At 66.3% G+C, this 113,763-nt stretch carries 104 protein-coding genes, 1 tRNA gene and 1 pseudogene (2 of these 106 cut by a window edge); 34 read left to right on the forward strand and 72 right to left on the reverse strand.

What is annotated here, in order from left to right:
* The 4 genes from ACYU98_RS07245 to ACYU98_RS07260 form a co-directional block, all read right to left on the reverse strand.
* A protein-coding gene (locus ACYU98_RS07245; protein ID WP_460467534.1) for an ATP-binding cassette domain-containing protein crosses the window boundary here: on the reverse strand, positions 1-214 show its start. The gene continues 2,141 nt to the left of window position 1, outside the view; 214 of the gene's 2,355 nt are visible here — the first part of the coding sequence; the start codon lies at positions 212-214; its stop codon lies off the left edge, out of view.
* A gap of 94 nt (positions 215-308) precedes the next feature.
* Positions 309-914 (reverse strand): DUF3349 domain-containing protein, encoded by a 606-nt coding sequence (locus ACYU98_RS07250; protein ID WP_460467535.1) that lies wholly within the window; start codon positions 912-914, stop codon positions 309-311.
* On the reverse strand, positions 914-1,186 hold the full coding sequence (locus tag ACYU98_RS07255; RefSeq protein WP_460467536.1) for a hypothetical protein: 273 nt from the start codon (positions 1,184-1,186) through the stop codon (positions 914-916). Before ACYU98_RS07255 ends, ACYU98_RS07250 begins: the two co-directional genes overlap by 1 nt.
* Positions 1,183-2,406: an inorganic phosphate transporter gene (locus tag ACYU98_RS07260; RefSeq protein ID WP_460467537.1), complete on the reverse strand. Its 1,224-nt coding sequence runs from the start codon at positions 2,404-2,406 to the stop codon at positions 1,183-1,185. The genes ACYU98_RS07255 and ACYU98_RS07260 overlap by 4 nt, the downstream gene beginning before the upstream one ends.
* A 192-nt stretch (positions 2,407-2,598) precedes the next feature.
* Here ACYU98_RS07260 and ACYU98_RS07265 point away from each other — a divergent pair, with 192 nt between their 5' ends.
* Positions 2,599-3,129 carry an NUDIX hydrolase family protein gene (locus ACYU98_RS07265; RefSeq protein WP_460467538.1) on the forward strand — a complete coding sequence of 177 codons (531 nt, stop codon included), beginning with the start codon at positions 2,599-2,601 and terminating at the stop codon, positions 3,127-3,129.
* Positions 3,130-3,363: 234 nt separating this feature from the next.
* Here ACYU98_RS07265 and ACYU98_RS07270 read toward each other — a convergent pair whose 3' ends face one another.
* Entirely contained in the window at positions 3,364-3,876 is a 513-nt protein-coding gene (locus tag ACYU98_RS07270) for a DoxX family protein (protein ID WP_460467539.1), read from the reverse strand.
* A 209-nt stretch (positions 3,877-4,085) separates the two neighbouring features.
* On the opposite strand from ACYU98_RS07270, the gene ilvD reads away from it, so the two are divergent.
* The gene (gene ilvD / locus ACYU98_RS07275; protein WP_460467540.1) at positions 4,086-5,939 is read left to right on the forward strand and encodes a dihydroxy-acid dehydratase; all 1,854 of its coding nucleotides are present in this window, start codon (positions 4,086-4,088) and stop codon (positions 5,937-5,939) included.
* An 18-nt stretch (positions 5,940-5,957) separates the two neighbouring features.
* Here ilvD and ACYU98_RS07280 read toward each other — a convergent pair whose 3' ends face one another.
* The gene (locus tag ACYU98_RS07280; RefSeq protein ID WP_460467541.1) at positions 5,958-7,511 is read right to left on the reverse strand and encodes a serine/threonine-protein kinase; all 1,554 of its coding nucleotides are present in this window, start codon (positions 7,509-7,511) and stop codon (positions 5,958-5,960) included.
* A gap of 111 nt (positions 7,512-7,622) precedes the next feature.
* Between ACYU98_RS07280 and ACYU98_RS07285 the strand changes: the two genes are divergently transcribed.
* On the forward strand, positions 7,623-8,999 hold the full coding sequence (locus ACYU98_RS07285; protein WP_460467542.1) for an MFS transporter: 1,377 nt from the start codon (positions 7,623-7,625) through the stop codon (positions 8,997-8,999).
* A gap of 183 nt (positions 9,000-9,182) precedes the next feature.
* On the forward strand, positions 9,183-9,542 hold the full coding sequence (locus ACYU98_RS07290) for an RNA polymerase-binding protein RbpA (RefSeq protein WP_460467543.1): 360 nt from the start codon (positions 9,183-9,185) through the stop codon (positions 9,540-9,542).
* A 107-nt stretch (positions 9,543-9,649) separates the two neighbouring features.
* Here ACYU98_RS07290 and ACYU98_RS07295 read toward each other — a convergent pair whose 3' ends face one another.
* The 4 genes from ACYU98_RS07295 to ACYU98_RS07310 form a co-directional block, all read right to left on the reverse strand.
* On the reverse strand, positions 9,650-10,168 hold the full coding sequence (locus ACYU98_RS07295; RefSeq protein ID WP_460467544.1) for an FxsA family protein: 519 nt from the start codon (positions 10,166-10,168) through the stop codon (positions 9,650-9,652).
* Complete coding sequence (locus ACYU98_RS07300; RefSeq protein ID WP_460467545.1) at positions 10,168-10,944, reverse strand: polyprenol monophosphomannose synthase; 777 nt, start codon at positions 10,942-10,944, stop codon at positions 10,168-10,170. Before ACYU98_RS07300 ends, ACYU98_RS07295 begins: the two co-directional genes overlap by 1 nt.
* Positions 10,931-12,481, reverse strand: coding sequence for an apolipoprotein N-acyltransferase (lnt, locus tag ACYU98_RS07305; protein WP_460467546.1), 1,551 nt, complete (start codon positions 12,479-12,481; stop codon positions 10,931-10,933). The genes ACYU98_RS07300 and lnt overlap by 14 nt, the downstream gene beginning before the upstream one ends.
* 336 nt (positions 12,482-12,817) lie before the next feature.
* Positions 12,818-13,261 carry an Lrp/AsnC family transcriptional regulator gene (locus ACYU98_RS07310; RefSeq protein ID WP_460467547.1) on the reverse strand — a complete coding sequence of 148 codons (444 nt, stop codon included), beginning with the start codon at positions 13,259-13,261 and terminating at the stop codon, positions 12,818-12,820.
* Positions 13,262-13,281: 20 nt separating this feature from the next.
* On the opposite strand from ACYU98_RS07310, the gene ACYU98_RS07315 reads away from it, so the two are divergent.
* Positions 13,282-14,205: a 5'-3' exonuclease gene (locus ACYU98_RS07315; protein ID WP_460467548.1), complete on the forward strand. Its 924-nt coding sequence runs from the start codon at positions 13,282-13,284 to the stop codon at positions 14,203-14,205.
* A 15-nt stretch (positions 14,206-14,220) separates the two neighbouring features.
* Here ACYU98_RS07315 and ACYU98_RS07320 read toward each other — a convergent pair whose 3' ends face one another.
* From ACYU98_RS07320 to ACYU98_RS07345, 6 genes are all read right to left on the reverse strand, one after another.
* Positions 14,221-14,964, reverse strand: coding sequence for a PH domain-containing protein (locus ACYU98_RS07320; RefSeq protein WP_460467549.1), 744 nt, complete (start codon positions 14,962-14,964; stop codon positions 14,221-14,223).
* A 51-nt stretch (positions 14,965-15,015) separates the two neighbouring features.
* Positions 15,016-17,784: a DEAD/DEAH box helicase gene (locus ACYU98_RS07325; RefSeq protein WP_460467550.1), complete on the reverse strand. Its 2,769-nt coding sequence runs from the start codon at positions 17,782-17,784 to the stop codon at positions 15,016-15,018.
* A 26-nt stretch (positions 17,785-17,810) separates the two neighbouring features.
* Positions 17,811-18,587 carry a twin-arginine translocase subunit TatC gene (tatC, locus tag ACYU98_RS07330; protein ID WP_460467551.1) on the reverse strand — a complete coding sequence of 259 codons (777 nt, stop codon included), beginning with the start codon at positions 18,585-18,587 and terminating at the stop codon, positions 17,811-17,813.
* Positions 18,588-18,656: 69 nt separating this feature from the next.
* Complete coding sequence (gene tatA, locus ACYU98_RS07335; RefSeq protein WP_460467552.1) at positions 18,657-18,944, reverse strand: Sec-independent protein translocase subunit TatA; 288 nt, start codon at positions 18,942-18,944, stop codon at positions 18,657-18,659.
* Positions 18,945-19,055: 111 nt separating this feature from the next.
* Positions 19,056-20,015 carry a helix-turn-helix transcriptional regulator gene (locus tag ACYU98_RS07340; protein WP_460467553.1) on the reverse strand — a complete coding sequence of 320 codons (960 nt, stop codon included), beginning with the start codon at positions 20,013-20,015 and terminating at the stop codon, positions 19,056-19,058.
* Positions 20,005-20,994 (reverse strand): helix-turn-helix transcriptional regulator, encoded by a 990-nt coding sequence (locus ACYU98_RS07345; protein WP_460467554.1) that lies wholly within the window; start codon positions 20,992-20,994, stop codon positions 20,005-20,007. The genes ACYU98_RS07340 and ACYU98_RS07345 overlap by 11 nt, the downstream gene beginning before the upstream one ends.
* A gap of 104 nt (positions 20,995-21,098) precedes the next feature.
* On the opposite strand from ACYU98_RS07345, the gene ACYU98_RS07350 reads away from it, so the two are divergent.
* Positions 21,099-22,193 (forward strand): DUF3866 family protein, encoded by a 1,095-nt coding sequence (locus ACYU98_RS07350; RefSeq protein ID WP_460467555.1) that lies wholly within the window; start codon positions 21,099-21,101, stop codon positions 22,191-22,193.
* 122 nt (positions 22,194-22,315) lie between these two features.
* On the opposite strand, the gene ACYU98_RS07355 is transcribed toward ACYU98_RS07350, so the two are convergent.
* From ACYU98_RS07355 to pafA, 3 genes are all read right to left on the reverse strand, one after another.
* A complete protein-coding gene (locus ACYU98_RS07355) occupies positions 22,316-22,735 on the reverse strand; it encodes an FKBP-type peptidyl-prolyl cis-trans isomerase (RefSeq protein WP_460467556.1) in 420 nt (139 codons plus the stop codon).
* Between the two features lie 25 nt (positions 22,736-22,760).
* Entirely contained in the window at positions 22,761-23,798 is a 1,038-nt protein-coding gene (locus ACYU98_RS07360; RefSeq protein ID WP_460467557.1) for an FKBP-type peptidyl-prolyl cis-trans isomerase, read from the reverse strand.
* Between the two features lie 98 nt (positions 23,799-23,896).
* Complete coding sequence (gene pafA / locus ACYU98_RS07365; protein ID WP_460467558.1) at positions 23,897-25,261, reverse strand: Pup--protein ligase; 1,365 nt, start codon at positions 25,259-25,261, stop codon at positions 23,897-23,899.
* Between the two features lie 82 nt (positions 25,262-25,343).
* Here pafA and ACYU98_RS07370 point away from each other — a divergent pair, with 82 nt between their 5' ends.
* Positions 25,344-26,336, forward strand: coding sequence for an NAD-dependent epimerase/dehydratase family protein (locus tag ACYU98_RS07370; RefSeq protein WP_460467559.1), 993 nt, complete (start codon positions 25,344-25,346; stop codon positions 26,334-26,336).
* 15 nt (positions 26,337-26,351) lie between these two features.
* Here the strand turns inward: ACYU98_RS07370 and ACYU98_RS07375 are convergent, their stop codons facing one another.
* From ACYU98_RS07375 to ACYU98_RS07395, 5 genes are all read right to left on the reverse strand, one after another.
* Positions 26,352-28,190, reverse strand: coding sequence for an ABC transporter ATP-binding protein (locus tag ACYU98_RS07375; protein WP_460467560.1), 1,839 nt, complete (start codon positions 28,188-28,190; stop codon positions 26,352-26,354).
* The gene (locus ACYU98_RS07380) at positions 28,187-30,130 is read right to left on the reverse strand and encodes an ABC transporter ATP-binding protein (protein ID WP_460467561.1); all 1,944 of its coding nucleotides are present in this window, start codon (positions 30,128-30,130) and stop codon (positions 28,187-28,189) included. The genes ACYU98_RS07375 and ACYU98_RS07380 overlap by 4 nt, the downstream gene beginning before the upstream one ends.
* Before the next feature lie 118 nt (positions 30,131-30,248).
* Positions 30,249-30,935, reverse strand: a complete 687-nt coding sequence (prcA, locus tag ACYU98_RS07385; protein WP_460467562.1) for a proteasome subunit alpha — start codon at positions 30,933-30,935, stop codon at positions 30,249-30,251.
* 55 nt (positions 30,936-30,990) lie between these two features.
* The gene (prcB, locus tag ACYU98_RS07390) at positions 30,991-31,812 is read right to left on the reverse strand and encodes a proteasome subunit beta (RefSeq protein ID WP_460467563.1); all 822 of its coding nucleotides are present in this window, start codon (positions 31,810-31,812) and stop codon (positions 30,991-30,993) included.
* The gene (locus ACYU98_RS07395; RefSeq protein WP_460467564.1) at positions 31,809-32,009 is read right to left on the reverse strand and encodes a ubiquitin-like protein Pup; all 201 of its coding nucleotides are present in this window, start codon (positions 32,007-32,009) and stop codon (positions 31,809-31,811) included. Before ACYU98_RS07395 ends, prcB begins: the two co-directional genes overlap by 4 nt.
* 146 nt (positions 32,010-32,155) lie before the next feature.
* On the opposite strand from ACYU98_RS07395, the gene ACYU98_RS07400 reads away from it, so the two are divergent.
* Positions 32,156-33,352 (forward strand): CapA family protein, encoded by a 1,197-nt coding sequence (locus ACYU98_RS07400; RefSeq protein WP_460467565.1) that lies wholly within the window; start codon positions 32,156-32,158, stop codon positions 33,350-33,352.
* A gap of 1 nt (position 33,353) precedes the next feature.
* Here the strand turns inward: ACYU98_RS07400 and dop are convergent, their stop codons facing one another.
* Positions 33,354-34,856, reverse strand: coding sequence for a depupylase/deamidase Dop (gene dop / locus ACYU98_RS07405; protein ID WP_460467566.1), 1,503 nt, complete (start codon positions 34,854-34,856; stop codon positions 33,354-33,356).
* A gap of 106 nt (positions 34,857-34,962) precedes the next feature.
* Here dop and ACYU98_RS07410 point away from each other — a divergent pair, with 106 nt between their 5' ends.
* The 3 genes from ACYU98_RS07410 to ACYU98_RS07420 are packed head-to-tail and all read left to right on the forward strand — an operon-like array spanning position 34,963 to position 37,148.
* Positions 34,963-35,763, forward strand: a complete 801-nt coding sequence (locus tag ACYU98_RS07410) for a hypothetical protein (protein WP_460467567.1) — start codon at positions 34,963-34,965, stop codon at positions 35,761-35,763.
* Between the two features lie 45 nt (positions 35,764-35,808).
* Positions 35,809-36,774, forward strand: a complete 966-nt coding sequence (locus ACYU98_RS07415) for an alpha/beta hydrolase (RefSeq protein WP_460467568.1) — start codon at positions 35,809-35,811, stop codon at positions 36,772-36,774.
* Positions 36,771-37,148 carry a DUF3054 domain-containing protein gene (locus tag ACYU98_RS07420; protein WP_460467569.1) on the forward strand — a complete coding sequence of 126 codons (378 nt, stop codon included), beginning with the start codon at positions 36,771-36,773 and terminating at the stop codon, positions 37,146-37,148. Before ACYU98_RS07415 ends, ACYU98_RS07420 begins: the two co-directional genes overlap by 4 nt.
* 16 nt (positions 37,149-37,164) lie before the next feature.
* Here the strand turns inward: ACYU98_RS07420 and arc are convergent, their stop codons facing one another.
* The 3 genes from arc to ACYU98_RS07435 form a co-directional block, all read right to left on the reverse strand.
* On the reverse strand, positions 37,165-38,883 hold the full coding sequence (gene arc, locus ACYU98_RS07425) for a proteasome ATPase (protein WP_460467570.1): 1,719 nt from the start codon (positions 38,881-38,883) through the stop codon (positions 37,165-37,167).
* A gap of 42 nt (positions 38,884-38,925) precedes the next feature.
* Complete coding sequence (locus tag ACYU98_RS07430; RefSeq protein ID WP_460467571.1) at positions 38,926-39,960, reverse strand: tRNA (adenine-N1)-methyltransferase; 1,035 nt, start codon at positions 39,958-39,960, stop codon at positions 38,926-38,928.
* A 70-nt stretch (positions 39,961-40,030) separates the two neighbouring features.
* Positions 40,031-41,143 (reverse strand): site-2 protease family protein, encoded by a 1,113-nt coding sequence (locus ACYU98_RS07435; RefSeq protein ID WP_460467572.1) that lies wholly within the window; start codon positions 41,141-41,143, stop codon positions 40,031-40,033.
* A 108-nt stretch (positions 41,144-41,251) separates the two neighbouring features.
* On the opposite strand from ACYU98_RS07435, the gene ACYU98_RS07440 reads away from it, so the two are divergent.
* The gene (locus tag ACYU98_RS07440) at positions 41,252-42,091 is read left to right on the forward strand and encodes a RecB family exonuclease (protein ID WP_460467573.1); all 840 of its coding nucleotides are present in this window, start codon (positions 41,252-41,254) and stop codon (positions 42,089-42,091) included.
* 33 nt (positions 42,092-42,124) lie between these two features.
* Here ACYU98_RS07440 and ACYU98_RS07445 read toward each other — a convergent pair.
* Positions 42,125-42,977: pseudogene (locus ACYU98_RS07445) on the reverse strand (transposase).
* Between the two features lie 192 nt (positions 42,978-43,169).
* Positions 43,170-43,769, reverse strand: a complete 600-nt coding sequence (locus ACYU98_RS07450) for a hypothetical protein (protein WP_460467574.1) — start codon at positions 43,767-43,769, stop codon at positions 43,170-43,172.
* A 739-nt stretch (positions 43,770-44,508) separates the two neighbouring features.
* Here ACYU98_RS07450 and ACYU98_RS07455 point away from each other — a divergent pair.
* A complete protein-coding gene (locus tag ACYU98_RS07455) occupies positions 44,509-46,269 on the forward strand; it encodes an HNH endonuclease signature motif containing protein (protein WP_460467575.1) in 1,761 nt (586 codons plus the stop codon).
* Positions 46,270-46,321: 52 nt separating this feature from the next.
* Here the strand turns inward: ACYU98_RS07455 and ACYU98_RS07460 are convergent, their stop codons facing one another.
* From ACYU98_RS07460 to metH, 3 genes are read right to left on the reverse strand one after another with little or no spacing between them, the layout of a single operon-like run.
* Positions 46,322-46,921, reverse strand: a complete 600-nt coding sequence (locus tag ACYU98_RS07460; protein ID WP_460467576.1) for a hypothetical protein — start codon at positions 46,919-46,921, stop codon at positions 46,322-46,324.
* 18 nt (positions 46,922-46,939) lie between these two features.
* Positions 46,940-47,614, reverse strand: a complete 675-nt coding sequence (locus tag ACYU98_RS07465; protein WP_460467577.1) for an HAD family hydrolase — start codon at positions 47,612-47,614, stop codon at positions 46,940-46,942.
* The gene (gene metH, locus ACYU98_RS07470) at positions 47,614-51,423 is read right to left on the reverse strand and encodes a methionine synthase (protein WP_460467578.1); all 3,810 of its coding nucleotides are present in this window, start codon (positions 51,421-51,423) and stop codon (positions 47,614-47,616) included. The genes ACYU98_RS07465 and metH overlap by 1 nt, the downstream gene beginning before the upstream one ends.
* A gap of 137 nt (positions 51,424-51,560) precedes the next feature.
* Here metH and ACYU98_RS07475 point away from each other — a divergent pair, with 137 nt between their 5' ends.
* Complete coding sequence (locus tag ACYU98_RS07475) at positions 51,561-52,406, forward strand: PAC2 family protein (protein WP_460467579.1); 846 nt, start codon at positions 51,561-51,563, stop codon at positions 52,404-52,406.
* Positions 52,407-52,433: 27 nt separating this feature from the next.
* On the opposite strand, the gene mshC is transcribed toward ACYU98_RS07475, so the two are convergent.
* From mshC to ACYU98_RS07500, 5 genes are read right to left on the reverse strand one after another with little or no spacing between them, the layout of a single operon-like run.
* Positions 52,434-53,687, reverse strand: coding sequence for a cysteine--1-D-myo-inosityl 2-amino-2-deoxy-alpha-D-glucopyranoside ligase (mshC, locus tag ACYU98_RS07480; protein ID WP_460467580.1), 1,254 nt, complete (start codon positions 53,685-53,687; stop codon positions 52,434-52,436).
* Positions 53,688-53,728: 41 nt separating this feature from the next.
* Positions 53,729-54,538: an SCO1664 family protein gene (locus ACYU98_RS07485; protein ID WP_460467581.1), complete on the reverse strand. Its 810-nt coding sequence runs from the start codon at positions 54,536-54,538 to the stop codon at positions 53,729-53,731.
* Complete coding sequence (locus ACYU98_RS07490; RefSeq protein ID WP_460467582.1) at positions 54,516-55,055, reverse strand: DUF3090 domain-containing protein; 540 nt, start codon at positions 55,053-55,055, stop codon at positions 54,516-54,518. The genes ACYU98_RS07485 and ACYU98_RS07490 overlap by 23 nt, the downstream gene beginning before the upstream one ends.
* Before the next feature lie 9 nt (positions 55,056-55,064).
* Complete coding sequence (locus ACYU98_RS07495; RefSeq protein ID WP_460467583.1) at positions 55,065-55,769, reverse strand: MSMEG_4193 family putative phosphomutase; 705 nt, start codon at positions 55,767-55,769, stop codon at positions 55,065-55,067.
* Positions 55,766-56,824 (reverse strand): LLM class F420-dependent oxidoreductase, encoded by a 1,059-nt coding sequence (locus ACYU98_RS07500; RefSeq protein ID WP_460467584.1) that lies wholly within the window; start codon positions 56,822-56,824, stop codon positions 55,766-55,768. Before ACYU98_RS07500 ends, ACYU98_RS07495 begins: the two co-directional genes overlap by 4 nt.
* Before the next feature lie 57 nt (positions 56,825-56,881).
* Here ACYU98_RS07500 and ACYU98_RS07505 point away from each other — a divergent pair, with 57 nt between their 5' ends.
* The gene (locus ACYU98_RS07505) at positions 56,882-57,817 is read left to right on the forward strand and encodes an aldo/keto reductase (protein ID WP_460467585.1); all 936 of its coding nucleotides are present in this window, start codon (positions 56,882-56,884) and stop codon (positions 57,815-57,817) included.
* On the opposite strand, the gene ACYU98_RS07510 is transcribed toward ACYU98_RS07505, so the two are convergent.
* Positions 57,818-58,246, reverse strand: a complete 429-nt coding sequence (locus tag ACYU98_RS07510; protein WP_460467586.1) for a DNA primase — start codon at positions 58,244-58,246, stop codon at positions 57,818-57,820.
* Positions 58,247-58,285: 39 nt separating this feature from the next.
* On the opposite strand from ACYU98_RS07510, the gene ACYU98_RS07515 reads away from it, so the two are divergent.
* On the forward strand, positions 58,286-58,471 hold the full coding sequence (locus ACYU98_RS07515) for a DUF5703 family protein (RefSeq protein WP_460467587.1): 186 nt from the start codon (positions 58,286-58,288) through the stop codon (positions 58,469-58,471).
* A gap of 161 nt (positions 58,472-58,632) precedes the next feature.
* Here the strand turns inward: ACYU98_RS07515 and ACYU98_RS07520 are convergent, their stop codons facing one another.
* From ACYU98_RS07520 to ACYU98_RS07540, 5 genes are all read right to left on the reverse strand, one after another.
* Positions 58,633-59,955, reverse strand: coding sequence for a M20/M25/M40 family metallo-hydrolase (locus ACYU98_RS07520; protein WP_460467588.1), 1,323 nt, complete (start codon positions 59,953-59,955; stop codon positions 58,633-58,635).
* Positions 59,955-61,517, reverse strand: coding sequence for an ATP-dependent DNA ligase (locus ACYU98_RS07525; protein WP_460467589.1), 1,563 nt, complete (start codon positions 61,515-61,517; stop codon positions 59,955-59,957). The genes ACYU98_RS07520 and ACYU98_RS07525 overlap by 1 nt, the downstream gene beginning before the upstream one ends.
* The gene (locus tag ACYU98_RS07530; protein ID WP_460467590.1) at positions 61,514-61,831 is read right to left on the reverse strand and encodes a hypothetical protein; all 318 of its coding nucleotides are present in this window, start codon (positions 61,829-61,831) and stop codon (positions 61,514-61,516) included. The genes ACYU98_RS07525 and ACYU98_RS07530 overlap by 4 nt, the downstream gene beginning before the upstream one ends.
* A gap of 104 nt (positions 61,832-61,935) precedes the next feature.
* A complete protein-coding gene (locus ACYU98_RS07535) occupies positions 61,936-62,199 on the reverse strand; it encodes a hypothetical protein (protein WP_460467591.1) in 264 nt (87 codons plus the stop codon).
* Complete coding sequence (locus tag ACYU98_RS07540) at positions 62,196-63,443, reverse strand: PspC domain-containing protein (protein ID WP_460467592.1); 1,248 nt, start codon at positions 63,441-63,443, stop codon at positions 62,196-62,198. The genes ACYU98_RS07535 and ACYU98_RS07540 overlap by 4 nt, the downstream gene beginning before the upstream one ends.
* 124 nt (positions 63,444-63,567) lie before the next feature.
* Between ACYU98_RS07540 and ACYU98_RS07545 the strand changes: the two genes are divergently transcribed.
* The 4 genes from ACYU98_RS07545 (at position 63,568) to ACYU98_RS07560 (ending at position 67,958) form a co-directional block, all read left to right on the forward strand.
* Positions 63,568-64,770 carry an ATP-binding protein gene (locus ACYU98_RS07545; RefSeq protein ID WP_460467593.1) on the forward strand — a complete coding sequence of 401 codons (1,203 nt, stop codon included), beginning with the start codon at positions 63,568-63,570 and terminating at the stop codon, positions 64,768-64,770.
* A complete protein-coding gene (locus tag ACYU98_RS07550; protein ID WP_460467594.1) occupies positions 64,767-65,444 on the forward strand; it encodes a LuxR C-terminal-related transcriptional regulator in 678 nt (225 codons plus the stop codon). The genes ACYU98_RS07545 and ACYU98_RS07550 overlap by 4 nt, the downstream gene beginning before the upstream one ends.
* Positions 65,445-65,520: 76 nt before the next feature.
* Positions 65,521-65,730: a heavy-metal-associated domain-containing protein gene (locus tag ACYU98_RS07555; RefSeq protein ID WP_460467595.1), complete on the forward strand. Its 210-nt coding sequence runs from the start codon at positions 65,521-65,523 to the stop codon at positions 65,728-65,730.
* On the forward strand, positions 65,730-67,958 hold the full coding sequence (locus ACYU98_RS07560; RefSeq protein WP_460467596.1) for a heavy metal translocating P-type ATPase: 2,229 nt from the start codon (positions 65,730-65,732) through the stop codon (positions 67,956-67,958). The genes ACYU98_RS07555 and ACYU98_RS07560 overlap by 1 nt, the downstream gene beginning before the upstream one ends.
* Positions 67,959-68,069: 111 nt before the next feature.
* Here ACYU98_RS07560 and ACYU98_RS07565 read toward each other — a convergent pair.
* The 5 genes from ACYU98_RS07565 to ACYU98_RS07585 all read right to left on the reverse strand — a co-directional run bounded on the left by ACYU98_RS07565 (position 68,070) and on the right by ACYU98_RS07585 (position 76,539).
* A tRNA-Leu gene (locus tag ACYU98_RS07565) sits at positions 68,070-68,158 on the reverse strand.
* Positions 68,159-68,272: 114 nt separating this feature from the next.
* Positions 68,273-69,214, reverse strand: a complete 942-nt coding sequence (locus ACYU98_RS07570; protein ID WP_460467597.1) for a transglutaminase family protein — start codon at positions 69,212-69,214, stop codon at positions 68,273-68,275.
* Positions 69,211-71,748 carry a circularly permuted type 2 ATP-grasp protein gene (locus ACYU98_RS07575; RefSeq protein WP_460467598.1) on the reverse strand — a complete coding sequence of 846 codons (2,538 nt, stop codon included), beginning with the start codon at positions 71,746-71,748 and terminating at the stop codon, positions 69,211-69,213. Before ACYU98_RS07575 ends, ACYU98_RS07570 begins: the two co-directional genes overlap by 4 nt.
* 9 nt (positions 71,749-71,757) lie before the next feature.
* Positions 71,758-75,126, reverse strand: coding sequence for a transglutaminase family protein (locus ACYU98_RS07580; RefSeq protein ID WP_460467599.1), 3,369 nt, complete (start codon positions 75,124-75,126; stop codon positions 71,758-71,760).
* A 24-nt stretch (positions 75,127-75,150) separates the two neighbouring features.
* Positions 75,151-76,539, reverse strand: a complete 1,389-nt coding sequence (locus ACYU98_RS07585; protein ID WP_460467600.1) for a DNA polymerase IV — start codon at positions 76,537-76,539, stop codon at positions 75,151-75,153.
* Positions 76,540-77,130: 591 nt separating this feature from the next.
* Here ACYU98_RS07585 and ACYU98_RS07590 point away from each other — a divergent pair.
* Positions 77,131-77,556, forward strand: a complete 426-nt coding sequence (locus ACYU98_RS07590) for a hypothetical protein (RefSeq protein ID WP_460467601.1) — start codon at positions 77,131-77,133, stop codon at positions 77,554-77,556.
* Between the two features lie 148 nt (positions 77,557-77,704).
* Here ACYU98_RS07590 and ACYU98_RS07595 read toward each other — a convergent pair whose 3' ends face one another.
* Positions 77,705-79,804: a RecQ family ATP-dependent DNA helicase gene (locus ACYU98_RS07595; RefSeq protein WP_460467602.1), complete on the reverse strand. Its 2,100-nt coding sequence runs from the start codon at positions 79,802-79,804 to the stop codon at positions 77,705-77,707.
* A gap of 37 nt (positions 79,805-79,841) precedes the next feature.
* A complete protein-coding gene (locus ACYU98_RS07600; protein WP_460467603.1) occupies positions 79,842-80,618 on the reverse strand; it encodes a lysophospholipid acyltransferase family protein in 777 nt (258 codons plus the stop codon).
* A gap of 68 nt (positions 80,619-80,686) precedes the next feature.
* Between ACYU98_RS07600 and ACYU98_RS07605 the strand changes: the two genes are divergently transcribed.
* Both ACYU98_RS07605 and ACYU98_RS07610 read left to right on the forward strand, forming a co-directional pair.
* Complete coding sequence (locus tag ACYU98_RS07605; protein ID WP_460467604.1) at positions 80,687-81,454, forward strand: HipA family kinase; 768 nt, start codon at positions 80,687-80,689, stop codon at positions 81,452-81,454.
* Positions 81,451-81,825, forward strand: a complete 375-nt coding sequence (locus ACYU98_RS07610) for a DUF3037 domain-containing protein (RefSeq protein ID WP_460467605.1) — start codon at positions 81,451-81,453, stop codon at positions 81,823-81,825. The genes ACYU98_RS07605 and ACYU98_RS07610 overlap by 4 nt, the downstream gene beginning before the upstream one ends.
* A 74-nt stretch (positions 81,826-81,899) precedes the next feature.
* On the opposite strand, the gene ACYU98_RS07615 is transcribed toward ACYU98_RS07610, so the two are convergent.
* The 4 genes from ACYU98_RS07615 to ACYU98_RS07630 form a co-directional block, all read right to left on the reverse strand.
* The gene (locus tag ACYU98_RS07615; RefSeq protein ID WP_460467606.1) at positions 81,900-83,576 is read right to left on the reverse strand and encodes a hypothetical protein; all 1,677 of its coding nucleotides are present in this window, start codon (positions 83,574-83,576) and stop codon (positions 81,900-81,902) included.
* 91 nt (positions 83,577-83,667) lie between these two features.
* Positions 83,668-84,477 carry a TrmH family RNA methyltransferase gene (locus ACYU98_RS07620; protein ID WP_460467607.1) on the reverse strand — a complete coding sequence of 270 codons (810 nt, stop codon included), beginning with the start codon at positions 84,475-84,477 and terminating at the stop codon, positions 83,668-83,670.
* Positions 84,474-85,238, reverse strand: a complete 765-nt coding sequence (locus tag ACYU98_RS07625) for a sulfite exporter TauE/SafE family protein (RefSeq protein WP_460467608.1) — start codon at positions 85,236-85,238, stop codon at positions 84,474-84,476. Before ACYU98_RS07625 ends, ACYU98_RS07620 begins: the two co-directional genes overlap by 4 nt.
* Positions 85,239-85,247: 9 nt before the next feature.
* The gene (locus ACYU98_RS07630; RefSeq protein ID WP_460467609.1) at positions 85,248-86,033 is read right to left on the reverse strand and encodes an ABC transporter ATP-binding protein; all 786 of its coding nucleotides are present in this window, start codon (positions 86,031-86,033) and stop codon (positions 85,248-85,250) included.
* 32 nt (positions 86,034-86,065) lie between these two features.
* On the opposite strand from ACYU98_RS07630, the gene ACYU98_RS07635 reads away from it, so the two are divergent.
* On the forward strand, positions 86,066-86,824 hold the full coding sequence (locus ACYU98_RS07635; RefSeq protein ID WP_460467610.1) for a hypothetical protein: 759 nt from the start codon (positions 86,066-86,068) through the stop codon (positions 86,822-86,824).
* Between the two features lie 6 nt (positions 86,825-86,830).
* On the opposite strand, the gene glgA is transcribed toward ACYU98_RS07635, so the two are convergent.
* A complete protein-coding gene (gene glgA / locus ACYU98_RS07640) occupies positions 86,831-88,042 on the reverse strand; it encodes a glycogen synthase (protein ID WP_460467611.1) in 1,212 nt (403 codons plus the stop codon).
* An 86-nt stretch (positions 88,043-88,128) separates the two neighbouring features.
* Between glgA and glgC the strand changes: the two genes are divergently transcribed.
* Genes glgC through cphA form a run of 4 tightly spaced genes read left to right on the forward strand, consistent with a single transcriptional unit; the run spans position 88,129 to position 93,799 of the window.
* Positions 88,129-89,376: a glucose-1-phosphate adenylyltransferase gene (glgC, locus tag ACYU98_RS07645; protein WP_460467612.1), complete on the forward strand. Its 1,248-nt coding sequence runs from the start codon at positions 88,129-88,131 to the stop codon at positions 89,374-89,376.
* Positions 89,373-90,074, forward strand: coding sequence for a phosphoserine phosphatase SerB (gene serB / locus ACYU98_RS07650; protein WP_460467613.1), 702 nt, complete (start codon positions 89,373-89,375; stop codon positions 90,072-90,074). The genes glgC and serB overlap by 4 nt, the downstream gene beginning before the upstream one ends.
* Positions 90,067-90,954 (forward strand): cyanophycinase, encoded by an 888-nt coding sequence (locus tag ACYU98_RS07655; protein WP_460467614.1) that lies wholly within the window; start codon positions 90,067-90,069, stop codon positions 90,952-90,954. Before serB ends, ACYU98_RS07655 begins: the two co-directional genes overlap by 8 nt.
* Entirely contained in the window at positions 90,914-93,799 is a 2,886-nt protein-coding gene (gene cphA, locus ACYU98_RS07660; RefSeq protein ID WP_460467615.1) for a cyanophycin synthetase, read from the forward strand. Before ACYU98_RS07655 ends, cphA begins: the two co-directional genes overlap by 41 nt.
* Positions 93,800-93,904: 105 nt before the next feature.
* Here cphA and ACYU98_RS07665 read toward each other — a convergent pair whose 3' ends face one another.
* The 3 genes from ACYU98_RS07665 to ACYU98_RS07675 are packed head-to-tail and all read right to left on the reverse strand — an operon-like array spanning position 93,905 to position 97,617.
* Positions 93,905-96,085, reverse strand: coding sequence for a tetratricopeptide repeat protein (locus ACYU98_RS07665; protein WP_460467616.1), 2,181 nt, complete (start codon positions 96,083-96,085; stop codon positions 93,905-93,907).
* Positions 96,086-96,112: 27 nt separating this feature from the next.
* Entirely contained in the window at positions 96,113-96,874 is a 762-nt protein-coding gene (gene fabI, locus ACYU98_RS07670) for an enoyl-ACP reductase FabI (RefSeq protein WP_460467617.1), read from the reverse strand.
* Positions 96,875-96,903: 29 nt separating this feature from the next.
* Complete coding sequence (locus ACYU98_RS07675; RefSeq protein WP_460467618.1) at positions 96,904-97,617, reverse strand: beta-ketoacyl-ACP reductase; 714 nt, start codon at positions 97,615-97,617, stop codon at positions 96,904-96,906.
* Positions 97,618-97,734: 117 nt separating this feature from the next.
* Here ACYU98_RS07675 and ACYU98_RS07680 point away from each other — a divergent pair, with 117 nt between their 5' ends.
* The 3 genes from ACYU98_RS07680 to ACYU98_RS07690 are packed head-to-tail and all read left to right on the forward strand — an operon-like array spanning position 97,735 to position 98,448.
* A complete protein-coding gene (locus ACYU98_RS07680) occupies positions 97,735-98,052 on the forward strand; it encodes a DUF3099 domain-containing protein (RefSeq protein ID WP_460467619.1) in 318 nt (105 codons plus the stop codon).
* Positions 98,039-98,257: a hypothetical protein gene (locus tag ACYU98_RS07685; RefSeq protein WP_460467620.1), complete on the forward strand. Its 219-nt coding sequence runs from the start codon at positions 98,039-98,041 to the stop codon at positions 98,255-98,257. The genes ACYU98_RS07680 and ACYU98_RS07685 overlap by 14 nt, the downstream gene beginning before the upstream one ends.
* On the forward strand, positions 98,254-98,448 hold the full coding sequence (locus ACYU98_RS07690; RefSeq protein WP_460467621.1) for a GNAT family N-acetyltransferase: 195 nt from the start codon (positions 98,254-98,256) through the stop codon (positions 98,446-98,448). The genes ACYU98_RS07685 and ACYU98_RS07690 overlap by 4 nt, the downstream gene beginning before the upstream one ends.
* Positions 98,449-98,461: 13 nt before the next feature.
* Here the strand turns inward: ACYU98_RS07690 and ACYU98_RS07695 are convergent, their stop codons facing one another.
* Both ACYU98_RS07695 and moaA read right to left on the reverse strand, forming a co-directional pair.
* On the reverse strand, positions 98,462-99,679 hold the full coding sequence (locus ACYU98_RS07695; protein ID WP_460467622.1) for an MFS transporter: 1,218 nt from the start codon (positions 99,677-99,679) through the stop codon (positions 98,462-98,464).
* Positions 99,680-99,740: 61 nt separating this feature from the next.
* Positions 99,741-100,742 carry a GTP 3',8-cyclase MoaA gene (gene moaA, locus ACYU98_RS07700; RefSeq protein ID WP_460467623.1) on the reverse strand — a complete coding sequence of 334 codons (1,002 nt, stop codon included), beginning with the start codon at positions 100,740-100,742 and terminating at the stop codon, positions 99,741-99,743.
* Positions 100,743-100,766: 24 nt separating this feature from the next.
* On the opposite strand from moaA, the gene ACYU98_RS07705 reads away from it, so the two are divergent.
* Positions 100,767-101,558, forward strand: coding sequence for an SURF1 family cytochrome oxidase biogenesis protein (locus ACYU98_RS07705; protein WP_460467624.1), 792 nt, complete (start codon positions 100,767-100,769; stop codon positions 101,556-101,558).
* Between the two features lies 1 nt (position 101,559).
* Here the strand turns inward: ACYU98_RS07705 and ACYU98_RS07710 are convergent, their stop codons facing one another.
* Entirely contained in the window at positions 101,560-103,434 is a 1,875-nt protein-coding gene (locus tag ACYU98_RS07710) for an ABC transporter ATP-binding protein (protein ID WP_460467625.1), read from the reverse strand.
* Positions 103,435-103,508: 74 nt separating this feature from the next.
* Positions 103,509-105,107: an ABC-F family ATP-binding cassette domain-containing protein gene (locus tag ACYU98_RS07715; protein WP_460467626.1), complete on the reverse strand. Its 1,599-nt coding sequence runs from the start codon at positions 105,105-105,107 to the stop codon at positions 103,509-103,511.
* 151 nt (positions 105,108-105,258) lie between these two features.
* On the opposite strand from ACYU98_RS07715, the gene ypfJ reads away from it, so the two are divergent.
* The gene (gene ypfJ / locus ACYU98_RS07720; RefSeq protein WP_460467627.1) at positions 105,259-106,221 is read left to right on the forward strand and encodes a KPN_02809 family neutral zinc metallopeptidase; all 963 of its coding nucleotides are present in this window, start codon (positions 105,259-105,261) and stop codon (positions 106,219-106,221) included.
* Between the two features lie 141 nt (positions 106,222-106,362).
* On the opposite strand, the gene ACYU98_RS07725 is transcribed toward ypfJ, so the two are convergent.
* The 6 genes from ACYU98_RS07725 to ACYU98_RS07750 all read right to left on the reverse strand — a co-directional run bounded on the left by ACYU98_RS07725 (position 106,363) and on the right by ACYU98_RS07750 (position 111,153).
* Positions 106,363-107,109: a YidC/Oxa1 family membrane protein insertase gene (locus ACYU98_RS07725; protein ID WP_460467628.1), complete on the reverse strand. Its 747-nt coding sequence runs from the start codon at positions 107,107-107,109 to the stop codon at positions 106,363-106,365.
* Between the two features lie 61 nt (positions 107,110-107,170).
* Positions 107,171-107,464, reverse strand: a complete 294-nt coding sequence (locus tag ACYU98_RS07730; protein ID WP_460467629.1) for a hypothetical protein — start codon at positions 107,462-107,464, stop codon at positions 107,171-107,173.
* A 67-nt stretch (positions 107,465-107,531) separates the two neighbouring features.
* Complete coding sequence (locus tag ACYU98_RS07735; protein ID WP_460467630.1) at positions 107,532-108,308, reverse strand: hypothetical protein; 777 nt, start codon at positions 108,306-108,308, stop codon at positions 107,532-107,534.
* Complete coding sequence (locus ACYU98_RS07740) at positions 108,305-109,216, reverse strand: ABC transporter ATP-binding protein (RefSeq protein ID WP_460467631.1); 912 nt, start codon at positions 109,214-109,216, stop codon at positions 108,305-108,307. The genes ACYU98_RS07735 and ACYU98_RS07740 overlap by 4 nt, the downstream gene beginning before the upstream one ends.
* Before the next feature lie 102 nt (positions 109,217-109,318).
* Positions 109,319-110,026 (reverse strand): response regulator, encoded by a 708-nt coding sequence (locus tag ACYU98_RS07745; protein WP_460467632.1) that lies wholly within the window; start codon positions 110,024-110,026, stop codon positions 109,319-109,321.
* Positions 110,011-111,153: a sensor histidine kinase gene (locus ACYU98_RS07750; protein ID WP_460467633.1), complete on the reverse strand. Its 1,143-nt coding sequence runs from the start codon at positions 111,151-111,153 to the stop codon at positions 110,011-110,013. The genes ACYU98_RS07745 and ACYU98_RS07750 overlap by 16 nt, the downstream gene beginning before the upstream one ends.
* A 181-nt stretch (positions 111,154-111,334) precedes the next feature.
* On the opposite strand from ACYU98_RS07750, the gene ACYU98_RS07755 reads away from it, so the two are divergent.
* Positions 111,335-112,051 (forward strand): class I SAM-dependent methyltransferase, encoded by a 717-nt coding sequence (locus tag ACYU98_RS07755; protein WP_460467634.1) that lies wholly within the window; start codon positions 111,335-111,337, stop codon positions 112,049-112,051.
* Positions 112,052-112,113: 62 nt separating this feature from the next.
* Here the strand turns inward: ACYU98_RS07755 and ACYU98_RS07760 are convergent, their stop codons facing one another.
* The 3 genes from ACYU98_RS07760 to ACYU98_RS07770 all read right to left on the reverse strand — a co-directional run.
* Positions 112,114-113,343: an HNH endonuclease signature motif containing protein gene (locus ACYU98_RS07760; protein ID WP_460467635.1), complete on the reverse strand. Its 1,230-nt coding sequence runs from the start codon at positions 113,341-113,343 to the stop codon at positions 112,114-112,116.
* A 36-nt stretch (positions 113,344-113,379) separates the two neighbouring features.
* Entirely contained in the window at positions 113,380-113,568 is a 189-nt protein-coding gene (locus ACYU98_RS07765) for a hypothetical protein (protein WP_460467636.1), read from the reverse strand.
* Positions 113,569-113,733: 165 nt separating this feature from the next.
* Positions 113,734-113,763, reverse strand: the 3' end of a protein-coding gene (locus ACYU98_RS07770; RefSeq protein WP_460467637.1) for a metal-sulfur cluster assembly factor. It continues 297 nt past the right edge of the window; 30 of the gene's 327 nt are visible here — the last part of the coding sequence; the start codon falls outside the window, past its right edge — the gene reads right to left on this strand; it ends in the stop codon at positions 113,734-113,736.

The following is a 113,763-nucleotide window of genomic DNA, read 5'->3' on the forward strand; positions in this document are numbered from 1 at the left end:
ATCCTTGTACGAACGCGCTGTAGGTCTCGTTGATCATCCGCTGCGACTCCGCGGCGATGGTCGCGAACACCAACGAACTCTTTCCGGACCCAGAGACACCGGTGAACACAGTCAGTCGGCGTTTAGGCAACTCGACGCTGATGTCGCGCAGGTTGTTCTCCCGGGCGCCCTGGACTCTGATCAGGTCGTGGGAGTCGGCGGTGTGATCGGCCACCAGGGCACCTCTTTCATCGGTCGGCTCGGCGTCGTTCCCGATCCAACCATTCGGCGCCGACAACGGCAGCCCACCCAGCCGCGCGGGAGCCGCGTCAGTGGACCCCATTTTCGGCGAACGGCCAGCCGTGCAGCCGCAACTGCTTCTCGACACGTTGCACGCCTTCGGCGGTGGGCAGTTCGTCGGTCGCTTGCAGGATCGCCGAGCGCGCGGTGATAGCGTCCGGCACAGCGCCGCGGGATCGTGCGTCAGCGATCATCTTCAGAGCGATCGCCTCGGCTTCCTCATTACTGAGTTGACGACGCAACAACGCCAGCAGCGGAACATAGTCGGTCGCTGGAACGCCCGCGGGGTAGCCCGCGCGCAACCAGTTGAGGATGCGCTGCAGTCGGCCTTCCTCACCGTTTGCGAGCAGGTCGCTGGCCAAGGGCCATCCCGTGTCGGCCAGTCGTGCCGCCACCGCGGTGACCTCGTCGTGGGTCGGCACCGTGTTGGCCACCTCCTCGATCGCGTGGCGGATAGCGGGGCGATCGGCCACGGCGTTCGGGTGTTCGGCGCGCAGCCGCGCCACCACTTCCGCGACTTCATCCTCAGTGAGAGCTCGCCGCAGCAATGCCATCAGCGGCGGAACCTGCGACGGGGTGACCCCTTCTGGGTAGCCGGCCCGCAACCAGTTGAGGATCGATTCGAGGGAGGCCATCAGAAGATCGTGATCCCGAAGTAATGATCGATGCTCTTCTGAGTGATCCACAGAACGCCCAACACCACGGCCACGGCCACGATCGCGAAGGCAACCACGGCGGCTGCGAGCGCCGCTGGATTGCTGCGAACAGTCTGGCCGCCTGCGGTCGGCTCCGGGCTGCCGATGCTCCAGAAACGGACACCGATCGCGAAGATCGCCGGCAGTCCGGCGCCGAAGATCAGACCGGCGATCAAGACCTTGAAGGCGGACTGGAGTGCGTCGGCAATCATCGGGCTACCTCCGAAGTGGTGTCCATGACGTCGACCGGCGGGACGACGCTGTTGCTGTCTTCATTCCATTCGTGGTTGACGTTATCGGCGTCGACCTTCTGCGCCTGGGCCCGGACGTACATGAATCCGGAGAGCCCGACGAGAATCGCGAAGATGACCAGCGCGCCGGGAAGGCCGCCGATGCCGTTCGCGATGTAGTAACAGATTGCGCCGACCACTCCCGCTGCGGGAAGAGTGAGCAGCCAGCCGATGGCCATCCGCCCGGCGACGCCCCAGCGCACCTGCGCGCCAGGCTTGCCAACACCGGAACCAAGGATCGAGCCGGTCGCCACGTGGGTGGTCGACAGGGCCATCCCGAAGTGGCTCGAGGTGAGGATGATCGCGGCCGACGAAGCCTCGGCGGCCATGCCCTGCGGCGACTCGATTTCGACCAAGCCCTTGCCGAGCGTACGGATGATGCGCCATCCACCGAGGTAGGTGCCCAGCGCGATCGCGCTGGCGCAACTGAAGATGATCCACACCGGCAAACCGTTGTTTTCGATGCTGGTGGTGGTCAGCGAGCCATGCGCGATCAGTGCCAGGGCGATCACACCCATCGTCTTCTGAGCGTCGCCGGTGCCGTGAGCCAGCGACACGAGCGAAGCGGTGCCGACCTGGCCCCAACGGAAACCTTCGGAGCGCTTGCGGTCGGAAGCACCCTTGCTCAGGAAGTAGACCAACGCGGTGCCGATGGCGGCGATGAGGCCAGCGATGAAGGGCGACATCACGGCCGGGATCAGCACCTTCTTGCTGATGCCGTCCCAGTTGACGCCGTCTGTTCCGATGGCGGCGAGGCCGGCGCCGATCAGTCCGCCGAACAGCGCGTGGGAGGAACTGGACGGAAGGCCGAAGAGCCACGTCAACAGGTTCCAGAGGATGCCGCCGATCAGGCCGGCAAAGATGAGCACCATCGCCTGTTTCGGATCGAGCCCGCTGACCAGAGCGCCGTCCTTGGTTTGGATCTTCAGGACGTCCTTGGTGATCGTTGCGGCTACCTCTACCGAGAGGAACGCTCCAACCAGATTCAAGATGGCGGACAGTGCCACCGCGACCTTCGGCTTGAGCGCGCCGGTGGCGATGGAGGTTGCCATGGCGTTACCGGTGTCGTGGAAGCCGTTGGTGAAGTCGAAACCGAGGGCGGTGACGACAACGAGGATCAAAATGATCACGTCGGCAGACATGTAGCCAGAATGACGGTCATCAGGGGGCTACGTCCAACCAGCGGATGCCGACCTCAAGGCGCTGACCTGCACGGATGCAAAACACTGTCGGAATTCACCCATTGTTCACCTGGGTCAACGACGCGTTCGCGCGTTTGGTTCGACTCGACGACCGCTGAGCGGGCGCCACGCCGACGCTGAGAGGATGCGGATATGGACACCGACACCACCGGCGCCTGGCTCTCACGCGACGAACTGCGTGACGCGCGCGAGCGACTCCCGATCCTTTACGTCGACCTGATCCCCGTACGCGTTGACGAACGTTCCGTCGTCACGCAGGTCGGCCTGTTGTTGCGTGGGACCACTGAAGGCAGGATCCGACGCGAGTTGGTCTCGGGGCGGGTGCTCTATCACGAGCGAATTCGCGATGCCATCCTGCGCCACATCGAAAAGGACCTCGGTCCGATGGCGCTCCCCCAGGTGCCGCTGGCACCGCAACCTTTCTCGATCGCCGAATACTTCCCCACCCCGGGGGTCACTCCGTTCCACGACCCGCGTCAACACGCCGTGTCGCTGGCGCATGTGATCGTGGTGATGGGCGACTGCACCCCGAGCGCGGACTCCCTCGATCTTGCGTGGCTGACTCCGCAGGAAGCCATTGACCTGGCCGCCACCGAGGAGATGGAGGGTGGCCACGGCGTCTTGTTGCGACAGGCGCTGGCCCATCTCGGCTTCTCGGTCTGATCCCGGCGCCGTCTCGCCAAGTAGCACTGAGCAGCTCCGAGCAGCTCCGAGCAGCTCCGAGCAGCACCGATCAGCACCGCGCAGCACCGCGCAGCACCGATCAGCACCGATCAGCACCGCGCAGCACCGCGCAGCACCGATCAGCACCGCGCAGCACCGAGGGCCGCGACCGACAGGTCTGGTGACCATGTCTGTCGCGGCCCTCGCCGCTGTGGTGAAACCTTCGCCCGAGCGTCAGACAGGCAGCTTGTTCTGCGCGTTCGCGGCGGCCAGTCGTGCCTCGAGCACGCCGGTGTGGGCGGCTCGGGAGGCGGCGTTCTTGGCCATACCGGCGCGGAATGACAAGCCCGGCTTGCCTTCGGTGTCGGCCGACGCGATCAGCAGACCGCCGATGAGCGAGACGTTCTTGAAGAAGTGGATCATCTGCTGCTGCTTGGCCGCTGGGTCGGACTCCTGCCAGAACGGGTGACCGGTGTAGGTCGTCGGCAGCATGAGGGCAGCCAAGGTGAGCGAGGACACCCGCGGGAACCGGCCCAGGGACAGTGCAACCCCGGCCGCGGTCATCGTGGCGCCCGAAGCCTTGACCACGAGGTTCGCGTCGCGAGTCGGCAACTTCAGCGGTCCGGCGAGAGCGTCGACCAATGGCTGTGCGGCCGGCGCCATCTTCTTGCTGTTCCGCAGCTGATTGACACCTCCGACCACGAACATCGAGGCGAGCAGTGGGCGGGCGAGGCGACGTACGAGCATGTGTGGATCTCCTTGTCCGACGGAATATCTGAACTTCCTCCACGGTAGCGAGCAGTCCTCGCCTGCGGTGCCGGCCCCCCGAATCCCGTCCCAAAATCACCCGTCCGGATGGTGGGCCGCCTAGCCGCAATATGGACCACCCGACCGGGGCTGGTGGCCCGGTGGGAAGATGGCAACTGACCTCGTCCCCGACCCGGCAGGAGACCGCGATGCCTGAACTGCGCTCCCGAGTGACTACCCACGGACGCAACGCTGCGGGGGCTCGCGCCCTCTGGCGGGCGACTGGCGTTGGTGACGGAGACTTCGGCAAACCGATCATTGCGATCGCGAACTCCTACACCCAGTTCGTCCCAGGGCATGTGCACCTGAAGGACATGGGCGACATCGTCGCCGAGCAGGTGAAGGCCGCCGGTGGTATCGCCCGCGAGTTCCACACCATTGCCGTTGACGACGGCATCGCCATGGGCCATGGCGGCATGCTTTATTCGCTGCCCTCCCGAGAAGTCATCGCCGACGCCGTCGAATACATGGTCAACGGCCACGCCGCTGACGCGCTGGTCTGCATCTCCAACTGCGACAAGATCACTCCCGGAATGCTGAACGCCGCGATGCGACTCAACATCCCGACGATCTTCGTCTCCGGCGGTCCGATGGAGGCCGGCAAGGCTGTGGTGGTCGACGGTGTCGCCCACGCGCCGACCGACCTGATCACCGCGATCTCAGCCTCCGCTTCCCCCGAGGTCGATGACACCGGCCTTGCCGCGGTCGAAGCCGCGGCCTGCCCGACCTGCGGTTCTTGCTCGGGCATGTTCACCGCGAACTCGATGAACTGTTTGACCGAGGCCCTCGGCCTGTCGTTGCCCGGAAACGGTTCGACGCTGGCCACCCACTCCGCCCGGCGCGCGCTCTTCGAGCAGGCCGGCCGCACCATCGTTGACTTGGCGAAGCGTTGGTACGAGCAGGACGACGCCTCGGCGCTGCCCCGGTCGATCGCCACCCACGCGGCGTTCGAGAACGCAATGGCGCTGGACGTCGCGATGGGTGGTTCCACCAACACTGTGCTCCACGTCCTGGCCGCGGCGCAGGAGGGCGAGGTCGGATTCGGCCTGGCCGACATCGACGACATCAGCCGTCGCGTTGCCTGCCTGGCGAAGGTGGCACCGAACTCCGACTACCACATGGAAGACGTCCACCGCGCTGGTGGAATCCCGGCCATCCTCGGTGAGCTCAACCGCGCGGGTCTGCTGAACCGCGACGTGCACGCCGTGCACTCCCCCAGCCTCGAGCAGTGGCTGGCCGAGTGGGACATCCGCTCCGGTGAGGCCTCCCAGACCGCGATGGACCTGTTCCATGCTGCGCCGGGTGGGGTGCGCACCACGAAGGCCTTCTCCACCGACAACAAGTGGAGCAGCCTCGACACCGACGCCGAGAACGGCTGCATCCGCTCGATCGACCACGCCTATACCGCCGATGGCGGGCTTGCCGTGCTCCACGGAAACCTCGCCGAAGACGGCGCGGTGATCAAGACCGCCGGCATCGACGAGGACCTTTGGACCTTCCGCGGCCCGGCCCTGGTGGTGGAGAGCCAGGAAGATGCGGTCGACGCGATCCTGTCCAAGCGGATCACCGAAGGCGACGTCATCGTGGTGCGCTACGAGGGCCCCTCCGGCGGCCCCGGCATGCAGGAAATGCTCCACCCGACGGCCTTCCTGAAGGGCACCGGCATGGGCAAGAAATGTGCGCTGGTCACCGACGGTCGCTTCTCCGGTGGCTCATCGGGTATCTCGGTTGGACACGTCTCCCCCGAGGCAGCCCAAGGCGGACTGATCGGTCTGGTGGAGGACGGCGACGAAATCCTGATCGACGTCCGCACCCGCACCCTGCAGGTCAATGTCGACGACGAGACCCTCGCAGCGCGGCGCGCCAAGATGGAGGCCTCGGAGCACCCCTGGCAGCCGATCGACCGGGACCGTCCGGTCACCGCGGCCCTGCGTGCCTATGCCGCCCTGGCGACCTCGGCGTCGACCGGCGCCGTACGCGACGTCAATCTGTTGCGTCGCTGATCGCGGCAGGTTCCCGGCTCACTGACCCGAAAGGCCGACGTAGCGGGTGACCGCCTCGTTCGCGTTCTTTCCGTGAGCCCGATCGGTGACCGACAGACCGCTGGGACTGATGTCGTAGTCGACCGATTCCTTCTCGTTGGTCACCGTCCAACCGGAACCTGAACGGCGCGCATTGGGTAGCTCGATGGAGTTCGGCATCACGACCTGGGCCGGTCGGATACCCAGGTAATAGGTGCTGCCGGAATGGGCCTGGCAGATCGTGATGAAGGACTTGCCGGTCGTCGCCACCGCCAAGGCGCGGTCGTCAGAGTGGCATCGTACGGCGCTGTAGGCGGTCCAACCCTGCCAGTCATAGCCGGCGCTGCTGTCTCCCAGAATGGCCGGCCAACTGCCCCGACCGGTCACCGGTGAGGACGAGGTGGAGATCGAGTTGCTGGGGTCCGTGGTGATCGATCCCTGGATTGACCCGGTGGTGGATCCAGGGTTGGAATCGCTCGGGCCACCGATCGGTGAGGAGTTCGTGGCGGGGTCGTCGCTGCCGAACACCTGGCTGGCGACGAGGTAGCCGCCGATGCCGATCGCCGCGACGATGACGGCCGAGATCATGCCCATCAGCAGCGGTCGTTGTCGCGAACGCTCGGGCTCGCGCCGATCGACGAAGGCCGCGGCCGAGGTCTGCGAGGCCGAACGGGCCGTGGGCGCCGACGCGGTCTGCGCCGGATCCTGGGCCCGACCAGTGCTCAGGTGCAGGGCCTGGCGGGCTTCGTGCGCGAACGCGCCAGCGGTCGGCTGCCGCTGCCCGGGGTCTTTGGCCAAGGCGCGAGCGATCACGTCGTCGAGACCAGCGGGCACATCGGATCGGAAGTGGCTGACCGGCTCGGGCTGCTCGCTCAAATGCGCCTGGATGAGCGCGGAGACCGAGGTGCGCCGGAACGGCGGCCGGGCTGCGAGCAGTTCGTACGTCAGGCAACCGAGCGAATAAATGTCGACGGCGGGTCCGGACGGCTGGTCGCTGAACCGCTCGGGCGCCATGTAGGAAAACGAGCCGAGCGCCTCACCGGTGGAGGTGATGCGGTCTTCGTCGAGGCGGGCCGCAATACCGAAGTCGGCCAAGTAGACGAACCCGGATGGCAACAGCAGGACATTCTCAGGCTTGACGTCGCGGTGGACCAGCCCGTCACGGTGCGCGGCGTCGAGCGCGTCAGCGATCTGCCCGATGATGTGGACAACCGCGTCGGGGCGCATCAGCGAACCGCGCCGCAGGATGCCGCGCAGGTCCTTGCCGTCGACCAGGCGCATGTCGATGAACAGCACCCCACCAAGCTCGCCGTAGTCGTGGATCGGGATGACATGGGGTTCCTGCAGCCGGGCGGCCATCTGGGCCTCGCGCTGGAACCGGGCGCGATACTGCGCGTCGCCGGCCAGATCCGAGGGCAGCAGCTTTAGCGCGACTTCACGATCTTTGCGGGTGTCGTAGGCGCGGTAGACCTCGCCCATGCCGCCGCGACCGATGAGGGCGCGAAGTTCGTACGGACCGAAACGAGTGCCGGCACGGCCCTGTTGCGTCTCCATCGGTCCCCCTCTCCCCCGCCTCCCGGCATAAGCGCCGCATCGTTCGCGGTCCAGCCAACCATGCGGGGCGATCTACCGGTGGCCGGGGCGCTGCTGTGTCACAGTTCACCCGTGGAGATCACCGAGGCACCGTCCGTGCTGACTTCGAGCCCCCAACAGCGGGCTTGGCAGCGCAAATGGTACTGGTACGACTGGGCCTGCTCGGCGTTCGTGACCGCGACGATGACGGTGCTCTTCGGGCCTTACGTCACGGCGCTGGCCAACAAGGCGGCGTGCCCGCAGCAGGCGACCGATCTCACCTGCGAGGTCGACCTGCACGTCCTCGGTATCCCGATAGCGCCCGGCTCGCTGGCGGCGTACGCCCTGACCGCCTCGACGATCATCTCGGCGCTGGTCTTGATATTCGTCGGGCCGCTCGCTGATCGGTCAGCGCGACCGACCCGACTGCTGGCGGTCTTCACCACGGTCGGGGCGCTGGCCGCGGCGGCTCTTTGTCTTGCTTCGGGTGACAACTGGCAGCTCGCGGTGGTCCTGGCGATCATCGCCAATATGTCGCTCGGATGCGCATTGATCGTCTATTCCGCGCTGATGATTCGGATCACTCCACCCGACGATCGCGATGCGGTCAGCACCAAAGGATGGTCCTACGGCTACCTCGGCGGTGGCCTGATGCTATTGCTCTCGTTGATCTTCCTCAGCCTGCACGAAAAGGTCGGGGTCTCGACCAGCACGGCGGCCCGCATCATCTTTGTGGCGGCCGGTGTCTGGTGGATCGGCTACGCGCTGATCACGGTGACCGGCCTCAAGGACGTGCCCCCGGCGTCAGCCAAGGACCGCGCGGCCGCGGTCAGCAGCGTCGCCCAGCTGCGTACGACGTTCGTGGAGATGCGTGGTTATCCCCAGACGATGCGCTTCTTGATCGCCTACCTGTTCTTCAACGACGGCATCCAGACCGTCATCTCTGCGGCGAGCCTCTACGGCAAGCTCGAGTTGAAGTTCAGCGACACCCAGCTGTTCCTGACGATCTTGTGGGTGCAATTCGTCGCCTTCGGGGGTGCGCTGTTGTTCGGGCGGCTCGCTCGCCGCCGCGGGGCGAAGACGTTGATCCTCTACGCGCTGGTGTTGTGGACGGGCGTGGTCGCGGTGGCCTTCTTCATCCCGCAGCGCGCGTTTGGGATCTGGATGGTCCTCGCGGTAGGCATCGGGCTGGTGATGGGCGGCAGCCAGTCGCTGAGCCGCTCGCTCTACAGCCACCTGGTGCCCCACGGGCGTGAGTCGGAGTTTTACTCCTTCTATCAAGCGATGGAACGCGGGACGAGTTGGCTCGGCACCCTGGTGTTCGGTTTGGTGTTCCAGCTCTTCCACAACTATCGTTTGTCGATTATCGCCCTGATCACGTTCTTCGTGGTCGGTGGCGTGCTGTTGCGCAGAGTCGACGTGCGGCGAGGGATTACCGACGTGGGCAACCAGGTTCCGCGGATCGTCTGACCGCCCGACCCAACCTTCCGGGGCGCTGCGGCGTCTTCATGACAGGTCCACGGGCCGCCGTTTGGTGGCCCTGTAGTCGTTGTGGCGGCTGTGGAACAACCAGCGACTCTGCTGCGTTGAACCCACGAGTACGCCGCGCGGCGAGAGTAGCAGCGGACCGACGAGCGATTAGGGGAAAACACCATGGCGGAACGTTCACTGCGAGGAACCAACCTCAGCACGATGTCCCACGAGAGCGACGACGGTGTCGCCTTCAGCGAGCGTCGGATGACCACGTACAAATGCCCGAACGGGCACACCATCGAGCTCCCGTTCTCGGTTGAGGCCGATGTGCCGTCGCTGTGGGAGTGCCGCTGCGGCGCCGAGGCCCTGCTGGTCGACGGTCCGGAGCCGGAGCGCAAGCCGGTCAAGCACCAGCGCACCCACTGGGACATGCTGCTTGAGCGCCGTTCCATCCCGGAACTGGAAGAACTGCTCGAGGAGCGTCTGGCCCTGCTGCGTCAGTCCCGGGGAGTCAAGCCGCGCGGCAAGCGCAGCGCCTGAACAACTCCCCCGTTGATTGAGCCGCGCGACTAGCAGCGCGTCTCGACCTCGAACCGATAGCAAAAGGGCGGGTGACTTCGGTCGCCCGCCCTTTTCGTACGCCCGGATCAGTCCTCGTCGAGGATCTCGCCTTCGATGACGTCATCACTGCGTTGGCTGCGCGGCGACTGCGCCCCGCGAGCGCCCGACACGGTCGGGCCGAACGCAGGGCCGAACGCAGCGCCGGTGAATCCGGGCGCAAGGATTCGGCGGGCGATGACCGCCTGCAGCAACCCGCGGAACAGCGGCCGGGTGAACGGCAGCACCAGCAACAAACCAAAGACGTCGGTGACGAAGCCGGGTGCGAGCAGGAGAGTCCCACCGATCAGCACCAGCGCGGCGTCGCTGAGTTCCCGAGCCGGCATTCCGCCGGTCTGAAGCGACTCACGCAACCCGCGCCACGCGGTGCGCCACTCGCGTTTGACGATCCAGGCGCCGATGAGCGACCACACCAGCAGCAGGCCGAAGGTCTGCCAGCCACCGATCGCGCGTCCCACCATGATCAACACGGTGATTTCCACGATCGGAACAACCAGCAGCAGCACGAACAGCAGCCAGGCGAACTTCCCGCGTACGCGAAGAGCCATCAGTTTCTCCGCACCAGGCTTGCCACCTGTCTGGCGCGGTGGGCAGCGCCCCAGCGGGTCACGTTGAGCATCGCCTCTTGGACGATCCCCTGGCTCATCTTCGAGGCCCCGATCTCACGCTCGACGAAGGTGATGGGCACCTCCACGATGCGCAGCCCGTGGCGGACAACGCGCCAGGTGAGGTCGACCTGGAAGCAGTAGCCCTGGCTGTCGACGTCGTCGAGCCCGATAGTTCGCAAGGTGTCAGCGCGGTATACCCGATAACCGGCGGTGGCGTCCTTGACCGGCATGCCGAGCGCAAGGCGGATATAAAGATTGCCGCCACGGCTGATCACTTGCCGCGAGCGTGGCCAGTTGACGATGTCGCCACCGGGCACCCAGCGCGAGCCGATCACCAGGTCCGCGTCGGCAGCGGCGGCGATCATCTGGGGCAGGACCTCCGGCGGGTGGGACCCGTCGGCATCGATCTCGATCAAGGCGTCGTAGTCGCGTTCCAGCCCCCACTGGAAACCGGCGACGTAGGCCTTGCCCAGACCTTCCTTGCCGGCGCGGTGCAGTACCTGGACGTGGTCGTCGGCAGCCGCCATGGAGTCGGCCAGCTGGCCGGTGCCATCGGGCGAGTTGTCGTCGAGCACCAACACATCGGCTTCAGGCACGCTGGCGCGAATCCGGCGCATGATGAGCGGGAGGTTCTCGACCTCGTTGTAGGTGGGCAACAACACGAGCACACGCTCGATCGGTCCCCGGGAGGTCAGGGCGGCCTCAGACTCGGGCATCAGTTTCCTTCGGTGCAGGCGACGGTGTCGCGGGGTTCGTACGGGTGCGGTGGCGGCCGCTGAGCACCAATGCAACGATCGCTAACGCGTCGACGAGGTACTCAGGCCACGCCCCGACCCGGTCCGCGATGGTCAACGACTGACGGACCGGAAGTTCTCCGGCGAGCACTTTACGAGTGAACAATGAGGATTTGTTGTGAAGCGCACCGTCGGGCGTGATCAGCGCGCTGACTCCGACGGTCGAGACGTGCACCACGGACCGGCCATGTTCGACCGCTCGTACGCGGGAAATCGCCAGCTGCTGCTCGGACTCGGCGGTGTAGCCGAAGGTCGCATTGTTCGTCTGAACGATCAGCAAGCCAGCGCCACGGGTGACGGGGGCCCGGGTGATGCCGTCGTAAGCGATCTCGAAGCAGATCACCGGGCCGACTTTGATTGTTCCGAGCCGGGTCGTGACCGAGAACACCCCGACCTTCTTGCCGTGGGTGAAGTTGGTGGTGATCAGGTCGACCTTGTCGGAGAAGAACCGAAAGAACGACCGGTACGGCATGTATTCGGCGAACGGCACCGGATGCTGTTTCACGTAACGGTCGACCAAACCCTTGCCCGGCAGGTAGAGCAGCGAGGCGTTCGAGACGTCGGGCGCGGGCTCCTCGAGCACTGCTCCGACGATCGTTGGTGCATTGATCGCGGCGACGGCGCGGGCGATCTCGGTGGCGGCATCGGCATTGCGCGTGGGATCGATGTCGGAGGAGTTCTCCGGCCAGACGACCAGGTCGGGTTGGGCGATGCGCCCTTGCCGGATCAACGCAGTTGCGGTGTTGGTAGCCGCCACGTGGTTATCGAGCACCGCCCGTCGCTGGGCGTTGAACTCCAGACCAGCGGTCGGCACGTTTCCCTGAATGCCGACCACATCGAGCTTCTTGCCGCCGGTCGGCACCGGGTAGATCGAGGCGAGAGCGACGACGGCCGCGGTGGCCAACAGCGGGCGTACGACCCGCAGCCGCGCGGTGCGCGCGGCACGGATGGCGGTCATCACCGCGCACGTCAGCCAGGCGCCCAGCAACGCCACCACGAAGGTCAGCCCGGGCGCCCCCGCGATCGAAGCGAGATGCATCAGTGGCGAACCGGCGGTGGACCACGCCAGGCGCGCCCAGGGGAAACCGCCGAACGGAACATTCGAACGCACCGTTTCTTGCAACACCCACAGGCACGCCACCCACAGCGGGTGGATCCGACCGTCGCGTTGCACCCAGGCGATCGCGGCGCCCATGAACGCCAGGTAGAGCGATTCGGTGATCGACAGGGCGATCCAGGGCAAGGCGCCGACATAGATGCCGGTCCAGTGCAGCACCGGAAGGAAGAACGCAAGGCCACCGACCAGCCCGAGCAGGAAACCAGTGCGGGCGCGGACGCCAACGGTCGCGGCGCTGATGAGGGCGATACCGATCGGGGCCATGAACCACAGCGCGACGCCGGGGAACGCTAGCCAGAGGCTGAGGCCGCCGGCCACGGCGAGCGGTAACTTGCGGATCACCGACTGATCGTATGCGGCGCAGCGGCGCGGACCGGAGTCGCCCGGTCCAGCGGGAATTTGATCTCGAAGGTGTCCGGAGATGACAGATGGGCCCGGAGGTCATCGTTGGGACCAATACACGCAAAGTGCACGTTATCTACTAAACGACCCGGGGCCCATCTGGCGTAGGGACAAACCTACAGACCAGTAGCGTGCTGTCAAACCGGCGCTGACCTGCACCGTTATCTGTTTGTGCTGGTCAGCGGCTCAAGAGAGTCGGATACTTTTCTGGGAAATTTTTGGGACGCGCGGCGTGTCGCGCTAGACACGCCCGGTGGGCGCCTCGCGTGAGCCGGCTCACTCCCCCAGCGGTGAGCGGTTCTCCCACGGGGTGCTCAACACCACGGTCGTACGCGTCGTCACACCGGCGCCCGCGCGAATCCGCGCAAGCAGGTCCTCCAGCGCGCTTGGTGAAGCGACGCAGACCTGCAGAACGTAGTTCTCGTCACCCGCTACCGAATAGCAGGCCACGATTTCGCGAACGCCGCGCAGCCGGTCCGGGATGTCGTCGGGGGCCGAGGCGTCATAGGGAGTCACCGAGATCAGCGCGGTCAACGGCAGACCGACCGCTTCGTGATCGAGGACCGCGCGGAACCCCTTGATAACCCCACGCTCCTGCAACCGGCGGACCCGCTGGTGCACCGCACTCACCGACAGACCGGTCTCTTTGGACAGGTCAGTGAAGCTGGCGCGGCCGTCGGCGGCGAGCAGCGTGACGATCCGTGCATCGAGGTCCTCCATAGGGCCTACCGTAGGGCGTCATGAGCGACCGCCTACTCCTGCTCGACTCCGCGAGTCTGTATTTCCGCGCCTTCTTCGGGGTGCCTGAGCGACGTTCCGATGCCGGGGTGCCGACCAACGCCGTCGCGGGCTTCCTGGACATGATCGCCACGCTGGTCGACCGGGAACGGCCGACTCATCTGGTTTGCTGCTGGGACAACGACTGGCGTCCGGCCTTCCGGGTCGACGCGATCCCGTCGTACAAAGCGCATCGGCTGACCGAGGGCAGCGACGTGGCCGAGGAGTCTCCCGCGGACCTCACCCCGCAGGTGCCGATCATTGTCGATGCACTCGCCGCGCTGGGCATCTGCCGGCTCGGCATCGATGGCTACGAGGCCGACGACGTCATCGGAACCTTGGTCGAACACCACCTCGGCCAGCTGCCGATCGACGTCGTGACCGGCGACCGTGACCTGTTCCAGTTGGTCGACGATGCGCAGGGCGTCCGGGTGCTTTACACCGCCAAGGGCGGGGTGCGTCAGCCGGACATCATCACCCAGTCTGCGCTGCAGGTGAAGTACGGCGTCGCGACCGGCCGCGCCTACGCCGACATGGCCGCGCTGCGCGGTGACGCCAGTGATGGGCTGCCGGGCGTTCCGGGCGTCGGCGAGAAGACCGCCGCTGCGTTGATTGCTCGGTACGGCGATCTGGCGACGCTGCGGCGGGCGATCGACAGTGGTGACCCCGAGATCAAGGGCGCCCGGCGGGCGAAACTGGAAGCCGCCTCGGACTACCTCGATGTGGCACCAAGGGTGGTCGAGGTGGTGCGCAATGCGCAGTTGCCGGCAGCCCTCGACACAGCACTGCCGTCGGCAGCGGCCGACGGCAGTGCGGTGGAGATGTTGGGTGAGCGCTACGGGGTGCAGAACCCGTTGGCACGGGTCGTCGCCTCGCTCACCCGCTGACTCGCCCGGGGCGGATCAGTAAGAGTCGTTGCCGTCCTGACGGGGCAGCGGCCGAGTCTGCGGGTCGGTCTGCTCCCCGGAGCGCGGGTCGTAGTTCTGCTGGCCCGCGCGCGTGTCGTAGTTCTGGTCGTAGGGGCCCTGCGGGTCCTGGCGGACCGACGGCTGCTGTTCGACCGGACGGGTCTGCGCGGCCCGGTTGGCGTCGTGGGACTGCTGGTCGAACGGCGCCGGAGCGTCCTGTTGCGATCGACGGGCGGTGCCCTCGTCGGAGTCGTCGTGGTGAGCGAACAACAACTCGTTCAGCTTCACCTGGATCGCCTCGACGTGGGGAATGTCGCGCAGCCGCAGCGGCGGCTGGTCGGAGGCGTCGGAGACGATCAGGGTTCCGCAACCGAGCATCCGGTCGAAGACGCCCTTTTCGTATTGCACGTCGTTGATCCGGAACAGGGGGATGTCACGGCCCGACTTCGCCATGATCCCGGTGCGGGTGACCAGTCGGCGGTTGGTGAGCACGAACACCGTGGCGCGCCACTTCCAGATCGGCACGAACGCCCAGATGATCGCGACGATCAACGCGACGATGGTGATCGCCAGGAACAACCACGGCCACGCGGTGTCCTTGAGGAAGATGTAGGACACGATCACGACCGCGATCATCGCGATGATCAGCAGGATCGGACCGACGATCTTCTTCGCGTGAGTGCGGAACTCGGTCTCGACGTGTTCACCCTGGGTGAGGTGTTTGCTTGAAAAAGCCATGTTCATCATCCTGCCAGAGGCGATGCCTGCCGCGGTCTTGCCGCGCGGGTGTCAGTCGAGCCGGTCGGCGGCCACCACTCCGCGCAGCAACTGGTCGACGGCGCGCTTGGCGGTGCGGGACACCGCAGGGTAGTCGTCCAGTCCGGCGATCTGGTCGAGCAGGTCGATCAGTTGCTTGCACCGGCGGACGAAGTCGCCGGCCGACAGGTCGCTGCCCCGCAGCACCGTCTCCAGGCGCTGCCCAGCCGCCCAGCGGTGCATCATCCACACGATCGATGCATCGGGTTCGGGGATCGCGGACAGATGGTGGTGACGCGCTCGCTGGGCGAGGCCCTCCCACACGTCGAACTGGGTCTCGATCGCCTGGCCGACCTCACGGTTCGGCATCCGCGGATCCGGGTCAGGGCCATCCTTGGAGCGCGACTGGTGAACGAGCGCCGACACGGCCGCCGCCAACGAGCTGGCGTCCAGCCCCTTCCAGACGTCCTGACGCAGACACTGCGCCACCAGCAGGTCCCGCTCGGCGTAGATCCGCTGCAGGGTGCGTCCGTCGTCGGTGACGGTCTGGCCGTCCTGACTGAGGAATCCCAACTCCGAAAGCAGGTCGCAGACCCGTTCAAAGGTGCGCGCAACGCTGTGGGTGCGGTTATCAATCTGGCGCTGCAACCCGTCGGTCTCCCGACGCAGCTTCCACCAACGCTCGGCCCAGCGGGCGTGTTGCTCACGGTAGGGACAGTCGTGGCAAGGGTGGTTGCGCATCTGTTCGCGCAGTGAGCCGATCTCACCCTCGAGCTTGCGCAACTGCGCGGTGTCCGCGGCCTGACGCTCCGGGTCACGTGTGTCGCGCATCTTGATCCGCAGTGTCGACGCGAGATCGGCGCGGGCCTTGCGGTCGCGGTGGTTGAACCGCTTGGGCACCCCGATCTTCCCGATCGCTTCGACCGGGCCGGGCACGTCGTCTTCGGTCAGGCGGCGAGCGCGGGCGCTCTCGGTGAGCACAAACGGTTGGGACAGCCCACGGCTCGGGGCGTCGGTGGCGATGACAACGGCCAGACCGACGCGGCGACCCTCGGGGATCCGGATCACGTCGCCGACCGTGAGCTTGGACAGAGCGACAGCTGAGGCGGCACTGTTCGCGCTAGAGCGGAGCCGGCCTAGTTGCTTCTCCAGGTCGCTGATCTGACGGCGCAGCGCGGCATAGGCCGCGAAGTCACCCAGGTGGCAGCGCATCGCCTCCTCGTAGCCCTCCAGGGCCTCGTCGTTGCGCTTGATCGCGCGCGCGTGGCCCACGACCGAGCGGTCCGCCTGGAACTGCGCGAAGGAGGACTCCAACGTTTCGCGGGCCCGGCTGCGGCCGAGGTGGTCGACCAGGTTCACCGCCATGTTGGAGGTCGGCACGAAGCTGGAGTTCAGCGGATACGTACGGGTGCTGGCCAGCCCGGCGACCGACTCCGGGTCGACGTCTCGGCCGTAGAGGATGACCGCGTGGCCCTCGATGTCGATTCCTCGGCGACCGGCGCGGCCGGTCAACTGGGTGTATTCGGCGGGGGTGACCGGGGCGTGGGCCTCACCGTTGAACTTGACCAGCTTTTCGATCACGACGGTGCGGGCCGGCATGTTGATGCCCAGCGCGAGCGTCTCGGTGGCGAAGACGGCCTGGATTCGTCCGGCGGAGAAAAGCTCCTCCACGATCTCGCGGAAGGTCGGCAACATCCCGGCGTGGTGGGCGGCGAAGCCACGGGTCAGGCCCTCGACGAAATCGTAGTAGCCCAGAATGGCGAGGTCTTCTTCGGGCAGGCCCGAGATCCGTTCCTCGACCAGCCGGCGGATCCGGTCGCCCTCCTGCGGCGGCACCAACCGGATGCCCCACGCGAGCAGCTGACCGACCGCGGACTCACACCCCACCCGGCTGAAGATGAAGGTGATCGCCGGCAGCAGGTTCTCCCGATCGAGGGCCTCGATGACCTCGGCGCGGCTGGGGCCGCGACCGGGACGTCCGCCTCGTACGGGGCCGCTGGGGCCCTTCGCTGGACGGCCGCGGCGACCGCGCGGCGCGCCGGCGTCGAGCCGGGAACCGTGTCGGTCGGTGCGCTGGTTGAGCGCTGAGATGCGCTGGCGCAGTTCGGGATTGAGCGCATGGGTCTCGGGCTTGTCGAGGTCGAACAGATCGATGATTTGTTGGCCGACCATCATGTGCTGCCACAGCGGCACAGGGCGGTGCTCCTCGACGATGACCTCGGTGTCGCCGCGAACCGTACGCAGCCATTCGCCGAACTCCTCGGCGTTGCTGACGGTGGCCGAGAGCGAGACGACTTGAACGTCCTGCGGGAGCTGGACGATGACCTCTTCCCAGACCGCGCCGCGGAAGCGGTCGGCGAGGTAGTGCACCTCGTCCATCACCACGAAGCCGAGACCGTTCAGGGTGTCGGAGCCGGCGTAGAGCATGTTGCGCAGCACTTCGGTGGTCATCACCACGATCGGGGCTTCGCCATTGATCGAGGAGTCACCGGTCAACAGCCCGACCTTGGCGGCGCCGTGGCGGGCCACCAGGTCGGCGTACTTCTGGTTCGACAGGGCCTTGATGGGGGTTGTGTAGAAGGTCTTGAGGCTGCTGTTCAACGCGAGGTAGGCGGCGAACTCCCCGACGATCGTCTTGCCGGCGCCGGTGGGTGCCGCGACGAGAACGCCGTGACCGCTTTGGACCGCGCGGCAGCCGGCGACCTGGAAACCGTCGAGTGGGAAGTCATAGTCCTCCGCGAACCGGTCGAGGTGGGTGCTGTCGAAGGTTCGACGGGGCCGATCGGTGGGGGAAGCGGGCATGCCCGCAGACTAATTCGCCGGAGCGCTCAGAGCGAGGAGGTTTGGTCGTCCGGCACGTCGAGCCACTCGGGACGCTCCTTGACCCGGCGGCGATCGAAGAACCACGAGATCAGCACGGCGATGTAGAACAACGCCACCATCGGGAACGCGAGCGCCAACATCGACCAAGCGTCGGGGCTCGGGCTCATCATCGCGGCGAAGACGAAAATCGCCATCACCGCGACCCGCCAGCCCTTGACCATCGTGCGCGCCGGAAGAACGCCGGCCGCATTGAGTCCGACCAGGAACACCGGGAGCAGGAACGCAATGCCGAATGCCAGCATGAACCGGGTCACGAAGGTGAGGTAGGTGTTGACGTCGGTGTAGTTGATTGCCCCTTCGGGAGTGATCCCGAGCAGGAAGCGGATCGCATTCGGCAGGGCGAAGGTGGACACCCAGCAACCGAGCAAGAACAACGGCACTGCGGTGCCGATGACCAGATAGGAGACCTTCTTCTCCCGCTTGGTCAGGCCGGGCGCCAAGAACGCCCAGATCTCCCACAACCACACGGGGCTGGCGACGATGAGACCGACCCAGAGGGCGATCTTCAGCCGCATGTTGAAACCGCCGGTGACACCCTGCCCACCCCAGTTGAGGTTGATCGAGTTGTCGTGGCGCTGCCTGGCCAGATCGACCATGGGCTGCTTCAGCCAGGCGTAGAGCGGGTCGAACTTCCACCAGCCGATGACGCCACCAATGAGAATGGCCAGCGCCGCGATCAACGCGCGGCGGCGGAACTCACGGAAGTGGTCGCCTAGCGACATCCGGGCTTCCGGATTGTCCTTACGGCGTAATAGGGCCATCGACGGTGGTGGTGGACGCGTTCGCGCGCGTCAGGCGTTGTGGTTCTGGTCGTCGCGCTGCGGGTAGCCGTCCGGGTGCCCGGCCTGCGACGAACCAGTGGTCGGCGGGGTCTGGTCGCGGACGGTCTCACCGTTCACGGTCTGACCCGAAGCCGACGATTTGCCGTCGTTCTTCATCTCGCCCATCTCACTCTTGAGAATTCGGGCCGAACGGCCGAAGGAACGAGCCGCGTCAGGCAAGCGCTTCCAACCGAAGACGACCACGATGACCAGCACAAGAATGACGATGTGCCATCCGTCGAAGAGGTTGCGCCACATCAGAGAATCTGCTCCTTGCCATCCCGGGCGGTTCCTCCGCTCGGCTCTACCACCGTCAACTCTACGTGATCGGCGCCGCATCGGCGCACACGTTGTTCTCCCGCGCGTGGCTCAGGCGTAGGCGGCGAGCGCCTGACGGGCTCCGTCGATGACGGCTGCGGCCGCTCGCGCCGGCTCGATCACTCGGGCGGCCCCCCCGAGGCGCCAGACCAGTTGTTCGACCCAGTGCAGGTCAGCGGTGCGCAGGGTCGCACGGATGGCACCGTCGTCGCCGCGTTCGATCGCGTCCGTCGGGTAGTAGTCGACCACCCACCCGGCTTCGGGCGCGAGGTCGAGAACCACCGTGATGGCATCGTTTCCGGGCCGGAAAATCTGGTCGTCGAGGTCGCGGGGTGTCGCGGTCTGTGGTGGGGTGCCGTCGACGTCGAGCACTTCCAGTTCCTCGATCCGGTCGACCCGGAACAAGCGCACGTCGTCGGCGCGGTGACACCAACCCTCGACGTACCAGTGGTCGTCGAGCAACAGCACCCGCATCGGGTCGACGTCGCGCTGGGTCGATTCATCGCGGGCCGCGACCAGGTAGCGCATCCGCAAACGGCGGCGCCGGGCGAGCGCATCTTGCAACGTCGGCAACCATCGCGTCGCGGTCCCTTGCGGCGCGGTGACGACCACCCGGTCGGATGCAGCAGACGCGTCGCCGGCCGCCTCGATCAGCTTGGCGAGAGCGCGGTCGATCGCCTCGCGCTCCCCCAGCCCGGGAACAGCGGCAAGGGTGCGCAGCCCGACGATCAGGGTGAGGGCTTCGTCGACTCCCAGGCGCAGCGGGCGGGCGATCTCATCGGCGTTGCCGAGGAAAACCTTGCCGTTCTCCCACTCCGCCTCGATCAGGTCGTCGGGCAGGTGGCCGGGGGTGCCACAGACGAACAGCAGGTTCAGATCGGCCTCGATCTGGGTGGTGCTGACTCCGAGTTCGCGGGCGGCCTGCTCGATATCGATCCCCTGGCGGTGCATCAGCCACGGGACCATCGTCAGCAGTCGGCTCAACCGGCTGGTCGCACTTTCAGCGGCCATCACGGACCTCCTGGCGGGCGAGGGCTGCACGCAGCCGGCGGACAACGGCCTCGCGCAGTTCGGGCGGGTGGATCACCACGACATCGGGTCCGTAGCCAGCCAACTGGTCGGCGAAGATTTCGGCGTCGGTGAAGTCGATGTCGAGCTGGGCCCAGACGTCGTCGACCTCGCCGAGGGTGCGGGCGCGGTGGCGCAGTGCGTGGCCGGCGCCGGACCGGACGCGTACGACCGCAGGGTGGGGTTCGCGCTCGCGCTCGGACCCCGCGATCATCTGCAACGGTTCGTGATCGGCGGGGATGTCGTAGGCGCCGGGGCGACCGACGAGGCGTACAGGGCCGTCGACCCGCCCGAGGCGGAACACCCGGGGAGCCTGCCGGTCGAGGTCGAAACCGGTGAGATACCAGCGGCCGTGCCAGTTGGTGACCGACCACGGCTGCACCTGGCGCTCCAGCGATTCTTGGCCCGGTCGGCGGTAGCGGAAGGTCACCTGGCGGCGGTGGACGACAGCATCCTTGGCGGCCGGGAAAGCCGGCTCAGCGGTGCGGACCCGCGGCTCGAAACCGACCAGCGTCGCCTCGTCGCGTTCGACGTCTGCGGCTTCCAACTTGCGCAGAGCGGTGGCAGCAGACCCAGCCAGGCTCGCCTGCTGCCAGGTGCGGCTGGCCAGGCCGAGCACTGCCAGTTCATCGGGTTCGAAGGAGAGTTCGGGAAGGGCGTATTCGCGGCGATCGATGCGGTAGCCGGTCTCGTCATCGAACATCGGATCGACCGCTTCGGCGCGCAGCGGAATGCCCAAGTCGCGCAGCTCGTCCTTGTCGCGCTCGAACATCCGGTCGAAGGCTTCGTCGCCCGCGGTCTCGCCGTACTGCGGGACCGCGCCGCGGATCTGCTGCTTGGACAGCGGCTGGCGGGTGTAGAGCAGACAGATGACGAGGTTGAGCAGCCGCTCTGTCTTGGCAGCGGGGCTCGGGCGACTCACGTCGGGGCCCCCGCGAGGTATCGGAGCGAGGAACGAGTGGAGAACCTCGTGGGGTGACTCATGTGTCCGACGCTATCCCATCGCCTCGCACTAATGTACGAGGTGTGATCACTTGGCGAGCCGGTGTCGTGACCCGTGTGACCAGCTCCCGGCGGGAGGTGGTGGAGGTCGCCGTTCGACTCGCGGAGGTCGAGGGTGAGGTTCGATCCCTGGCCTATGTCGAGCTGGTGGGGAGGCCGAAGATCGGTGACCGGGTGTTGCTCAATACCAACGCCATCGATCGTCAGTTAGGCACCGGCGGCAGCGCGCTGATCATCGCCATTCCGAACCGGTTGCCAACTCCCCCGCCGTCGACGGCGGGCCACATCGTCAAGGCCCGTTACACGCCGCTGCAGACGATGGTCCTTGGCGTCGACGAGCAGGAGAGCCCGCATCACGACACGTTGGTCGACGCGGACTCGATCGACGGCATGCCGGTGGTGACTGCCGACCTGCATTCCGCGCTGCCGGCGATCCTCTGCGGCATCCGAAACCTTCGACCTCAACTGAAGGTCGCATATGTCATGACCGACGGTGGCGCCTTGCCGGCGGCATTTTCCCGCACCAGTTCCGCGCTCCGGGAAGCTGACTGGCTAACCGGCGTCGTGACCGTCGGCCAGACGTTCGGCGGCGATTTGGAGGCCGTGAACGTGCACACCGGGTTGCTCGCTGCCCGCTTGGTTCTCGGCGCCGATATCGCAGTCGTCGCGCAAGGGCCGGGAAACCTGGGCACCGGCACTCGTTGGGGTTTCTCCGGAACCTCGGCGGGCGAGGCGCTCAACGCGGCGTACGCCCTGGGTGGCCGGCCGATCGCGTCCCTTCGGATCTCCGAGGGTGATGCCCGTGAGCGGCATTACGGGATTTCGCATCACAGCAGCACCGCGTACGGGCGGGTCGCCTTGGTGCCGGCAGACCTGCCGGTGCCCGGGTTCGACGGCGAGTTCGGGGCGCTGATTGATCGCCAGGCCGAGGTTCTTGTGGCGCTATCTGCGGGTCGGCTGCGCCGCGTCGAGATGGCAGTGGACGGTCTGCGCGACGCGTTGGCGCAATCGCCGGTGGAATTGCGCACGATGGGCCGTGGACTCGAAGCCGACGGGGCGGCCTTCGTGGCTGCCGCAGCCGCCGGACGCCACGCTGCGCGGATCGCCTCCGGGGCCTGACCGCAGCGAGCCACCATCGACACCTGATTCGCTACGCGGCACCGACCCAATCGCGATAGACGACGAAGGGCGCCGACCACACTGTGGTCCGCGCCCTTCGTCGTACGGGTCCTGCAGGTGGATCAGCGAATGCCGAAGGCCGATCCCGCGCCCGCCTTGGCAGCCGACACCAGGTCGACGACGAAGATCAGGGTCTCGTTCGGGCCGATAGCGCCACCGGCACCGCGGGCGCCGTAGCCGAGCTCCGGCGGGATGGTCAGCTTGCGGCGGCCACCGGGCTTCATGCCGACGATGCCTTGGTCCCAGCCCTGGATGACCTGGCCGACGCCGACCTGGAAGTCCAGCGGCGCGCCGCGGTTCCAGGAAGCGTCGAATTCCTCGCCGGTCGACCAGGCGACACCGACGTAGTGGGCCTTGACCGTGTCGCCGGCTTCGGCGGCGCGGCCATCACCTTCGGTGATGTCCTCGATCAGCAGTTCGGTGGGCGGGTTATCGCCCGGAAAGTCGATCTCCGGCTTGGTGGTAGCGGGGTCGAATGCCATGGGGGTGATCTCCTTCGAAATGGGGTCAGAGTGCGGCGAGAATGTCGACGACGAACACGAGAGTGTCCGTGCCCTTGATGCCGGCCTGCGTGTTACCGGCGGTGCCGTAGCCCTCCGCCGGGGGCATCACCAGCAGGACGCGGCTGCCGACCTGCTGGCCGACCAAACCGGTCACGAAACCGGGGATCATTCCCTGCGGATTGGTCGCGGAGGTCGGGATCAACGGGAAGTCGGCCGGGGCCCCCTGGTGCTTCGACGAGCTGTCGAATTCCTTGCCGGACGCCCAGATCACACCGGTGTAGCGGACCTTGACAGTCTCGCCAGCAACGATCTTGCGACCGGTGCCGGTGATCAATGGCTGCACGACCAGCTTGGTGGGCGCGGTGGCGACCTTCGCGCCGGTCTTCGGCATGGTGATCGTCGCGGCCTTCTTGGCCATGTTGCCGTCGCTGACGGTGACGGTCGGCAGGCCAGCCTTCGGGGCGACGGTAGCTCCGGTGGCCTTGTCGAGCACACCGGCGGTGTCGAGCACCTTGATCCGGAAGATCAACGAGTCGGAGCTGGTGATGCCGTAGTCGGTTGAACCCTGCCCGCCGAAGCCGTCGGCCGGCGGGATCGCGACGTTCAGCACGGCGCCGACCTTCTGGCCCTTGAGTGCGGTGACGAGGCCGGGGAACTGGTTGGTGTCGGTGAGGTTCACCGCGACGGCGTTCTTGTCGAAGGTGTTGGTCAGCACCTTCCCGTTCGATCCGTTGACCGCGGTGTACGAGACGTACGCGATGTCCTTGACACCAATCGCCTTGCCGGTTCCGGGCGTGACGACCTGAGTGGTGGTCTTGTTCACCTGGAACGGCTTGGTCTTCAGGGTGATCTTCGGGGACTTCGGATTGGTGTCGCTGACCGAGATGTTGCTCATGGGCGACACCTTCTCGGGAGCGACCGTCAAAGGCGTCGCGTTCGACGACGCGGCCGTCGTTGATTTCGACTTCGAGTCGCTGCCGCAACCGGTCAGCATGAGGGCGGAGATGACGCCCACGGTGAGTAGGCGGGTATTACGGCGCACGCAGAATCCTCGAGATCTTCGGTCAGTGGACTGGGCCACCCTAACCGGGCGACCTGTGCGGGTGAGCGCGGCGTCCGCTGCGAAGCCCGCGCGGCAGGTCAGCCCATCGATTCGATGAGGGCTGCGACCCGCGCGTCGACATTGGAGAACGGGTCCTTCACCAGCACCGTACGTTGGGCCTGATCGTTCAATTTGAGGTGGACCCAGTCGACGGTGAAGTCGCGGCGGTGCTCCTGCGCGGCGCGGACGAAGTCGCCGCGCAACTTGGCCCGCGTGGACTGCGGCGGAACGTCGACGGCCTGGCGCACCTCCTCGTCGGTGCAGACCCGTCGCACTCGGCCACGGGCGGCCAGGAGGTTGTAGACCCCGCGTCCCGGCTTGATGTCGTGGTAGGTCAGATCGAGCTGGGCCATCTTCGGGTGGCTGAGGTCGAGGCCGTGTTTGGTCGCGTAGTTATCGAGCAGGGTGTGCTTGATAACCCAGTCGATCTCGGTGCTGATCGAGGCAAGATCATCGCCCGCGATCGCCGTGAGGGTGCGGCCCCACAGGTCCATGACCTGGGTGGTTGTCGGGTCGTCGATGCCCTGCTGGGCCACATAGGCGGTGGCCCGCTCGAAATATTCGGTCTGCATCTCCAACGCCGACATCTGCTTGCCGTTGGCGAGTCGAACCGGAGTACGGCCTGTCATGTCGTGGCTGATCTCGCGGATGGCCCGGATCGGGTTGTCCAGCGACATGTCGCGCATCGCGACGCCGTCCTCGATCATTCGCAACACCAGGTGGGCCGACCCGAGCTTGAGCAGGGTGGTCGTCTCGGACATGTTGCTGTCCCCGACGATGACGTGCATTCGTCGGTAATGCTCGGCGTCGGCGTGCGGCTCATCGCGGGTATTGATGATCGGCCGACTGCGGGTGGTGGCGCTACTGACGCCCTCCCAGATGTGGTCGGCGCGTTGAGAGACCGCGAACACCGGCTTGCTGCCGAGGGTCGTGACTTTGCCTGCACCACAAGTGATTTGGCGGCTGATCAGGAACGGCAAGAAGGTTTCGGAGATCGCTGAGAACTCCCCCGCCCGCGCGACCAGGTAGTTCTCGTGACAGCCGTAAGAGTTGCCGGCCGAGTCGGTGTTGTTCTTGAAGATGTAGAGATCGCCGCGGATCTCGTCCTCCAGCAGGCGTTGCTGGGCGTCCTCGGCGAGATCGGCCAGGATTCGTTCGCCCGCTTTGTCCTGGATCACCGCCTCGCGCACGTTGTCGCATTCGGCCGTGGCGTATTCGGGGTGACTGCCGACGTCGAGGTAGAGCCGCGCACCGTTTGCCAGGAAGACGTTGCTGGAGCGCCCCCAGCTCACCACCCGGCGGAACAGGTAGCGGGCGACCTCGTCGGGCGTCAGCCGGCGGGTTCCGCCAGAGGTGCAGGTCACGCCGTACTCGGTCTCGATCCCAAAAATGCGCCGCTCCATGCCCTCGACCCTAAGCCGGATCCAATTGCGCTGTCGGCGTATTCCATTGCGGGTTCGGTGCGGGCGTTGGTCTGCTGGGGACATGCGACTTCTCGTGTTGGGTGGCACAGCATTCCTTGGGCGGGCCGTCTGCGCGGCCGCCCTCGCGGCCGGCGACGAGGTCGTGGCGTTCGCGCGAGGCAGCAGCGGACCCGTTCCAGAGGGTGTGCAGTTCGTCGGCGGAGACCGAACCACCACCGACGGCTACGCCGGCCTCGACGGCGATTTCGATGCGGTCGTCGATGTCGCCCGCGACCCGGCTCATGTTCGTACGGCGTTGGCTGTGTTGCGAGATCGGGTCGCCCACTATCGCTTCGTGTCGAGCATCAACGTCTATGCCGACGCCGGTCCCGCGGCCATCGGCGCCGACGAATCGGCGGCCCTGCTGGCGCCCTGGACGGGCGAGGTTTATCAGCCGGAGGACTATGGTGCCGCGAAGGTGACCTGCGAGAACCTGGTGCGGGAGGCGTTCCCGAAGGCTCACCTGGTGACCCGCGCCGGCTTGATCGCCGGCCCAGGCGATGCCAGCGACCGTACGGGGTATTGGCCGTTGCGCTTCGCTGCCCCGTCCCGGCCGGACGGGGCTGTGTTGGTGCCTCACCAACCCGACGGGCAGGTGCAATTGATAGACGCCCGCGACCTGGCGAACTTCCTGGTGTCCGACGCGACCGGAACCTTCAACACCACCGGACCGGCGGTGCCGCTGCACGCCGCGCTGGCCGGCGCCCGAGCCGTCGCCGGTCACACCGGCGATCTGGTGCCGGTGACCGGTCAATGGCTCAGCGACCACGGTGTGCAGCCCTGGTCTGGCGACCGGTCGCTGCCGCTTTGGCTGCCTTGGCCGGACCTGGCGGGGATGATGACGGTCTCGACCGCTGCCGCCACGCGGGCCGGCTTGCGCATCCGGCCGCTGCCGGAGACCTTTACCGACGGACTGGCGTGGGAACTTCAAGCCGGACCGGGCCGGCCGCGACGGGCAGGGTTGTCCCCCGCCGACGAGGCCGACCTGATCACCGCGCGACGCTCCGAACGGTGATCAGGCGCGGCCGCATCAAGCCAGCGAGTTGATCCACGCCTGGTGGAGCGCGGCGTAGCGTCCGTTCTCCGCCCGGGTCAGTTCCTGGGGCGAGCCGTCCTCGAGCACCTGCCCGTGTTCGAGCACCAGCACCCGGTCGGCGATCTCGACCGTCGACAGGCGGTGGGCGATGATCAACGCCGTGCGTCCGGCCAGGATCGTCTGGAGTGCCTGCTGCACCAACCGCTCGCTCGGTATGTCGAGCGAGGAGGTTGCCTCATCGAGGATCAACACGTCGGGGTCAGCCAGGAACGCTCGGGCGAATGCGACCAGTTGTCGCTGACCGGCTGAGAGTCGGCCACCGCGCTTGGCCACGTCGGTGTCATAGCCCTGGGGCAGCTGCTCGATGAAGGTGTCAGCTCCGACCGCGCGGGCGGCAGCGTGAACTTCGTCGTTGCGAGCGGTGGGACGACCAAACCGAATGTTGTCGGCGATCGACCCTTCGAACATGAAGTTCTCCTGGGTGACCATTACGACGTGGCGGCGCAGATCGGCCTGGGTGACATCGCGAACATCGGTGTCGTCCAGCAGGATCCGGCCTTCGGTCGGGTCGTAGAACCGGGCGATCAACTTGGCAATCGTGGTTTTTCCGGCACCGGTGGTTCCAACCAGCGCGACCGTTTGACCGGCCGGCACAACCAGGTCGAGGTCGGGCAACACAGCGTGACCCTCGACGTATTCGAACCGGACGTGGTCGAGAGTGACCTGACCTCGGACATCGGTGAGCGCCTTCGGCTGCTCCGGGTCGGCGATTGCCGGCTTCTCCTCGAGCACGATGGCCAGCTTCTCCAGCGCCGAGGTGGCCGACTGGAAGGTGTTGTAGAACTGCGTGATGTCTTGCATCGGCTCGAAGAACTGGCGCAGGTAGAGCAGGAAGGCCGTCAGAATGCCGATGGTGATCTGGCCGTGCATCGCGAGGTAGCCGCCGTAGAGCAACACCACACCCGTCGTGACGTTTCCGATCAACTTCACGCCCGGCATGAAGATGGCGACCAACCGCATGGTGCGCAGGTTGATCTCGCGGTAGCGGTCGGTCAGGTCGGCGAAGATCACCTGGTTGCGGCTCTCCCGACGGTAGGCCTGCACCGCCTTGACCCCGGTCATCGTCTCTACGAATTGCACGATGACCAGCGCCGAGATCTCCCGGACGAGCCGGTAGGCCCGCGCCGACTCACGACGGAACCACAGACTCAGCACCACCAACACGGGGAAGCTGAGTAGGCAGACCAACCCCAGGCGCACATCGAGGGTGATCAGCAGAATGGCTGTCCCGACCAGGGTCAGAGCCGCTGTGATCAGCCCGTCGAAGCCGTTCTCCAGCATCTCCTGGATCGCTTCGACATCGCTGGTCGAACGACTGACCACGCGACCGGAGGTGTAACGGTCGTGGAAGGCGACGTCGAGGGTGCCGAAGTGGCGGAACACCCTGCGGCGAAGCTCCAACAGCACCTTCTGACCGATCCGGCCGGACTGCAAGATGAACAGCATTCGCAGGCTCGCCTGGAAGACCAAGGCGATCAGCAACGCCACGACGACCTGAGTCATCACCGAGCTGTCGCCGCGGTCGTGCAACGGGGGCACCCCGTCGTCGACGCCGATCTGCACCAGACGTGGAACGGCCAGGCGAGCGACGTTCTCCAACACGACGGCGATGGCCAACAACGCAACGGTACGGCGATAGGGCCGCAGCAGGCTCCAGAGCAGCGCCTTCGCCTGACCCGGGCGGGCGGTCTTCTCAACTGCCTCTTCGGGCTTGTTCTCTTGCATCCGGCCGCGCCAGTCGGCGGTGGCCTCTGCGATGGGGGTGGAGGTCATCGGGTGACCTCCTCGTCGTTGCCGGTCTCGCCGGAGCGGTCCGTGACGCCAGCCGCGTTGGCGTGGATCAGCAACTCGTCGTTCTCCCAGCATTCGTCATGTTCCAGGTCGAGATCCAATTCGTCATCGGCCGCCAGCAGGAAGCGATAGCGCGGGACTCGCGCCAGCAGATCGGTGTGTCGCCCGACGTGGGTGATGGTGCCGCCATCGAGCAGAGCGACCTTGTCGGCCAGCATCACCGTTGAGGCTCGGTGGGCAACGACGATGCCGGTGACATCGGTCAGCACATTGCGCAGCGCCTCTTCCACCAAAGCCTCGGTGTGAACGTCGAGCGCCGACAGGGTGTCGTCGAGAACCAGAATCCGCGGGTCGGCCAACACGGCGCGAGCCAGCGACAGGCGTTGACGCTGGCCACCGGAAAGGCTCATCCCCTGCTCGCCGATGCGGGTGTCGAGGCCGAACGGCAAGTCGTCGACGAAGTCGGCTTGGGCGATGCCGATGGCGCGCCGCAACTCTTCCTCGGTGGCCTGCGGGCGGCCAAGGGTGAGGTTCTCGCGCACCGACATCGAGAACAGGGTGGGGTCTTCGAATGCGGTGGCGACAATGCGGCGTACGACGGGAAGAGGCAGTTCGCGGACGTCGACCCCGTCGAGCAACACGGCGCCCTCACTGACGTCGTAAAGGCGCGGGATCAACGAGGTGAGCACCGACTTGCCGGCACCGGTGGCCCCGACCAGCGCCACGGTCTCGCCCGGCTCGATGACCAGGTTCAGGTGGCGTAGCGCCCACGTCTCGCTGTCGGGGAACCGGAAGCCCACATCACGCAGTTCGAGTCGACCGGTCGGGTTCGGCAGGTCGCGGTGGCCGGACTCGATCGCGCGCGGCTCGTCGAAGATCTGCACCACTCGGTTGGCCGCGGTCATCGTTTCCTGCAGCATCGACAGCAGGAAGCCGAGGCTGGCGATCGGCCAGACCAGGTTGAGCATCAAGGTGATGAAGGCGACGAGGGTGCCGATGGTTATCCGGTCGTCGGCAACCGCGTGGGCTCCGACACCGAGCACGATGACCAGGGTGGCCGTCGGGATGGTCTCCAGCAGGGTCCAGAAGCGCGACATGATCGAGACCTTGCGCAACTGGATGTCGCGTAGTTCGACCGCCTGCTGGTCGAAGCGGGCGTAGACGTGGTCTTCACGACCGAATGCCTTCACCACACGCAAACCGAGAACGGCCTCCTCGACCTGGGTGGCCACGTTGCCGGTCTGGTCCTGGGCAGCGCGGGAGGCCTTGGTGAACTGGCGCTCGTAGTGCAGGTTTGCCCACACCACCGGAATGATCGAGATCAACACGATCACTCCGAGCGGCCAGTACATCGCCAGCAGGATCCCGGTGACGACGACGACCTGAATCACGTTGAGCACCAACAGCACTGAGCCAAAGCCGATGAACCGGCGCATCGCGGAAAGGTCGTTCATGATCCGCGACAGCAGCTGACCGGACTGCCAACTGCCGTGGAAGCGCATCGGGAGGACCTGCAATCGCGCGTACATGTCGGTGCGCAGGTCGGCCTCCACACCGGTGCTCGCTCGCTGAACCAACCAGCGGCGACCCATCCACAACGCGGCCTCGGCGACCCCGAGCAGCAGCGCGCTCAGCCCGAGGATCCACAGCCCGCGCTGGTCGTGGTCAGCGACCGGACCGTCGATGACCGCCTTGGTGAACAGCGGGATCGCGATCGTGGAGCCGATCGATAACAAAGCCACGATGAACATTGCGATGAGGCGACCGCGATAGGGGCGCAGATAGGGCAACAACCGCCCCAGGTCGCTGCGGTGCCAGAAGCGGTCCGGGGGTGCGACCGAGTGACTGCTGACCAGCTCTGCGGCAGCGCGGTCGTGGTCGGATGTGGTGTCGGAGTCAGGGTCTGTGGTGGTGTCGTTCAACGTCGTGCGCGCTCCCGGTGTTGTCAGCCAATGGCCAAAAGTTAGGTGACCTCAGTTTTCGGTTCCGAAGTATTCCACCGACCACCGACAACATGCGAATGAGATTGCGATTGGAGCGTCACAGCAACGACTGCAGCGGCTCCCCGACCACCCGACGGAAGGTGCGCCGCGACCGGCCACGATCCAACAATCCAACCTCCAGTTGGTCGCCGGTCAGCTCGCGGGTGGAGCCGTCGGCGTCTTGTCCGAGCAAGCGGACTGCGAGTCGCAGGGCTTCGGACAACGACATGTCTGGCCGCCAGTCCTGTTCGAGTCCGGCGTTGATCCGCTCGGCTCCCCCACCCATCGCGACGTAGCCGCGTTCCTCGGCGACGGATCCGTCGTACATCAGCCGGTAGATCTGGTCACTGGCCGCGTCGGCGCCGAGTTGAGCGACGACAATCTCCACTTCGTACGGCTTGGACTCCTGAGTGAAGACGGTGCCGAGCGTCTGCGCGTAGGCATTTGCCAAGCCGCGCGCCGAGACGTCGGTGCGGTCGTAGGAGTAACCGCGCAGGTCGGCATAACGAATGCCGGCAACCCGCAGGTTCTCGAACTCGTTGTATTTGCCGACCGCGGCAAAGCCGATCCGGTCGTAGATCTCGGAGATCTTGTGGAGCGCACGGCTCTGGTTTTCGGCAACGAAAGCGATGCCGCCCTCGTAGGCCAGAACCACAACCGCTCGGCCACGGGCGATGCCCTTGCGCGCGAAGTCGGCCCGGTCCTTCATCAACTGCTCGGGCGAGACGTAGAAGGGCATGCTCATCGGAGGGTCCTCGCGAAAGGTCGAAGCGGCGAAGGAGTGGAGAACGTGGGAAGGCTCATCTTGGATCTCCCTCGCGGCGGCCGGCGATCACGTCGAGGACGACCCGCTCCACCTCGGCGTCGTCGACGAAGTGGGCGCCTTCGCGCTGCAGCACCGCGACCGTCGGCCAGATCCGTCGGCCCGGGTCGGGGCCCCCGGTTGCGGAGTCATCATCGGCGGCGTCGTAAAGCGACTCGAGCATCACACGGACGGCTTCGTCTTGTGTCATCGATGCGCGCCACAGCTTCTTCAGGGCTCCTCGGGCGAACAACGATCCCGAGCCGACCGCATGGAACTGTTGTTCCTCGTAGCATCCACCGGTGACGTCATAGCTGAACATCCGTCCGGAGTCGGTCTCCAAGTCATAGCCAGCCAGCAGCGGCAGGACCGCCAGACCTTGCATGGCCATCCCGAGGTTGCCCCGGATCATCGTGGCGAGCCGGTTGGCCTTGCCGCGCAGCGACAGCAGGTCTCCTTCGAGCTTTTCGTAGTGTTCGAGTTCGACCTGGAAGAGGCGCACCATTTCAATGGCGACCCCCGCGGTTCCGGCGATGCCGACCGCGGAGTGGTCGTCGGTGAGGAAGACCTTGCGCATCGAGTGGCTGGCGATCAGGTTGCCCATCGTGGCTCGCCGGTCACCGGCGAGCAGCACCCCGCCGGCGTAGGTGAGCGCAACGATCGTGGTGCCGTGAGGAACCTCAACCTGAACCCCACCGACAGGAGTGTGGCGACCACCCGGCACCAGCTCCGGTGCATGGCCAGCAAGGAACTCGGTGAACGACGATGACCCGGTGGTCAGGAACTCCTGGGGCAGACGACCCGGGCCGTCAGCGGTCACTGGCCGCCCTTCTGGACAAATCCGCGCACGAACTCCTCGGAGTTGGTCTCCAACACGCTGTCGATCTCATCGAGCACGCTGTCGATGTCGTCGTGGGACACCTGGGACTGAGCGGCCGGCACCGGCAAAGGCGCTGGCGCGTCATCGGCCGGGCCGCCGTCGCGGCGCTGTGGGGTGATGCGTTCCTGACCTGCCATGGGATCGAGCCCTTCCGAAGAGACGTCCGTTCCACCCTAGTCAACCGACACCGACACCCGGACCGACACTGACGCCCGGACCGACACGCCGTACACCCCGTGTCTGTCCCGCGTCCGGCGGCGCCGGTTCACTACAGTTCGGCGACATGACGGGACTTCGGGGAATCAGGGCCGTTGCGGCCGTCGGATGTGTCGCGACGCTGGCCTTGGCTGGTTGCGCGGGATCCGACAGCAAGGGGAGCCAGAGCGGCACGACCACCGGGAGCAAGAGCGTTGCCTCGGGTTCGTCGACCGGCGGCGCAGTCGCTTCCACGGCCAGTGGTGCGTCGAACCTGACGATCGAGTTCAGCGGTGACGACATCCCGCAGGAGGAGATCATCGCCTCCGCCAAGAAGATCGCCGGGGGCAACGGCTACAACTTCGACCCGTTGTTCGCCGACATCAAGCCGTTCACCTCCTCGGCCGATCTGTCGATCTGCCAGATGGAGGGCGCGCTCTCCCCCGACGACACCAACCTGACCAGCGGCCTGCGCCACCACGGACCCAAGGAGTTCGCGGCTGCGGTCAAGAAGGTCGGCTACGACGGGTGCTCCACCGCGAACAACCACAGCTTCGACGCAGGCGTCGCGGGCTTGAAGCAGACCCGCGAGGTGATGGCGGCAGCGGGTCTGAAGGCCGCCGGGCCCGGACCTGACGCGAGCACCCCCGGCAACCCGGCGATGTACGACGTCAAGGGCGTCAAGATTGCCCACCTGTCCTACAGCTACACGCTCGACAACTTCGCGGCGGGCAACGACGTCTCGGTGCCGTCCTCGGCCCCGTGGCTGAAGGCGGCGATGTGGAAGGACAAGGGCGCCGACGGGATCATCGCCGACGCCAAGGCCGCCCGCGCCAACGGCGCTCAGATCGTGCTGGTGAGCATCCACTGGGGTCAGGCCAACAACCACACGCCGACGGCGGCGATGACTCAGACCGCCCAAGCGGTTCTGCAATCGGGCGCGGTTGACACCATCATCGGCAACCACGCCCACGTCGTGCAGCCCTGCCAGTTGATCAACGGCCGGATGGCCTTCTTCGGTCTGGGCAACCAGATCTCCAACCAGGACACCGCCCACTGGGGCTTCCCTGATGCGACCCAGGACGGCGTGATGGTCAAGGTCAGCTTCCAGCGCGAGCCGTCCGGCGCTTGGAAACAGACCGGCGTCTTCCAGCCCACCCGCGTCGACGTTGGCGGCGGTTATCCGATCCGGATCATGACCGCGGCGAAGAACAAGAAGTCGTACGACCGCACCAGCGGTGTGATCAAGGGCGACGGCAGTTGCGGCCTGACCGCAGCGAGCTGAGTTAGCTCTCCAGCGACTCGAGCAGTTCTTCGACCGTCTGCGCCCGGTCGAACAGCGCGCCGACATGCGCGCTGGTGCCGCGCAGCGGTTCGAGCATCGGCACCCGCTGCAGGGTGTGCCGCTGCGGCAGGTCGAAGATCACCGAATCCCACGACGCCGCGGCGAGGTGGTCACCGAACTGGCTGACTGCGCGGCCACGGAAGTAGGCCCGAGTGTCGGTGGGCGGATTGTGTTCAGCGGCCGCCACCTCCTCATCGGTGACGATTCGTTCGAACCGACCGGTGGCGTCGAGCCGGTGGAACAGGCCCTTGTCGGCCCGTACGTCGGACCATTGGATGTCGATCGCGCGCATCTTCGGATCGGCCCAGTCCAGCCCGCGGTTGCGGTAGCCCTCGAGCAGTTTCAGCTTGGCGGCCCAGTCGACTTGGCCGGCGGCGTCGAGCGGGTCATGCCCGAGGGTGGTCAGCACCTGTTCCCAGCGGCGCATCACGTCGGCCGTCTCGTCGTCGATCTCATCCTGCGTCGCGAGCCATCGGGTGACCATTTCCAGATGGGCCCACTGCAGGTCGAGCCCGGTCATCGAGCGGCCGTCGGCCAACTCGACCGTCGTACGCAGTGTGGGGTCGTGGGAGATCTGCTGCAGGGCGGCGATCGAGTGGCGAAGGGTCAGATCTTCATCCACCGCGCCGGCTTCGATGATCGCCAGCACCAAGCTGGTCACACCCATCTTCAAGTAGTTCGCGACATCGCAGTGGTTCGCATCGCCGATGATGACGTGCAGGCGGCGGTACTTCTCGGTGACCGCATGTGGTTCGTCGCGGGTGTTGATGATCGGCCGCTTGAGGGTGGTCTCCAGACCGACCTCGGTCTCGAAGAAATCGGCCCGCTGGGAGAGTTGGAAACCGGCTCGTTGCGATTCTGTGCCGATGCCCACCCGGCCGGAGCCGAGGAACACCTGGCGACTGACGAAGAATGGGATGAGGCCGCTGACGATGCTGGCAAACGGGGTCAACCGGCGCATCAGGTAATTCTCGTGGGTGCCGTAGGAGGCGCCCTTGCCGTCGGTGTTGTTCTTGTAGAGGCTCAACGGTGGCATGCCCGGAGCGTTCAACAACCGGACTGCCTCGCGCATCACCCGCTCGCCGGCGCGGTCCCAGATGACCGCGGCGCGCGGACCGGTGATCTCCGGCGAGCTGTATTCGGGGTGAGCATGGTCGACGTAGAGCCGGGCGCCGTTGCTCAGCACCACATTGGCCATCGTCGGGTCTTCTTCGTCGGTCAGCTGACTCACGTCGGCCATCGATCGGTCGATCGCCCAACCGCGCGCGTCCTGCAGGGGCGCCTCGTCGGAGTAGTCCCACCCGGTCTGCGCCGAGCGCAGGCCCTGCGCCCGGGCGTACGCCGTCACGACGCGGCCAGACATCAGCATCGGATTGGCGGCCGGATCGCCCGGCTGCAGAATGCCGTACTCGGTCTCAATACCCATCACCCTGCGCACGGTCATGCCAGCAACTCTACAAAGGCGTATTGATCGGCCGAGAAGCCTTGTCGCCGCTCTAAGGCGAGCAGTACTTTTGATCGACAGTTGAGTGCGGGGAGGCATCAATAACATGATCAAATTCACACGCGGCCTGGGGGCTGTGGCAGTTTTCGCTGCATCAGGTTCGATCGGGGTGGGCGCCGCCAGCGCCGCAGATCGCGTCGGCTCGACGGTTCTGACCGGGACACAGGTGGTCAGCGCGGGCTGCCAGAAGACCACCGTTTACGTCACCGCGAGCATCCGCGGCCTGGTCGACGATGGCGGCGGCAAGGACCAGGTGACCTACACGCTCTGGGACGACGGTGCCGCAAAGGCTGTTTATCAGCTCTGGGTGCCTGTGGGCACGACCGTACGACCGACCGTGGTGCTGTCGTTCTCCGGGCTCTACGGGCTCAGCGCACCCGGCGTCGGTGTCTTGGTGACCGATCCGCAAGCGGGGACCACCTTGTTCGATCAGGATCCGTTCTACCCGAAGAACGCCACCGGCGACTGTGATGTGTCGGCGCCGCCAACAGCAACGGTGCTGCCGACCTCGACGATTCCACCCACGACCACGGTCCCGCCCACGACCACGATTCCACCGACCAGCACCGTTCCGCCCACCAGCACCGTCCCGCCGACCACGACAACGCTGCCGACCAGCACCATTCCGCCCACCAGCACCACGACTCATACCAGAACATCGACCACATCTAGCCGAACCACGACGGTGTCCAAAACATCCAGCGTCTCTTCAACTGGGCCGGTGATTCAGACCGACCATCTCGGCGGTGGCCAGCAGAACCGGGACAGCTTGCTGGTGGCCGGGGGTGCTTCGGCAATGGCTGGCGTATTCGTTCTGGGAACGTTCCTGCGGTTGCGTCGCCGGTAGTCCCGGTCAGCGGACTGCGGGCGCACCGGCGCCATACTGGGGCCCATGTCGAGAACGAGTTGGTCCGATACCGCAGGACTCCCGCTGCGTACGAGGATCCTTTGTTACGCGCTCGCGCGCGCCGAACGCACCCCGTTCGCGGAGCAGACGCTCGAGCAGATCGCCCGCTCTCGCGGGCTGTCGCCGGCACCGGTGTTTCCCGCGTCCCTGGTGATCGGCGGGCGAACCCGTGGTGTCCAGATCGACGAGGTCAAGGTCACGGTGCGTGACGGACATCAGGTTCCAACCCGGCGTTACCGCACCGGGCGGCCGACCGATCGGGTGTTGCTCTATCTGCACGGCGGCGGCTGGGTCCTGGGCAGGCCGCAGGACTATGACTCGTTGCTGACTCTGTTCTCTGCTCGGGCCGACTGCACCGTTCTGGCACCGGACTACCGGATGGCGCCGGAGTATCCCGCGCCGACTCCGGTGCACGACGTTCTGGACGTCTTCGACCACTTCAGCAGTGGTCCTGCCGAAGGTGGCACCTCCCAGCCGCAGATCGTGGTCGGCGGAGACAGCGCGGGTGGCAACCTGTCGGCATTGACCGCGATCCACGCTCGCGACCGGAACATGCGGCTGGTCGGGCAGGTGTTGGTCTACCCCGCCACCGACCTGTCGATCGAGCACGAACTGCGCAATGCGCCGATGCTCAACGGGCCCAAGCTGGATCGGTACAAGGAGCTCTACCTGAGCGGATCGGGCCTCGCGGCAGAGGATCCGATCCTCTCCCCCGCCCGCGCCGACGTACGCGGTGTAGCGCCAGCACTCGTACAGACGGCGGATCGGGATCCGCTGGGTCCGGAGGGCAATGCCTACGCCCGCCAGTTGCAGGACGCGGGAGTTGCCGCGCGCCTGACCCGCTATTACGGGGTGCCCCATGGCTTCCTCAACCTGCCGGGCGCGACGCACGTCGGGCGGCAAGCACGGCAGGAGATCGTGGACCAGCTGAACGACTGGTGGTCGGCATGAGGCGCTGGGCGCTGCTCGCCCTCGACGTGCTGCTGGTGCTGGTGTTCGCCGCGATTGGCCGAGCCTCGCACCACGAATCGAATCCGCTGATCGATGCCGTCATCACCGCGTGGCCGTTCCTGGTCGGCGTGGCGGTGGGCTGGATCATCGCCTACGTCAATTGGGGCCGGGTCGTTCCGGTGACGGTGCGCGCGGGCGTGACGGTGTGGGTCGCGACCGTCTGCCTCGGGATGGTGTTGCGCCATCTGTCCGGTCGTGGCACAGCGTTCTCTTTCATCATCGTTGCCACGATCGTGCTGGGGGTCTTCCTCATCGGCTGGCGCGCCGGGATGGCGCTCCTTGCCCGGCGCGGCCGGCTAACAAGCGAACAGTGACGAACGCCGACACCGATCAGAGATATTGCCCCGTGGTCGCGACCGAGTCGATCGCCTTCGCGGCACCGCTACCGGTCTTGCCGTCAATCAGGGTACGGATGTAGGTGATCCGCTCACCCTTCTTGCCGGAAATGCGCGCCCAGTCGTCAGGGTTGGTGGTGTTCGGCAGGTCCTCGTTCTCCTTGAACTCCGCCACGCAGCTGTCCAGCAGGTGGTCCACCCGGATACCGCGCACGCCGGTGCTCAACTGATCCTTGATCGCCAGCTTCTTGGCGCGGTCGACGATGTTCTGAACCATCGCGCCCGAGTTGAAGTCCTTGAAGTAGAGAACTTCCTTGTCGCCGCTGGCGTAGGTGACCTCCAGGAAACGGTTCTCGTCGATCTGGGCGTACATCCGCTCGACGGTCGCCTGGATCATTGCCTCAACAGTTGCCTCGGCTGATCCACCGTTCTCGGCGAGGTCGTCGGGGTGCAACGGAAGTGTCGGCGTGAGGTATTTGCCGAAGATCTCGTGGGCGCTCTGGGCGTCGGGTCGCTCGATCTTGATCTTCACGTCGAGTCGGCCCGGACGCAGGATTGCCGGGTCGATCATGTCTTCGCGGTTGGAAGCACCGATCACGATGACGTTCTCGAGCTTCTCGACGCCGTCGATCTCGGCGAGCAGCTGAGGCACGATCGTGGTCTCAACGTCGGAACTCACGCCCGAACCGCGGGTGCGGAACAGCGACTCCATCTCGTCGAAGAAAACCACGACGGGGGTGCCGCCCGAGGATGCCTCGCGAGCGCGCTGGAAGATCAACCGAATGTGTCGCTCGGTCTCGCCGACGTACTTGTTGAGCAGTTCCGGGCCCTTGATGTTCAGGAAGTAGCTCTTCGCGTCGGGCTGGCCGGTCTTCTCTGCCACCTTGCGGGCGAGCGAGGCCGCGACGGCCTTGGCGATCATCGTCTTGCCACAGCCGGGAGGGCCGTAGAGCAGCACACCCTTCGGCGGACGCAGTGCGTGTTCGCGGAACAGGTCGGCATGCAGGTAGGGCATTTCGACCGCGTCGCGGATCTGTTCGATCTGCCCGGACAGTCCACCGATGTCTTCGTAGTAGATGTCGGGCACCTCTTCCAACACCAGGTCAGCGACCTCGGCCTTGGGGATGCGTTCGAAGACAAAATTGCTGCGAGCATCGAGCAACAGGGAGTCGCCGACGCGCAGCTTCTGGCCCTGCAACGCCGCCGCGAGGCGAACGATGCGTTCCTCGTCGCCATGGGCGAGGACCAACACCCGCTCGTCGTCGAGCATTTCCTTGATTTGTACGAGTTCGCCGACCCGCTCAAAGTCGAGCGCCTTGACCACGTTGAGGGCCTCATTGAGGACCACCTCGCGGCCGGGAACGATGAGTTCGCGCTCGATCGACGGGCTGACCGCGACGCGCATCTTGCGGCCGGAGGTGAGCAGATCGACCGTCTCGTCGTCGTTGGAGCTCAGCACCACGCCAAAGGAGGCCGGCGGCTGCGCGAGGCGCTCGATCTCGCCCTTCAGGCTGATGATCTGTTCGCGGGCATCCTTGAGGGTGCGGACTAGGCGCTCATTCTGGGTCGAGAGCGTGGCCTGGGCCGACCGCAGTTGCCGAACCTGTTGATCGAGGTCACCGCGGGCAGCGGATCCGGCCACTCTGGACCGCAGCGCTTCGGTCTCAGCGCGCAAACTGCGAACCTCGTCGTACTGGGCGGACTCGTCGGTCACGGCTCCTCCTTCGGGGCGTGGAACATCGGCTCCAACTCGACCCTAACCGTCGGAGTCCGGCGATTCCTGAACCGGCTCACGGAATGAGCGTGCGAGCTTGCGGACCTTCTTGTCCGAGACCGGTCGTTCGCCGACGTCTTCGGCGCTCCATTCACCCGAGGGCATGACGGCTTGGACGTCGGCCTCGTCGAAACCATCGGCGGCGCCCTTGCTCGGGCGTCGCTTGCGCATCGGCGGGGTGACGCCCGGAGCGAGGCGGCGGGTGGTGATCAGGAAGCCGGTGTGGCCGTGCATCCGGTGTTCGGGGCGTACGGCCAATCCTTCGAGGTGCCAACCGCGTACGAGCGATTCCCAGGCCTGCGGTTCGGTGTAGCCGCCGTGGTTGCGCATCGCCTCGGCCACGCGGGACAACTGCGTCGCCGTGGCGACGTAACAGATCAGAACTCCGCCAGGCGCGAGAGCATCGGCAACGACCTCGAGGCACTCCCACGGGGCGAGCATGTCGAGCACCACCCGATCGATGCTGCCGCCCTCGACGGTCTCAGGCAGGGCGTCGACCAAGTCACCGACGGTCACCGTCCAGCCCGGGTGATCGTCGCCGAAGAAGCTGCGGACGTTGCCCTGAGCGATCTCGGCGAAGTCGTCGCGGCGCTCGAAGCTGAACAGCTGGCCCTGGTCGCCGACCGATCGAAGCAGCGACAGCGACAGCGCGCCGGAACCGACACCGGCTTCGACCACGCGCGCGCCGGGGAAGATGTCGGCCATCGTGACGATCTGACCGGCATCCTTGGGGTAGACGACCGCAGCGCCGCGTGGCATCGAGAGAACGAAGTCGCTCAACAACGGCCGCATGGCGAGGTATTCGACACCGGCGGTGTTGGTGATGGTGGTGCCGTCGGGGCGGCCGATCAGGTCATCGTGGGCCAGGAATCCGCGATGGGTGTGGAACTGCTTGCCGGGGCCGAGGACGATGGTGTGCATCCGTCCCTTGGGATCGGTCAGCTGGACGCGCTCTCCCTCGGTGAACGGGCCGCGGCGTCGGTCGGCGCCGAGCGGTGCAAGGGGAGCGTCGGTCATGGCCGCCAAGCTTAGGGGCCGCCCGGCACAGCGCCCAATCGCCAGCCAATCGCTGGCCGCTTGGAGGTGTTCAGCGGCCTGGGGTCAGGGCGTGATCGACAGCGCGAATCAGTTCGTCGCGGTGGACCCAGCCGAGCAACTGGCCGTCCCGGTCGAGCACGATTGTTCGGTCAGCCAGCCCGTTCATGCTCGCCCCGGCAACGATCTCGTTGAGATCGCCGTGGTCGTCGAGAGTGACAACCCACGGACCGCTCGGCAGTTCGACCAACGCCTCCACGGCGGTGGTCGCGCGGCGTTCCAGCGGAACCTGCATGGCGGCGCCGGCGACGACGAAACCGTACGGCTGCCCGTCCTTGGTGACGAGGGTGTCCAGGCCGGACAAACTCGCGACGGGTGCCGCGAGGTCGACAGCGGTGATCGGTCGCAGCACGTCGCGCAGCGACACGGTGGACAGCTGTTGGGTGACTTTGCCACGCATGATGGCGGCTCCTGCGCCGAACCAGAGGAACGAGCCGATCAGCGCTGCCCACGCGACGGTGAACAGCGAAGGTCGGTGGCCGTTCGCGAACGGGATGACCACGAGCGCGATGAGCACCAGCACGGTCAGGATTCGGCCCGTCCAACCGGCCACGACGGTGCCTTTAGGCCGGCTGCCGGTGATCTTCCAGACCAGCGCCTCCAGCAGGTAGCCGCCGTCAAGCGGAAGGCCGGGCAGCAAGTTGAAGGCCGCCACGAAGGCGTTGGCCCAGGCGAAGGAGCCGATCAGGAGAGCTGGCACGTCGGGCAAGTCGGCCTGCAGCACCCCGAAGCCGACCGCAGCCAGGGCCGCGTTGGACAGCGGTCCGACGGCCGCGACGAGGGCACTGCTGCCGGCGTGAGCGTGTTCCTTGCTGAACGAGGTGTGGCCGCCCCAGAGGTCTGCCACGATCTGTTCAACGGAGTAGCCGCGCGCCTGGCCGACCAGCGCGTGAGCGCCTTCGTGGACGAGCACGGAGATCAGCAAACCGACGACGTATAGCCCGGCAACGACGTAGGCCGCCCCGCCGAGATCGGGCAACGAATTCGAGACCTGAGGACCGAACGTGGCGACGATGATGACCGCGATGAAGACCCACGAGCGGCCGATGTAGACGGGCACGCCGCGTAAGGAGCCGACTCGCCAGCCGGGAGAGGTGTTCGCCATGGTGAGGACAGCGTACGGGGAGGGTGTGACAGTCCCATTTGTTGGCTGCCCAGCTCGCTTCGTGCGCTCGTCGGTGGGGTTGTCGGTGGGGCGACGTAGGGTCGCAGGATGTCGGAGTTGGTGGTTCGCGCCGCAGCGGCTCAGTCGGCTCGGTCGGATGAGTCGCGTCGTTCGGCGCTGTCGCCCAGCCGCGCGTCGGACTATTTGCAGTGTCCGCTCCTGTATCGCTTCCGGGTGATCGACAAATTGCCCGAGACGCCGAGTGCTGCCGCGGCTCGCGGAACCTTGGTTCACGCCGTACTCGAACGACTTTTCGACGTCACGGCCGGCGAGCGAACTCCCGAACACGCGGCGGCCCTGGTGCGACCGCAGTGGGAGTTGCTTGTCGAGGCCGAGCCGGAGTTGGCCGCAGTCGTGGGCGACGATCCCGATGGTTGGTTCGCCGCGGCCCAGCGATTGGTCGAGCGGTGGTTCGAGCTTGAAGATCCGACTCGTCTCGAACCCGCAGAGCGGGAGCTCTACGTCGAGGCCGAAGTTGATGGACTCACCCTGCGTGGCTATATCGATCGCCTCGACATCGCGCCGACTGGCGAGATTCGGGTGGTCGACTACAAGACCGGCCGGTCCCCCTCGGAGCTCTTCGAGGCTAAGGCGCTGTTCCAGATGAAGTTCTATGCCTTGGTTTTGTGGCGCACTCGTGGAGTCGTTCCGCGGATGCTGCAACTGGTCTATCTCGGCAATAGCGAAATCATTCGCTACGAACCCGATGAACGCGATCTGCAAGCAACCGAGCGCAAGGTGTTGGCGCTCTGGGCGGCGATTCAACATTCCACCGAGACCGGCGATTGGCGGCCAAGCCCATCGCGACTGTGTTCCTGGTGTGATCACAAACCGCTCTGCCCTGCCCACGGTGGCACCCCTCCGCCGTTGCCTACTCCCCCGGCTTGACGAGGTCGGTCTGATGGCGGCTTTGATGGCTCATCACAAACCAGGGTGTAGCTGGGGTCTGAAGCCGCCGGTTTCGAGGAGGGATCGGGCGATGTAGTGGGCGAGGTTGCGGAAGCCGAGGGCCGACCCGCGTAGGTGTTCGAGGCGGCCATTGATCGCCTCCGTTGGTCCGTTGCTGGTGCCAGGCCGGTCGAAGTAGGCCAGCACGTCGGCGGACCGCTTGGTCAGGGTGCAGCCAAGGGTGGTGATCTCGGTCAAGGCCTTGGGCACACCGGTGCTGATCGAATCGATGAGCGCGGTCATGAGCTTCTTGCCGGCGGCACGGTCGCGGTGCCGGTACGCCGCGATCATCCGCTGGTAGATGCCCCAGGTGCACTCAACTGGCTCATCACAAACCAGGGTGTAGCTGGGGTCTGAAGCCGCCGGTCTCACCTTCGAACCGGGCCGGGTCGTTGATCAACACCCGGTACCCCTCGGCGAGGACCGCGTCATTCGCGGTGTTCCAGGCAACGCCGAGTCCTTCAGCGACCCGGGCGACGGTCAGATGCTGACACACGATCGCAGCAAGTGCCCACGCCATCGCACGCCGCGACGAGGTGGCTCGCGGTTAGGCCGCGAGGCTGGTGTCTTGGCGCCACACATGCCCGCACTCGGTGCACCGGTACCGCCGCACCGTGACCAGCAGTGTCGTTGGTCGCCACCCGAACGGTTCGTGGGCCAACCGGCGGACCACGCTGCCCCGCGGGGTCCCTTCGCAGCCGCACCGGTGACACCACCGGTCACCCTCAATAACCCGGCACGTCAGCACCGCCCGGTCTGGTTCAAGACGGCAGAAGGAGGTCAGGTCAGGACAGCTGAAGCCGTCCTTGGCAGTAGCGTTGTGCACGTCGAGGTCTTCCAGATGGGCAGTGTCAGAACTCTCATCATCGGGAGACCTCGACCCCCACCCCCGAACCGACGCGCCAGGAACTCCTATACCCTCATCTGTGATGAGCCTGTAAACGACCCTCGCAGATGCCAAATGTCTCGGCAATTAAGCTGCCCGATAGTCACGCTCCCGGCTATCGGGAAACAGGCACTAGAGGCACCCGCTGGAGGCAGCCCACGCCTTGAGTGACCCGTTGGAGAACGCGAATGCCTGGCCAGTTGTTGTGAATGGGGTCGGGTTGTCTGCTCGTGGTGTGTAACCAACGGCGAAGATTGTTGTGCCATCGGGATCCACAATTTTCGTTCCGGATGAAGTGGTGTTCGTGAACGCTGTTTCGGATCCGTTGAGTGATGATCCGTTACTGAAGAGCAGGGCTGGCTTCTCCGCTGACTCAGGATTGTCCCTTGTCTCATCGCTGTTGCCCCCGGCACTGTAGAAGACGAGCACACGCCCCGGCTTCGAGTGGGCTCCATCGGGTGCCGTTGCCTTGTCGGCGGTGTACTCGATCGTTAGGGCTCCACCCCATCGCAAAGTCGTCGTGTAGACGTGATCGCGCAGCGCTAGGCAGTCTTCCGGCACGCCGATGTAATTGTTGAAGTAGACAGCGGCTTCGTCGCCATCGTTCGACTCACCAAGCTGCTTCACAAGCCATGCGTACATCTCGTGGAATGTCGCGAGCGGAATCTTGGAACCGTCCCGGGCAGTGATGTCCTTAACGGCGACGCCGACAACAATCGGCGTGTTGAGCACCGTACGTTGCGACGCTGTTGCCTGCGAACTAACGGACGAAGTGCTGGCCACTGGAGAACTAGAGGCTGGAGTGTTGGCCACCGACGCAGCGGTAGACCCAGCGTTGGATCCTGTCACGGGCTCATTGCTGCCACTGCAACCTGCGAGCGTACAGACAGCAAGTGCTAGGCAAAGGGAGCGTCGTATGCTCATGTTCCATATGGTGCCGGACGCCACAGACGAACATCCCCGTTTTCGATGGAACGCCGCGAAAGGCCGACTGGTCAATCCTTCCCGTGGCCCGTTTCTTCCATCCCGACGCCAGCCAGCAACTCCTACACCCTCATCTGTGATGAGCCGCTTTGATGCCGCTGAGTGACTCCGGGCGGCTAGGTGCGGCTGGTGAGGGAACGGCCGCGGCCGATTCCAGACTGCGGGCTTGATCCGGGCGGCTGATGCAGCCGCTGCCTACCCCGGGAGTCAGATGAGGCTCAGTGGTTTGCCGCGGAAGGCGGCTCGTTCACCTCCACCGGTGCTCACCAGTGGCAGCAAATGACGGGCCCATATTCCGATAAGGCGCAGCAGAATGAGCGGTGAAAGGCAAGCCCATGTCGCTCCCCCTGTGGATACCCGGCGGTAGCGAAAAGGGTTGTGGATAAACAGAATTCGTTCTCCACAACTTCACATTCCTCTTCCATTTTGGGTCGAACATACGTACACTTGGAGGATCACCTGGGGCGTGAAGGAAGGGGGCAAGGCAATGAGTATCGAGGTCACTCGTACGGCTGCTGAGAAGCCTGTGTCTTCTTCTTCGTCGCGCTCGTCGTCGCGGTCTTTCGCCGGTGGGTTCCGGCCGCTTGATGTGGCCGAGCTGCTCGGTCCCGATGGTTCATCTGGACCTGCTGGCTCTGCTGGTTCGGATGTGCGGTTGCTCGATGCTGGCTCGGGACCATCGGCGTTGAACCGGCTGCAAGACGCGCTGCCTGACCTACCCGTCCTGGCCGATGGGTGCTCACAACTCAGCGACACTGAACTGACCGAAGCCGCCCGACTCGCCGCAGTGTTCATGCAACGCGCTGAAGCCGCGTTGATGCTGATCACCGCTGACGCGATCGACCGCGGAGCGATCACCCGCTCCACCGCCAACAGTCCCGGCACCTGGGTCGCCCGCATCGCCGCCGGTGAAGGACCAGCCGATCTGATCACCAGTGAAGCGATCAAAAACGCCGGACCGCTAGTCCCCCTCAGCGAAGACCGTGCCAGCGCTGACTGTGCCGGTCAAGGAAACACACACACCGAAACAGAACCGGTCGCCCCGGCCGCGTTCCGGGTGCCGGGGATTGAACCCGGCCACGCGAACCGGATCGCGAAAGTCGCCGCCGCCTCCCTACACGTCTCACACCGGGTGATGGCCGCCGCGGTCCGTGATGGTGCCGCATCCATCTCAGTAGCCCGGGCAGCCCTGGACCACGTGAACCGAATCAAAACCGTCCTCCCCAACGCGACCACCGATGAAATTCACGCCTGGTTCCTGGCCGTGCCCGCCACCCTCGGCCGGTCCGGGGTCACCGAACTGTCGAAACGGATCATTGCTGACTACGGCACCCGTGATGCCCTGAACGACAAAGAAGCCGAACAACAACGCCTGGAGTTCCTGCGCTACCGGGACGAGAACGACGGCATGACCAGCATCGAAGGACTCCTCTCCGGAGACAACGCCGCCGAATTCAAACACCTCATCAACGCCCTGTCCGCTCCGTCACCCAAGACGTCCTGCTGCGATGACCCGCACCACCGCCACACCAGCACGAGCGCCAGGGGCAGCGATGAGGCCAGCAGCAGCGGCAGTGCTGAAGCCGGCAGCGACAACCTCGACCGCGACAGCGGCGAAGCTAGCGACGAGGAAGAGTCAGATTCGTTGTTTGATCAGCGGGCCAAGCTCATCCGCCTCGCTGATGATGACCGCTCACCCGACAAACGCCGGATCGACGCGTTAATGATGATGCTGCGTCGGGTCGCGGCCTGGCTCGACGGTGACCCCACCGTCGCGACCAGCGGACCAGCACAAATGGTCGTCACCATCGACTACGAAACCCTCGCCCAAAAACTCCGTGACACCGGCGGAGGAGGATCCGGCACCAATAGGGAAGGGGCCACCATCAGCCCTGGTGCTGCTCGGCGGATGGCCTGCGACGCGACCCTGATCCCGATGGTCCTCGGCACCAACAGTGAACCCTTGGATGCTGCCCGTGCCCAACGCCTCTACACCGGTGCCCTCAGACACGCCGTCCTACAGAAACACGGCAACAAGTGCACCTACCAAGGCTGCACCAGACCCGGCGACTGGACCGAAATCCACCACGCCATCCACTGGGCAGACGGCGGACCCACCAACCTCGACAACGGTTATCCGCTCTGCGGGGCAGATCACGCGATCGTCCACCGCGACAACCTCACCCCCACCACCACCAGCACCGGCAAAATCCTCTGGATCCCCCGCCTCGTCGCCGCAGTGAGCTGATCGACGTCGCCGTCGCTCGTCGCAACTGACACTCGTTGGGAAGTAGCGCCGGTCAGCGGACCTGCGACGTGAAGATCGACGCGGAGATCGACGCCGCAATTCGATCGAGCAACATCCGCAGCGGTTCAGGAATTTGTTCTGGGCTCGCCGCTGCGGCCAACGCGCCAGCGAGCAACTCCTTGCGGCCGGAGGCCACACCGCAAAATCGATGCAATTGGTCGGCCAATGGCCTTCCACGCCAGGCGGGTTGCTGCTGCAAGCCACCGAACTTGTCGGCCAGTCGCAGTTCTTCGAGCACAGCTAAGACCTGTGTCGTGCCGAGCCCGCGGATCAGTTCCTCCTCGAGGTCGGCGCTGCAGACAAAGAAGCCGTAGCCGGGCAGGTCGCTGTCGTCGCGAGTTGGATACCCGAGATCGGCGAGCACGCGGCGTACGACATGCGCCTCCCCCGCATCGCATAGCCCGACCACCATTGCATCGGGTGCATCGACCTGCAGGTCGGCAAGGGCGCGCCGCACGTTGGTGATGCCGGCCAAGTCGACGAGTCGAACATCGTCCAACGGGAGGTTCGCGGTGGCTGCAAAGGCGCGTACAGCAGCGACGTCGCTCACTCCTTCGAGCAGCACCTGCACCAGTGCCGGTTGCGCAGACATGGGTCCACCACATCAGACTCAGCGCAGCTGCGCATCCGCCTTTGCGCTCCCCGCCAGCGTCCAGAGCGATGAAATCGTCTGTCCGGCAAGGGAGTCCACCAAAGTCGCCCCGACGCTGGTGGGCACTGACACGACATGCGGAACGGCGATCGTACGAGCGCCGGCGGCGACCGCCGACCGCGCGCCGGTCGGCGAATCCTCGACCGCGAGGCAGTCGGCCGGATCGACCCCGAGGGCGGCGGCCGCGGCCAGGTACGGCTCGGGGTGTGGCTTGCCGTTGGTCACCCGATCGCCGGTGATCAGGGCCTGGAACGTTCCCGCCGGAAGGGCATCGAGCATCACCTTGGCGAACGACGCGTACGACATGGTCACCAGCGCGTTCGGAATGCCTGCTGCGACAGCCTCGTTCAGCAACTCCGCCGCGCCCGGACGCCACGGGATGTGTTCGCGCATCTGACGGATCACCGAGTCCAACAGCCAGTCGACAATCTCCTCTGGCGTGAGGGTGACCGGTGAATTGTCACGGATGACCTGCCCGGAGACCAGCAACGGATTACCGACGAGTTGGTGAGCCAACGAGTCGTCCCACACGCCACCGAAGGACGCGACCAGGTCCCGTTCGGCTTGGATCCAATAGGGCTCGGTGTCGACAAGGGTGCCGTCCATGTCCCAGAGCACAGCAGCGGGTCGCATCAGTCCTCCGGCTCGTAACCGAGGTTCGGCGAGAGCCACTTCTCAGCCTGGGCCAGGGTCCACCCCTTGCGCTTGGCGTAGGACTCCAACTGGTCGCGGCCCAGTCGGCCGACCACGAAGTACTGCGACTGCGGATGCGAGAAATACCAGCCCGACACGGCAGCCCCTGGCCACATCGCCATGGAGTCGGTCAGCTCGATTCCGGTCTGCGCCGTCGCGTCGAGCAGGTCGAACAGGGTCTGCTTCTCGGTGTGTTCCGGACAGGCCGGGTAGCCGGGAGCAGGCCGGATGCCGACGTACTTCTCGGCAATGAGGTCCTCGTTGGTCAACGTCTCAGACGCTGCGTAGCCCCAGAACTCCTGGCGCACCTGCTCGTGCATCCGCTCGGCGAACGCCTCGGCGAGCCGGTCGGCGACCGACTCCAACAGGATCGCGTTGTAGTCGTCCAGATCCGCCTTGAACTCCGCAATCTTCTCGCCCGCCCCGAGCCCGCCGGTCACCGCGAAGCCACCGATGTAGTCACGCAGACCGGTCTCCTTGGGCGCGATGAAGTCGGCCAGGGACTTGTTCGGAACCCCGTCGCGGTGAGCGCCCTGCTGGCGCAGGTGGTGCAGCACCGTACGAACCTCGGAGCGGGTCTCGTCGGTGTAGACCTCGATCGAATCGCCGACCGCGTTCGCCGGGAAGAAACCGATGACACCGGCCGCCTCGAGCCAACCCTCGCTCTCGATGCGGTCGAGCATCTCGTTCGCCTCGGCGTACAGCTTGCGGGCAGTCTCCCCTGTGGCCGGGTTGTTGAGGATGTCCGGGAAGCGGCCCTTCATCTCCCAGGCATTGAAGAACGGCTGCCAGTCGATGTATTCGCGCAGCGTCGCCACAGAATAGTTCCGGAACGTCCGGGTGTAGGACGTGACGTGACCATGGACCTGGTCGTTGCCGGTGTCCTTGCTCTGCTGCAGCAGCAGGTGCGGCCGCACCGGTTGGTAGCCGTTCCAGTCGATCTCCGGACGGTTGGCGAGCGCCGCGTCGTAGGAGATCAGCGGGCGATCGTTCTTCTTGGCGGCGTGGCGGGTGCGAATCGATTCGTAGTCTCGCTCGACCTCCGCGAGGAAGGCGTCCTTGCGGGTGTCCGACAGCAGGGCCGAGGCAGTGGGCACCGAGCGCGACGCGTCCTTCACCCACACGACCGGGCCGTGATACTTCGGCGTCACGCGCACAGCGGTGTGGGCGCGCGAGGTCGTTGCGCCGCCCAGCAGCAGCGGGATGTCGAACCCCTGACGTTCCATCTCGGCGGCGACGCCCACCATCTCGTCCAGCGAGGGGGTGATCAAGCCGGACAGCCCGATGATGTCGGCGTTCTCTTCCTTGGCGGTGTCGAGGATCTTCTGTGTCGGAACCATGACACCGAGGTCGATGACGTCGTAGTTGTTGCATTGCAACACGACTCCGACGATGTTCTTGCCGATGTCGTGGACGTCGCCCTTGACCGTGGCCATCACGATCTTGCCCTTGGAGACTGTGGCGCCGTCCTGCTCCGCTTCGATGAACGGAATCAGATGGGCGACAGCCTTTTTCATCACTCGGGCCGACTTGACGACTTGGGGAAGGAACATCTTGCCGGCGCCGAACAGGTCGCCGACAACGCCCATGCCGTCCATCAGCGGACCTTCGATCACGGTCAACGGGCGCTCCCCCGCGGCCGCGAGCTCCACGCGAAGCGCCTCGGTGTCTTCGACCACGAAGTCATCGATGCCCTTGACCAGCGCGTGGGTGATCCGCTCGCGCAGGGGCAGTGTTCGCCACGCCAGCGCGGCGCTGTCGTCCACCGCATCGGCTTCCTTGTTGAACTCGTTCGCGACCTCGAGCAGACGCTCGGTGGCATCGGCGCGGCGGTTCAACACGACGTCCTCGATCCGCTCGCGCAGGTCGGGATCGATCTGGTCGTAGACGACCAGCGCGCCGGCATTGACGATGCCCATATCCATGCCCTCGCGGATCGCGTGGAACAGGAAGACCGAGTGGATCGCCTCGCGTACGGGGTTGTTGCCCCGGAAACTGAAGGAGACGTTCGAAACTCCGCCGGAGATCAGCGCGCCCGGAAGGTTGGCCTTGATCCAGCGGGTGGCCTCGATGAAGTCGACACCGTAGTTCGCGTGCTCCTCGATGCCGGTGGCCACCGCGAAGATGTTCGGGTCGAAAATGATGTCCTCGGGCGGGAATCCGACCTCGTCGACCAGGATCCGATAGGCCCGCTGACAGATGTCCTGCCGACGCTGGATGTTGTCGGCCTGACCGTCTTCGTCGAAGGCCATCACCACGACCGCTGCGCCGTATTTGCGACACAGTCGGGCATGCTCGATGAAGGGCTCAACGCCCTCCTTCATCGAGATCGAGTTGACGATGGATTTGCCCTGAACACAGCGCAATCCGGCCTCGATGACCTCCCATTTGGAGGAGTCGATCATCACCGGAACGGTGCAGATGTCGGGCTCAGCGGCGATGAGTTTGCAGAAGCGGTCCATCGCCTCCACCCCGTCGATCATGCCTTCGTCCATGTTGATGTCGATGATCTGGGCGCCGGCCTCGACCTGTTGTCGGGCAACCGACAGCGCGGCCGGGTAGTCGCCCAGCTTGATCAGTTTGCGGAAGCGGGCCGAGCCGGTGATGTTGGTGCGTTCGCCGACGTTGACGAACAGCGAGTCCTCGTCGATCGTCAACGGCTCCAAACCCGACAGGCGCAGCGCTTGGCGCGGCGTCGCCGGAACGCGCGGTGCGACCTCCTTGATGCGGGTGCCGATTTCCTCGATGTGTTCCGGAGTGGTGCCGCAGCAGCCGCCGAGGATGTTGACCAGGCCGTCGCGCGCGAATTCGGCGAGGACCTCGGCCATCTCCTGCGGCGTCTCGTCGTATTCGCCAAAGGCGTTCGGCAGGCCGGCGTTCGGATAGACCGAGATGAAGGTGTCGGACAGTTTCGCCAGTTCGGCAACGTACGGGCGCATGTCGGCCGCGCCGAGCGCGCAGTTGAAGCCGACCGCGATCGGGCGGGCGTGGCGCACGCTGTTCCAGAACGCCTCGGTGACCTGCCCGGTGAGGGTTCGGCCAGAGGCGTCGGTGATGGTGCCGGAGATGACGACCGGCCAGCGGCGGCCTTCCTGCTCGAAGAGGGTCTCCAGCGCGAAGATCGCGGCCTTGGCGTTCAACGTGTCGAAGATCGTCTCGACCAACAGCAAGTCGCTGCCGCCGTCGATCAAGCCGCGGCCCTGCTCCAGGTAGGCATCGACCAGTTCCTCGAAACTGGTGTTGCGGGCGCCGGGGTCGTTCACATCGGGCGAGATCGACGCCGTACGGTTCGTCGGCCCCAGCGCTCCGGCGACGTAGCGCGGGCGCTCGGGGGTGGCGACTTCGTCGCAGGCCGCCCGGGCGAGTTGCGCCGAGACCAGATTCAGTTCGTACGACAGGTCCTGCATGCCATAGTCGGCCATCGAGATCCGTTGAGCCGAGAAGGTATTTGTCTCGATGATGTCCGATCCAGCGGCGAGGTAGTCACGGTGAATGCCGGTGATGAGCTCGGGGCGGGTGATCGAGAGCAGGTCGTTATTGCCTCGTACGTCCTGGGGCCAGTCGGCGAACCGGTCGCCGCGGAACTCGGCCTCAGACAGTTTGTGGCGCTGGATGAAGACACCCATAGATCCGTCGAGCAACAGGATCCGGGAGGCCATCGCCTTCCGGAGCTCGGCGGAGGCGTCGGGGCGGTGGGCGGACGTGTCGCGTTCGATCTGGTCGACGCGGGAGTCGGAGCGGCTGCTCACTGTTGGCGTTCCCTTCGTAGATACGACGGTGATGGTAGCCCCGACACGTCGGGAGCCGCCCTTGGGATACGCCCAGCGAGACAGTCGGTGATCCTGCGTAGGCTGAGACAACGCCCGCAAGCCGAGAGGGAGAACAGATGATCGAGTTGGAGGATCTCCCGCTGCTGCGCGACCCGATCGTGATTGCGGCCTTCGAGGGATGGAATGACGCCGGCGACGCCGCGACGGGCGCCGTCCTGCACCTGGTGAACGAATGGGACGCCGAACTGGTCGCCGCGATCGACCCGGCCGACTTCTATGACTTCCAGGTCAATCGGCCACGGGTTTCCGGTGACCCCGGCGAGCGACGGATCGAGTGGCCGACCACCCGCGTCTACCTCGCCACCGACACTCCCCTGGATCGCGATGTGCTGCTCATCCACGGCATTGAGCCGTCGTTTCGCTGGTTGCAGTTCACCGCCGAGATAGTCTCGCTGGCCGTCGAAACCGATGTGTCGCTGATGGTCATGCTCGGCGCGCTGCTCGCCGACGTGCCCCACTCCCGTCCGCTGAGCGTCTCGGTGTCGTCGGAGAACCAGGACACCCAGGACCGCTACGACGTTCCGGCCGGCCGTTATGAAGGTCCGACCGGGATCCTCGGCGTGATCGCCGACTCGGCGAACCGTACGGGGATTTCCACCCTCTCCCTGTGGGGCGCGGTCCCCCATTACGCCGCCGGTTCGCCATCGCCAAAGGCCAGTCTGTCGTTGATCGGCCGCCTCGAAGAGCTGCTTGACTCGGCGATCCCCCACGGCGACCTGCCGGAGCAGGCGCGAGCCTGGGAGCGCGGAGTCGACGAACTGGCCTCCGGTGACGACGAGGTCGCGGAATACGTGCAACACCTCGAGCAGGCGCAGGACACCACCGAACTGCCCGAGGCCAGCGGTGACGCGATCGCCCGGGAGTTCGAGAAGTATCTGCGGCGCCGCGACAAGGACCAGTAGCGCCCCGGATCACCGGTCGCCGACGGGCTAGAGCGCCAGACCGAGGGCCGCATCGAGCGCTGCGCTGATGAGCGGCGACGGGCCGGCGTCAGTGGGAGCGCTCTGGGCCCACTGGTCGATCAGCATCAGCGCCTGGGGTGAGCCGAGGTCTTCAGCAATCGTCGAGAGAAGCTGCGGCACAACGGTTTCGGCCGCTGAGTCGCCCGCCACGGCCAGCGCAGCCCGCCAGCTGTCGGCGCGCTGCTGGGCGGCCTCGAGCACCTCGTCGGTGTATTCCCAGTCGGTGCCGTAGTGGTGAGCAAGCACAGCCAGGCGGATGACCATCGGATCGACGCCGGCCGCGCGCAACTGGCTGACCTTCACCAGGTTGCCCTTGCTCTTGCTCATCTTTTCGCCGTCGTAGGCGACCATCGCTTGGTGTGCGTAGTGCTGGGCGAACGGGGTCGACCCGGTGAGCGCGGTCGCCTGCACGGCGCTCATCTCGTGGTGCGGGAAGATCAGGTCTGTGCCACCACCTTGCAGGGTGAAGCCCATGCCGAGGTGGTCGAGCGCGATGGTCGTGCATTCGAGATGCCACCCCGGGCGGCCGTGGCCGAGGGCGAGGCCGTCCCACGACGGCTCCCCGACGCGCTGCCCGCGCCACAACAGGGGGTCGAGCTCGTCTTTCTTACCGGTCCGATCCGGGTCGCCACCACGCTCGGCGAAGACCTCGAGCATCTGCTCGCGCGTCCAGCCGCTCTCCTGCCCGAAGGTGGGCTGGGTCGACAGGTCGAGGTAGAAGTCCTGCACCCCGCTCGCGCCGGCGTCGCTCTCATCGACCGGGATGCCATAGGCGACGCCGGCCTCCAGCAGTTGGTTGATCACCGCGATGTGCCGGGGCATCGTCTCGACGACGCCGACGTAATGCTGCGGAGCAACATTGCGCAGCGCGCCCATGTCCTCGTGGAACAGGTCGATTTCACGACGGGCGAGGTCGCGCCAGTCAATGCCGTCGCGCTCGGCGCGTTCCAGCAGCGGGTCGTCGACATCGGTGGTGTTCTGCACGTACAACACGTCATGGCCGGCGTTGCGGAACGCCCGCAGCGCGAGGTCGAAGGTCACGTAGGTGGCCGCGTGACCGAGGTGGGTCGTGTCGTAGGGCGTGATCCCGCAGACATACATCCGCGCTTGCCCGTTCTCGACCGCCACCTCCCGAAGCTCTCCGGTCTGACGGTGGCGCAGCTGCAACGGCGGTGCCGTGTGGGCCAGCTGCGGGACTTCGGTCTCGGGCCAGGTCTTCACGACGAGTCAGCCTACGGGGTCGCTCATGTGGTCTCGCGGGGTCACCACAACGGCCAGGGCAACGGGTGGCGATCGAGAGGCACCGCGGGCATTTCGGCGCCGTTCAGCAAAACCTCGAGCCGCTCCTCGAACGCATCAATTTCGCTGGCGCTCACCAGGTTTCGCAGATCATCACGCAGACCATCCTCGAGAGCAGCGGAAATCAGAGAGAGTCCCTGCAGGTCGTCGGCACGGATGGGTTCCTGGGCGTATCCCCACAGAACGGTCCGCAGCTTCTCCTCGTCGTGGAAGCAGAGGCCGTGGTCGATCGCCCAGTAGCGATCGCCGTCGGGCAGGATCGCGCTCGCCTTGCGATCGGCGTTGTTCAGCAGCGCATCGAAAACGGCCAGGCGACGCAGCCAGGGGGTGTCGGCGTGGGAGACGATCAGCGGATCCTCGTCGTCGGTCTCGGCGGCCAACACCGGGACGTACGTCGGTGGCACCTCCTGCGGCGGGTCGATCCGTACGAGGTCGTGGTCGGGGCGCTCCAAGAGCGGTCCGACCCAGCGCTGCACGCTGCCCGGTCCGAGCGGTCCCTCGCGCAGTTCGGTGGGAGGCACCAGGTTCCATCCGGCGGCCTGTGAGACCAAGCACGCGGCGACCTCGCGGCCAGCGAGAGTGTCTGGCGGGAAGTCCCACAACGGACGCTCACCGCGAATGGGCTTGTAGACGACCGGGATTCGCTCATCGGCGTCTTCGATCCAGGCGCGCAGCACCATGTTGGAGGCATCGATCAGCCGCCCCTCGATCTGCAACTCACCCGTCCGCAATAGCGATCCGGGGTCGTTCTCAGCGCTTGTATCCGTTGGCACGCGGGCAGATGTGGCCGGACGGATCCAGGGGGTCACCGCAGAACGGGCAGGGCGGACGACCGCCTTCGACGAGAGCGAGGGCACGCCGGGTGAACTCGCGCGCCATCGGCGGGTCGATCGAGATGCGCAGGGTGGTCGAGTCGGGTTCGACAACCTCGACGGTCGGTTCGCCGGTCTCGTCGACCTCGACCGACACCGCGGAATCGAGGGCCTCGACCACGACGAAGCTGCGCTCGACGTCCCACGCGAGGGTCAGTGTTCCAACCCGGAACTCGTCTTCGATCGGGGTCGACAGCGGCTCGTTGTCGACGGGTGCGGTCGGCAGGTCGTCGACCGCGTCGAGGGCCTCCAACATCTCGCCGATCCGCTCGGCCAGCATTTCGACCTGGGCCTTCTCCAACGACACGCTGGTGATCCGGCGGCCGTCAGTGGCCTGGAGGAAAAAGGTGCGCTGGCCGGCCGGGCCAACGGTGCCCGCGACGAACCGTTCGGGCTCGACATATTCGATCAACGGCATGATCTGACCCTATCCCGCGGTGGTGCTGCCACCGCCGACGGCGGCATCGGAATGGGGCTCAGCCTCAGGCTGCGGGACCAGATCGGCAGGGTCGCTGCCGGTGTCATTGAGCCGCAACACGAACGACCGTTCCGGAGTGAGCCGGATCGCCGACAGCGACGCAGGACCTACGTTGATCCGCTGGAAGAGGTCGAGATGCTGGCCCAGGCAGTCAGCGAGGATGGACTTGATAACATCGCCGTGGGAGACGAGCGCCCACACCGCGTTCGGGCCGTGGTTGTCGGTGATCCGTTCGTCGTGTCGTTGCAGAGCGGCCATCGCGCGCCGCTGCATCTGGGCGATCGATTCGTGCGGGAAATCACCGGGTGGGAAGGTGGCGGCGCTGGGGTGATGCTGGACCACCTTCCACAGTTCTTCTTGGGCGAGGTCCTTCAGGGCACGGCCGGTCCAGGCGCCGTATTTGCACTCCCCCACCTCCTCGTCGACGACGACTTCGAGGTCGCGATGACCCACGACCGCCTCGGTCGTCTCCCGACAACGCAACAGCGGACTGGTCACGACCGACGCCAACGGAACCGGCGCCAATCGCTCGCCCAGAGCCACCACCTGCGAACGGCCGGTGTCGTCGAGTCCGATGCCCTCGGTCCAGCCGGCGAGGGTGCCGGCTGCGTTGGAGGTGCTGCGCCCGTGGCGCAGCAACAGAACAGTGGTCACGCCAACAGGCCCTCGGCCCGGGCAGCGCGCGCGACGGCTGCGATGGTTTCGATCCGTTCCTCGATGCTGTCGGCGTAGGGGCCGACGTTCAGCGTTGTGACACCAGCATCTGCATAGGCCCGTAGCCGGGCGCGCAGGACGCTTTCGTCGCCGGCGATCGCGGTGCGTTCGATGAACTCTCGCGGGATGGCCGCGGCCGCGTCGCGCGGTTGCCGGGCGAGGTAGAGGTCTTGCACCGTCGCGGCCTCCTGCTCGAAGCCCATCCGCACCGCCAGCGCGTTGTAGAAGTTTTTGTCGCGCGAGCCCATGCCGCCCACATAGAGCGCGGCGTTGTCGCGCATCCGGTCGGCCGCGGTGTCGACGTCATCGGACAGGCTCACTCCGACGGAGGCAGCGACGTCGAACCCGTCGAGTGTCAGATCGCGCAGGGCCCTTCCCCGGGCGATGGGCTTCAACTGGTCGGGGAGGTATTCCGGGCTGACGAAGATGCCGAGCCAACCGTCGGCGATCTCGCCAGTGAGCGCCAGGTTCTTGGGCCCGATCGAGGCAAGGTAGATCGGCACATCGGCTCGTTCGGGCAGCAACAACAGGCGCAATGCCTTGCCCGGGCCGTCGGGCAGCGGCAGCTCGAAGTGGTCGCCGTGGAACTCAACCTTCTTGCGGTTCAACGCGGTTCGAACGATCTCGACATATTCGCGGGTTCGGCCGAGCGGATCGGCGAAGCGCACCCCATGCCATCCCTCGCTGACCTGCGGCCCGGAGACGCCAAGGCCGAGGTGGAAACGCCCCTTGGTGATCCGGTCGAGTGTCGCGGTGGTCATCGCGGTCATCGCCGGAGTTCTGGCCGGGATCTGCATGATGGCCGCGCCATACCCGACGTTCTGTGTGTGAGCCGCCAGATAGCCGGTCAGGCTCGGGATATCGGAGCCGTAGGCCTCAGCCAGCCACACGACGTCATAGCCGTTCTCGTCGGCGGAGCGGGCGAGTCGCACCATCGCGTCGACATCGTCGGTTCCGGTGGTGCCCCAATAGCCAAGATTCAGACCCAATCGCATAAGAGGCACGCTACCCGCCTGCGCCGACAGGCCACCGTCGCGCCGTACGGTTCTGCCATGCACGTGCGCTCCCTCGGCCGCAGCGGCCTCAAGGTCTCCTCGCTCACCCTCGGCACCATGAACTGGGGCGGCGATGTCGTCCCCGAGGACGCCCGCTCGATCCTCGAGGCGTTCCTCGACGCCGGCGGCACCACCATCGACACCGCGTACGGCTACGGCGACGGTGCCAGCGAGGCCCTGATCGGCGAACTGCTGCAGGACCTGCGGCGCGAAGACGTGGTGTTGATCAGCAAGGCGGGCATCTCCCGGCGTACCGGCGCGCGCGTCGTCGACACCTCTCGCCGAGCGCTGCTGGATCAGCTCGATGAGTCCTTAACCCGTCTGGGAACCGACCATCTCGACCTCTGGCTCGCCCACACCTGGAGTAACCAGACGCCCTGGGAAGAGACCCTCGGCGCGCTCGAACACGCTGTCGCCAGCGGCCGTACGCGGTACGTGGGGGTTTCGAACTACTCCGGCTGGCAGCTGGCGTTGATTGCTGCCGAAGCCCATCGGCTGCGAATTCCGTTGGTCTGCAACCAGATCCAATACAACCTGCTGATGCGGGCGGCAGACACGGATGTCGTGCCGGCCGCTGACCACCTCGGCGTTGGCCTGATGGCGTGGTCGCCGCTGGCCGGCGGACTGCTCACCGGGAAATACCGCTCCGGGGTGCCAGCAGCCTCGCGCGCTGCCTCCGGATCGCACCCGAACTGGGCATCGAACATGCTGCCGTCGGCCAGCGGCCCGGTGATGAAAGCCCTGGCCACGGCGGCCGAAGGGTTGGATGTCAGCCAGGCCGAGTTGGCCTTGGCCTGGCTGCGTGACCACGACCCAGTCGTGAGCGCGGTCGTGGGTGCCCGCTCCCTGTCGCAGGTGCGGCCGTTGTTGGCCAGCGAGGATGTCGACCTGCCGCCGGCTATCGCGGCGGCGTTGGACGACGTCAGCGGCTAACTACTCCTCTTCGTCGTCGAAGTCGAAGTCGTCGTCGCCGAATCCGCTGTACGGCTCGTCGTCGTCCTCATCGTCGTTTTCGAGATCACCGGTGTTTTCGGCGTCGTCATCGTCGTCGTCTTGGGCGTCGTCGTCGTCTTCTTCGGGATCGTCGTCTTCGTCGCCTGAATCGTCGTCTTCGTCATCGGTGTCGTCATCATCGTCATCATCGAAGTCCTCCCCGTCGTCATCGGCGGGCAGGAAGAACGGGGTGGTGACGTGGTAGTTCTCGTAGAGCGCCTCGTCGTAGGCGTCGAACGCGTCCGCCAACGCATCGGTGACCTCGTCCATCCGGGGGTCTTCGGCACCGCGACCTGTCGCGGTGAGTTCCAGGTGACGTTCAAGGGAATTGACGAACTGGGCAAGGGCGGCGCGCGGGTCGGCACTCATGGCCACGAAACTATCGGTTCCGGCGCAGAATGGGCAGTGATGATCGAATACGAATACCAGGTGCTGACGTTTCCGCGCGACGTTGAGCGTTCGACGGTGCGACAACTGCTGACCGACCATGCCGAATACGGACACTGGGAACTAGCGCGAACCCGGCTTTATCTGGGCGGTCACCGACGGGTCTGGTTGCGCCGCAAGATCATCCGAGCAACGCGAACCTTCTGACCGGCTGAGATCACCGTCACGTTGGTTGAGCCGGGGCCACGTTGGTTGAGCCGGCGAGGCGCTCGCCGAGGCGCGTCGAAACCTGGTGCCGACCGTACGGAGGTTTCGACACGCGGCCCGGGCTCCTTCGTCGGGACGGCCGCGGCTCAACCAATGGAGGCTCAGCAGGTCCGCAGGAACTCGCCGAGCACGTCCGCGCCGAAGCGCAGCGAGGCCAGGGGGACTCGCTCGTCGATGCCGTGGAACATCGGGGCGAAGTCGAGGTCGGCCGGCAGCTGCAACGGCGCGAAGCCGTAGCCGGTGATGCCGAGCCGCTTGAGCGCCTTGTTGTCGGTGCCACCGCTGAGGCAGTAGGGCAACACGGCCGCATCCGGGTCGTGAACCAGCAGCGACTGCTTCATCTTCTCAACCAACGGGGCGTCGAAGGGCGCGTCCAGCGCGATGTCGCGGTGCACGACCTCGATCTCGACGAACTCCCCCGCAAGCTCCCCGATGATCCGCATCAGGTCGTCTTCGTGGCCGGGCAGGAACCGGCAGTCCAGGCTCGCTGAGGCCGACTGCGGGATCACGTTGTGCTTGTAGCCGCTGTCCAGCATCGTGAAGTTCGAGGTGTCGCGCAGCGTCCCCTCGACGAATCCGCGTGCGCCACCGAGGTGAGTCAGCAGGTCCGACGCGTCGTCCGGGGCGTACGAGATGCCGGTCAGCTCACTCAGTCCGTCCAGCAGTTGTGAGACGGAGGCGATGTATTCGCGAGGCCACTGGTGGGCGTTGATCCGGCCGATCGCCGCGGCCAACCGTACGACCGCATTTTCGTCATTCGGCACTGAACCGTGGCCGGCGCGGCCGTGGGCGATGAGCCGGAGCCAGGCGATTCCCTTTTCGGCGGTCTGCAGCAGGTAGACCCGCTGCGAGCCGCCCGCCTTCACCGGCACGGTGACGCTGTAGCCGCCGACCTCGCTGATCGCCTCGGTTGCACCCTCGAACAGGTCGGCGTGTTGGTCAACCAGGAAATGGCTGCCCTTGACGCCGCCGGCCTCCTCGTCGGCGAACATCCCAATGACCAGGTCGCGCGGCGGCTTCTTGCCAGTGCGCGCTAGGTCCCGGACGCAGGCGATGATCATCGCGTCCATGTCCTTCATGTCGACTGCGCCGCGGCCCCACAAGCAGTCATCCTTGATCTCGGCGGCGAACGGAGCCACCTGCCAGTCAGCGGCATTCGCCGGAACGACGTCCAGGTGGCCGTGAACGACGAGCGCACCGCGGGAGGAGTCCTCGCCCTCGATCCGCACCACGACGCTCGCGCGACCGGGGTCGCTTTCCAACAGTTGTGGGTCGAGTCCGACCTCGGTGAATTGCGACATGACGTATTCGGCGGCTTTACGTTCGCCGGGCCCTGAACCGTCGCCGTAGTTGCTGGTGTCGATGCCGATCAGGTCCTGGGCGATGCGCACGACCTCGTCGCGGGCTGTGGTCTGGTCGGGCATCAGGACTCCTTTGGCGGCACTGGCTTCTGCGTCGAGTGGCTCCACTGTGACAGACGGCGTACGTCGTCAATCGTGTCGGCCTCGTCGGCGCTCTTGTCGTCGCGGTAGCGCAGCACCCGAGCGAATCGGAGGGTGACTCCCCCGGGATAGCGGGTCGAGCGCTGCAGACCGTCGAACGCGATCTCGACCACCTGTTCTGGGCGCACTCGTACAGTCCAGTCGTCGCGCTCGACCATCAGTTCGGTGAACCGCTCGGTTTGCCAGGCGAGCATCTCGTCGGTCATCCCCTTGAACGTCTTGCCCAGCATCACGAAACCACCGGCCGGATCACGCGCCCCGAGGTGGATGTTCGACAGGAACCCACGCCGCCGACCGCTGCCCTCCTCGACGGCGAGCACCACGAGATCGAGGGTGTGACGAGGTTTCACCTTCACCCAGCCCGAGCCACGACGGCCAGCGGCGTAGGGCAGGTCGAGCCGTTTCAAGACAGCACCCTCGTGACCCTGACTCACCCAGTCATCGAAATTCTGTTGTGCGACAGTCGAGTCGGTGACGTCGTGAGCAGCAACCAGATTTGCGGGTTGTACGAGCTTCGCCAACGCAGATCGACGGTCCTGTTGAGCGGCGTCGACCAGGTCGCGGCCGTCGAGGTGAAGCAGGTCAAAGAACAGTGGTGTCACCGGCACGCGCTCCCGCAGGCTCTGCGGGTCGGCGCTGGAGGCCGTGCGCGATCCGGTCACCTGGAAAGGTTGTGGCCGTCCGTCCGCGGTGAGTGCAATCGCTTCGCCGTCGAGCACTACTTTGTCGGCGGGTAACCGGCGGACCACCTCGACAACCTCCGGCAACCGGTCGGTGATCTCATCCAGACTTCGGGTGAAAAGGTGCACCTCCTCCCCCGCTTTGTGGGCCTGCAACCGGATCCCGTCGAGTTTGACCTCCAGGGTCCAGGGGTGGTCGTCCAGCGCGCTGGCGATGTCCGGGCTCGACCCGGCGAGCATCGGTCGCAAGGGGCGCCCGACCTCCAGCCGTACCGCTGCCAGCGCGTCGGACCCGCCCCCGAGTGCGAGCGCCGCGACCGGACCGGCACGCCCGGCAAGCATCACCGCCCGGCGTACGTCGGTCTCCGACACCTCGGCGGCTGCGGCGATTGCCTTGAGCATGATCCCGTCGCCGGCACCCTGGCGGGCGTCACCCAGCAACAGGCCGGTCAGGAACTTTTCCTCCGGCGGGGTTAACAGCGACCGCAGCTCGGTGAGCAATTCGCCTCGGCGGCGGGCGGATCCGTTGCCAGACAATGCAGCGAACTGTGTCAACCGCTGGTTCACATCGGTCACGGATAACGATGGTTCGATCGCGTTCTCGGGTCCAGCGGCGCGCAACGAGCGCCACCCGACCCCGATCCGACCCTGCGGCAGAATGCCGGCCAGATGATCGGCCACCACGGCCCGTTCGTCAGGCTCGATCGTGCTCAGCAGCTCGGCGATGATCGCCACCTTCTCGACCCGTGACCGCGTCGCCCCAACCGCGCCGGAGGCTGTCGCGACCGCGGCGAAAAGGGTCATCGCTCGCCCGGTGAGACCAACGAGTCGAGGGCGTCCAGTGCCTTCGTCCACGCCTGCAGTGCGCTGTCGCTGTCGTCGTAAGGACCCTCACCGACGGTGAGTGCGGCACCCTCCGGGCCGGGCGCGATCCGTACGACTGCGGTCATCTCGGATTCGCCGGTATCGCGAGTCACGGAGATCGTGTCGCCGTCGGCGGTGACGGCGGTGATTCCCAATTCGGTTGCCCACGCGGCGCGTTCGACATCATCGATGAACGCGCGCTGCAGGCGTCGGGGGTCGGAGTTGAAGGTGCGGTGGAGGGCGACGTCGCTCATGGGCACGATCCTCGCAGCAGCTGTGATCAGGCGCGGGATACGTCGGCAGCCAGGATCTCCGGCCAGCACGCTCCATCGGTCATCGAGCGGCGCGACCAGCACGGTCAGTCCTTCGATCGCTTGAAGGCTGACATGACTCCGGCGGCGGCGAGCAGCAACCCAATCGCGACGATGGCGCTCGGGCCGACGATCGACCAGTCCGGTTCCCAGTTCTGGGTGTCGACGATCGCAGCCAGTATGGCGGTCATGAGGAAGATCAGGCCGGCCGCGACGGTGAAGGGCGACGGGCCGGGGATCCAACGCGACGCCGGTTCGGCAGGGGTCTTCTCCTCGACCTCGAACGGTGTGGAGTTCACAGCTGTGCTCATCGTGCCGACTTCCTTTCGATGGTGATTGCGCCGAAGCCCACCCGGGCATCGACCACGAGCGTGGCGGGCTGATCGCCCAGACGTACGGTTCGGTTCAAGTCGTGGCCGCCACTGCGTGAACTCCAACCGATCTCCTTCTCAATGGCGCTGTCGACATCGATGGAGCCGAAGTCGACATGGCCGCGAATCTCGACCGGAACGCCAGCCGGGACGACCACGGTGAGGTGGCCGAAGGAGACCTTGGCCGGAACGGTGACCTGTCCGGTTGGTGCCGTCACCCGCGTCAGGTCCAACCGGCCATCGCCGGCCGACAGTTCGTACGGCTGGCTGGTGGCTGCCGCCGGGGTCCACGTTTCGCGCCCGGAGGCACCGTTGAGCGTCAGGTCGTGCGGCAGCATGACCAGCACCGCCGTGACGAACGCAAGCAGCCAGCCGACGAAGCTGACACCGCCGGCTTTACGGCCGGTGATTCCGGCCGCGAGAACACCAGCACCGACCACCCCGAGCGCGGCGGCGATGCCGACGCGGGCGGCGACATCCTGATGCGACGTCTGTTGCAGGACCAGCGCGGTGATCCCACCCACCGCGGCAGCAAGCCCGAGCAGGGCCCAGGAGAGCGCTGCACCGAGTGGGCGGCGGCGTGGTCGGGGTGGACTGGGTTGCGTGAGGTTCCGCACGGTGGTTGCCAGCGTGGGTTTGTACGCCGTCGCTCCCCCAGCCGGCATCGGCTCGGTGCGCTCACGGCCTTCGCTTGTGCCACCGAATGAGGGAACCCCGGCGGGTTGACCGGTCCGGGTGGAGACGTAGGCCCAAACGCAGACCGCGATGACCGCCATTGGAATCAAGGGAGTTCCACCCCAGCCGCCGTTCCACAACCAGCCGAATCCACTCGTGGTGACGACAATGGTCGCGATCAGCAAGGCGATCGGGCCACCCTCACCATGACGAGCGGCTCGCTCCAACAGGATCGTGTCGTCACGGTCGGGCAGCAACAACCAAGCGACGAGATAGAGGCTCAGGCCGGCGCCGAACACCAGTCCCAGGACGATGAATCCGGCGCGCACGATGAGCGGATCGACGCCGAGCCGCTGGGCGATGCCGGCGCACACACCACCGATCCACTTGTCGTCTGCGCGCCGGGGCAAACCAGGGTCGCGCAGTGCACCGAGGATCCGGTCGAAGGGATTGTCATGGGCGGCGTCACCAGGCGAATCCTGTTGCGGGGGAAGTGTCTGCTGGGTCATGTCTCCACTGTGGTCGAGGAACGCATGCCCCGCCATCAGGGTCGACCCTGAGCGATCCCTGACCGACCCCTGACCGCCGCCGTCGTCGACCACGCGCCTGGGCACGGTGGGCGAAGATGGAGTCATGACCGTCCCCGTCGATGCGATCCCGGAACGCCCGCCGTTGCTGCGCCAGTTGCACGGACGCTATCTCGGCGGTGTCGCCGGCGGTGTCGCTCACCACCTCGGCCTTCCCGTGGGCGGTGTCCGCGTCTTCTTCGCCGTCACGGGCCTCTTCGGCGTCGGCTGGATCGTCTACGGATTTCTCTGGCTCACCATGCGCGAAGGAGATTTCGAGGCTTCAACGACCACCACCGGCAAGGTTCCGCGGTCGGCCCTGGTGGTCGGTGGCCTCGTGGTGTTGGCAGCCGTCATATCGAGCGTCTTCGTGGGCGCCAACCTTGCTCCCCGGATCGTTTTGCCGTTGATCGCCGTCGCGGTAGGTCTGCTCCTTTCCTGGTCGCTGCTCGACCGGTCGCGTCGCGAACAGTGGCTCGCCAGTCGAGACCTCACCCGCCGTGAGTCGTTGCTGCGCATCGGCATTGGCGCCGTCCTGGTGCTCGGCGGACTGGCCCTTGTGGCATCGCAGGGGCGCGGACTGGCTGGTATCCGAGATGTTGCGTCGGCGACTTTGGTCGTCTTGGTGGGCGGGGCGCTGCTGGTCGCACCGTTCGTCATCCGCGCCTGGGACACCTTCCGCCAGGAACAGACCGCTCGCATTCGAGCCACCGAGAAGGCCGACATCGCCGCCCACCTGCACGACTCGGTCCTGCAAACCCTCGCCTTGGTGCAGCGCCGGGCCGACGACCCGGTTGCGGTGCAGCGCCTCGCGCGGGCCCAGGAGCGGGAGTTGCGCCAATGGCTGTACGCCGACACCGCACCGTCCGCGGCAACTCTGGCTTCGGCGGTCACTGCGGCAGCCCACGAGATCGAGGACCTCCACGGTGTTCCGATCGATCTGGTCGTGACCGGTGACCGGCCGCTCGACGACGACGGAGCTGCCCTCGTACGAGCCCTGGGCGAGGCACTCGCGAATGCGGTGCGCCACGCTGCGCCCCCTATTTCTGCCTACCTCGAGGTCGGCGTCCGTGAGGTCGAGGCGTTCGTTCGTGACCACGGCGCCGGGTTTGACCTCGACGCAGTGTCGGAGGATCGACGGGGCGTGCGCGAGTCGATCATCGGACGGATGGAGCGGCATGGTGGAACAGCCACCCTGCGCCGCCGCGACGATGGAACAGAGGTCACCTTGAAACTGCCGATCCTCACCGCCCCGGAGAACCAGTCATGACGACACCCACCGCTGCGACCCGGGTGGTCTTGGTCGACGACCACCGAATGTTCCGGTCGGGGGTGAAAGCCGAACTCGACGAGAGCATCGATGTGGTCGGCGAGGCCGCGGATGTCGATGCTGCGATCGTCGTCGTGCGATCGACCCGGCCCGATGTCGTGCTGCTGGACGTTCACCTGCCCGGTGGGTCGGGCAACGGTGGCTCGGATGTCGTCTCCGGCTGCGCCGGCCTGACGACCGAAGACGGCGGGCCCGTACGCTTCCTGGCTCTGTCGGTCTCCGATGCGGCTGACGATGTCATCGCAGTGATCCGTTCTGGTGCAAGGGGATACGTCACCAAGACGATTTCCCCCGATGACCTCGTTCGGGCGATCGAGCGGGTCGCTGAAGGGGATGCGGTGTTCTCGCCCCGCCTGGCTGGTTTTGTCCTAGATGCGTTTGGTGCTGCGGCGGGAGAGGTCGCTGAGGTGGATGAGGAGCTGGACCGACTGAGCGCTCGCGAGCGAGAGGTGATGCGCTTGATCGCGCGGGGGTATCAGTACAAAGAAGTTGCCAAGGAACTATTCATTTCGATCAAGACGGTCGAGACCCACGTCTCCGCTGTGCTGCGCAAGCTGCAACTCTCCTCCCGCCACGAGCTGACGTCGTGGGCAATGTCTCGCCGACTGCTGTAACCGGAATACCTGGAGGGGGTATACGTTGGATCGTGTAGAGACCCCGTCGGGGTGAACCTTTTCCAGGAGGATGCGAATGGCAACGCACGAATACAACGTGACCGGTATGACCTGCGAGCACTGCGAGATGTCGGTGCGTGAGGAAGTTGGCGAGATCGCCGGTGTCCAGGACATCCAGGTCAGCCATCGCAGCGGCCGACTGGTCGTCAGCGCGACAGATGAGATTGACGATGCCGCCGTCCTCTCCGCCGTCGACGAGGCGGGGTACGCAGCGGTGCGAGTGTGATGGACCTCGCGCCGAACGCCGAGATCGAGTTGGAACTCGGTGGAATGACCTGCGCCTCCTGCGCGAATCGGATCGAGCGGAAGCTGAACAAGCTCGACGGCGTCGCGGCGACCGTGAACTACGCCACCGAGAAGGCGAAGGTCACGATTCCCCCGAACTACGACCCGCAGCTGCTGATCTTCGAGGTCGCCAAAGCCGGCTACTCCGCGACGCTCCCCACGGCTGAACCGCACGGCGACGCCGACCACGAACTCGACTCTCTGCGCAGGCGATTGGTCGGGTCGGTGATCCTGTCGGTGCCGATCATCGCGATGGCGATGGTCCCAGCGTTCCAGTTCACCGGATGGCAGTGGGTCTCTCTCGTTCTGGCCACACCCGTGATCGGCTGGGCCGCCTGGCCGTTCCACAAGGCGACCTGGACCAACCTGCGCCACGGCGCAGCCACCATGGACACCTTGGTGTCCATGGGAACGGGCGCCGCTTTCGCGTGGTCGCTCTACGCGCTCGTTTTCGGCACCGCTGGCGAGCTCGGGATGAAACATCACTTCGAACTGACGCTCGCTCGGACCGATGGCGCGGCGAACATCTATTTCGAGGTGGCCGCGGGCGTCACCATGTTCCTGTTGGCGGGCCGCTTCTTCGAGAAGAAGTCCAAACGTCAGGCGGGCGCCGCCCTGCAGGCACTGCTCGAACTGGGCGCCAAAGAGGTCGCGGTCGTGCGCGACGGCGTCGAGACGAGGATCGCGATCGACGACCTGCTCGTCGGTGATGAGTTCGTTGTCCGGCCTGGGGAGAAGATCGCCACCGATGGCGTCGTGGTCCACGGTTCCTCCGCGGTCGATGCGTCAATGGTCACCGGCGAGTCAGTGCCGGTCGAAGTCACGGTGGGCGACGCCGTCACCGGTGCGACGGTGAATGCCGGCGGACGACTGGTCGTACGCGCCACTCGGGTCGGCGCCGACACCCAGCTCGCGCGGATGGCCACCCTCGTCGAGGAGGCGCAGACCGGCAAAGCCGAGGTGCAGCGCCTTGCCGACCGAATCTCTGGTGTCTTCGTCCCAGCTGTCATCGCGATCGCGGTGGGTGTGCTGATCGCCTGGTTCGTCACTGGTGCCGCGGCTTCGACCGCCTTTACCGCGGCGGTCGCTGTGCTGGTCATCGCCTGCCCCTGCGCCCTGGGTCTGGCCACTCCGACCGCGCTGCTTGTCGGCACCGGCCGAGGCGCCCAGTTGGGCATCCTGATCAAGGGTCCCGAGGTGTTGGAATCCACCCGGAAGGTCGACACCGTGGTGCTCGACAAGACCGGGACCGTCACCACCGGACGGATGACGCTGGTCGACGTGATCGCTGAGGACAGCGTCGAGCGCCAGGAGATCCTGCGTCTCGCCGGCGCTCTGGAGAACGCCTCCGAGCATCCGATTGCGCGAGCTATCGCGCTGGGCGCGAACCAGGAGGTCGGCGCGTTAGCTATCCCCGAGGACTTCACGAACCTCGAGGGTAAGGGCGTGCAGGGCGTCGTCGGCGGCCACGCGGTGGTTGTGGGCCGCGAATCCCTGTTGGCCGAATGGTCGCAGCACCTCAGCGCCGAGGTCGCCATGCTCAAGCAGCACGCCGAGCAAGAGGGCAAGACGGTTGTCGCCGTCGGCTGGGACGGGCAGGCCCGTGGCGTCCTCGTGGTGGCGGACACCGTGAAGCCGACGAGTGCCCAAGCGATCCGCGGACTGCGGGACCTGGGTCTGACCCCGGTCCTGCTGACCGGTGACAACAAGGCTGTCGCCGCGCAGATCGCGGCCGAAGTCGGCATCGATGAGGTGTTCGCGGAGGTGCTCCCCCAGGACAAGGTCGACGTCGTCGCCCGGCTGCAGCGTGAAGGCCGCGTCGTGGCAATGGTTGGCGATGGAGTGAACGACGCGCCCGCGTTGGCCACGGCTGATCTGGGTCTGGCGATGGGCACCGGCACAGACGTGGCGATCGAGGCGTCAGACATCACCCTGGTACGAGGCGACCTACGCGCCGCCGTCGACGCCATCCGGCTGTCGCGCAGAACGCTCGGCACCATCAAGGGCAACCTGTTCTGGGCATTTGGCTACAACGTGGCGGCCATCCCGATCGCGGCTCTGGGCCTGCTGAACCCGATGCTTGCCGGCGCTGCCATGGCGTTCTCGAGCGTCTTTGTGGTGGCCAACAGCCTGCGACTGCGCGGATTCCGCAGCAGCTTCAGGGGTTAATCCGATGTCGCCGCTTAGTTTCCGCGATCTGACGGCTCCGGAAACGGCGAGAGCCCCGACCTGATAGGTCGGGGCTCTGGCATGAATCCGCAGGGGAACCTGCGGTCTATCTGGTGTCCGAGGGGGGACTTGAACCCCCACCCTCTAATACGAGGACTAGCACCTCAAGCTAGCGCGTCTGCCTATTCCGCCACCCGGACGAGGTGGTATCGACCGCACTTTTTGGTGTGGCCAACAGCCGGAAACACTAGCACGAAGGCCGCCGATCCCCCACATCGGCGCGGTCCGCTCAGCCACCCGGCCAACCGCCTTGCTCACACCACCGGCAACGGCTCCATGAGCGGGATCCCGCGGTCCGACAGCGGCAGAACATCGACGCCGACCTTCAGCGAGCTGCCCGCACTCTCGGTGAAGATCACACCCTTGAACGGCGACACGTCGCGGAAGTCCCGCCCCCAGGCCGTGACGATGTAACGGCTGTCGGCAAAGTGGTTGTTCGTCGGGTCAAGGTCGACCCATCCCAACGGGGTGCGGATAGAGGTCCAGGCGTGAGTGGCATCCGACCCGGCCAACTTCTGCTTGCCGGCCGGAGGCACCGTCTCGATGTAACCGCTGACGTAACGCGACGGCAGTCCGACGACACGGGCCATGCCGACTGCGAGGTGGGCAAAGTCTTGGCAGACACCCTCTTTGCTCGTCAGCACCTCATCCAGGGTGGTCGCGTTGGAGGTGGCACCCTTCTGATAGTTGAAGTCGGCGTAGATCAGTTCGTAGACGTGCTGGAGCGCGTTACCCAACGGCCGGTTGTCCGGCAGGTGTTCCCGGGCGTACGCCTGGACCGTTGGCGTGAGCGCAACGAGGGTCGAGGGGAAGAGATACGTCGCGTGTTCGGTGTCTCGGCCGGCGGCTGCGCGCGCCAGTTCGTCACGCGCCTGACCGATGGTCCACCGGTTCAGCGCGTCGACGTCGACCTGGGGCCAGGTGATCTCGACTCGACTGGTCTTGTGGACCGACAACACGGTGTGTCGGTTGCGGATCTCCAAGTAGTGGCTGTAGTTGCCGAAGAAGTCTGTGTGTTCGGTCATCAGGTCGGCGCGAGGCGCTACCTCGATCACGTTCGACAGCACCTTCTGCTGCGGCGTCGAGCGCGGCCGCAGACAGGCACGACCGTACGACGCCGTGACGTAGTCCTCGTACGTATAGACCGTCGAGTGGCGAACTTCGTAGCGGTGGGTGGCGTGCAGGTCCACGTTCACTGCCGTACCCCGATCTGGTGGCCGTAGGAGATCCGACTGGTCGGCGCCGGTCGTACGAAGTAGGTGTCCGCGATCAGGTCGCTCAACGCTCGCAGGTCGTCGATGACCTGGGCGCACCACGTCGACAATTGCAGGCGGGAGCCGGCCGCCAGATCTTCCGGTCTCACCGAGACCAGTCGGCTCTGCAAGCCGACGACTGCAGCGGACACCGCGGGATCGCCGAGCGGGTCGACGAGCTCGCGCATCCGGCCCAGCTGGAACTCCAACGAACGCGGGTTGATCGGGTCGCGCAGCAACAACTGCAGCATCCCGCCGAACGGCGAGGCGGGACCGTTCCCGCTGGCTAGGCGCCGACGGAAGGTGATCGCCGAATCGACGGCGCGCAGGGTGGCCGCGGTGATCTCCCCGTCGATCACCGGTGAACGCTCGGCGCCGGTTGCCGAGCGCAGCAACGACGTCAGCTGCAGTGACCGCTCGATCCGTCGCCCGAGGTCCATGAACGTCCAGACCTCGTCGCGCACGGTGTTTTCGCCGGCCACTCCCGCCAAGCCGAGCAGCGATTCAAGCAACTGGGCAAGGACGTCGTTGAGTGGCTCGTCGTTGCCGGCGTTGCCGAGCGCGGTCTCCAACCGGCTCAGCAGCAGCCACGTGTCCGTGGAGAGCAACTCGCGCACGGCGTACGAAGTGCGGGTGATGCTGTGCACGTTGTAGGCGATGGTGCCAGGGGTATCGGGGTCGACCAGCAGGCGGCGCAGGTGGTCGATGATGGGTGCGCCCTCGTCGGGGACGCCGGTGAGCAGCCCGAGGCTGTCAACCATGGCTTCCATCGTTGCGTGGCCCGGCGAACCGGTGCGACCAAGGTTGTCGGCGACCAGATCATCGACAACCGACAGCAGGCGGGCCGTGCTCTCGGCTCGCTCGGTGTATCGGCCCCACCAGAACAGGTCGTCGGCGACACGTGGCGCCAGCGCAATTCGGGTGTCGAAGCCCGGCAGCAGCAGGGTCTCCGGCGTACGGAAGCGGCTGTCGGTTCGGCCAGTCGACTCGTTGCCCGCCAACACCCAGACGTCCTTGGACACTCCCCCGCGCTGGTTCGAGACGGTCCAGCTCGCCCCGTCGGCTGAGACTCGACCCAGCCCCCCGGGCAGGAAGCGATAGCCATCGTGGTCGCCGACCCCGAACGCGCGCAGGACGAACCGGCGCGGTTCAAGGCCGTCGTTGCCGATCACCGGGGCGGTCGACATCGCAACCTGCTCCTGGGCTGCCCAGCGCCAGGGTTCGGCCTCGATCTGGGCTTTCAACGTGGCCAGCTGGTCGTCGTCGAGCTCCCAGCCGTACGTCGCGACATCGCCGGTGGCGCGGCTGATCGGCTTGATGACCAGGGTGTTCAACCGGTCGTACGCCTCTCGGGCTGCGTCGTGATCGCCGAACCACCAGGTCTGCGGGTCGGGCAATCTCAGGTCCTGCCCGAGCAACGCCCGCGCCGCAGCCGGCAGATAGGGCACCAAAGCCGGGTTCTCGAGCACCCCACAACCCAGGGGGTTGACCACGCTGATCGTGCCGCGCCGGCATGCCTCGGTCAGTCCGGGAACGCCGAGCCGGGAGTTGCCACGCAGGTCCAACGGATCGGAGAACGCCGCATCCACCCGGCGCACCAACACATCGATCTGTTGCGGGCGATGCGTCGTACGCCGCCACACCTTGCCGTCGCGCATGGTGAGGTCTTCGGCCTGCACCAACGGCAGGCCCAACAGGCTGGCGAGGAACGCCTGGTCGAACGCGGTTTCGCTGTCCGGTCCTGGCGAAAACACCGCGATGTGCGGGTGGGCTACGCCCACCGGGGCCGCGTCGTAGAGCGCGTCACTCATCTGGTCGAAGAAGCCACGCAACCGCGCGATCGACGTGTTGCGATAAAGCCGCGACATCGAGCGACCGACGATGCGCCGGTCGGCCATCGCGTAGCCGGCGCCGGAGGGTGCCTGGGTGCGATCGGCGAGCACCGTCCACGTGCCTTCTGCCGACCGAGCCAGATCGACGCTGGCCATTACGAGCTGTCGGGCGCCCGGCAGCCGTACGCCGTCGACTGCAGGCAGGAATCCGTCGTGGCCGAGAACCGCAGCAGCGGGGATGATGCCGTCGGCAATGAGCCGCCGCTCGCCATAGAGGTCCGTCAGGACGAGGTCCAACAGTTCGGCGCGCTGCGCGAGTCCCGTTTCCAGCGAACCCCACTCGTCACCAGACAGGACCACTGGCAGTGGGTCGAGGGTCCAGTTGCGGGCCGACCCAGCCCCGTAGGTCAGTCCATCACCGCGAACGTGACGGGCCGTCGATCCGCGGCGAGACAGCAAACCGGCTAAGCCGAGCTGTTCGGCGACCTCAATGACTGCCCCGTTGCCGACAGGGCCATCGTTGGTCAGCCATTCGTCGACCGATCCGTTGCGTGTCACCGCTTCGGGCAGTTGCAGCGACAGGGCGTGTACGCGCTCGGCGTAGTCACGCAGGACGGTGGAGTCCTCCTGCGATTGCGCGCTCATGCGCCCACCCTAAGAGGGATTGCCCGGCGAGAACCGACGCAGGTCGAGTGTCGCGGGGTGTTCCCCGCCACCGTGGCGGACAAGCGTCTCGCATTCCGGCCACGCCGACATGTCGACTGCGCCGCCACTGTGGCCGAAAGCCTCGAACCGGCTGTTGCGCCGCGACTCCGCTTCGGCGGCGTTGACCGGGCGGGTGTCGTAGGACCGGCCGCCGGGGTGGGTCACGTGGTAGGTGAAGCCACCGAGCGACAGGCCGTTCCACCGGTCGACGAGGTCGAACACCAGCGGTGAGTGCACGCCGATCGTTGGGTGCAGCGCCGACGGCGGCGCCCAGGCGCGATAGCGCACGCCACCGACCGCGGTGTCCGGGGTTCCGGCGGTGCCGGGCGATCCGGCGCCCCAGCCACTGCCCGCAATCGGCACCATCGGTACCGGAATTCCGTTGCAGGTCACCACGTGTCGGCCCGGCACCAAGCCGGTTGCCGCCACCTGGACCTTCTCCAGCGAGGAGTCGACATAGCGGGCGGTGCCGTTCTGGCTGACTTCCTCACCGAGCACATTCCACGGCTCGACGGCCTGGCGTAGTTCGAGGTGGACTCCGGCGACGTCGGTCTCCCCCAGGCGCGGGAAACGGAACTCCAGGAACGGGTCCAGCCACGTCGCCTCGAACGGGTGGTCTTCACCCAGGAAGCGGTTCAGGTCGGCCACCACGTCGCGCAGATCAGCCGCGGCAAAGGCCGGCAACAGGAAGCGGTCGTGCAGCCGGGATCCCCAACGCACCAGCTGCCCGGTGTACGGCTCGGTCCAGAACCGGGCGACCAGGGCCCGCACCAGCAGTGCCTGCACCAACGCCATCCGGGCGTGCGGTGGCATCTCGAATCCGCGCAGCTCCAGGATGCCGAGCCGCCCGCGGTCGGTGCCGGGGTCGTAGAGCTTGTCGATGCAGAACTCGGAGCGATGGGTGTTGCCGGTGATGTCAGTCAGCAGGTGCCGCAGCAGCCGGTCGACCAGCCACGGTCGCGGCGCGCCCTCGGCCTCACGCGTGACTCGATCGAGCTCGGCAAACGCGATCTCCAGCTCGTACAGCGTCTCGTGGCGCCCCTCGTCGACTCGCGGCGACTGACTGGTCGGACCGATGAAGCGACCGGAGAAGACATAGGAAAGCGCGGGGTGGTGCTGCCAGAACGTGATCAGGCTGCGCAGCAGGTCGGGTCGGCGCAGCAGCGGCGACTGCGCCGGGGTGACTCCGCCGAGGGTGAGGTGGTTGCCGCCACCGGTGCCGGTGTGGGTGCCGTCGACGTCGAATTTCTCCGTCGACAAGCGGGCCTGGCGGGCGTGTTCGAACAGTGTGGTTGTCAGGGTTTCCAGCTCATCCCACGACGAGGTCGGCTGCACGTTGACCTCGATGACACCCGGGTCGGGAGTCACTGACAGGGAGGTGATGCGCGGATCGCGCGGCGGTGCGTAGCCCTCCAGCACCACCGGCAAACCAACCTGCGCCGCCGCACCTTCGACGGCGGCCAGCAGTCGCAGCGCGTCGTCGGTGTCGGTCAGCGGTGGAAGGAAGACAAAGGCGTGACCGTCGCGAACCTCAAGGGTCAACGCCGTACGCGGGGCGTCCTCGATGTCGTGCACGCTCGCCGCGGGAACCGCAGTGGGCTGGGCCGAGGGCGGCGGCAGCTGACCGAGGGCGGTGAACGGCGACGGGTCGGGAATGAAGGGGGCGTCGTTCCATGCGATCGAGCCCAGTGGCAGCCGCAGCCCCATCGGTGAGGTGCCGGCGGTGAGGTAGAGCTGCTCGCGGCGGGTGCGCCAGACCGCGGTGGCCCACCCGTCGCCGTCGGGGTCGGGGAAAATCGGCAGCACCCAGCCGGTCGGATACGCCGGCAGCTCCCGCTCGACCGGGGTCTCCCCCGGTGCGAGGTCTTGGTCAGGGCGCGGCCCGGCCGGCTGCCGGATGTCGTTGTGCCAGGTATTGATCGGGTCCTCATAGGCCGGTCGGACCACCTCGTCGGGCAGACCGAGTCGGACCGCTGCTGCCTTGGCCAAATCGCGCAGAGCGGTCGCGCACTCCTGCGGGTCGGCCGGCATCCGCGCCTCGCCCCACGGGTCGTCCAGCAACGACTGGTCCTTCCAGAGGGATTCGCCGTCGGTCCGCCAGAAGAGTCCAATCTGCCAGCGTGGCAACGGTTCTCCCGGATACCACTTGCCTTGACCGTGGTGCGTCAGACCGTTCGGGGCGTATTGATCCTTGAGTCGAGCGGCCAATGTCATTGCCAACGCGCGCTTCTCTGGGCCGTCGGCTGCGGTCTCCCACTGCGCCGATGCAGAGTCGTCTCTGCTGACGAAGGTCGGCTCGCCACCCATGGTCAGCCGAACGTCGTTCGCGTCGAGCAGCGAGTCGACGTGGCGGCCGAGCTCGCTGACTCGCTCCCACTGCTTTTCGGCGTAGGGCTTGGTCACCCGCGGGTCCTCGAAGACGCGCGTGACCGAGTTCTCGAAGTCGAACGACACGTTGACCGGTCCGGTGGCGCCGGAGATCGGCGCCGAGCCGGAGGGGTGCGGGGTCGCCGACAGCGGGATGTGGCCTTCACCGGCGAACAGGCCGGAGGTGGCGTCAAGTCCGATCCAGCCGGCACCGGGGATGAACACCTCGGCCCAGGCGTGCAGGTCGGTGAAGTCGGCCGAGGGACCGTCGGGGCCGTCGAGGGCGGCAACGTCCGCGGTCAGTTGCACCAGGTAGCCCGACACGAACCGAGCCGCCAGCCCGAGCTGTCGCATCGCGCTGACCAACAGCCAGGCGCTGTCGCGACAGGAGCCGATGCCGACCTGCAGCGTGTGTTGCGGGCTCTGCACGCCGGGCTCCATGCGTACGGAGTAGTCGACGGCGCCGACCACGGCGGCATTCATGGCGACCAGGAAGTCAACGATCCGGGGTTTGTCCTGCGGGTTCGGCGCGACGGAGGCAACCCAGTCGCGAACCTGCTGGGACGGGCCCTCGCCGGCTGTGTCGTCGACCGGACGCAGGTAGGGCTCGAGGTCGGCCGCCAGTTCATCGGGGTAGCTGAACGGGTAGTGCTCGGCATACTCCTCGACGAAGAAGTCGAACGGGTTGATGACCGTCATGTCAGCCACCAGGTCGACCGTGATCTCGAGTTCCTTCACCCGCTCGGGGAACACCAGTCGGGCCAGATAGTTGCCGAACGGGTCCTGCTGCCAGTTGATGAAGTGGTTGCGCGGCGACACCGTCAACGAATAGGCGGTGATGGGCGTACGGCTGTGCGGCGCCGGCCGCAATCGCACGGTGTGCGGGTGGACCGTTACGGCCTCGTCGAAGGTGTACGTCGTGCGGTGGTGGAGCGCTACCCGGATCGTCACCCGTGCCACCCTAGTCAGCCCGACTCATCCGCGGGACTGTTCTCCCTCCGTCACGCTGGGTGTGGTCGAGGACACATCCGTTCGCCAGTCAGGTGGGTCAGCCGGTGTGAGCATCGGATCGTCGATCCGGAAGGTGTGGATCGGGCCTGCGCCGGTGGTCGGACCCTCGAATCGCACTGTCACTCGCCCCAGGCCGCTGCCCCACACCCAGCCCGCGCCGTGCAGTTCGTGGTGGACGTCGGCGCCCGGAGCGATGCTGGTGGCGTGTTTGCCCCACCCTTCGCCAAGATCGTGCGCGGTGACCGCGGCTTCCGGCGCGGAGTCGACGATCGTCTCGTCGTCGAAGGCGAACCGTTCCTGGGCATGCGGCGATAGACCGGAGACTCCAAAACCAAGCAGCCGCAACCCTCCTTCGGTGTCAGCCGCAGCGAGCAGCCGGCGGGCAACAGCCAGAATCGTGGTCAGATCGCCGGTGGGGTGCAGGGTGCTTTCAGAGCGGGTGAAGGTGGAGAAGTCGCCGTGGCGCACCTTGATCGTCATGGTTCGAGCGAAGGAGCCGTGGTCGGTCAGGCGAGCGGTGACCCGTTCAACGAGGCGGCCGAGTTCGCGGTCGAGCAGCGCCGCGTCGGTGACGTCGCTCGGGAAGGTCTCCTCGGCCGAGATGCTCTTGGCCTCGCGCTCGGTGACGACCGGTCGGTCATCACGGGCAAAAGCCATCTGATGCAACGCATTTCCGTGGGAATCGCCGAAGATGCTGACGAGGTCTAACACCGCCATCCGCTGCAGATCGGCGACCGTCTCGACGCCGAAGGAGCGCAGCCGTTCGGTGGTGACCGGACCGACTCCGCCGAGAACCCGGACCTTCATCGGCGCCAGCAACTCCTCCTCGCTCCCGGCGGGCACGATGACCAACCCATTGGGTTTCTTGAGTTCGGAGGCAATCTTGGCCATCTGTTTGGACGAGCCGACCCCAACCGAGGCGGTCAAGCCGCCGGTGCGGTCGTGGATCCGGTCGAGCAGCATGCGCAGCCGCGCGGTCAGCGCTTCCTCGTCGAAGTCGACGATGTCGCTGTGATCGAGGTCGACGTAGGCCTCGTCGACCGAGACCTGCTCGATCACCGGCGACAGTTCGCGCAGCAAGTCCATCACGATGCCGCTGGAGGCTTGATAGGCGCGAAACCGTGGGCTGAGAAAGGCGGTTCCGGCCGGACACAGCCGGCGGGCCTGCGCAGTCGGCATCGCCGACCGGGCGCCGAAGGCACGGGCTTCGTACGAGGCGGTCGCCACGACGCCGCGCCCGCCTGTTCCGCCGACCACGACCGGTTTGCCACGCAAGCTCGGCTTGTCGCGTTGCTCCACCCCAGCGAAGAAAGCGTCAAGGTCGAGGTGAAGCACACTCGGTCGACGTCTCACTGGTTCATCATCCCCGCCTCAGCGACCGACTGAAGAACGGGCACGGCCCAACGTCGACCCGGTGCCCGGCTGCGCCCGCGCGAAGACGGGTTCAGTTGTCGACGGCGGTGCCGCCACGGCTGATGACGTGGCGGTTGGGTCGTCGAGGATTCACGAAGCGGGTCCGCCGGACGCCGTAGACGACTTCCTGGCCGACCACCCGGGTAGCAGTGACATAAATGTTGAGTTCGTCGAATTAGAGGGCTAACAATGGATATCCGAGGAGCAAGCCAAGCGCGAAAGCTAGACGGGGGCTATGCCTTTGAGGAATCTCTCGGCCGCGTAAGCCTTAGACTTTTCTTGGGCCCTCGAGCAAGAGAACTATCAGAAATTTCCGAGAGTGTACTTGAAACGGTCGCCGCGCTCTCGGCGCTGGATTCGCGAGATCTCCATTGGTTTCTAGTAGCGGATGAAATAGGATCGACAGACCCCACAGATACTCTCCCGGTAGGCGTCGACGAGCTTACGGTTGCACTGAAATCTAGACGACAGCGCGACGGCGACGGGAGAAGTGTCGACCGATGGGGAGTTGCAGCACAGGTCGGATCCGCTGTGGGCGATCGCGCTAATGGCGAAAATGGAGCGAGTTTCTCCTTTAAAGACGGAGACGAATCCACAGACCACAACTCGTTCAGAGTGGCATTTGAAACTGTCGCCCCCATTGATAGGGCGAGCATCGTCAAGTTCTTTGCCCGTACGGTGGAATTGTGGGCCCCAGAGCGTGGAGGGATTTTTAGTCTTCAAGCAACTCGCCATGCAAAGGGCAGGACTCCGTGGTACCCGCCGATCGGCGTCGTGAACTACTTTGCCAATACCGCTGGATACAAACTCCCAACAGCGGAAAAAGTCTGCATTTCCGACGTCGGGGATGGCCAGATGGCGGTGTTGGATGACTGGTCATTCAATTCGATCGTGACCTACGATGGTGCGTTTGTTGCGGAAAACATCGGAATCAGCAGCGTGAGCAGGGACCGATAATTCGTATTTGTTGCCGTGGCGAAGGGTTGGCCGAAGCCGACGTTTCGATGTCGACGGCGAAATCCCTGTCTCAGCGACCGACTGAAGAACGGGCCCGGCCCAGCGTCGACCTGGCGCCTGGCATGTCCCACGCGACGACGGGGTTGCTTCAGGAGCCACCAACCGTGCGGTGGATCACCAGCGGTAGCACGCGATCAGCGCCGTGGTCGCGCAGCGCGGCAGCGGCGACCGTTGCCACCCACCCGGAGGCCGTGCGGTCGATCACCAGCAGGACGGTCTGGCCCGCGACATCAGTCGGCGGACCACCGGCGAGCTGTTCTCGCCACCCGGCCGCCTCTTGTCCTCCTGGCTGGTCGCCAGAGACAGCAGTGGCCGGCCAGGCTGCGTGGGGGAACCGGCCTACGCCGGCCAGATGCTCGGCAACTGAGGTGGCCAGGTCGCTGTTTGCCGCGGTGGCGATCGAAATGACACAGGTTGGCCGTTGCGCCCAACTGTTCTTCCAGTCGGCCAGCGTTCGGACGGCGTGGTCGAGCAGGTCGGAAGAGGCCGCAGACCCCTGGCCCAGGCAGCCGCGCAGTTCGTCGCCCCACTCGGGAGCATCGGCATGCACCAACACCTGGCCCAGGTCGGCCTGCAACTGCGGTGGGATCCGGCCACGGGTGCCGAAGGCGCCCCCCGGCCACATCTTGCGTGGTTCGAGCAGGTGGCGAGTGGTGCGCAACGAACGGCGGGTGGCCACCAGCGTGTCGTCGGAGGGCGCGGCGCGCAGGCCATCGGGCAGCCCACCGACACAGACCGAGCAGCGGCCACACGGGGCGGCGGTCGGGTCGTCCAAGGACTCCTGGAGCAGTTGCATCAAGCAACTCTCCCCGCGGATGTAGCGCTGCATGATCTCCGCCTCGCGCCGCCGGGTGGCCAGCACCGAGTCGTAGTGGGCCGCGTCGTAGGTCCACGGTTTGCCAGTGGCGGTCCACCCGGACGCGCCGCGGTCGACGATCTCGTCGACTGCCAACTGCTTGAGCAAGAGTTCCACCCGGGTTCGGCGCAGCCCGGTCTCGGCCTCCAACGTCGGGATGGACTGCGGATCCACCGACTGGGAAAGCGCGGCTAACAATCTTTCGACCTCTGCCGGTTTGGGAATCGTGGCGGTGGCGAAGTAGTCCCAGACGTTCTGGTCGGCAGCCGATGGCAGCAGCGCCACCAAGGCGTGGTCGATCGCGCGACCGGCACGGCCGACCTGTTGGTAGTAGGAAACCGGGGACGGTGGGGCGCCGATGTGGACCACGAAACCCAGATCCGGCTTGTCATAACCCATGCCGAGCGCCGAGGTCGAAACCAACGCCTTGAGCCGGTTCTCTCGCAGGTCGTCCTCGAGTTGCTCGCGCTGGCTGCCGTCCAACATGCCGGAATAGGCCGCAACTCGCAGCGCCGGATCGTTGCCGTGGCGGTTGTTGAGCACCTCAGCGAGCCGGGCCGCATCGGCGACGGTGAGGGTGTAGATGATTCCCGAGCCAGGCAGCTGCGGCAGGTGATCGGCCAGCCAGGCGAACCGCGCGATCGGGTCCATCGGCGGGGTGACGGACAACGTCAGACTGCGTCGGGCAAGCGGGCCACGGATCACGGCGGTGTGGGAACCCAGTTGAGCCGCAACGTCTTCCACCACACGCTCGTTGGCGGTGGCCGTCGTGGCAAGCACCGGAGTATCGGGATTCAGGTCTCCCAGCACGTCGACCACGCGCCGGTAGTCGGGACGGAAGTCGTGACCCCAGTCGGACACCGCATGGGCCTCATCGATCACGACAAGACCGAGCCGGCCGGCCAAGGCATCGAGCACCCGGCGCCCGAAGGTCGGGTTCGCCAGGCGCTCCGGCGAGACCAGCAGGACGTCGATCGAATCGGCCCGCAGCTCGGCCTCGATCGCTTCCCACTCCCCCACGTTCGAGGAATTCAGGGTGGCTGCACGCAGACCGGCCTTCGCCGCGGCGGCCACCTGGTCGCGCATCAGGGACAGCAACGGTGAAATGACCAGCGTTGGACCGGCACCCTGCTCACGCCGGGTCGCGGTGGCCACCCAGTAGACGGCCGATTTTCCCCAACCGGTGGCTTGCACCACGAGCACCCGCGCACCCGGTTCACCGAGCGCACCGATCGCTTCACCCTGGCCGTCGCGCAGCGCGGCATCGGGGCCAGCGAGGGCTTGCAGAACACGTCGGCCAGCGGGGCTGAGGACATCGGTGGAAGCGGTCATATGACCACCGTGCCACGCAGCACCGACAACCTGCCGGTCAGCCCGTCGCGCGCTCGGCTGCCTTGGCCGCCTTACGCTCGGCGCGCTGCTGCCGCTCCTGCTCGTCCAGGCGAGCAGCCTGCTCCAACGACGGGGCGGTGCCGCCCAGCTGCTGCGGCAGATAAACCGAGTCAGCGCCGGTCAACGGTTCGTAGCCGGCCTTCGCCTCATCAAGCATCCGCTTCATCGTCACCTTGAGGTCCTGCGTACGGGCCGTGATGTCGTCGTCCGCGCCTACCGCCATCGGTTCGCCGATGGTGATCGTGATCGGAATCTTGGTGCGGCCCAACCGCTTCGGATGATCCTTCGTCCAGATCCGCTGGGAGCCCCAGAGGGTCACCGGCAGCAGCGGAACGCCAGCCTCCTGCGCCATGCGCACCGCACCGCTCTTGAACTCCTTGAGTTCGAAGGCCCGCGAAATCGTTGCCTCGGGGAACACCCCGATCAGCTCGCCGGACTGCAGAGCCTTGACGGCCTCGCGATAAGCTTCCGCGCCGGCCGAGCGGTCGACCGGAATGTGCTTCATCCCGCGCATCAGGAATCCGACGCCCTTCGCGTCGAAAACCTCCTTCTTCGCCATGAACCGAACGATCCGGTCGACGTCGTCGAACGGCACACCGGCCAGAGCGAAGTCCATGTAACCGAAGTGGTTCATAGCCACGACTGCACCGCCAGATCGCGGAATGTTCTCCTGCCCGGAGCGGGTGATGGTGAGACCCTGAGCGGCGAACAAGCTCTTGGCAACAACGAGTACTGGCGCGTAGACCGGTTCCATAGGCGTCAGCGTACGGGTGTCGGTCCGACGACCAAGCATCTGTCCGCGGCGTCACTACACTGACCGGCGTGCTCCCCACCATCGCCGCCGTGCGTTTCCTGATCCCGCTGCGGGAGGGCGGCTCGATGCCCGGAGTGGTCGAGGCTGACGACGACGGCACCTGGGTGATCAAGTTCCGTGGCGCCGGACAAGGCGTCAAGGCCCTGGTGGCCGAGATCGTCGTCGCCGGGATCGGGCGACGGCTGGGAGTTCGGATTCCGGAGCTGAAGCTGATCGACCTGCCCGAGGCCATCGCGAAGTACGAGCGCGATGAGGAGGTCCAGGATCTGCTTACCGCTTCCCTGGGCCGTAATCTGGCCATGGACTTCCTGCCGGGCGCCTTCGACTACGACGGGACCCGCCCGCCACCGGCGGACGAAGCTGACGCGATCCTTTGGATCGACGCATTCACGGCGAATATTGACCGCACGCCCCGCAATCCGAACCTGCTGCGCTGGGGTGGCAACACCTGGGCCATCGATCACGGCGCCGCGCTTTACTTCCATCACTCGTGGCCCTCGCGCACGCCCGACCCGCAACGTTTCGTGGCGCAAGCCTTTGATGCGGATACACATGTGCTCCGGCCCGTCGCGACGGATCTTGGCGGCGTACAGCAGCGTGCAACCGAAGTGCTCACGGAACAGGCACTCGCCGACATCCTCGCCGATGTCCCGGACGAATGGCTCGAGCCGACCGATGCAATGACTACACCGGATGCCGTACGGGAGATGTACGTCCGCTTCCTGCGGGCCCGGCTGGCGAACCCGGCGGCATGGCTGCCCGGCGGTGTGGCGTGATCGGCTATCAGTGGGCCGCGCTGCGATTCGTTCCTGCCGTGGAACGCGAGGAATTCCTCAACGTCGGCGTCGTCATGTACGCCCAGATGGCCGACTTCCTAGAGGTCCGTTGGCGCTTGCGCCCGGCACTGCTGACCCAGCTTGCTCCGGACGTGGATCTGATCGATGTGGAGAGCGCGTTGAAGGTGCTTGCGGAATGCGCTGCCGGCCAGTCGCCGGCGGGACGACCGCAGATCACTGCGCTGGGGCCGCGCTTCGGCTGGCTCACCGCACCGCGCAGCACGGTGGTTCAGCCAGGGCCCGTGCACGGCGGTCGTACGGCGGACCCCGCCGCCGACCTGGCTCGATTGCTGGATCGAGTGGTCGGCTGACCTCGGTCGAGTGACATGAAGAAGGGCGAGCCATTCGGCTCGCCCTTCTTCAGTACTGGTTTCAGTGCGGTTCTTCAGCGCTCGTCGTTACCGCGCAGGTCATCGCGCATCCGGCGAATGCGGTCACCGATCGATTCGTGCGTTGATCCGTCGTCCGCCTGGCCGGCATCGGACGAACCTGCATTGGACGAACTTGCATTGGACGAACCTGCATTGGACGAACCTGCATCGTGCTCGACGCCACTCTGATCGGCGGTCCGGCCAATGGGCGAGTCGCTGTCACGCACGCCAGGCTGAGCCGCGGATGAGTTCGCGTGACCAACCGGCGTCGAACCCGACGATGCCGGAGCCGCGGGGGCCGCCGGAGATCCCGGTGCAGTCGGTGCTTGCGGTGCGGCTGCACCGTCGGCACCCTCCTCCTGCCACCACGGGCGCTGGCCCTGCGCCTGGTTCGGGTCGCCGACGGAGTCAGCGGATCGCGGTGCGTCGGGCTGACTCACCTGGTCTTGCTGGTAGCCACCGGGCTGCTGGTCTTGCTGGTAGCCACCGGCCTGTTGGTCTTGCTGATCAATCGTCGGCATCGCAGTGGTGCCGACGTCGTGCACGTCGCTTCGGCGTTCGGCCGCGCCGCCGGCCTGCGGAGTCGCCGCTGCCGCATCGGTCTCCTGCTGCTGATACCAACCGCCATCCGAGGCGGGGGTCGGTTGCTGGCCCTGCTCATCGTTGATCACCGGCATCGCTGTCGTGCCGGCATCGTGGACGTCACTCGTCTGCGTATCCCGCGGGGTCGGTCCACTGCCGCCGGCAAGACCGTCGTGGAAGTCCAGGTCGCCCTGGCCCTGTTCGTCGTAGCCGCCGTGGTGGTCGCGGCCACCAGCGGCGTTGGCGCCAGCCGTTCCTGCCAATCCACCCTGCGAATCGTGTTCGTGTTCGGGGGCGGGGCGCAGTCCAGCGAGGCCACGCTCGCGCTCATTCGGTTCGTGCGCGGCGTCCCGCGCTGAGTCGCGTTGTCCGTGGAAGTTGCCGCCGTGCAGTCCGTCGCTGAAGTCTCCGCCACGCGTGTTTTCGGCGCCCGAGTAGGCGGCCGGTTCACTGTCTGCCGCTACAGGCGCGGCAGCCGAGTCGGCGACGTGTCCGGCTTCCCGGTCGTGCGGAAGCGCGTAGGAACCGGCGGCTCCGGCGGCCGCGGCGGTTGCGCCACGGGACTCGGTGTCGTGCCGCTCGTCGGAGGCGTCGTTGGTCCCCCAGTTGTTGTCGTTGCTGTTGTTGTCGGCGAAACGGTCGGCGGTGTCCGGGTTCGCGCCGGTGTCTCGGCCGCCGTACGCAGCCGCCTGGGTGTGCTGGTCAGAGTCAGACAGGTCTCCCGGCGCGGAACCATCGACCCGGTTGCCCTCGCTATCGGTCTTCACGTCGGGGTCGAGTCGGTCCGCCTCGCGATGCTGCTGTTCGTAGTCCTGCCGCAAACCGTCGGTCTGCTGCTGCGTTGCAGCCGCGCGCTGCTCCGCTTCTCGGGCCTGCGCCGCGGCGCGATCCGCCTCTGCGCGATGACGGTCGGCTTCCTGCTGCGCCTGAGCCGCCGCCTGCTGCTGGTTCTGCAACTGGGGTTCGTACTGGGCCGCGCCCTGCCGCAACTGCTGAGCCTGTTCGCGCTGCTGGTTCTTCTTCTTGCTCGACATGAGAACTGCGATCAGGGCCAGAATGGCCAAAACCACGATGATCGCGATGATGATCGCGATGATGCTGCCGGTCATGTTTCACTCCTCGGCGTTGATGGATCGCGTGCTTCTTCGAAACTACGCGGGACGCCAGGCCTGCGGTGGGTTTTGGGGAGGATGGTTTGGGTCAGCGCCGCGTCGCCCACAGGGCAACGGCGCAGGCCGCAGCGACGTTCAAGGAGTCAACGCCACCTGCCATCGGGATGCACACTGCGGCGTCACTACTGGCGACCGTACGCCGTGACAGTCCGTCGCCCTCGGCGCCGAGCACCAAACACAGCCGTTCGGGCAGATCTGCGGCCAATTCATCGAGCGTACGGGCGCCGTCGTCGAGGGCGAGCGCACCGACGTACCAACCAGATTCGCGCAACTCACCGATCGCTTGCGGCCACGGATCGATGCGGGTCCAGGGGACTTGGAAGACGGTGCCCATCGAGACTCGGACAGACCGGCGGTAGAGCGGGTCGGCGCAGCGCGGAGTGACAAACACCGCATCGACGCCCATCGCCGCGGCACCGCGGAAAATCGCGCCCACGTTGGTGTGATCCACGACGTCTTCGACCACGAGCAGCCGGCTCGCCCCCGCCGCCAGATCACGCCAGTCCGGCAGCACCGGGCGGTGCATCGAGGCCAACGCGCCGCGGTGCATGTCGAACCCCGTCATCGACTCGATCACCGTGGGTTCGGCCACGTAGACCGGGGTGCCGTCAGCGTCGGCCTGCGCGATCAGGTCGGAAAGATCGTCCAGCCAGCGCTCGGCCATCAGGTAGGAGCGAGGTCGATGTCCGGCCGCCAGCGCGCGGCGGATCACCTTCTCGCTCTCGGCGAGGTAGAGGCCCTGCTCGGGTTCGAGCACCCGGCGCAACGCGACATCGGTGAGTCGGAAGTAGTCCTTGACCCGCTCGTCGGTGGGGTCCTCGATCCGAATGATTGTCATCTCAGCAACAGGTTCGCGATAGCAACCAGCCCGACAATGACGATGAAGATGCGCAATACCGTCGGCGGCAGTTTGCGCCCGACGGCCGACCCGATGAAACCACCGATCAGCGAGCCAACCGCGATCAATCCGGCGACGCCCCAATGGATTTCGTCGCGGGCAACGACGATAAAGGTGATCGCGGCGACCGAGTTGACGATGGTGCCGAGCACGTTCTTCACGCCGTTGAGTCGCTGCAGCGGTTGGGTGAGCAACACGCTCATGATGCCCATCAGCAACACGCCCTGCGCTGCACCGAAATAACCGCCGTACATTCCCGCGATCAGGATTCCCACCAGCAGCAAGACCTTGCGGGTGGGCGTCTCCACCTCGGCATGGTTGGCGGCCGCCCAACGCTGCAGCTTCGGACCGAAGGCCACCAGCAAGACACCGAGCAGGATCAGCACCGGCACGATCGCGTCGAACGCCGCCGACGGGAGCACGATCAGCAGGAGGGCGCCGATCACCGCACCGACGAAGCTCATCGGCGCCACGCGACGCAGCAGGTCCTTCAGTTGAGCGGCCTCGCGCCGATAACCCCACGTTCCGCTGATTCCGCCGGCCACCAGGCCGAGAGTGTTCGACACGTTCGCGGTAACGGCCGGGAATCCGAACGCCAACAGCGTCGGAAAGGTCAGCAGGGTGCCCGAGCCGACGATGGTGTTGATCGCACCCGCTCCGACGCCTGCGAGCAGGATCAGGAGCGCTTCGGTCCAAGGCATTGCGGCAGGCTACCGGGCAGCCCGGGCGCTCCAACGATCGCCATGACGGTCCAGCTCCAGCGGCATGCCGAAGGTGGTGCTCAGGTTCTCCGCGGTGAGCGTGACCTCGAGCGGTCCCTGCGCAACAACGGCTCCCTCGCGCAACAACAAGACGTCGGTGAATCCGGGCGGGATCTCCTCGACGTGGTGAGTGACCAGCACCATTGCGGGCGCCGCGAGGTCGTTCGCCAACGCCGACAACCGTCGTACGAGGTCCTCCCGGCCGCCGAGGTCGAGCCCGGCCGCGGGCTCGTCCAGAAGCATCAGTTCGGGGTCCGTCATCAAGGCACGAGCGATCTGTACGCGCTTTCGCTCACCCTCGCTGAGCGTTCCGTAGCGCCGGTCGATCAGGTGGGCGGCGCCCAGCGTCTCGAGCAGTTCCTTCGCGCGGTCGTGGTCGAACGCGTCGTAGTTCTCGCGCCACCGACCCACGATCCCGTAGGACGCGGTGACGACGACGTCGCTGACGCGCTCGTCATTGGGAATGCGCTCGGCGATCGAGGCCGACGACAGTCCGATCCGCGGACGGAGTTCGAAGACGTTCACCGCGCCGAGAACCTCGCCGAGAATCCCGGCGACCCCGGTCGTGGGGTGCATCCGGGAGGACGCGACCTGCAGCAGGGTGGTCTTGCCAGCGCCGTTGGGGCCCAACACCACCCAGCGCTCGCCCTCCTCGATCTCCCAGCTGACGTCGTCGAGCAACTTCTTATTGCCTCGCACGACGCTGACTCCGGCGAACGCCAACACATCGCTCATGGCCCCGACCTTATGGCACCTACGATGAACGGATGCCGACCCTCCCCGCGTCCGTCCGGCTGAGCTTGTGGGCAACTGCCGTGTGGAACGGCAACGCACCCGCGCAGGCTCTGATTCAGCGGGCTTTCCCAGACATCGACGAGGTCACCGGCGACCTGCAGCGCCTCAGCGACTGGCCAACGCTCGGTGAGCGGGTGCTGCTCTGCGCATTGCCCCACCCCGGAAATCTGGTCGGGCTACCCAAGTGCAGTCCCGCTCTCCACACCGCCGCGGTCGAGGCGGGTGAGTGCGTTTACGTCCCGATGCTCGGAGGAGCGCTCGTTCCGGAACTGTCGACGTACGGTCCGCAGGACGATGCGGGGTGGCTCGCCGTCCTGACCGCGTACGACTGCCTGCCGACGCCGATCCACCGGATCGAGATGCTCGACGAATCGGCGATCGAACGCGAGCTGACCCGCGAGATTGCGTCCGCCACCAGGGAACTCGCCGACATCGACGCCGTTCCCTGGCAGACCGCCGCCGAGCGCGCCCATGCCGCGGCCGAACTGGACCGGCGCTGGGGTCTTCCGGCCGAGGTGCCCGGGCGGCTGGCCAGGATCATCTGGACCGCGGGTGCTGTTTCAGCCGCCGCCGACACAGCCCTGGAGCAGGACCCCGCAGCGGGCGCCGGGGCGCATCGAGCCCGCGGCGATCTGCTCTACGGATTGCGATCCACTGCGGATAAGGCGTTGGCCGATGCGACCAACCTGGCCGCGCTGGCGCTGGCCGGGATGCTGCCGCCGCGCGGGTAGCGCTGCTCAGCCGCGGTGGTCGCGGACGATCTCCGCGTACGCCGCGGCAGTCTTCTGCGCGATCGCTTCCCACCCGAAGTGGTCGACGGCGCGCTGCCGGCCGGCCTGACCACGCCGCCGAGCCTCTGCGGGGTCGGAGACGGCTTCGGTCAAGACGCGAGCGAGATCAGCGACGAACCCGTCGGGGTCAACCGGAGTGCCGGTGCCATCACTCACCTGCTCGATCGGCACAAGCCATCCGGTCTTGCCGTCGTCGACGACCTCCGGGATACCGCCGGTCGCGGTGGCCACCACAGCCGCCTCGCACGCCATGGCCTCGAGGTTGACGATGCCCAGAGGTTCGTAGACCGAGGGGCAGACGAACACAGTCGCTGCGGACAAGATGGCGATGATGTCGGCGCGCGGCAGCATTTCGTCGATCCAGACCACGGGGGCGGACCGCGCCGTACGCAGTTCGTCGACCAGTCCCTTGACCTCCTGGAGAATCTCAGGTGTGTCGGGTGCGCCAGCACAAAAAACGAGCTGGGTGTCGCCCGGCAGTTCTCGGCAGGCGCGCAGCAGGTAGGGCAGACCCTTCTGGCGGGTGATGCGGCCAACGAAGACCACGGACGGCGCCTCGGGGTCGAGGCCCTGACCTCGTACGACGTCCTTCGCCTTATCTGACGAATCTCGCTGCCACAGCTGCGAATCGATGCCGTTGTGGATGACCCGGACCTTCTGCGGGTCGAGGTTGGGATAGCTGCGCAGCACGTCCTGGCGCATACCGTCGCTCACCGCGATGATCGCGGCGGCGTTCTCGTAGGCCGTCTTCTCCACATAGGACGAGACGCGGTAGCCGCCGCCGAGCTGTTCTGCCTTCCACGGCCGCAATGGCTCGAGGCTGTGCGCGGTGATGACGTGGGGAACGCCATGCAGCAGCGACGCGAGGTGGCCGGCCATGTTGGCGTACCAGGTGTGGGAGTGCACCACATCCGTTCCGGCACAGGCCTGGGCGATGCTCAGGTCGACCCCGAGGGTCTTCAGGGTGGCGTTCGCGTCAGCCAACTCCGGCAAGTCGGGGTAGCCGTAGGTGTCGGCCTCTTCGACCGGTTTCCCGAAAGCCCTGACGACCACCTGGTGGTCCTCGTCGCGCAACGCCCGAACCAGCTCGGCGACGTGGACCCCGGCGCCGCCGTAGATGTTGGGTGGGTATTCCTTGGTCAACACGTCCACTCGCATGATTCGAACCTACTCGGTGTCCTGTCGAGCGAGACGATTCGAACCGGAACCGGACGGTAGCGGCCGACAGCCCATAGGTTTGGCACATGGTTGCCAAAGGTCCCAGTGTGCTCGCGATCGTGCTCGCCGGAGGTGAGGGCAAACGTCTGATGCCCCTCACTCACGAACGGGCGAAACCCGCCGTTCCGTTCGGCGGTATTTATCGATTGGTCGACTTCGCACTCTCGAATCTGGTCAACAGCGGATATCTCAAGATCGTGGTGCTGACTCAGTACAAGTCACACAGTCTCGACCGCCACATCACCAAGACCTGGCGCATGTCGACGATGCTCGACAACTACGTCGCTCCGGTGCCCGCGCAGCAGCGCGTCGATAAGAACTGGTTTGCCGGCTCCGCCGACGCGATCTACCAGAGCTTGAACCTGATCCATGACGAGCGACCTGAATACGTGGTGGTGGTCGGTGCCGACCACGTCTACCGCATGGACTTCAGTCAGATGCTCGACCAGCACATCGCCAGTGGCGCGGGCTGCACCGTCGCGGCGATCCGGCAGCCGATCTCGATGGCCGACCAGTTCGGTGTGATCGACCTCGATTCGTCCCAGCCGCACAAGGTCCGCGAGTTCTTGGAGAAGCCGAAGAACCCGCGCGGCCTCGAGGACAGTCCCGAGGAGATCCTCGCGTCCATGGGGAACTACGTGTTCACCACTGAGGCTCTGGTCGAAGCGGTGACCACCGACGCCGCTACTGAGAACAGCGACCACGACATGGGCGGCGACATCGTGCCCTACTTCGTCAATCGTGGTGACGCCTATGCCTACGACTTCAAGGACAACGACGTTCCGGGCGCCGATGACCGCGACCGCGACTACTGGCGCGATGTCGGAACCATCGACTCTTACTACGACGCCCACATGGAGATGACCTCCATCCACCCGGTGTTCAACGTCTACAACTACGACTGGCCGATCCGAACCAGCCCCGGCAACTACCCGCCGGCGAAGTTCACGACGGGGGCATCGCAGACCGCCGGCTTCGCGCTCGGATCGATCGTGTCGCAGGGATGCATCATCTCCGGTTCCACCATTCGCAACTCGGTGCTCTCCCCCAATGTGCGAACCCACAGCTTCACCGAGGTCAGCGATTCGGTGTTGTTGAGCAACGTCGAGGTGCAGCGCAACTGCCGCATCCGCCGCACGATCATCGACAAGGACGTCGAGGTCCCGGCCGGGGTCGAGATCGGGTTCGACCTTGATGCTGACCGGGCACGAGGCTTCACGGTCACCGACTCGGGAATCGTCGTCGTGCGCAAGGGCACGGTCATCGCTCCGTGAGTCGATTGCCCGCACTACAGAACGCTCTGCGCGAGGGTCCGGGATTGCTGGTGATGGACGTCGATTCGACGCTCATCCAGCAGGAAGTGATCGAGTTACTCGCGGCCCACGCCGGCCGAGAGGCTGAGGTGGCTGGGGTCACGGAGGCCGCGATGCGCGGTGAACTCGACTTCGCAGATTCGTTGCGTCGCCGAGTCGAGGCCTTGGCGGGACTGCCGGTGTCGGTGTTCGACGACGTACGGGCCGCCGTGCGTTTCTCGGCCGGCGCGCAGAACCTGGTGACGCAGCTGCACGCCCGCGGATGGGTCGTCGGCGTCGTGTCTGGTGGCTTCCTGGAGATCGTCGGACCGCTCGCCCAGGAATTGGGGATCGACCACGCCCACGCCAATGTGCTTGAGGTGCGGGATGGACTGCTGACCGGCCGGTTGGCCGCGGCGGTCGTCGATCGGGCCGAGAAGGCCAACCGGTTGCGCTCGTGGGCCGCTGAACACCAGATTCCCATCGACCGTACGGTCGCCGTTGGCGACGGCGCGAACGACCTGGACATGTTCGCTGCAGCGGCCGCCGGCATCGCGTTCAACGCCAAGCCGGTGCTGCGCGAACAGGCCGACGCGGTGATCGAGGGACCGCGACTCGACGAGGTCCTTGACCTGCTCGGACTCTCGGCTCCGCCCTCCCTAGAATCCGACCATGCGTAAACCAGGATCGCGTTCGCTGCTCATCATCGGCGGAGCCGAGGACAAAGTCGGGCGGGTGACGGTGCTGCGCCGCTTCGTGCGCCTCGCTGGCGGTCGCAAAGCCCGCGTCGTGGTCATCCCGACCGCGTCATCGGTGCCCGATGAGGTCGTTGAGGTCTATTCGACGGTCTTCTCCCGGCTCGGTTGCGCCGCCGTCGACGCGGTGAACCCCGCTAACCGCCAGGCGAGCAGCGACGACGACCTCGCAGAGATGGTCGACAACGCGACCGGGATCTTCATTTCCGGCGGAAACCAGCTCAAGTTGAGTCAGATGATCGTCGGCACCCCGTTGGGCGACGCGCTGCTGCGCGCTTACCAGCGCGGCGCAGTGGTGGCCGGCACCTCCGCGGGTGCCTCGATCATGAGTCAGTTCATGATCTCGATGGGCGAGGAGGGCGTGACCCCGCGCCAGCGTTCGTCCCAGCTCACCGTCGGCCTCGGCCTGCTGACCGGCGTCATCGTCGACCAGCACTTCGATCAGCGGGCGCGCTACGGCCGCTTGCTGTCGCTCGTCGCCGGCTCGCCCTCCCTGCTGGGGATGGGGATCGACGAAGACACTGCCGCCGAGATCACCGATGAAACTGAGCTGACGGTCGTCGGCAGCGGTGCGGTCTTCGTGGTTGACGCGCGCAACGCCATCACCGACGCCCACGAGGCCCGCCGCGATGCTCCGCTGCTGGTCACCGGAGCGGTCGTCCACACCCTGCCGTTCGGGGCCACCTTCGACCTGCGTACAGCCACGTTGGTCGAGTTCGTCGAGAAGCACGCCGATATCTCGGTGCAGTCCGGTCGCGACCGGCATGACACCGCCACCGCCGCAGCCGCGCTGCGTCACCACTGAACCCAAGGAGCCGCTCGTGTCGAACCCGACGCCTGATCTGAAGATCCTCTCCACCCGGGTCTACCGCGGCCCCAACGTCTGGTCGTACGAACCAGCGGTCCACCTTGTTCTCGACCTCGGCGGCCTCGAGCAGTTCCCGACGAACACCGTCGACGGCTTCACCGATCGGCTGATGGAGTTGCTGCCCGGCCTGGACACCCACACCTGCTCGCGGGGTCACAAGGGTGGCTTTGTCGAGCGGCTGCGCGAAGGGACGTGGCTTGGCCACGTCACCGAACACGTCGCGTTGCAGCTGCAGCAGGAAGCCGGCCACGATCTGCGTCGCGGGAAGACCCGCGCGGAGAAGGGCCGAACCGGCGTCTACAACGTGATCTACGGATTCCTGGACGAGCGGGTCGGTTTGGCCGCCGGCGAGCTGGCCGTTCGCCTGGTCAACCACTTGGTCAGCGCCGAGGAAGGTTTCGATTTCCCGACCGAGTTCGACGACTTCCTTTCCCAAGCCAGTCGGATGGCCTTCGGCCCGTCGACCAACGCGATCGTGGAGGAGGCGGTCAGCCGGGATATCCCCTGGACCCGCCTGAACAATGCCTCGCTGGTGCAGCTCGGTCACGGCGTTCACGCGCAGCGGATCCGGGCAACGATGACCTCGCAGACCTCGGCTCTGGCCGTCGACATCGCCGGTGACAAGAACCTGACCACCAAGCTGCTCGCCTCGGCCGGGCTGCCGGTCCCGCAGGCCGAAACGGTGCGTACGGCCGAAGGCGCGGCTGCGGCCGCCCGTCGGATTGGCTTCCCGGTCGTCGCCAAGCCGCTCGATGGAAACCACGGCCGCGGGGTGTGCCTGAACCTGATGAACGAGGACGACGTGCTGGCGGCGTTCCCGATCGCCTGCGAACAATCCCGTCGCGGGATCGTGCAGGTGGAGTCGTTCATCACCGGCAAGGACTACCGTTGCCTGATCGTTGGCGGCCGGATGGCGGCCATCGCCGAACGGGTGCCGGCCCACGTGATGGGCGACGGCGAACACACCGTCGCCGAGCTGGTCGAGATCACCAACTCCGACCCGCGCCGCGGCGTCGGCCACGAAAAGGTCCTGACCCGCATCAAGGTGGATGATGCCGCGATAGAACTGGTGCGCGAGCAGGGCTACGGAATGGATGAGGTCCCGCCCCAGGGCGAGATGGTGAAGCTGGCGCTCACCGGCAACATGTCGACCGGTGGCATCAGCGTCGACCGAACCTTCGATGCCCACCCCGACAACATTGAGATCGCCGAGGAAGCGGCCCGGATGATCGGCCTCGACGTCGCGGGCATCGACTTCATCTGCCCCGACATCACCGCACCCGTCCGGGAAACCGGCGGCGCCATCTGTGAGGTCAACGCAGCGCCCGGCTTCCGGATGCACACCCACCCGACGATCGGCGAGCCGCAGTTCATCGCCAAGCCGGTTGTCGACCTCCTCTTCCCGCCGGGTTCACCCAGCCGGGTGCCGATCGTGGCCGTCACCGGCACGAACGGCAAGACGACGACCTCGCGCATGTTGGCTCACATCATGAAGGGCCTCGGCCGCAAGGTCGGGATGACCTCGACCGACGGCATCGTGGTCGACGAGCGACTGGTGATCAAGGCCGATGCCTCGGGCCCCCGGTCCGCCCGGATGGTGCTGCAGAACCCGCGAGTCGATTTCGCGGTGATGGAGGTCGCCCGCGGCGGCATCCTGCGCGAGGGCCTGGGCTACGACCGCAACGACATCGCGGTGGTCACCAACATCCAGGCCGACCACCTCGGCATGCGTGGGGTGGATTCCCTTGAAGACCTCGCTCGTGTGAAATCCGTTGTGGTGGAGGCAGTTCCGCGCGACGGCTTTGCGGTGCTGAACGCTGACGATCCGCTGGTGCGGCAAATGCGACGTCGCTGCAGCGGCACCATCGTGTGGTTCTCGATGGAGCCGCCGGGCTCCGCCGTACGCGAGTTCATCGAGGAACGCTGCCGCCGAGGCGCCCGCGCAGTGGTGCTCGAACCGAGCGAGCGTGGCGAGATGATCGTCCTGAAGCAGGGCCGTCGCTCCATGCCGCTGGCCTGGACTCACCTGCTGCCCTCAACCTTCGGTGGCGCTGCGCGGATGAACGTGGCGAACGCGCTCGCGGCGGCCGGCGCTGCCTTCGCGGCTGGCGCCCCGCTGCACGACATCCGTCAGGGACTGCGCACCTTCACCACGTCGTACTACCTCTCCCCCGGACGCCTCAATCTGGTCGAGGTCAAGGGCGCGGAGGTCTTCGTCGACTACTGCCACAACCCGCCCGGCATGGAGCGGCTCGGGGAGTTCGTGGAGAACTACGTCGCGCAGAAGCAGAACCGCACCGCGGAGCGGGTCTCCCGGATCGGCGTCGTGGGTGCTGCCGGCGACCGACGGGACGATGACATCCGTGAGTTGGCCGCAATCGCCGCGCGCCACTTCGATGTGTTGATCCTGCGCGAGGACCAGAATCTGCGTCGCCGCGCGCCGGGTGCGTCTGCCGCGCTGCTCGCTGAGGGTGCCGCGCAGGCGATGGCCGACGGTGCCCGCTGCCGGATCGTCGAAACAGTGCTGGACGAGTTGGAAGCCACCCGTCACGCGATCCACCGGGCGAACCCCGGTGACGTCGTGGTGCTCTGTGTCGACCAGCACGCCAAGGTGCTGACTGAGCTCGAGGAGTTCACCAGCCGCGCCTCGGCCGGTGCTCGTGAGGACGACGCCCGCCCCGGCGACCCCGACCTCGACCCGGCTGAGCTGGCTGCCGAAGCCGCCACCACCTCGGCCGAGGACGAGCGTGAGGTCCGCGAGGCGATGGAGCGGGACGCATAGTCGGCTCGGCACTAACGCCGCACTTAACGACAGCCGCTGCAGGTACACCTGCAGCGGCTGTCGTTAGCTGGAGCTTCGCCGTTAGTCGGGCTGAGGTGGGCCGCCTCAGATCGCGCCGGTGAACCTGGTCAGTGATCGGCGGTAGCGCTCGACGTCGGGATCGGCGGACCGCGCCGCCAGGTGTCGGGCAAGGTCGCCGGCTGCGTCGCGGTCTCGGCCGAGGTCGTGCAGCGTGACGGCGCGGAACAGCGCAATCGCGTCACTGTCGGGCCACTGCTGCCACTGCTCGTCGAGCAACGTCAGCGACTCCTCGAGCCGGCCGAGATGACGCAGCGTCGACGCCTTTTGGATCAGGCATCGGCGGTGGAACGGCTCGCGCAGTCCGGCGGCCAGCGCGACGTCGTACGCCTCCAGCGCCTCCTGCTCGCGTCCAACGCTGTCGAACGTGCCGGCGTACTCGTAAAGGACCCGCGCATCGGTCGGGAAGTCGGCGCGCAGTTCTCCGCCCGCTCGAATCAGCTCGTCGGGGTCTTCGATCTCCCACAAAGCGGTGATTCGATCCTCGGCTTCGTGTTCGCCACGAGCGCGAATTGCCTTGCGACGCAACGACTCTGCATCGTCCGCGGTCCCTCCGCGAGCGAGGATCCAGTCGTGCAGCAGTGCGCGGTCGGAGTGGGTCATGTGGGCGAGCACGTCGCCGTCGTGGGCGTCCTCAAGCAACCGCTCCAGGCCCTCGAGCTCAGTCGGCGAGGAGGTGATCGGGGTGACGCCAACATGCGTCAGCCCGTCGAGGAAGTGCGCCTCGAGATCCTCCATGCTGCGCCCGCGCAGGTAATGCTCCTTGTGTTGAATGTGCACTCGGTCGGCGAGGAGTCCACCCATCTCGCCCAGGTTGCGCAGGATCTCGTCGGTGCGATCGCCACCGGTTCCCAGGCCGAGCAACACCCGCGAGCCTGGTTCACACAGTCCTCGCGCGACCCGCATCAAGGCCTCGAGACCGGCTTCGTTGTGTGCCATGTCGAGGATGACAGTTGCCGATCCACCCTGAGCCAGCGGGACCGAATAGCAGTTCATCCGTCCGGCGTTGTGTTCGGCGTCTGGGGCGAACGTACGAAGTCCTTCGACGACCGCTTCTCGCGGCAGTCCCGCCGCCAGTCCCGCGGCGGCACCGGCCAATGCGTTGGCCAGGTTGTGCTGGGACAACCCACACAACGTCATCGGGACGTCGAGCACGCTGAGTAGGCGGTCGTAGGGCTGGCCGGGCTCGACGACGACGATGTCACCGTCGATCACGGTGATGCCGCGGCCGTGGTGGTCGCGCACCTCGCGCAACGCCGGCGAGTCGGGATCGAGAGTGAAGCACCAGACTCGGGCCGAGGCGCCGGCTCGCATGGCCCACACCCGCGGGTCGTCTCCGTTGAGCACCACCCAGCCGGTGGGCCGGGTCACCTTGGTGATGATCGCCTTGACCTCAGCGAGCTGATCGACGGTGTCGATGCCTTGTTGGCCGAGGTGGTCGGCGCTGACATTCGTGACGACGCTGACGTCGTTGTAGGCGGTGCCCAATCCCTTGAGCAGCATGCCGCCGCGAGCCGTCTCCAAAACCCCGAACTCGACGTCGTCTTGCAGCGCTGCGCGAGCTCCGGCAGGACCGGAGTAATCGCCGCGCTCCACCAGTTCGCCCTGAACCAGAACGCCATCGGTCGAACTCCAACCGGTGCGCAGCCCGGCCGTCATGGCGAGATGAGCGATCAACCGGGTGGTGGTGGTCTTGCCGTTGGTGCCCGTGACGGCGACCACCGGAACCCGGGGCCGCAACGGCCGAAGCTGAATCTGGGCAGGTGCCTTGGCCAGTTCGGCGCTGAGCTCGGTCAGCAGGTTCGAATCAGCGCCGTCGAGCAGCCCCTGCAGAGCGCGCGTGATCGCGGTGGCCATCGCCTCCGCCCGCTCCCGGTGGCGCAGCGCGAACGCGACGACATAGTTGTCGTCGTGGCCGGGACGCACCCGGATCGCCAACCGGGTGGTGCCGGCACCGTGGGCCAGGCGGCGTACCAACGCCCCGAGGTAGAGCCCCACGTAGTCGCGCCGCTCCGGTGAGCCCGAAGCCCCCGCAGACCGACGGCGTACGCCGACCATGCGCCCAGCGCTGCGAACGACCGTTTCGGGCGCCTCGACATAGCCGGGGAGGTCGAAACCGAGCTTGGCCGCAGGTCGCGGAAAGTAAAGATTGGGTCCTTCGAGAACCCGGATCTCGGTGCACTGCACGGGAACAGCATCGCGCGTCATGCGCGCCAGCCTAGCCAGCGCGGGACGCTACTGTCCCATCGCGTGAACGCCACCGTCGACGTGGACAATTTCGCCGGTGGTCGCGGGGAACCAGTCGGAGAAAAGCGCCACGCAGGCCTTGGCGGCCGGCTCCGGATCGCGAACGTCCCAGCCCAGCGGGGCGCGCTCGCCCCAGGTGTTTTCGAAGGTCTCGAAACCCGGGATCGACTTGGCGGCGGTGGTCCGGATCGGCCCGGCGGAGACCAGGTTGCAGCGGATCTGCTCGGGACCCAAGTCGCGAGCGAGGTAGCGGTTGGTGGACTCGAAGGCGGCCTTGGCCACACCCATCCAGTCGTAGACCGGCCAGGCGAACTTGGCGTCGAAGGTCAGTCCAACGACCGATCCACCGGCAGGCATCAGCGGGCGGGCTGCGACCGCCAGCGACTTCAGCGAGTAGGCCGAAACGTGGATCGCGGTAGCGACGTCGTCCCACTCACCCGTCAGAAAGTTGAAGGCTCCTGGCGGCGCGAAACCGACCGAGTGCAACACGCCATCGAGGCCGTCGAGGTGTTCACGCACGCGATCGGGGAGGCTGGCGAGGTGGTCGGTGTCGGTGACGTCCAGCTCGATCACCGGTGGCGTCTGCGGCAACCGTTTGGCGATGGTCTGGGTGATCTTCATGGTGCGACCGAAGCTGGTCAACACCACGCTCGCGCCCTCCAGCTGCGCCAGTTTCGCCACGTGAAATGCGATCGAGGAGTCCATGAGGACGCCGGTGATCAGCAGCTTCTTGCCTTCGAGAATTCCCATTGCGGACTCGTCTCCCACTTGTTCTTCGGTCAGTGACCCATGCCGAGGCCGCCGTCGACCGGCACGACCGCCCCGCTGATGTAGGCCGCTTCATCGCTCGCCAGGAAGCGTACGACGCGCGCCACCTCCTCGGGTCGGGCGAACCGGCCCGCCGGGATTGCGGCGATGTAGGCGTCCTGCTGCGCCTGCGGCAGGGCCCTCGTCATGTCGGTGTCGATGAAGCCGGGAGCGACCACATTTGCGGTGATGTTGCGCTTGCCCAGCTCGCGGGTGATCGACCGAGCCAGACCCACCAGGCCGGCCTTCGAAGCGGCGTAATTCGCCTGACCCGGCGAGCCATAGAGGCCGACGACGCTGGAGACAAAGATGAGCCGGCCGCGCTTGAGTTTGATCATCCCCTTGCTGGCGCGGCGCGCACAACGGAAGGCGCCGGCGAGGTTGGTGTCGATGACCGCGTCGAAATCCTCATCGGTCATCCGCATCAGCAGGGTGTCCTTGGTGATGCCGGCGTTGGCAACAACGACCTCGACCGGTCCCCCGAACTTCTCTTCGGCGGCGGTGAAGGCGGCGTCGACGCTGGCGGAGTCGGTGACATCGCAGGCAATCGCGTAAGCGCGCTCCGGGCCGGACCCGTCGCGGGAGGTGATCGCGACGTTGTCACCGGCTTCCAGGAATGCTTCGGCGATCGCGCGGCCGATGCCGCGGTTCCCACCGGTCACCAAGACGTTCCGGGGCTGACTCATGGGGTCCTCGTTCTCCTTGCTACGGGGGCAGGCATCCCCGCGACCGTATCGACTACCCCGGGGTATCGGTAACTGCCGCGCGCAGGGGCCGGGGCCGGGCGACGTACGCTGGAACGTATGGCACGACGCGAAATCCACGAGGACGTCCCGTCGGCGACGAATCTTCCGTCCGCTCCTAAGGACGACCGCGACAGCCGGGTGCGCAACTACGTCATTTCAATGACCATCCGCACCATCTGTTTCGTGTTGGCGGTGCTCCTGTGGGCGCCAGTGCGCTGGTTGTCGGTGGTCCTGATGCTTGCCGCGGTCTTCCTGCCCTACTTCGCGGTGGTGATGGCGAATGCCACGAACCAGCGACGGATCGACGTTCTGGGCTCCGTCCGCCCCACCGATCCGATCGAGCGGTTGGAGGAACGCCGTCATGACCACGACTGACGGCGCGCCGCGATGCAGCGCAAAGGGGTGCACCCGGTCGGCGACCTGGGCTCTGTTGTGGCGCAATCCGCGGATCCACACCGAGGACCGGCGCAAGACGTGGCTGGCCTGTGACGAACACCGCGTGACGCTCGGGGAGTTTTTGTCGATGCGCGGCTTCCCGCTGGAAATCGAAGAGTTCGCGCCCTTGGGTGGCGGAGGTTGACGAGATCGTGGTCGGGCTCGTCGTCTGTTACCTGCGCCCCGACCACCTGTTCGCCCGGAACGGTCGCGGTGTTACCCGAGGCGCACGGGCGCGGTCTGGGATGTGAGCTCTTGACGACGGTTGAGAGCTTCGCGGTCGACCACGGGTATGCGCGGGTCTTCTTCAGCAAGGACCTGCCTGCCCGCGTCTAGGCTTGGAGTTGGCTTAGGCGGGCGCTCGCACCTGACGGAACGGCGTTACCCACAAGCCGACCACGACGAGCACGAACACACCGGACGCGACCAGCAGCATCGGGCGAAAGCCCCATACATCAGCCAGGATTCCTGCGATGGGGGCGACCAGCATCGCGACCGCGCGGTTGAGCGAGCGGAGCGTGGTGTTCGTACGCGCCTGTAGTTCGTCGGGCGTCACGAGCTGGCGGTAGCTCATCTCGTGGGAATTGCTCATCCCGATCGAGAGCCTGTAAAGGCACTGCCCGACCAGCAGCAGTGACAGCCCGTGGGCCATGAAAAACGCCCCGACCGCGACGGCGGTAATTGCATGGGCCGCGATGATGGTTCGCCCTGTTCCCCATCGGCGTCCGACCGACGTGGTGATGGCTGCCCCGATGACCGCGCCGACTCCGCCGACCGCACCGGTGACGCCGAATTCGAACGCGCTGAGGTGCAGGGTGCGCAGGGCATACGGCGCCAGCACCACACCGACGATCGCGTTGCCGACGAACCACCCGTGGGTGGCGATCGCGAGTGTTTTCAGACCGGACCGACCGTACGACCACCGCACGCCTTCGACGATCTCCCGCAGCAGACCTCGGACGGTGATCCCCGTGCGGGCGGGCGGTTCGTCGAGCTTGATGCGGCGCAGGGTAAAGGCGGAGTAGAGGTAGGTGAGCGAGTCGAAGAGGACCGCGACCGGAGCCCCCAGGAGGCTGACCCACACGCCACCGAGGGCTGGGCCGGAGGTGGAAGCGACAGCGTCGGCGCCATCGATCCGCGCGTGGGCCCGTTGCAGGTGATGGCGGTCGACCAACCGCGGCATGAAGGACATTTCCGCTGCGCCGTTGACGACGGCCGCTGTGCCGTAGGCGACCACCACGATGAGCAACGTCGGCAGGCTGAGCAGATCGAGCCACCACAGCAACGGGATCGTCAGGAGTAGTGCGGCCTGGGCGAGGTCGGTGCCGATCAGCAGAGGTAACCGTCGGCGCCCGTCGACGATCGCGCCGACGATGAGACCGAACACCAGGTAGGGCAGCCAGCGCGCCCCGTTCAACCACCCGACGTCGGCGGCGGAGCCGTGGAGGGTGAGCACGACCAGCAACTGGAGCGCGAACAGCGTGACGTACGAACCGAATCCGGAGACCGCAGCCGCGCGCCAGTAGCGACGGAACGGATCACGGCGAAGCGGGTCGACGGTGGTCATTGGGTCGAGTCTGTCAGGCGAGTTTGGCGCGCGGCTTAACCAGCGGGAGTGGGACCCGCGCTCAGCCGCCGATGGCCGACATCGGCCGGTCGGGCTGGCGGAACGCCGGGGTGCCGATCCCGTGGCCGGGCGCCTTGCCCCACAGGTTGAGCCGGATCAAGTCGCGGAGGTCGGCATCGGAGGCACCGGCGCGCATCGGCGTACGCAGGTCGTTCTCCTCACGCGCGAACAGGCAGTTGCGCACCTGCCCGTCGGCCGTCAGGCGGACGCGGTCACAGGCCCCGCAGAACGGCGCTGTCACGCTCGCGATCACTCCGACGGTGCCTGGGCCACCGTCGACGGTGAAGAGTTCGGCAGGGGCAGATCCGCGGTCGCCGACCGGCTCGAGCCGGAAGCGGCGTTCCAGCGCGGTGAGGATGTCGGCGCGGCTGGTCATCACGCTGCGATCCCAGGTGTGGCCGGCGTCGAGCGGCATTTGCTCGATGAAGCGCAGCTCGTAGCCGCGGTCGAGGCACCACTGCAACAGTTCGGCGGGGTCCTCCCCCGCCATTGCGACCGCGTTCACCTTGACCGGAGCCAGACCCGCGTCGGCGGCCGCCTTCAGGCCCTGTTCGACATCGGCGAACCGATCCCGCCGGGTCAGGGCGATGAATCGCTCCGGAGATGCCGTGTCGAGTGAGATGTTGATGCGGGCAAGGCCCGCCTGCGCCAGCGGCGCCGCGAGGCGATCGAGGCCGATCCCATTGGTGGTCAACGCCATTCGCGGCGCGTCCGGGAGTTCACCCACGCGGCGTACGACCTCCACCAGTCCCCGTCGTAGCAGCGGCTCACCCCCGGTGAAACGCACCGTCGTCACTCCAAGATCGACGAATAGCGCAACCAGGCGCACCAATTCGTCGTCGGTCAGCAGCTCCGGCTTGGCCATCCATGGAAGTCCCTCGGCCGGCATGCAGTAGGTGCAACGCAGATTGCAGCGGTCGGTGACCGACACCCGCAGGTCCGTCGCGACACGACCGAAGGTGTCGATGAGCGGGCCGGCAGTGGGGTGGGACATGGCTCCCATGCTAGGCGCGACTATCGTTGCCGCGTGTTTCGCCTCCTGCTTACCCGACGTTGGGCGGCTTGGTTGGTGGCGACGCTGATCGTCGCCGCGACCTGTGTGTTCCTCGGCCGGTGGCAATACCACCGCTATCAGACGAAGTCGACCGCCGAGCATCACCTCGAGGCCAATTACAACGGTGTCCCGGTCGCGCTGCGCAGCGTCCTACCAAGCGCCGCGGCCGTTCCCGATAGGACGACGCAGTGGCGTCAGGTGGCGGTGACCGGCAATTACGACCCGAACCACCACATCCTGATCCGTAACCGTCCCTTGGACGGCACCTACGGCTACGAGGTCGTCGTGCCGCTGACCTACCCCGGCGGAGTCGTATTCGTCGACCGCGGGTGGATCGCGAACGGGCGTACGGCGGTCGCTCCCGATTCGATTCCACCGACACCAACTGGCCAGGTCACCGTGGTCGGTTGGGTCCGGGCCGGCGAACCAAACCTCGACCGGGCGCCGGTGGCCGGGCAGGCCGCGTCGATCAACATCCCCGAACTACGCACCCTGACCGGGCAGCCGCAGGCCGACTCCGGTTTCGTTCTGATGCGGCGTGAAGCCGGCAACAACCTGCCGACCACGAAGCCCGACCAGTTGCCCAAGCCCGACCCGGGCAGTTACGCCTGGATCAACTTCAGCTACGCCTACCAGTGGTGGCTCGCCGCCCTGGCTATCCCCGCCTTCTTCCTGGTGCGGCTGCGCCGACAGCATCTGGAGGACACCGGCCGCGCCAAACCGAAGGAAAAAAAGGTGCGGATCTGGGACGAGGAAGACGAATGAGTCAGTGCGCGGCAGGCGCCGTGTCGTCGGCGAACTGGGTCCGGTAGAGGTCGGCGTAGACGCCACCACTGGCGAGGAGTTCGCGGTGGGTTCCGCGCTGCACGATGCGGCCGTCGTCGACGACCAAGATCTGGTCGGCCCCTCGTACAGTCGAGAGCCGGTGGGCGATGACGATCGCCGTACGCCCCTCCAACGCACGGTCCAGCGCCTGCTGAACCAGCGCTTCGCTCTCGCTGTCGAGGTGCGCGGTCGCCTCGTCGAGAATCACCACCGACGGTGCCTTGAGCAGCAGTCGGGCGATCGCCAGCCGCTGTTTTTCGCCCCCGGACAGGCGGTGGCCGCGGTCGCCGACCACGGTGTCAAGGCCGTGCGGCAGTCGCTCCACCAGGGCCCAGACGTTCGCCGCCCGCAGGGCCGCTTCAAGCTGCTCACCGGTCGCGTCGGGGCGCGCGTAGAGCAGGTTGGCGCGGATCGTGTCGTGGAACATGTGGGCTTCCTGGGTCACGACTCCGATCCGTTCGCGCAGCGAGTGGAAACTGACCTCGCGGATGTCGGTGCCGCCGACCAGAATCTCCCCGGCAGTCGGATCGTAGAGCCGCGAGACCAAACCGGTGACCGTGGTCTTGCCGGCTCCGGAGGGGCCGACCAGGGCGACCACCTGACCGGGTTCGATGTCGAAGTCGATGCCCTTGAGGACCGGTGTGTCGTCACCCTTGTCAGTGGTGGTGGCCTCGAGGCTGTCCAGTGAGACCTTTTCGGCGGTCGGATAGCTGAAGCTCACGCCGCGGGCCTGCACCGACAGGGGACCCTTGGGCAGCGGGCGGGGGTGGTCGCTCTCGGCAACGAGCGGCTTGAGGTCGAGCACTTCGAAGACTCGCTCGAAGGAGACCAGCGCGGTCATCACGTCGACGCGCACGTTGGAGAGTGTTGTCAAGGGTTGGTAGAGCCGGCCGAGCAACGCCGCCAGGGCCAGCAGGGTGCCGATCGTCAGCTCGCCACGGATCGCCATCACGCCGCCGACGCCGTAAATCAGGGCGGTCGCCAGCGAAGCGAGCAGGGTGAGCGCGACCAGGAAGATGGCCCGTTGCACCGCGATCGAGATACCGAGGTCGCGAACCTTCCCCGCGCGGGTGGCGTATTCCTCGTCCTCCTGCTCGGGTCGACCGAAGAGCTTCACCAGCAGCGCGCCCGCCACGTTGAACCGCTCGGTCATCCGGGTGCCGAGGTCGGCGTTCTGGACCATCTGGCCACGGGAGAGCCCGGCAAGGCGACGACCCATGATGCGCGTCGGGATCAGGAAGAACGGCACCAGGACCAGGGCGCCGAGGGTCAGTTGCCACGACAACGTGGCCATGGCGATCAAGATGACGGCCAGCGACACCACGTTGGAGACCACGTTCGACATCACCGAGGTGAATGCTTGTTGTGCGCCGATCACATCAGAGTTGAGTCGCGTGACCAAAGCCCCGGTCTGCGCGCGGGTGAAGAACGCGATCGGTTGGCGCAACACGTGGGAGAACACCTCGCGGCGCAGATCGAAGATCAGCCCCTCACCGAGAGTCGCGGACAACCAGCGTTCGACGATGCTCAGGCCCGCGTCGAGGACCGCCACCAGGGCAGCCGCGATCCCGAGTTTTACGACCAGGTTGGTGTCCTTCTGGGCCACCCCGTGGTCGACAATTTCCTTGAGGATCAACGGACTTGCGATCACCAACAAGGCATCGATGGTGACCAGGATGAGGAAGAAAATGATGGGTCGGCGGTAGGGCCCCGCGTAGGACATGACCCGCCGGGCCGTTCCCGGTTTGAGTTTGGTGCCCTTGACCGCCGAGTCCTGGGTGAGCGATCGCATCGCCTGCCAGCCGGACATGCTCATTCGTGGTGTTCCCTTCCCTTAAGCCGGGAACGTGAACACCGAACGCGGCGGATCTATGCCCTCAGGCGGGGCCCTCAGGCGAGGGTGACGAGGTCGAGGTAGTCCGGTCCCCAGAGGTCCTCGATGCCGTCCGGCAACAACAGGATCCGTTCGGGGTCCAAGGCCTTCACGGCACCTTCGTCGTGGGTGACGAGAACGACCGCCCCCTCGTACGCCGCCAGGGCACCGAGGATCTCGGCGCGGGAGGCTGGGTCGAGGTTGTTCGTCGGTTCGTCGAGTAGCAGGACGTTCGCCGATGACACCACCAACAAGGCAAGGGACAGTCGCGTCTTCTCACCACCAGAGAGAACTCCGGCCGGCTTGTCGACGTCGTCGCCGCTGAACAGGAACGACCCGAGCACCTTGCGCACCTCGGTCTCGCCGAGGTCGGGCGCCGCCGATTTCATGTTCGCCAGAACCGAGCGGTCGACGTCGAGGTTCTCGTGTTCCTGGGCGTAATAGCCCAGCTTCAGACCGTGGCCCGGCTGCACTTCGCCGGTGTCAGGCTGGTCGGTTCCGGCCAGGATTCGCAGCAGTGTGGTCTTGCCGGCACCGTTGAGGCCCAGCACGACGACCTTCGAACCCTTGTCGATCGCCAGGTCGACGTCGGTGAAGATCTCCAGCGAGCCGTACGACCGGGACAGTCCTTCGGCGCGCAGCGGTGTCTTGCCACACGGCGAGGGCGTCGGGAAACGCAGCTTGGCGACACGGTCCTGCTGTCGCTCCCCCTCGACGCCGGCCAGCAGTTTCTCGGCGCGGCGGGCCATGTTCTGCGCGGCCGTCGCCTTGGTTGCCTTGGCACGCATCTTGTCGGCCTGGCTCAACAGGGCCGCGGCCTTCTTGTGGGCGTTCTGCAGTTCGCGCTTACGGCGCTTCTCGTCGGTCTCGCGCTGCTGCAGGTAGGACTTCCAGCCCACGTTGTAGATGTCGAGCTCGGAACGGTTGGCGTCGAGGTGGAAGACCCGGTTCACCACGGTGTCGAGCATCTCCACGTCGTGGCTGATGATGATCAGCCCGCCCTTGTAGGAGCGCAGGTGGTCGCGCAACCAGGCGATGGAGTCGGCGTCGAGGTGGTTGGTGGGCTCATCGAGCAGCAGCGTCTCGGCGCCGCTGAACAGGATGCGCGACAACTCGACCCGACGGCGCTGGCCGCCGGAGAGCGTACGCAGTGGTTGGTCGAGCATTCGTTCCGACAGACCCAGGCTGGCGGCCATCGAGGCAGCCTCCGACTCGGCGGCATAGCCGCCCCCAGCGGTGAACACCGCTTCCAAGTGGCCGTAACGACGCATCGCCTTCTCGCGGACCGCGTCGTCCTCGCTGGCCATCCCGATCTCGGCGGCCCGCAGGTCGCGAATGGTGCTGTCCAGGCCACGGGCCGACAGGATGCGGTCGCGGGCGAGGATCCCTAGGTCTCCGGTCCGCGGGTCCTGCGGCAGGTAGCCGACTTCACCCGAGCTCGCGACCGACCCGGCAGCCGGAGTTCCTTGTCCGGCAAGCACTTTGGTCAGGGTCGTCTTCCCCGCACCGTTGCGCCCGACCAGCCCGACACGGTCGCCAGCGGCAACTCTGAAGGTGCCGTTCTCGAGCAACAGACGGGAACCGGCACGCAGTTCGATGCCATGGGCGGTGATCACAGGGGGTACTCCACAACAGATTCGGAAAAGATTCGGCGAGTTCGCACGGCGACGCTCGCCCGCAATACGACCGGGCGACGGCCCGACTCGATAGTCTACGGGCGATGTTCAGCAGCGACTGCCCCGGTCGCGGTGGATGCGGAGGAAGCCCGTGACGTTCAACGACAATGCGCAACTCGACACCTCGCAGGTGACCAGCGGTGGATCCGGTGGTGGCGGTGGTGGCGGGGTCGCGCCTGGCGGCATCGCTGTCGGCGGCATCGGCGGTCTCATCCTGATGATCATCATGGTGCTCCTCGGCGGCGGCCTGCCCGGTGGCGGGAGCGGCGGTGGCGGCGGCGCCTCGCCCTGGAACATGAATCCGTCGTCGATCTCCGGTGGCAGCAACGACTCCTCGGGCGGCACCGACGCGGTGGCCCAGCAGATCTCGCAATGCAAGACCGGCGCCGACGCCAACAAGAACGACGTCTGCCGGATCGTCGGCACCGTGAACAGCGTGCAGAGCTTCTGGACCGGCTACCTGCAGAAGTACGGCAAGACCTACACCCCGGCGACGACGGTCATCTTCAGCGGATCGACCCAGTCTGGCTGCGGAACAGCCAGTTCCGCGATGGGCCCGTTCTACTGCCCGCTCGATAAGAAGGTCTATATCGATGCTGCGTTCTTCCAGGAACTGACCGACAAGTACGGCGCTGACAGCGGCGCGCTTGCCAAGGAATACGTTCTGGCTCACGAATACGGCCACCACGTGCAGGACATCCTCGGCTTGCTGGGCCGCGCTCAGCAGGACCCCCAGGGCGCCAACTCGGGCTCGGTTCGCACCGAGTTGCAGGCCGACTGTTTCGGAGGGATCTGGGTGGCGAACGCGTCCAAGACCACCGACCAGGGTGGCACCGCGCTGCTGAAGCAGATCACTGAAACGGACATCAAGTCGGCCCTGTCGGCAGCAGCAGCTGTGGGTGATGACCGAATCCAGCAGAAGGCTCAGGGCCGGGTCACTCCGGAATCTTGGACGCACGGTTCGGCCGCCGCCCGCCAGAAGTGGTTCACGACCGGCTACCAAAGCGGCGACATCAACCAGTGCGACACCTTCACCCCCGCCACGGTGGAGTAAGGCCCCGGTTCTCCTGGTTCCCCGGCGCACACGCTTCACTCCGGCGCCGATCCGGTTTCCCCCGGCGCAAACCCTGCACTTACGTGCAGCCGCTGCAGGCACACCCGCGGCGGCTGTCGTTAAGTGCAGGGTTTGCGTGTTTTAGGCGAAGCGCTGCCGAAGCCAGGCCTGCTGGCCGAGAGTCCAGGCGTTGCTGAAGGTCCAATAGAGAACCAGGCCGGCCGGAACGAAGAATGCGCCAGCGACGACCCCGATCAGGCTGAGCCAGGGCATCACGGACTGCACCACGGACATCGGGTCGCCAGCCGCGGGCGCCGGCGTCATTGCGAACCAGCGTTGCGTCGCCCAAGTCGCGAGTCCGGCGCAGAGCGCGAGCCCGAGGACCAGCGCACCCTCGGCCATCGAGCCGGACAGGAGCCGGGAACCGAGGTGCACACCACCGACCGACGCGGCGGACGCGGACGCCACGGTGACGGCGGTCAGCGCACCGACCGAGCTACCGCCGCTCACCTTCATGATCAGGTGGTAGAGCGAGATCAGCAGCGGCATCTGTATGAGCAGCGGGACCCAACCCAGGCTGGACAGGCCGTGTTCGCGCTGCACGGCCCGCCTCTCCCGCATCAGATCCTGCAAGCTGTCGGGATCACGGCGGTCGACGTACTTCTGCTGGAGGGCACGCAGCGCCGGAGCCGCGGCTGCCGCACGACGGGCGTTGCGCGCGCCGGTGATAGCGAACGGCAGCAGCACCACTCGTACGGCGCACGTGAGCAGGGCGATCGCGATCACCCAACCAAGCGCGCCGTCGAGGCCCGCCGTGGTTGCGGCGGCGTGGGTGGTGGCCAGGACGGATCCGAGCAGTGTGGTCAGAGGTGCAAGGAATTCGGGCATGACGTGCTCCATTCCCCGGGCATCCCGGGGTCGGTCGAGCGGGACTGGTGGGCTGAGGTACTCAGACCAGTCCGGGCGCACGCGGCCGGATGGGGTCCTGCGGCAGCGCGATCGAGCGACAGACCGGCGCGAAGGTTGCGGTCTGGGCGGCTCGAGCGCGAGGGGGTGCCGATCGAGGTGGCAACGCACGGCGTACGCCTTCCACGACGGCGATGGCCGCGGCCAGCACCACCAGGGCGGCTCCGCCGGCCAACGCCTGTGTCGACGAGCTGATCGCGATCAGCGCGAGCGTAGGCAGGAACAACGACAGCAGCACGCGTAGTCGCGCGGCGAGGCGGTCGGTGTCAGGGAGCACGCAACGATCGTACGTCCGAGGCAGCCCCGGACGTACGACCGATGAGTCCCGCCGTTTGGCGGACCGTCTAGCTCGTGACGTCACGTCGCCCAACCAGCAAGGCGATCACCCCGAGCAAGACCACCGCGTAGACCGCCAGCGTTCCGTAGAGCGCGCCGTCGCTGAGGTTGATCTGCAGCGAGGAAGGCGAGACGACATACCGCAGCAGGAGCCCCGGGAACCAGCGCTGACCGAAGCTGAAGGTGTCCCCCAACAGGTTCTCGATAGGTCCGGCCCAGAGCACAGCGGCGGCCAGGCCTACCGGGACCGACCGGGTGATCATGCCGATGGCGGTGCCAAACAGCGCCCAGCCGACGCCGAACCCGAACACCCGCACCATGTCCTCACCGGCGGTGCGCCAGGAGTCGGCGGTGAACCAGGCCGTGGTGTCGACTCCTTGGCTGGACGCGACGAGGGTTGCCGTGGCCCAGCCGGCGACGAACAGCGTCACCACCAGCACGGCGAGTCCGACGACCCTCGCCGCGAAGGTGCCGGTGGCCAGCGAGAACCGGCCCGGATGATGCAGCAACGCGGCTCGCCAGGTTCCCCGGGAGAAGGCGTTCGCTGACATGCCGACGAACAGAGCCAGCAGCAGAACGGCGGAGAAGGCCGAGGCCGTCACTGGTGCGAGTGTTCCTCCCCCGGCTTGGGAAAGGGCCGCGATGCTGACGCCCGGCCCGTGGTCTGGGGCGGTGGCGAAGAGGATCCAGGTGACAACGACCGCGTAGACCACGGTGGTGAGCAGCGCCGGCAGCCAGATCCGGCGTCGGCCCAAGCGGGTCAGTTCGGCGAGGAAAGCATTCATGACGGACTTCCTGTTCCGACCAGCTCGAGAACCCGGTCTTCGAGCGTTTGCCGTTGGTGGTGCAGTTCGGTGAGGGTGATGCCCGCGGCGTGGGCGCTGCGGTTGATTTGGGCGGCGAGGTCTTGTGGATCGGCGGGTCCGACCTCCACCTCGATGGCCCGGGTCGGCCCGTCGTCGGGGTTGCTGAGGGTCAGGCCCTGCTGCTGCAGCAGCGTGCGCAGCGGCGCCACAGCCCCGTCGGCGGCGACCCGCAACACCTCGCGTCGGCTGGTGGGGAGGTCTTCGATTGATCCGTCGAAGCGCAGGCCGCCCCGATCGACGACCACCAGGTGGTCACAGACGTGCTCAAGTTCGGCGAGCAGGTGGGAGGAGACCAGGACGGTGCGCCCCTCCTGCGAGATGCGGCGCACCAACTGCCGGATATCCCGCATCCCTTGCGGGTCAACGCCATTGGTCGGTTCGTCGAGGATGACCAACTCCGGATCGCCGAGCAACGCCGCGGCGATCCCAAGCCGCTGCTTCATGCCTAGCGAATAGGAGGCGTAGTTGTCGTTGCCGCGATCCCCGAGTCCGACCAGTTCTAGCAGCCCCGGGATCCGATCCGCGTTGTGTCGGCCTAGGCGGGACAGATTGCGCAGGTTATCGCTGCCGCTCATCGAGGGGTAAAAGGCCGGCCCTTCGATGAGTGCACCGACCTGCGGAAGGAACGCGCGCGGGTTGCGCAGGTCATGGCCAAGGACGCTGCCGGTTCCGGCGCTCGGCCGAACCAATCCGAGCAGCATGGACATGATGGTGGTCTTGCCAGCCCCGTTGGGGCCGATCAGACCGGTGACTGATCCGCGCGGGATCTGCAACGAGATGTCATCGACGACGGTGCGGCGGCCGTACCGCTTTGTCAGGCCGGTCACCTCCACCGCGTGAGTGGGAGGAACTGTCGAGGTTTGCATTCCTCGAGCCTGCTGCCACGACCCCGTCGCGCGCGTCCGCGTGGCGTCGAGCCTGCGCCTACGTCAGGTGTTGAGGTCGGGTGGTCCGGCCAGGCCGTGTTGGTAGGCCAGTACCACCAACTGGGCCCGGTCTCGGGCATACATCTTGGTCATCGCCCGGCTCACGTGGGTTCGTACGGTTGCCTGGCTGACGAACCAACGGTCTGCGATCTGCTGGTTCGACATCCCCTGGGCCACCAACGAAACGACCTCACGTTCGCGTTCGGTCAGCAGGGACGCGAGCTTCGAGGGCGTGGCGTCAGGCGCGGGGGCCATACTGCTGCTGACGAATTCGTGGATCAGTCGGCGGGTTATCGTCGGTGACAGCAGGGCCTCACCGGCGGCAATGACGCGTACGGCGCGGATCAGTTCATCGGGATCGGTGTGCTTCACCAGGAAGCCGGCCGCGCCAAGGCGCAGGGCCTCGAAAACGTATTCGTCGAGGTCGAAGGTGGTCAGGACCAGCACCCGTACGCCGCTCAGTTGCGGGTCGGCAGTGATCTGCCGGGTCGCTTCCAGCCCGTCCATGCCGGGCATCCGGATGTCCATCAACATCACGTCCGGGCGCAAGTCTCGGGCCAGCTGGAGCGCCTGCACGCCGTCGGCGGCCTCCCCCACCACCTCGAGATCGTCCTCGAGCCCGACGAGCATGGCGAAGCCGCGGCGCACCAAGGTCTGATCATCGGCGACGACCACCCGGATCGGGCGGGGTTCGCTCAGTTCTGCGTCCATCGGCCGACGACCTCGAATCCGCTTGGCTGACAGGGCCCGTGGTGCAGTGTGCCACCGGTCGCAGCGACCCGCTCGCCCATGCCAAGCAGTCCGTGCCCGGAGCCGTGGACCGCCCCGGGCCCGGCAACACCGGTTCCGCCATCGTCCCGCACGCTCACCAGCAGGCCGTCGCGCGGGTCGACGACGACCCGAACCCGCCCGCCGGGGGCGTAGCGGATCGCGTTGGTCAGGGCCTCTTGAACCAACCGGTACGCCGCGCCGGCAACCGATGGCGCAACCTGCGCCTGGGCACTTGGCGGCTCGATGAGATCGACTGTTAGACCGCCGCGTCGGCCCTGCTCAACGAGGGTGCCGATGTCGGCGAGGCCACGGTCCGGGGTCGTCGGAGAGTCGTCACCGGCGCGCAGAGAGCGCACGATCTCGGTCAACTCGGTCAGCGCAGTTCCACTCGCTTCCCGGATCGCGACCGCTGCTGCAGCAGCGGCGCTCGGGTCGCGTCGCACCGTACGTTCGGCGATCGCGGCTTGCACGTTGATCGCAGTCAATGCGTGGGCAACGCTGTCATGCAGGTCACGGGCGAGTCCGAGCTGCTGCTCGACCAGCCCCTGATGCTGGGCTCGCTGCAACGTCTCCCGGCGGGCGGCAGCCCGCTCGGAGCGGGCGCGCAGGACCTCCCCCACGAGCACCGCAGCGCCTGTCCAGCCAGTGACTCCGAGGACGGCCGAGAGGTTGTCCCAACTGCCGAAGAGCAGTGTCACCGAAAACAGGAAGATGACCAGCGCCGCTGCGACAGTGAAGAGTTCGCGTCGTGGGCGGACCAGTCCGAAGGAGAAGAGCGCAAGCGGTCCGACCAGATAGGCGGGTCCACCGGAGTAGTTCAGCAGGGCATAAGCGCAGAGGGCGCTGAACGCCACCACCATCATCAGGTAGGGCTGCACCCACCGCAGCAGCAACGACCAGGCCCCAGCGATACCCAGGGCGATGCCGAGCGCATCGATGGAGCGCTGGCCGTGGTCGGCCGGGATGTGCGACGCCGAGACGCTGATCCCGATCGTGATCACGCAGGCGGCGCCGACGGCCGCCCACCGAGACGACCACCAGGGGCGCGGGTCGATTTCGTGGTCCATGCCGGTCAGCGTAGGAAACGGGTCGTCGCCGTGCGTCATCTCGGTGTTGAGATTCGGCCCGTTCCTCGCAGACCTGGGCGCTGAACGAGGGCGTCTGGTGAATGAGATTCCCCGCGGGCCTGGGCGCTGAACGAGGCGTCGGTTGAACGAGATGCTCGCAGACCCCACGTAGCCTCGAACAATGACCGATGAGTGGGCCGAAGCCTTGGACGAGCAGAAGGTCTATTACGACGAGCGCGCCGGTGAGTACGACGACTTCTGGTTCCGGCGCCGCGCGTACGCGCTCGAGGAGCCCTTGCGCGCGCACTGGTCGCAGGACGCCGCGGACACCATGCGGTTCGTTGCCGACCACGCGCGCGGTGATGTTCTCGAACTTGCCTGCGGCACGGGAATCTTCACCGACGTGTTGCGTCGCACCGCGAGGAGTGTCCACGCGGTTGATGCCTCCTCGGCCATGCTCGAACTCAACCGTTCCCGAACAGGTAACGCGCCCAACATCGGCTACGAGCAGGCCGACCTGTTCGCCTGGCGGCCATCACGGACGTACGACGTCGTGTTCTTCTCGTTCTGGCTTTCGCATGTTCCCGATGACCTCTTCGGCCCGTTCTGGCGAATGGTCGGCGACAGCCTCGCGCCGGGAGGCGTCGTCGCGTTCGTCGACTCGGTGCCTTACCCCGCCAAGGCCGTCACCGGAGAGGTGGTGGCCGATACGGGAGCGCGCACCGAACACCGGACGCTCGCCGACGGGCGCACTTTCCAGATCGTGAAGCGCTACTGGGAGCAAGCACCGCTCACTGCAGCCCTCGCAACCGCGGGATGGTCGGCAGACGTCGAGACCACGGCACACCACCTCATGCTGCGCGGGACCGCCCGACCGGCTGCGCTAACGCCAGCGTGATGCCGCCGGCAGAACCGGGTTGAAACCCGGTACCGAACGCACGCCCCGACGGTTAACGCACTTCATCTGCTGACCAACTCGAGCGCATCCAGCATCCCCGGCTGAGTCCGGTAGCTGCGGCCCGTTGGGCTGACCCTGGCTTCGATCCCGGCCGCGTCAGAAGCGACCTTCCAGCCGGCCTGTTTCGCTCGGTGGTGTCGACGACACAAACAGTGCAGATTGTCGGCACTCGTCGCACCCCGAGGCCACGGGGTGATGTGGTCGAGATCGGTGAAACGCGCGGGTCGGTTGCACCCTGGATGTCGGCAGGTGCGATCGCGAGCCATCACCTGTTGCCGAACCGCTGGTGGCGGTCGATAGGCAGAGCTCTCCCCCAGCCCATCGACCAGCCGCCCAGATTCGGGGTCGAATCGATAGACGGTCGCTGTGACGCGAACTCCGTGGCTGTCACGTCGGCGCGGAAGGTGGTCACTCGAGACTCCATGGCGACCGGTGGTCATCGAATCATCAGCGCGTTGGGCGGCGCGGTCTCGAGCCAGGTTGCCCACCATGTCCAGCACCGCGGCAGCATCGATCGCCTCACCGCTGGCAGTGAAGGTAAGGGTGGCTCCGCGTGTCACCAAGGCGTGGATCTCCGTTGTGGTCAGGCGGCGACCGGCACTCGCGGCCATTTCCGGGGCGCTGCGACCGAGGTACCGCGCCGGCTCGGATGGTTGCCCGCTGCCACCGATGCCCCCCGCTGGGCCGGGCGTTTGCGCCGACTGGTCGCCAGTCGGCTCCCCCACACCAGTCGGACCGGCGGAACGAGCGGGTCCAGACGGCCCTTCCCGGTTCGACCCTGACCCACCCGAACCACCCGCATCGCCCGTTTGGACCGGCACCAGCAGGTCAAAATGAGCAATCAGGTCGACGTTGTGCATGGCCAGATCGAACAGTGCGTCGGTGCGGTGCTGGCCGAGGGTCCGGTCATCGTCAGCGGATCGGTGCAACTCGTCAGCCCGTGAGTTGATCGCGGCCATCAGTGACCCTGCCCGCTCCGAACCGAGCACAACCGACAACTGGCTCAGCCCGGGCGTCGGATGCGGGTCGAGCCACACCCCTTGTTGTTGCGCCGTGGTCTTCCTCGCGGTCTGCCTAGCCGCCGCTGCCTCGAACCGGGTGACCAGACCGCGCACCGCGCGAGCTGCCTCAACCTTGGTTCGGGTGTGAATTCCCGTGTCGAACACAGCATCCTCGACCCGCTCGCACGTATCAGGTCGGGCATCCTGCAGTTCCCGCGCAATCGCCAGCACGGTCGCCAGGTTTGTCGGCGATGCGCCGTCGCAGGTCTACACCAGCTCCACCACCAGGAAGGTTCGGGTGACCGGGTCGACTTCGGGGAACATCTGCGGATCGGTCGCGATCTCGACAGCCGCCGCCAGACCGTCTTCGAAGATCACCGATTCCAGCAGTTCGCGCATTTCGCGGACCGGCGCATCCGGGTCCGCGATTGTCGCGCTGCTGGGGTTCTCCCTCATCCATACATCGTACGCCTGTTCGAATCCCTGCGAAAGGAGAGGTGTTGCGCTGTGAGCGAACAACCCTGCGACCGCGTACCTCGAAACGACGACGGGCCGCCTGCCCTCGAAACAACGACGGGCCGCACCCCCTCAAGGGTGCGGCCCGTCGCAAAAACAATCGACTCAGACGTTGAATCCGAGCGCGCGCAACTG

It is taken from the genome of Calidifontibacter terrae (assembly GCF_054778835.1).

Bases quoted from the DNA above. Each gene is read 5' to 3' on its own strand.
- ACYU98_RS07550 (WP_460467594.1), top strand. From the start codon at position 64,767: ATGACGACACCCACCGCTGCGACCCGGGTGGTCTTGGTCGACGACCAC.
- ACYU98_RS07710 (WP_460467625.1), bottom strand. From the start codon at position 103,434: ATGAGCATGTCCGGCTGGCAGGCGATGCGATCGCTCACCCAGGACTCG.
- ACYU98_RS07440 (WP_460467573.1), top strand. From the start codon at position 41,252: ATGTCGGAGTTGGTGGTTCGCGCCGCAGCGGCTCAGTCGGCTCGGTCG.
- ACYU98_RS07320 (WP_460467549.1), bottom strand. From the start codon at position 14,964: ATGGCTTTTTCAAGCAAACACCTCACCCAGGGTGAACACGTCGAGACC.
- ACYU98_RS07635 (WP_460467610.1), top strand. From the start codon at position 86,066: ATGCCGACCCTCCCCGCGTCCGTCCGGCTGAGCTTGTGGGCAACTGCC.
- dop (WP_460467566.1), bottom strand. From the start codon at position 34,856: ATGACCGTGCGCAGGGTGATGGGTATTGAGACCGAGTACGGCATTCTG.
- cphA (WP_460467615.1), top strand. From the start codon at position 90,914: ATGACACCGCCACCGCCGCAGCCGCGCTGCGTCACCACTGAACCCAAG.
- ACYU98_RS07370 (WP_460467559.1), top strand. From the start codon at position 25,344: ATGCGACTTCTCGTGTTGGGTGGCACAGCATTCCTTGGGCGGGCCGTC.
- ACYU98_RS07680 (WP_460467619.1), top strand. From the start codon at position 97,735: ATGGCACGACGCGAAATCCACGAGGACGTCCCGTCGGCGACGAATCTT.
- ACYU98_RS07755 (WP_460467634.1), top strand. From the start codon at position 111,335: ATGACCGATGAGTGGGCCGAAGCCTTGGACGAGCAGAAGGTCTATTAC.
- ACYU98_RS07295 (WP_460467544.1), bottom strand. From the start codon at position 10,168: ATGGCTCTTCGCGTACGCGGGAAGTTCGCCTGGCTGCTGTTCGTGCTG.
- ACYU98_RS07435 (WP_460467572.1), bottom strand. From the start codon at position 41,143: ATGGCGAACACCTCTCCCGGCTGGCGAGTCGGCTCCTTACGCGGCGTG.
- ACYU98_RS07315 (WP_460467548.1), top strand. From the start codon at position 13,282: ATGAGCGACCGCCTACTCCTGCTCGACTCCGCGAGTCTGTATTTCCGC.
- ACYU98_RS07695 (WP_460467622.1), bottom strand. From the start codon at position 99,679: ATGACCACCGTCGACCCGCTTCGCCGTGATCCGTTCCGTCGCTACTGG.
- ACYU98_RS07675 (WP_460467618.1), bottom strand. From the start codon at position 97,617: ATGAGTCAGCCCCGGAACGTCTTGGTGACCGGTGGGAACCGCGGCATC.
- pafA (WP_460467558.1), bottom strand. From the start codon at position 25,261: ATGGAGCGGCGCATTTTTGGGATCGAGACCGAGTACGGCGTGACCTGC.
- ACYU98_RS07530 (WP_460467590.1), bottom strand. From the start codon at position 61,831: ATGAGCGACGTCGCCCTCCACCGCACCTTCAACTCCGACCCCCGACGC.
- moaA (WP_460467623.1), bottom strand. From the start codon at position 100,742: ATGGGAGCCATGTCCCACCCCACTGCCGGCCCGCTCATCGACACCTTC.
- ACYU98_RS07665 (WP_460467616.1), bottom strand. From the start codon at position 96,085: ATGACGCGCGATGCTGTTCCCGTGCAGTGCACCGAGATCCGGGTTCTC.
- ACYU98_RS07430 (WP_460467571.1), bottom strand. From the start codon at position 39,960: ATGACCGACGCTCCCCTTGCACCGCTCGGCGCCGACCGACGCCGCGGC.
- ACYU98_RS07520 (WP_460467588.1), bottom strand. From the start codon at position 59,955: ATGCCCGACCAGACCACAGCCCGCGACGAGGTCGTGCGCATCGCCCAG.
- ACYU98_RS07545 (WP_460467593.1), top strand. From the start codon at position 63,568: ATGACCGTCCCCGTCGATGCGATCCCGGAACGCCCGCCGTTGCTGCGC.
- ACYU98_RS07455 (WP_460467575.1), top strand. From the start codon at position 44,509: ATGAGTATCGAGGTCACTCGTACGGCTGCTGAGAAGCCTGTGTCTTCT.
- ACYU98_RS07475 (WP_460467579.1), top strand. From the start codon at position 51,561: ATGATCGAGTTGGAGGATCTCCCGCTGCTGCGCGACCCGATCGTGATT.
- ACYU98_RS07310 (WP_460467547.1), bottom strand. From the start codon at position 13,261: ATGGAGGACCTCGATGCACGGATCGTCACGCTGCTCGCCGCCGACGGC.
- ACYU98_RS07400 (WP_460467565.1), top strand. From the start codon at position 32,156: ATGACGGGACTTCGGGGAATCAGGGCCGTTGCGGCCGTCGGATGTGTC.
- prcA (WP_460467562.1), bottom strand. From the start codon at position 30,935: ATGAGCATGCCCTTCTACGTCTCGCCCGAGCAGTTGATGAAGGACCGG.
- ACYU98_RS07395 (WP_460467564.1), bottom strand. From the start codon at position 32,009: ATGGCAGGTCAGGAACGCATCACCCCACAGCGCCGCGACGGCGGCCCG.
- ACYU98_RS07460 (WP_460467576.1), bottom strand. From the start codon at position 46,921: ATGTCTGCGCAACCGGCACTGGTGCAGGTGCTGCTCGAAGGAGTGAGC.
- ACYU98_RS07300 (WP_460467545.1), bottom strand. From the start codon at position 10,944: ATGCCCGAGTCTGAGGCCGCCCTGACCTCCCGGGGACCGATCGAGCGT.
- ACYU98_RS07535 (WP_460467591.1), bottom strand. From the start codon at position 62,199: ATGAGCACAGCTGTGAACTCCACACCGTTCGAGGTCGAGGAGAAGACC.
- ACYU98_RS07630 (WP_460467609.1), bottom strand. From the start codon at position 86,033: ATGAGCGATGTGTTGGCGTTCGCCGGAGTCAGCGTCGTGCGAGGCAAT.
- glgC (WP_460467612.1), top strand. From the start codon at position 88,129: ATGGTTGCCAAAGGTCCCAGTGTGCTCGCGATCGTGCTCGCCGGAGGT.
- ACYU98_RS07765 (WP_460467636.1), bottom strand. From the start codon at position 113,568: ATGAGGGAGAACCCCAGCAGCGCGACAATCGCGGACCCGGATGCGCCG.
- ACYU98_RS07515 (WP_460467587.1), top strand. From the start codon at position 58,286: ATGATCGAATACGAATACCAGGTGCTGACGTTTCCGCGCGACGTTGAG.
- ACYU98_RS07510 (WP_460467586.1), bottom strand. From the start codon at position 58,246: ATGAGTGCCGACCCGCGCGCCGCCCTTGCCCAGTTCGTCAATTCCCTT.
- ACYU98_RS07595 (WP_460467602.1), bottom strand. From the start codon at position 79,804: ATGACCGCTTCCACCGATGTCCTCAGCCCCGCTGGCCGACGTGTTCTG.
- ilvD (WP_460467540.1), top strand. From the start codon at position 4,086: ATGCCTGAACTGCGCTCCCGAGTGACTACCCACGGACGCAACGCTGCG.
- ACYU98_RS07540 (WP_460467592.1), bottom strand. From the start codon at position 63,443: ATGACCCAGCAGACACTTCCCCCGCAACAGGATTCGCCTGGTGACGCC.
- ACYU98_RS07560 (WP_460467596.1), top strand. From the start codon at position 65,730: ATGGACCTCGCGCCGAACGCCGAGATCGAGTTGGAACTCGGTGGAATG.
- tatA (WP_460467552.1), bottom strand. From the start codon at position 18,944: ATGTGGCGCAACCTCTTCGACGGATGGCACATCGTCATTCTTGTGCTG.
- ACYU98_RS07505 (WP_460467585.1), top strand. From the start codon at position 56,882: ATGCACGTGCGCTCCCTCGGCCGCAGCGGCCTCAAGGTCTCCTCGCTC.
- ACYU98_RS07725 (WP_460467628.1), bottom strand. From the start codon at position 107,109: ATGCCCGAATTCCTTGCACCTCTGACCACACTGCTCGGATCCGTCCTG.
- fabI (WP_460467617.1), bottom strand. From the start codon at position 96,874: ATGGGAATTCTCGAAGGCAAGAAGCTGCTGATCACCGGCGTCCTCATG.
- ACYU98_RS07620 (WP_460467607.1), bottom strand. From the start codon at position 84,477: ATGACAATCATTCGGATCGAGGACCCCACCGACGAGCGGGTCAAGGAC.
- ACYU98_RS07490 (WP_460467582.1), bottom strand. From the start codon at position 55,055: ATGCCGTTGATCGAATATGTCGAGCCCGAACGGTTCGTCGCGGGCACC.
- ACYU98_RS07265 (WP_460467538.1), top strand. From the start codon at position 2,599: ATGGACACCGACACCACCGGCGCCTGGCTCTCACGCGACGAACTGCGT.
- ACYU98_RS07420 (WP_460467569.1), top strand. From the start codon at position 36,771: ATGAGGCGCTGGGCGCTGCTCGCCCTCGACGTGCTGCTGGTGCTGGTG.
- ACYU98_RS07340 (WP_460467553.1), bottom strand. From the start codon at position 20,015: ATGGCCGCTGAAAGTGCGACCAGCCGGTTGAGCCGACTGCTGACGATG.
- ACYU98_RS07500 (WP_460467584.1), bottom strand. From the start codon at position 56,824: ATGCGATTGGGTCTGAATCTTGGCTATTGGGGCACCACCGGAACCGAC.
- ACYU98_RS07410 (WP_460467567.1), top strand. From the start codon at position 34,963: ATGATCAAATTCACACGCGGCCTGGGGGCTGTGGCAGTTTTCGCTGCA.
- ACYU98_RS07250 (WP_460467535.1), bottom strand. From the start codon at position 914: ATGGCCTCCCTCGAATCGATCCTCAACTGGTTGCGGGCCGGCTACCCA.
- ACYU98_RS07750 (WP_460467633.1), bottom strand. From the start codon at position 111,153: ATGGACCACGAAATCGACCCGCGCCCCTGGTGGTCGTCTCGGTGGGCG.
- ACYU98_RS07655 (WP_460467614.1), top strand. From the start codon at position 90,067: ATGCGTAAACCAGGATCGCGTTCGCTGCTCATCATCGGCGGAGCCGAG.
- ACYU98_RS07255 (WP_460467536.1), bottom strand. From the start codon at position 1,186: ATGATTGCCGACGCACTCCAGTCCGCCTTCAAGGTCTTGATCGCCGGT.
- ACYU98_RS07415 (WP_460467568.1), top strand. From the start codon at position 35,809: ATGTCGAGAACGAGTTGGTCCGATACCGCAGGACTCCCGCTGCGTACG.
- ACYU98_RS07555 (WP_460467595.1), top strand. From the start codon at position 65,521: ATGGCAACGCACGAATACAACGTGACCGGTATGACCTGCGAGCACTGC.
- ACYU98_RS07325 (WP_460467550.1), bottom strand. From the start codon at position 17,784: ATGCCCGCTTCCCCCACCGATCGGCCCCGTCGAACCTTCGACAGCACC.
- ACYU98_RS07465 (WP_460467577.1), bottom strand. From the start codon at position 47,614: ATGCGACCCGCTGCTGTGCTCTGGGACATGGACGGCACCCTTGTCGAC.
- ACYU98_RS07525 (WP_460467589.1), bottom strand. From the start codon at position 61,517: ATGACCCTTTTCGCCGCGGTCGCGACAGCCTCCGGCGCGGTTGGGGCG.
- ACYU98_RS07270 (WP_460467539.1), bottom strand. From the start codon at position 3,876: ATGCTCGTACGTCGCCTCGCCCGCCCACTGCTCGCCTCGATGTTCGTG.
- ACYU98_RS07625 (WP_460467608.1), bottom strand. From the start codon at position 85,238: ATGCCTTGGACCGAAGCGCTCCTGATCCTGCTCGCAGGCGTCGGAGCG.
- ACYU98_RS07280 (WP_460467541.1), bottom strand. From the start codon at position 7,511: ATGGAGACGCAACAGGGCCGTGCCGGCACTCGTTTCGGTCCGTACGAA.
- ACYU98_RS07600 (WP_460467603.1), bottom strand. From the start codon at position 80,618: ATGGAACCGGTCTACGCGCCAGTACTCGTTGTTGCCAAGAGCTTGTTC.
- ACYU98_RS07685 (WP_460467620.1), top strand. From the start codon at position 98,039: ATGACCACGACTGACGGCGCGCCGCGATGCAGCGCAAAGGGGTGCACC.
- ACYU98_RS07260 (WP_460467537.1), bottom strand. From the start codon at position 2,406: ATGTCTGCCGACGTGATCATTTTGATCCTCGTTGTCGTCACCGCCCTC.
- ACYU98_RS07355 (WP_460467556.1), bottom strand. From the start codon at position 22,735: ATGGCATTCGACCCCGCTACCACCAAGCCGGAGATCGACTTTCCGGGC.
- ACYU98_RS07375 (WP_460467560.1), bottom strand. From the start codon at position 28,190: ATGACCTCCACCCCCATCGCAGAGGCCACCGCCGACTGGCGCGGCCGG.
- ACYU98_RS07575 (WP_460467598.1), bottom strand. From the start codon at position 71,748: ATGAGCGCGCAATCGCAGGAGGACTCCACCGTCCTGCGTGACTACGCC.
- ACYU98_RS07735 (WP_460467630.1), bottom strand. From the start codon at position 108,308: ATGAATGCTTTCCTCGCCGAACTGACCCGCTTGGGCCGACGCCGGATC.
- ACYU98_RS07745 (WP_460467632.1), bottom strand. From the start codon at position 110,026: ATGGACGCAGAACTGAGCGAACCCCGCCCGATCCGGGTGGTCGTCGCC.
- glgA (WP_460467611.1), bottom strand. From the start codon at position 88,042: ATGCGAGTGGACGTGTTGACCAAGGAATACCCACCCAACATCTACGGC.
- ACYU98_RS07615 (WP_460467606.1), bottom strand. From the start codon at position 83,576: ATGACCGGCAGCATCATCGCGATCATCATCGCGATCATCGTGGTTTTG.
- ACYU98_RS07290 (WP_460467543.1), top strand. From the start codon at position 9,183: ATGGCGGAACGTTCACTGCGAGGAACCAACCTCAGCACGATGTCCCAC.
- tatC (WP_460467551.1), bottom strand. From the start codon at position 18,587: ATGTCGCTAGGCGACCACTTCCGTGAGTTCCGCCGCCGCGCGTTGATC.